This window comes from Vibrio sp. Vb1337, from assembly GCF_033338715.1.
Lineage (GTDB): Bacteria > Pseudomonadota > Gammaproteobacteria > Enterobacterales > Vibrionaceae > Vibrio > Vibrio alginolyticus.
In genome coordinates this window covers 113673-227702 of sequence record NZ_JAWOTD010000004.1, presented here as the reverse complement: position 1 = coordinate 227702, position 114030 = coordinate 113673, and the positions used below count along the sequence as shown (strand labels likewise).

Here is a 114030-nt window from a genome sequence, read left to right as displayed (position 1 = left end):
ACCAGCTTGTTGCCGTCCATCGAAGCACACTCAATGTAGGTAAACGAATGAATGTGCTCGATAGGGATGTCATTTTCTTTGGTGACAACTTTTTGGGCGAGAAAGTATTCTTTGTTACTCAATGACTCGACCTCCCACACCAATCGCACCCTGACGGACAGCGATCGACTCGGCCTCATAAACCTCTGCAATCACTTCAAAAGAGATTGAGGAAGCAAACAGGCGAGTATTTTCATGGTCTACTTCGGCGGGTTCGGTCATCGCATCTTTACGGCCACGTATCTCGATGCTGATTTCCATTTCAGTACCCGCGAGCATGGTTTTCGCTCTGAATACATGCTTACGCTTGCCCTTGGTATGACGTAGCCAAACCATTAAACCTAGCGCTAGGCGGCTAAGGGTAGACTGGTTCCAAGCTAGGACATTAATGCGGTAGGTAAGCGCGACAAAGGACTTATTAATCACGGCATAAGGCTGGCCTTGTTCATTGGCCAGTTCGCCATAGTCAGCAATATCGACGTACTCCGCGCCATCAACAAACCCAATCACCGGATCGCGCGTGATGTAGCAAACAGGTAAAAGCTCATTACGGTTTGCTTTCACCTTGTCGCCCAATTTTGCTGTTAACTTAGATAGGAATGACACTGGATCGTTAAAGTTGCCGTAGTAAATCTTTCTCGACTTATCACGGCCAACAAAGCGAGAAAACTCACTGTTCTCTCGCCGTTTAGTGTCAGTCACAACTAAGAAATCAAGCACGTTCTGGAAAAAGGCAGCTACCGCACGGTCAATGTCGGTTAGCTCTGTGTGTTCTACCTTGCCATCGAATGTCACTACATCGCATGGGATTTCAAAGAACGTCTCATCCAGTTGCATGATTAGTCCTCCAAATCGTCCAGCTCGTAATACTTACGGCCTTTTACGATAGTGATGCACTTATCGCTTCGGTGTAAGGTCACATCGAACTTGTGGAAGTTGCTCATTAGGATAGGGAGGTAAGCCGATACTGGCTCATTGCGCTGGTAGCCGTCTCGCGTTTTGCGGCCTTTACCGGATCGATTGCCCTCATAGATTTGAATGACCGCGCAATCAAAATCAATCTTGGCCATGTCTGCGATTGCTGCATCGAGATCTTTGCACACGTTCAGTACGTCCGCGCATAACATGACGCAAAAACGGCGTTTTGAGCTGTCAATTTCGGCAATATTGTTTACTACGCCTTTCGCTTTCGAGTTCGGGTCATAGTGAGTGACCGTCATGATCTGCTTGTGGTAGTTAGTAAGGTATTCTTCTGTTAGGTCGGGAGATTTACCGCAACCAAAGTTAAGAATGTTGTTCGCGTACGACCAGTTAGGCGCAAGTCTGCTAAGGCGCTTTGCACTGGCTGGCACTTGCTTTCGGCTAGTCTGTAATGTCATGCACACTCCAAAATTGGAGTGGCGTTTTAAGGATGGGGTGGACTAGGGCTGATTTGAGCGCAAATTATACACCTCGACGCTATTAACCCTAAATAACCAAAGAGATGCATATAAACGTGACACTTGTCACATACATATCATGAGCTCTTAAGTAAATTGCGCGCGATTAAAAATCATTATCATTTACATTAAAGTCAGTTAAGTTGTAAGGGCTGTATTATGCGTATATATACTTTGATATTTTTATTCCTGTTTTCCACTATTACACCAACTCTCGCAATGGCTTCATATCCGCCTCTTTGTAATGTTGTAAAGGTAAAAGAGCACCATCAAATACCTGATGAACGTCCATACTGCATTGAAACAGAAGATGCTCAGGTCACGTTTGTTAATCTATCGTCAAACCCCGTTGAGGTGGTTAGCTTAAAAGACTCTACTCATATTGTTTATCCAAATGAGTATGTAATTACTACAGGTAGGCTTGTAGTCGCAAACTCTAAAGGCGCTGTAGTTAGTAAAGAAGAACGAGGCATCGTTGTAGCTCGTGATTATGGTGGTAAAAAAGCAAACGTGAATCAAAGGATTGCACCTTTAGCCGTTTGGATTCCTAGTGCTATTGGTGGAGCAATTTTGGGCGGAATGGGAGTTGTAGCTTCGAACCCTAGCGCTGGCCTTAGACCTATTGTTATTGGAGCATTCTCAGGAGCGCTTGGTGGAGCATTGGGTCCATTGATGGGAGCTGGTCAGTTTGGAGTAGTTGCAGGTGGTGCTTTAGGTGTCTCTGCTGGTGGAGCGTGTAGCAGTTGTCATATTTAATCTGGACGTTGGCAGTCGCATCATACTTGGTGCTTTGCTTTACTCTGTTAAATGGGAAGAAAGAACGATTATTATATGGCTGCATAATAATCAGTTTGATTGTAGTGAACATCATATTTGACTTCCGAGAGCCTCATTTTTTTGATGTTTTGTCTGCGTTTATTATCTATGTTCTTTCTAAGTGGGTTAAAGCAGAACCTAAGTATTTTATTATCACAACCACAGTCATATATTGGCTCTACCCTCTAGTGTTGAGTGTTACAACACAATAATGACGAATAAGTAATCATTATATGATTGAAAAGAGTCGCCGGAGAGGCGACTCTTTCTTTTAGAAAAGCTATAAAACATAGGTACAGTACAAGAATATAATAAGGCGTTTAAGATGGGGTCATGCACACTCAAAAATTGGAGCAGCGCTTTAAGGATGGGTTGGAATAGGGCTGATATTAACGTTAAAGTTCGATCACTTCACTGCATTATTAAACTCTTTTGGGGTCTAGCTCCGTCCAACTGCTATAGTGACGGTGGTAAATGTAATTCCAAGTAGCTAAGTGATATAAATTGGTTAGGATTATTTTAACCGTTTGTGTTAACTTATATTCACCTTACCAAAATGTATACTTGCGTTTAGTACCTCAGACTTTCTAAAGATATGCGGTGTATTGTATAATAGATTGTTATTCAATTAATAAAATTACTGGGTATCTACTAGGTGTCAAGAAGAAATAATACACTTTAGAGCGGTGAAAATGTCTTTCTTTCGTCTAGAAAAATAGACTTGTTCTCAAAAATAACATGAGAGGAATAGTAAGTGAGTAATGAACTAGAGATAGCTTTACTTATCAATAACGCGGGGGCTTCGGCTGTTGGCGGAGCTTTAATTGGTGTTTGGCATGATATTAAGGGTAAGCGTTTACCCAGGTTTCGGACCATTGATAGCTCGTATAATGACCAGCCAAAAAAGCAAACTCGTCACAATATGTCAGAGCGTGGTGCTTTTGTCTTGGCCTGTACGCTCTTATCTGGATTTTTAGGACTGTTAATTGGACTTTATTACCTCGGGTTTGCTCAAGAGTCTACCCCCAATATATATGGACAAGTTTTTATTTCTTTGCTAACTGGATTTTTAATGCCAAATATTCTTGAGTATTCGGAAAGTTTGTCCATTTCTAAACTAGTGAACCGTTTTTTTAACCTTAAATAGGCACATAACGATATATTCAAAAGATATTATCAGCCTTTATATGTTTGGTTAAAACATTTATGATGTAGTGGCTTTTTTCCCCTAATGCGGTGTTGGCTTTTTCTGGCCTTATCGCATACTTTAAGTTTTATATAGTATTGCTTTTTCGATGGTTAATTTATGAAAAATAAAATTTTCCCTTTAATCGCACTTATATTTACCTCCTCTGTATTGGCTGGTGCTGAGCAGTATACAAATAAAAAGTGGCTTCCTTTTGGTAGCTCCGCTGCAATCGTTTTACCTAAATCCGACAATGCTGATGATTCTAGGTTTTATGGTTTAGTTGTAGATTGTTTGCCTTCTAAAGGAACGTATAGAGTTTCTGTAAAAGATATATACTCAGAGAATGGCGATGTCATTAAATGGGAAACTGATAAAGATTCGGGGACAATATATAACCAATCAGCATTAGTTATACGAACGAAGGCTAAAGATATTCAGAAAAATAACGAAATTGTTAATGCTTTAGTGCGTGGTAATTGGGTGAAGTTTACTAATATGTCCAACAACAGCAGTGCGACATACACCCTCAAAGGGGCGTCCAGTGCGATAAACGGAATTTCCACTTGTAGATAACTTACTCAACACCTAACAAGAGACTATGGCGCCAATAGTAAAGTTTTGGCGCTATTACTATCCCATATTTCACCCTTGGAGGGCATCGTATTTAACAGCAGCATCAATACTAACTCTTTTAGAAAACCAGATGCGAACCAAAAATCTTCCCACATTTATGGCTCTTTAGTACTAGTATTAAGTTGTACACTTAATACTACCTTAGTGATTGCTAGAACCAATACTCTCAAATGTGGTTTAGAAAATTAATGAATATAACAAACAGCTTTCATATTCGTAACTGTTTTGATGTATGCTGGAGGTCATTATGTATCTTCAATTAAGAAGGTTAGGAGTTAATCTTAATGATCTTATTGAGTCTCTTGATCATCTCGAGACATATGTGTTCATAAAAGATACACAGTCCAGATATATCTATGCGAATAATCTAAGCCTGCAGTTAATGAGAATTGATAAGAAAAAACTGAGTCAAGTAAAAGACTCGGATTTCTTACCAGAGGATACCGTTGAATTCATGAAGCATATCGATGCTAAGGTCCTCAAGGGGAAAGTGACTAGAGAAGAGGTTTCCATTAATGATATAGAAGGTAAACAAAGGACTTATCTTGAAGTGAAATCACCAATTTATAGCTCCGAAGCTTCTAATGAGGTTGTTGCAATCTTAGGTGTTTCTACTGACATTACAAAGCAAAAAGAACTAGAAAGGAAGGCTCACCAGCAAGCTCGAATGGATGAATTAACCAAACTTCTCAACAGGCGTGGGTTAATCGAAAGTGTACAACGAGACCTAAAGAAGAGGATAAGTACAAACACTTTTTCTGCTCTGCTATTTATTGACTTGAACGATTTTAAACAAGTTAATGATGAGTATGGTCATGCAATAGGAGACCAAATATTACGTGAAGTAGGAGAGCGTATGAAAAGCAGCGTGAGAGCTTCCGATCTAGTCTCAAGGTATGGTGGCGATGAGTTTGTCGTATTCCTAGGGAGCGTTGGAAACAACGATGCAGAAGCTGAATACTACACAGAAGAGGTGATATCGAGGATTGAGAATACACTCTCTAGCCCAATAAAAACAGATAAAATTAAGGTGAAGATAGGAACCTCAATAGGTAAGTATATTATTGAAGGATCAGATTTTTCTCTAGAATCAGCGATAACTAAAGCCGACGAAAACATGTATGTCGAAAAAAGCGCGAGTAAAGAAAGTTTAGACTGAACGTATGTATAGTAACTCATAATCGACTTTACAAACCCGTTTATTAGCCATTATTAAGTCGTATTAACGATCTGCTAGGTTGTAACTCACAATTTGGGACAAAAGCGCCTTAGTGCACCTAATCTAAAATGCTTGTCCCCCCTTTCCGTATTTCGAGGGGACAATTTCAGCCAATTACTTTATTTTCGCATCCAAACCAACTGACACTAAAGTACCTATCAATATTGTGATCACAACCGATACCAATGAACCGATCAGCACATACTCGGTCATGCTTCGGTCGGCTGATTTATTCAACTCACCAAATCTAAATATTGACTTGGCCGCCAATACAAAACCCACCGCAGAATAGCTCCCCACAAGCGTAAAGGTCAGTATTAACAGGCGCTCTAAGTATCCGATCAACTCGCCACCTGCTATCAGACCATTGTTATCGGTATCTTTGCTAGGTATTGGGTATTTTTTTAATACGCCGCTAATCACAATCGAGGTCGGCTTGAGGATTAGCAAGTAAGCGAAGGCGACCACAACACCATCTGAGAACTTATCATGTTTAAGCACGGCATCAATCGTAAGACCATCTGTCATGTGAAAGGCAATGGCTGCGAGCACCGATACATGCAAAGTCTGGTCAATAATCAAATAGGAAAACTTATCACCATTTGTTGCTCTTACCTTCCACAAATCGATAATAAAATGACTTACCGCTACGATAGTTACCAAGCAAGCTGTTGAGCGCCAATCAATACCTAACACTATAGCAGGAGCTAATAATGCGACGCCGTGTAGCAGTGAATGAAAGTACAGCTCAGTTGAACGGTAAGTGTATTTCTTCTTTGCTTTTACCCATTTGTTTGGTTGGAGGTAAAAATCAAAGATGATGTGAACCATCAAGAACGGTATTAGAGCACTAAAAAAATCAAACATACTTGAGTCCCGCAACTTGATTTATGAATCGCCAATTTAGCTCACTGATTAGCTGCCAACCTGATGCTTTAAGTGACTTACTGGCAGTGGCAGTAGCGACATCGAGCTTTTCAGCTAACTCACTAATAGACAAACCTTCATTGGTTTGAAGCATCGGTAGCATAACTTCACATTGGCGGGACGTTAATTCTGTTAGTTGTCTATCGAGGTATTTAAACAGCAAGTCAAAGTGCTCCGTGAGTTCGAACCGATCAGAGCTAAATAACAATCTTTCGCTTTTCAAGGCTTTTAGCCCACGCCCGGAAAGAACAAATGCCTCACCCATCGACTCAGAGACCAACACACGTAAATCGGTATTAGAGGCAATAGCAAAGCTAATGCGACAATCAAATTCTTTTCCAAGCGCTTTGATGCCAACACGATAAATGATGGTGTATCTCAGAGCGTTTTCAATATCATGCACCACAGTCTGAAACTCATCGCCACGCTCAATACTATGCGCATTTGATGAATTTCCTTTGGTGATCAATCCCTGAATATCTTTAATTCGTTTAAGTAGTTGATCAAACTGATCAGACGTTAGCTTGGTTGAGTTGACAATATCGCCGCTGATTACTGCGATAGGCTTAGAGGCAGACTCCACATTAAGACTCCTTGTTGCGTGCAGATATTAATTTAGCCATTTATGGCTAATAATGCAAATTTAGCCGTTTATGGCTAATATTCGGGATTTAGCCGTTTAGGGCTAAAGAACTATTCACTTTTGGGGAGGGTTACACTACGAGTGCGTAGCGTATTTGGGACAGAAGAGAGTTTGAGTTCACCGTGTTGTACTACTAAAGCTTATCGTGTCCGGCAGAGCTTGAACTCATAACCGTTCTCAACCGAATCATTGAGTTCCTTGACTCTCCACAAATGACTGTCATAACCAGCTTTAACCCCTCCTTTGGAAGTTCCAAATTTAGTGCCTTTTACCAGTATCACATAGCATTCGATAGATCGAGAAAATGCATCTGTGACAGCTTCAAATAGTTCTTTTGAATGGCTAATACTTAGAGGTTTATGACCAAGCCCTGTGGTCTGTTTCCGCCGAGAATACATAGATTTGATCGGTTTTAGCTACCCAAGAGTATTGGTCTCGTTGAGTAGCACCAAGGCACTGGTACGCTGTCTTTAAGCCTTTGACCCAAGTTAGTTGTTTTGATGGTTCCACTTGTGGCTACCAATACGTAATGTCGATTATGAACTCATAGTACGGGCATCTAATATGACTGGTCAATTACAAGGGGACAAGAGCAAGATGAGGAGGATACTTTAAGGCCATTGACAACCTTATTATCCACCTGATATTTTACAGGTTAGGTTTGACGCCACCTAGACCTGACTCGTGGTCAAGGCGCTTTCTACTTAACTAATGAATCAATGCTCATTGGGAATAGTGTGTGAGAGTCACATTGCATGTCTTTAGCCCAATAAACGAGGATTGATACATGTCTAACAAACCCAAATATCCAGTTTACCTTTCACAGCTTAAGCAGTTTAAAGAATCAGCCAAACAATTTGCAGATCTGATTTCTGATGAATCAGAAACTTCTCCAATTTCAGCTTTCAAGAGAAATGATTGGCTTTCTCAGGCGTTAGGCCATAAAGGCCATAGTGACCTCACTTTTTTCGCAAAGTCTTGTCGAGACTCAGATACTTCTGAAGAGTTATATTTGTTCTGTGATGATGACCAGCTTCAAACTGCGATTATTGACATTTTTTCTTCAAAGCTTCCTGCTGTGCCTAGAGAGGTTATCGAAAGTGCAGCATTTCAAATGAAAATGGGTGAGTATTTCAGAATGTTAAATACCCCACTTACAGAAGAAGAAAGCGAAGCTCTATCAAAACTTGGTGGTTACGGTATGGACGATACGTACTATGGATAAGCTTAGAGGGGATGAAGACGTTTCCTCTTTTCTATTAATGGGTGTGTAGTTCTGTTCAGGGACAAAAACGAGTCAGGCTCTGAGGTCAATAACTCGCTTTATTTGCCTTAACCACTCAAGTCTAATAGACGAGGTGCTAGATGTTCTGAAACGCTATCAACAGAATTGTTAGCTAAGCATACAAACGATAACCAAGCTAGAGTGTGATTTGATTACTTCATTTATTCGCATCATTTTTTTGATGCGAATAACCTTGGGACATAAGCGCCTTAGATAATCCACTCTAAAATATTAAATCCCCATATGGCAAATTGGAACGAATCCTTCTTAGTTGCCTAGCACATATAACCCACCCGAAGTTACGTGCAGATTGCCATCAATCCAATAAACCATTGTTTGATCAACTTTCACTTATGCTAATAATGTGTTGAAATAATATGTTAAGCCAACCTATTAACTTTCTATTGGTTGCTCATGCTTTGTTTATAATCACCCATAATTTATTCAGTCTATAGGTCATGTTATGAGTAAGGCTCGACTAGTTTTTTGTTTATTTTTAACCTTTGGTCTCTGCGCATGTGCTGAAAGTGTACTTGAAAGCACAACTCGAATAGCAGAACAGGGAGTTGCGGAAGCTCAGTTCAAGCTCGGCGTAATGTACCACAATGGAAACACTGTACCTCAGAACTTTCATGAAGCAGTGAGATGGTACTACCTATCTGCTGAACAAGGTGACGCTAGGGCGCAATATAATCTTGGCCTTATGTACGCTAGTGGTGAAGGTGTACAGAAGAATTACAGTAAGGCAACGAAGTGGACTCGATTGTCTGCTGAACAAGGACTAGCAAGCGCTCAGTACCACCTTGGTGTGATGTACACCTTTGGCCAAGGAGTACCTCAAAATTATACTGAAGCAGCGAAATGGTACCGCCTAGCCGCTGAACAAGGTAATGCACAAGCCCAGTACAATCTAGGTGTCATGCTACAAGGTGGTCAAGGTGTTCCTCAAAATTATAATGATGCTTTAAGGTGGTATCTCTTGTCAGCAAAACAAGGTAACTCAGATGCCCAACTTAATGTTGGAGTTATGTATGCTGAGGGTATAGGAGTTCTTCAAAGCTATACTGAAGCAGCGAAATGGTACCGCCTAGCCGCTGAGCAAGGTAATGCACAAGCCCAGTACAATCTTGGCTTTTTATATGCCGAAGGTGGAGCTTTACCTGTTGATTATACGGAAGCGATTAAGTGGACTCGTTTATCTGCTGAACAAGGGTTAGCACAAGCTCAATATAACCTCGGTGTTATGTATGCCAGTGCCCAAGGCACCCCACAAAATTATAACGAAGCTATGAAATGGTATCGACTAGCCTCAGACCAAGGCGTTGTTCAGGCTCAGTATAATCTCGCAGTTATGTATGAAAATGGCCAAGGATTAGCCAGAAATGAAAAAGAAGCGATCAAGTGGTATCGAATCGCTGCAACTCAAGGTTTTGCAAAAGCCCAGTTCAACCTAGGCGCTATGTATATTCTAGGAGACGAAAAAAATTATATAAATGGATATATATGGGGAACCATAGCGAAACTAAACGGACATAGTGACGCTGACAAGTTAATTAAACTGGCGCGTTCAAAAATTAGCTGGATCGATTCAATTAAAGCTAAGCGAATATCAACCCGCTGCTTAGATTCTGGCTATCAACAATGTGATTCATTGTGAGTTGTTCCTTTCTCGCTCAGATATGAAGGCATAACTTTAAAATACCTAAATTTACTAAAAATTTGTTACTTAGAGAGCCTTTTTTACGCCATTTCCCAGAAGCTTGTTACGACACCTAGCTCAGGGACAAAAGCGACTTACGAGCAGTGAAGCGAAACGCTACAGTTTCAGCTAGGAGAGGATCGATGCCTCTAAATAATTAGGATTTTGTTTGAAGTATGCGGCTTGTAGATGTTTTAGATCTTCGTACAGGGTTGAGTTGTTAATTTCTACTATTCTATACGTATTTCTGACTAGCTTCCCCCCGTCAAACTCCATTGAAATAAATCGATTCCATTCGTCGCCGTTGGAGCAGAGAAGATCAAATATCACTAGTTGAGGATTAGAGCCAAGTCTGTTTACCAATACCGAAGATATCTCAGACAGGTTGGACAATGGGCTTTCGAAGCTTGTAGCTGTAGCTAAAGCCAATGCCTCATTTTTTAGTCGTAGCTGTCTGATTGATATCATGTTATTTATACATCTCTTTTATTAATTCGTGCGCATTTTTAGACAATGCGATTAATTGTTCGAAGTTCCCCAATAGGCGGCTACCATCAGTTATATCGGCCATGTGAAATAACCCATGACGATGCTTGTGATACCAACTATAGGCATCTCCTAGTTTTGAACGCACCGCGGCATCAGCGACTAACTGAGAGTACTCCTTGCTTAAAGCATAGCTCCCCGGAGACAAGTAGCTAAAGAAATCTCCCAATTGACGTCCGTCAATCTCAATACCGCAACTAGTAAGTTTATCTTTCACTGCACCCTCTAAGGAGCGAAGATCTGGATAGAGGAGTAAGGAGTAGTCAGGTAGCACAGGGGTTGCGAGCTTAACACATATGCTAGACAAAAGTAACTTTCGTATTGCTTGGGGAAGCTTTTTGCTAACTTCACCAAACTCACTTTCAAGAAATTGCACGGCCATTTCTACACGAACAATTTCTGCACTGCTATCATCCTGACGAATTAATACTTTGTCTAAACATGATAAGTCGAGAAGTTCTGTCAAAAAGTAAACAAACTCTCTATAGCATGATAGGGGCTTTCCCTGAATTTGAAGCTTGTGAGTCCCTTTATGATGAGTCACAGTGATTGAATCTTGATAGGTCTTGGAAGTGAGCTTTGACACTTTTCGTGAAGAGGTTTCTTCCTCGACCATCCTTTCAACATGCTCCGATTGCTCAAGTAGTTCTTCAAATACTGGCTCAATATCTTGTTCGTAGATCCCTATAAGGACTAAGTTAACAGTATTAAACTCATCAGGATGGATGGTTTCGTATAGTGTGTCAGCTATTGCTTTGCCCAATTCTCGATTCTTGCCAATCATATACTGGAGTGTACAAGTGCCGCACTGGTTAAAATGAATATCCAGCATCGAGTCTTCTATGCCGACTTTGCCTACAACGGCTCTAAGTCCATTCCCTCCGGGGCGTTGTTCTAGGCTTCTTACCTCAAAAGCGTTTGTCACCGCAAACTGCTGAATCGTAGCTTCAATAACCTCTCGATTCAGGTTAATTCTTTGATAGTTTCTTTCTTCCATTGCTCAGCTATTCTTTTAGGTGTTGGGTTAAAGGTTTGCTTTGTTATGTCTCACAACTCTCCGAAATCCTTAGCGCATCTTCAATCTCGACACCAAGGTATTCAATCGTGCTTTCTAACTTAGCATGACCCAGAAGTAACTGGATAGCACGTAAGTTCTTGGTTTTGGCATAGATCAAAGAAGCTTTGGTGCGACGTAGCGAATGTGTGCCGTATTGAGTTTTGTCTAAACCGATATCCGTTACCTATCGGTTAACCATGGTCGTGTAGTAATGGTAAGAAATTGGCTGACCTTCACGACGTGGGCTTGGGAAGACGTAGTCGGTTGGTGTCAGACCCTTCAGGATAATCCATTGAGATAAGGTTTGTTGGGTCTTAGGCGTGATCTCGAAGTGTACTTCTTGATGGGTTTTCTGTTGCTTCACAATAGCTCGTGACATCACGCAGCCACTGCGGCGGTTACGCAAGTCACATGCTCTGAGTTTGCTATCGATGGCAAGGTTAAACAACGCCAATTCAAATAACCGTTCCTCAAGCTCCAACCGAATGCGGATGCGCCAAATGTCCTCCAACTTAAACGCTTTCTTCTGCCCAACTCTTTTTCCTTTATTCCAAGCAACCATAATGTGCTCCTTACTTCATAAAAATCACTGTTAAGTAAGGCAGAACTCAAGGAAATTTGCGTAGTTACTGGTATCATAAGGCCAATTTTTCGAACTCAAGAAACCCATAATGAACGAACAAGAACAACTATTCCTCAAAGAGCTAGAAGGTAAGCTCTGGACTGCCGCAGACAAACTCCGTGCGTCACTCGACGCCTCTCAATACAAACATGCGGTGCTTGGCTTAATTTTCGTTAAATACGTGTCTGATGCCTTCACGCTGCGCCAAGAAGAGCTAAAACAAGACTTTGCCAACCCTGACCACGAGTATTTCCTCGACCCAGAAGGTTACACGGCAGAAGAACTTGAACAAGAAATCGCGATTGAGCTGGAACAGCGCGATTACTACAAAGAGAAAAACGTGTTTTGGTTGCCTACTGAATCTCGTTGGAAGTTCCTACAAGACAATGGCCCAATGGTCATTGGCGGTGCCGATTTGGTCATTGATGGTAAGACGAAGAAAATCACTTCTGTTGGGCATCTGATTGATAATGCATTGGAAGGGATTGAGCGCGACAATCAGAAGCTAAAAGGTGTACTCAACAAGCACTACGCATCGCTAAAAATTGATCAGGCAAAACTTAATGAACTGATTAACCTAATCGCGACCATTCCGTTTAATCATAAGTCCCTGAACAGTAAAGATATACTTGGTCATATTTACGAATACTTCCTAGGCCAATTTGCGCTTGCTGAAGGTAAGAAAGGCGGCCAGTTCTATACGCCTGCATCAATCGTTTCGCTGATTGTTGAGATGATTGAACCGTTTGAAGGCCGTGTGTATGACCCAGCAATGGGTTCCGGCGGCTTCTTTGTGCAATCTGAAAAGTTCATTGAGCGCCGCGCTAACCAAAAAGAGATTGACCCGCTTACGCAAAAACAAAGAATCTCGATTTACGGTCAGGAATACAACTACACAACATGGCAGCTTGCTGCGATGAACATGGCAATCCGTGGCTTGGATTACGATTTTGGTAAGGAGCCAGCCAGTACCTATACCAATGACCAACACCCTGATTTACGTGCCGATTTCATCATGGCTAACCCACCTTTCAACATGAAAGAGTGGAATACAGGTGTCGATGACAACGATCCGCGCTGGGTATATGGTACACCTCCTTCAGGTAACGCTAACTTTGCTTGGATGCAGCACATGCTTTACCACCTTGCGCCGGATGGTTCTCAAGCCTTGCTACTAGCCAATGGCTCGATGAGTTCAAACACCAATAACGAAGGCGAAATTCGTGCTGCGCTGGTCGAGAACGATTTGGTGGAATGCATGGTTGCGCTTCCGGGACAACTGTTTACCAACACTCAGATCCCTGCTTGTATCTGGTTCTTAACCAAAAACAAGAAAGCACGTACTGATAAATCAGGTCGTAAGCTGCGTGATCGCAAAGGTGAAGTGTTGTTTATTGATGCGCGAAACCTTGGTTACATGAAAGATCGTGTACTGCGCGATTTTACCCAAGATGATATTCAGAAAGTCGCTGACCTTTACCACGCTTGGAAAACAGGTGAAGAAGTTAATGGCGTAGCGTATGAAGACCAAGCTGGTTTCTGTAAATCAGCAACACTTGAAGAAATCACCAAGAATGATTTTGTACTGACTCCGGGGCGTTATGTTGGTGCGACTGAAGAGCTAGACGATGGCATCCCATTTAGTGAGAAAATGGCAACGCTAACCGCTAAGTTGAGCGAGCAGTTTGCTGAGTCAGCAACGCTAGAAGCTGAGATCAAGAAGAACCTAGCGGGGTTGGGTTATGCGCTTTAAAACTGATGAGCTAACAACTTATGTTTCGAGAGGTATTGCCCCTAAGTATACAGATATCATCGATGGGGCGGCTATTGTAGTTAATCAAAAGTGTATTCGAGATTATCAAGTTAATCTCGAACTCGCCCGTTTAAATGATCTATCTAAGAGAAAGGTGCCTACAGAAAAATTAGTGCAAAAATATGATGTACTTGTAAATTCGACAGGCGTTGGAACATTAGGGCGTGTAGGTCAATTTTTAGGTAATGAAGCTAATCTTACGGTAGATACTCATGTAACTATTGTAAGACCAGACAAGGACGTAATTGATCCATTATTTTTTGGTTATTTGATGAAGTCAAAGCAACGTTTGATTGAAAGCTTTGCCACGGGAACAACTGGTCAAACGGAACTTTCTCGTGATTCAATCAAAGAAATGGAAGTCTCATTTGTCGAGAATCGAGAACATCAACAAGCAATAGGTAATTTTTTACTCGCCATCGATCGTAAGTTGCAGCTAAATAAAGCTACCAACCAAACCCTAGAACAAATGGCGCAAGCCATCTTCAAGTCATGGTTTGTCGATTTCGATCCAGTAAAAGCTAAGATGAATGGTGAGCAACCTGAGGGTATGGATGAAGCCACTGCCTCGCTATTCCCCGAAAAGCTAGTTGAGTCTGAGTTGGGTTTGATTCCTGAAGGTTGGGAAGTCAGTTCACTATCTGAATTGATTAAGTTAACAGGTGGCGGTACTCCTAAACGTTCAGAAGAAACCTATTGGGGTGGAGATATACCTTGGTTCTCAGTTAAAGATGTGCCATCAGGTAGCAATGTATTTGTTGTTGATACCGATGAAAAGATTACCGAACTTGGTCTAAATAAATCCTCGACTAAGTTACTTCCAAAAGGAACAACAATTATCACAGCTCGCGGCACAGTCGGTAAGCTAGCCCTTGTCGGTACTGATATGTGCATGAACCAATCATGCTATGGAATTCGCGGTAAAGAGGTCGGAGATTACTACAACTACTTCAACTTGAAGCAAGCTGTAAGTACGCTCCAGCAGAACACTCACGGAGCTGTATTCGATACGATTACAACAAAGACTTTTGATACTTACTCGTTAGCTTTTGGTGGTGTTGAACTAGCGGATAAGTTTGATGCTTTGATTGCGCCTCTCTTGCAAAAGATAGAGGCTAACGTTCGTCAAAATATCGAGCTTTCAACTCTACGAGACACGCTGCTTCCTAAATTGCTTTCCGGCGAAATCGAGTTAGGACAGGCTCAAGAATTAGCCGAGGTCGAATAATGGCAACCCGAGTAGAAATGATTATCGAAACGCTCAAGGCGAACCCCGACAAGAAGTTTACTGCTCGGGATTTAGCCAAAGAATTTGTGCTTCGATATCCAGAAGAAATCGCTGAGAAACAAGAAAACCCCCGATACAACACCGAAGAAAAGCTGATTGCCCAGCTCGCAGCAGAAATTGGTGGGGAACGCACTGAAAGAGCGAAAATCGTTTGTCCTAATGTCGCTACTCGTGACAAACCAAGGCCTCGGGTTTACTACTGGGAGCAGAAGCCTACACCTACTCATCAGGAAGATGATCTTAGCGATGCAGATGAATCAGACATCGATACGCCTCTCGTGCCGCAAAGCTTAAGCGAGCACGATCTCTACCCAATGTTGATTGAGTACCTCAGCAAGGATTTGGGTCTTTACTGTCAGCGCATTGACGAGCGTAAATCTAAAAACTCTCATGGCAACGGTGGCAATCACTGGTTACATCCTGATGTGGTGGCGCTAGAGCCGCTCGACCAAGGTTGGGATGAAATTGTGAGAAGCTGTGTACGCAGTGGGAATCACAGCTCGGTTCGACTTTGGTCTTTTGAAGTGAAGAAACATCTTACCAAAGGCAATGTACGAAAATACTTTTTCCAAGCCGTATCGAATTCGAGTTGGGCCAATTTCGGCTACCTTGTTGCTACAGGCTTAAATAGCGACGTTGAAGGTGAGCTGCAAATGTTGTCGAGCTTGCACGGGATTGGTGTGCTGATTCTGGATACTGAATCTTTGTTTGATAGCCAAATACTCATTCCAGCTCAAGAGAGAGTCAACGTGGATTGGCAATCTGCAAACCGAATCGTCTCTGAAAATAGGGATTTCCACCATTATATTGAGCAGGTTGGTATTTATAACCAAACCGGACGGTTGATTAAGAGCGCATGGAATAAATAATAAGGATAAAGGCTTAATGATTACTGAAGAGCAACTAGAACAACAGTGCCTCGATTGGTTTAAAGAGCTAGGCTACCAATACCAAAATGGCTATGACATCGCACCGGATGGTGACACACCCGAGCGTGAAAACTATCAGCAGGTCACGCTACAAGCACGTTTAGTGTCGGCACTGGAAACGTTGAACCCGACTGTACCGAGTGACACCTTAATCGAAGTGGCGAAAACCGTTGCCACGCCGCAAACGCCAATCCTGATCAAAAATAACAAGGCTTTTCACCAATATTTAATCGAAGGTGTGCCTGTTGAATACTCGGTAATGGAGCAAGAACAGTGGGTGACCAAGCATACTCATGTTCGATTAATTGATTTTGAGAACCGCGAGAATAACGAATTCTTAGTGGTCAATCAGTTCACCATCACAGGCACCAAAGTCAATCGTAGACCAGATGTGATTATCTTTATCAATGGCTTGCCAATGGCGGTCATTGAGCTGAAAAATCCAGCCGATGATCACGCCGATATTTGGAATGCTTACAATCAAATCCAAACTTATAAAGAAGAGATCGCCGACCTCTTTGTGTTCAACGAGGCGTTGGTCATTTCTGATGGTTGGACGGCGCGAGTCGGTTCTCTTACCGCGAACAAAGAGCGTTTCTTGCCATGGAAGACGATAGAGAGTGAAGACGACAAGCCACTACTCGAATTCCAATTAGAGACCATGGTGCGTGGCTTCTTTAAGCCAGAATTGCTGCTCGATTACATTCGCTACTTCGTATTGTTCGAAAGTGATAGCGACAAGATCATCAAAAAAATCGCAGGTTATCACCAATTCCATGCCGTGCGTGCTGCGGTGAAAGCGACTGTTATCGCAGCCACAACGTCTGATCAAGTCACTGAGCTACGGGCAAACTATGCCAATACGGTGGTGCCCGGAAGCAAAAAAGCTGGCGTGGTTTGGCATACCCAAGGCAGCGGGAAAAGCATTTCGATGGTCTGTTACGCAAGTAAATTGCTGCAACAACCAGAAATGAATAACCCAACCTTAGTAGTGGTTACCGACCGTAATGACCTAGATGGCCAGCTATTTAACACCTTTACGATGGCGCAGGAAACGTTGAAGCAAATCCCTCAACAGGCTGAAGATCGTGATTCATTACGCGATTTACTTCTTAATCGTCAGTCCGGTGGCATCATCTTCACAACCGTACAAAAGTTTGCCTTACTCGACGAGGAAATGGTACATCCTATTCTTTCTGAACGCTCGAATATCGTGGTAGTTTCCGATGAGGCTCACCGCAGCCAGTATGGCAATAAAGCTCGCCTTGTTGATGTCAAAGACGAGCATGGCAATGTGATTGATCAGCGCTATGTTTATGGTTACTCCAAATACATGCGTGACGCGCTGCCAAATGCCGCTTTTATTGGTTTTACAGGTACACCGATATCAATGGATGATAAAGACACTCGCGGTGTCTTTGGTGATTATGTTTCTATCTACGATATTCAAGACGCGGTCGATGATGGCGCGACAGTGCCGATTTACTACGAATCCCGCTTAGCCAAGCTCGATATTAATCAAGATGAAATCGAAGCGCTTAACGATCAGGTCGAAGAGGAAATTGGCGAAGACGAAGAAACGGATAGTCGGGAGAAAATAAAATCACAATGGTCAGCACTTGAGAAACTGGTTGGTGCAAAGCCACGAATCGAACAAGTTGCCCATGATTTGGTCGAGCATTTTACCACTCGATGTGAAACCTTTCCGGGCAAGGCAATGATCGTTGCCATGAGTCGCGAGATTTGTGTGGATTTATACGATGCCATTGTGGCTATCAAACCCGAATGGCATAGCGATGATCCAAACAAAGGCGCGATCAAAATTGTTATGACAGGCAGCGCCGCTGATAAAGAAAAAATGCAGCCTCATATCCATGATAAGAAGACCAAGAAGCTGTTCGAGAAACGCTACAAAGATACCGATGACGAATTACAACTGGTGATTGTGCGAGATATGTGGTTAACAGGTTTTGATGCACCTTGCTGTCATACCATGTATATCGACAAGCCAATGAAAGGTCATAACCTGATGCAGGCGATAGCGCGTGTGAATCGTGTGTTTAAGGATAAGCCAGGAGGTTTGGTTGTTGACTATATTGGTATTGCCAATGAACTTAAAAACGCACTGAAGACCTATACCAACAGTCAGGGTAAAGGCAAGCCAACCGTTGACACCGCTGAAGCGTTTGCGGTCTTCATGGAAAAAGTCGATGTGATTCGCGGTATGTTTGCTACGCCCGTTGATGGTGACGTCTTCAACTATCGCCCAGATTTTGAAACCAAACCGCTGCAATTGCTTCCGGGAGCAGTGAACCATATCTCTGGTCTCTCACACCGCAATAGCAAAGGTGTAGAAGTTCGTGATGGTAAACGACGTTTTCTTGATGTCATGGCTGCGTTGATGAAAGCCTTTTCTCTGTGTAATACTTTGGATGAGGTTGATGGTTATAAGAACGAAATTGCCTTTTACGGTGCCATTAAAACCGCCTTCTTAAAACACTCTACAGTTGATACCAAACGCAGCGACGAACTACGCAATTCTGCTTTGCGCCAGATCCTCAACAATGCAATTGTGGCAGATGGAGTCGATGACATCTTCAAAACCGTTGGCTTAGATAAGCCCAATATTGGTTTGCTCTCTGAAGAGTTCTTAGAAGACGTGAAGAACATGAAAGAGAAAAACCTTGCCGTTGAACTGCTTGAGAAGCTTCTGCGTGATGAAGTCAAAGCTCGGATGAAAAATGACGTAGTGCAGGAGAAGAAATACTCCGACCGGATTATGTCGACTTTGCAGAAATACCATAATCGCAACATTGAAACCGCGCAGGTCATTGAAGAGCTTATCCAATGGGCTAAAGAAATGCAGGCAGACGCTGAAATGATGGACAAGCTCAACCTATCTACTGATGAAATAGCGTTTTACCGTGCATTAATCACCAACGAAGCTTCTGTTCGTACCCTAGGTGACGATAACCTGCGCCAACTAGCTATTGAGCTTACTCACCAACTACGTAAGTCTGCTACGGTAGACTGGCAGAAACGAGAAAGCGTGCGTGCACGGATGCGTAATCTTGTACGTCGTTTGCTGCGTCGTTGGAAATATCCGCCTGATGCGGCTGAAGAGGCGATTAAGCTAGTTCTCGATCAAGCTGAAGTGTTAGCTGATGGGTGGTATGCAGTATAAGTAAGGTGTGAAAACCTTGCCTTTTGCTAATTTATCATTGATGTCCACTTTAGTGGGATTTTGGTTCAGTCAGAATACAGAAAATATCATGTGACATGTTCAATGACTGCTGGATACTACTGTTATCAAAACGCTCTAGCTGAGAGAGTCAATGGCATCTTAAAGGTGCAGTATTTGCTAACTAAGCCTCACCGAATAAGTAACCATTTACTTATTCGGTGAGGCCCTATAGTGAACAGAGACCACACACCGGCCTAAAATACAAAGCGCCCGATGAAGTTCATTGAGCGTTTTAACTAAAAGTGTCAGCCTATATCAGGACGGGTTTCTTGTTTACTGTGAGTAAAGAAAACGAGTGTTCCTCCCCACGCCTCTAATATTATCGGCTCAAAATGGTCATTGCCAAACGGTTCGATTCTATGAGCATTTCTTCGAAAGCTTCGGTATCTTCGGTAGTATGTAACAGTTCAGACAGTACAGCGAGCCTAGTTGAATATTTGCATAAGTCGTTGAACCTCGGTAATTCCAAATGTTTGAATATGTTACTGACCTGAATGCTAATTGTGTGGCTTTCGATGTAGTTTTTTACTAAATTACAGTTCAGCAATCCACAAATGTAATGTGCGACTTCTTTTGATTCACAATCAACGAAGTAAACCTTATGATCAGGAACATACGGACGTTCTCCAATCAAAGGCACTTCATTGCTAGAACAAACCGCCGCCTTGAACGTTCCGCTTTGCTCTGCCCACATTACTTTATAAGGGGAAAATGAGTAAGCACCTACATTGTAAATGTGATAGAAGGCATATTTACTCAACCGTGCCTTGTAGGTTGAGCGGTCTAAAAGTAACTCCTCATAAGCCTTCAAATATTCGTATGTTTTGCGTAGGTCATTTTCTAGGTGGTTCTCAGCATCTAAAAGAAATTGTTTGGTAATGCCAGTATTTGGAACCAAGTGATAGAGACTATGCTTTGGGGCAAACTTATATTCTGAAAAATCAGCAGCACCTTTGACCATTGGGTAAAGCAAATCTGGTTCAATCCAAAATGACTTAGCTGGACCAAGATCTTTTTTGCCAGCGTCTGGCCTAGTTTTGATTTGGACTAGGTTTCGCTTAGGGTCTACATCATGTATTTCTACCATATAGATTCCGTTGAGGTCAGCTGTCACACCTTTTCTACCGCTAATCCACTCTGATTTACCACGGATGTTCTGAGTTTGAGCAAATTCGCCTACCCCCATAACAGCCCAAGGTGAGCGAAAATCATCGACGGGGTTGGCTTCCATTTCATGACGCTCTATTCCCTGAAGTACTTCATCGGCAGACCAGTGTTCGTTGAGAGCTTTCTTGAAGCCCTTTTTGGCTTGCCAAACAAAGTATGGAACAGGGTAAGGGTACGTTTGCTCTTGTTCTTTCTCAAACCCTACAATAACAGTTTTGTTTGCAGCGTCAGGGAATGGCTTCAAGCTCTTCAAGTCTTCTACAAAAATAGGACGCAAGTATGCTTTATCATGAATCTTAAAGCTCCTAAACCCTTGTGAGGAAGGAGATTGGAAGTGCGTTTGAGTGATAACAAAAACGAGTCTACCACCAAACTTTAGCCATTTATCTGAAGCGGTATAGGTAATCATTCCTGAAATATCTAGCTCATTACCACCATGAAACTTCGTCTCTGAGAATATTTCATAATCTTCACAAGTTGATTTTACTTTCTCGCGATAGTCAATTGGTAATGCTGACCAACGAACCCAAGGTGGGTTACCAATAATAAGATCAAACTGTCCAGCAGTTGCAGACCAGAAAAAGTTTCGAATAACTCTAAACCAGATGCCATTCCAATTCTTTCTATGAAGGTCTAACACCCTGTTGTATGTCGCTTTTAATGGCTGTCTCCAATCATCGGCTTGTTCTTTTGATAGGGTCTTCCTTCTGACAAGTATAGATTCAACGCTATTGAACTCTTCATCATTATCTACGCACTCACCCATGATTGAGAAAACAGAATCAAGTTTGAGCCGATCAAATGCTAGCTCGGATGGTATGGTTATCAATAGGTTAGCTGTAGTGCTACCTATTCGGTATTCAACGATTTTTTCATTACCTTTTGGGCTCTTCGCTGGAGCATAAACGCTATCTGCCAAAAGGATCGGCAATTCAACTTCCATTGCTTTGCACTGGACAACGAGGTCAGAGATAGCGATAAGAAAGTTAACTCGTGCAGCCTGTACAGCAAGTGGGTTTAAATCAAATCCCCAAACGGTTTGAAGGATAAGCTCTACTGTTTCTTCAGCATTTAAACCAGCAGCCTTTGCCTCCTCCCTTTTCATGCCGATAACCTGAAGTAAGAAAGAGCCAGAACCGCACGTAGGGTCTAGTACTCTCTTGTTAAGCCAAGAATCTGTTGTTGCTCTTTGAAGAGTGTCAGTAACAAGCCAGTCTGGAGTGTAAAACTCCCCAAGGCTTTTCCTCAGAACATCAGGAACAAGTGCTTGGTAAAATCCTTTTAAGACGTCTTTAGAACGTGCAGATGTTAAGTCATCGAAACGGTACAAAGACATCTGCACTAGAGCCTCTTTCAAAGAGGCTATAATTTCTTTTCTATCAACGTAATCAGTTGCATCTAAGTACCAAGAGAAGATAGCTTCTTCAACAAAACCTTTAATTCCAACAGCTTCGAAGAGCTGGCTTCTTTCGATATCTGTTTCTATTGTTTTTAGCATTTCTTCATCTGGCAAAGATGCTAAATTACCGCAGAAGTCTTTGTACTGAGTTAGATTTAAGTATGAGACAAGTTCAGCACCTAGTAATTTCATCACTAGGGCGTTGTATGTATGGATTATGAATAGTGAGCCAGATACGCTCTCATCAGCCATTTCTGGTGTTGAAAATCCAATTTGTTTAGATATTTTTTTTACCTGCTCAGCAGTGAGACCTGAAACTTGACCAAACAGAGCCTGCCATTCTTTGAATAGCATTTTGATCTTATTGTTTTTCTGGTCATTGAAGTGCAGTGATAGTTCTTTAGATAGGGCTGTCATTAGCCGTCGACCAGCTGAGGAAGTATGGCCGAAGTCCTCAATCAAGTTCTGCTTGGTAAGTGCTCTACGTTTGTTGCTTTGGAGAGCTTTTAGGACTTTCGTTACTGATACTTCAGATAGGGGCATTAAATCCTGATGAGTAATCTTGTTATCTTTCACGAAACAGAACACCACATGCTCACCATCTGTTGCAATACCTGTATATTCCTCTTGGTTCAGGCCCTCAGCTTTTGCTCTTCGTTTAATGTACTTGTCGAGTCGATCATAAACGGCGTTTTTAAAATCAGGAGAGCTGGTTCTCCCCTTGAACTTCCCTTTATTTTTGAGTTCTATGATTACCTGATTTCTAACAAGGTCATTCTTATCCCGTTCTGCATGAAACTCTATTCCAACAGAGTTGAAAGCGGTGGCCCATGCTATACGTAATTCTTCTTCTAAGGTGCAGTTTTTTGAGCGCTCTTTTAACTGTTCATACAGTTTTGAGTACATATCTGGTTCCATGTTAAAGGGAGATATGGTCATGATCTCACAGAACACAAGTTTGACAAATGTTTTTAGGCCTGATGCATATTCTTATTAGTCGCTACAGTACGATAACGAGAAATTCCCGCATAAGGTAAGAAATTTTTACTACGACGTCGATGCAAGGAAAAAGCGATCGCTCTATGACTCAATTACCTCATTAGAATGAATCCAGTTGCCAGCCCTACAAGAGCCTGAACGTTGGCTCTTAACGCTTTTGAAATTCAACCTCGGAAAGGCATGTCTGCCACTTTTATTGATCGTTCAGCTATTAGCACATTCGCCAAACCCTCGGCTTAACATAAACAATACTGTTAACAGCATTCCGTAAAATTCTAGTTACGGCAGTAGGCGACGAATATTTTCAAGGCAAGCGAGCACCTCTTGCTTACTATATGAAGAATCTGTTTTTTCACTTGTACTTTGTCTGATGACTAAATTGACAGGCAGTACCTCAGAGATTATTTCCCCTGGTTTATCCATTTGGTTGAGCATTAATTTAACGGCTTTACGGCCCAACCTATCGAAGTCCTGTTTGATCGTGGTTAAAGGCGGTGAGAAATATTGACTGTCCTGAATACCATCAAACCCAATGACAGAAACCGCCTTTGGCACATTGATGCCAGCTTCAGACAGAGCGCATAAAACACCGAGTGCCATTTGATCATTGGCGACCAATACCGCATCAAAGTCTATACCTTTTAGAACAAGGTCTTTAATCGCTCTGTGGCCACTGGCTGCTTGCCAATCACCTTCGTAACAAGCAATTTCTTTGGCTCCATGTTTTTGTAGCTGTGTTTGCCACGCGTCGTAACGAATTTTAGAGGCGGTCGATTCAGATGGGCCTGAAATACACACGAAGGAATCGCGTTTTTGTTCAATTAAATGTAATACCGCCAAATTCGCTCCTGTATGATGATCACACCTAACATGATTGACAGGGGTCCCTTCAGGAACATCAATGAATACCAATGTTAGTTGACTGAACTGCTCAATCAGACACTGTGCGATGTCTTGATTTACGGGGGCGTTGATAATAATAGCATCGACTTGTTGTGCAATAAGCTCTCGAATCGCATCGCGAAATTCATCAATAGAGTTGTTTGCTAGCACGGTTAACGCTGTCCCGTAGCCCATCTCATGCGCTTGGTTACGAATTCCGTTGGCAATCAGAGCCACACCGTGCAGAGAGATATCCAAGGAAACAATACCGATGATCCGAGACTTAGCTCGACTCAGCATTTGTGCACCTTTGTTTGGTACATAGCCAAGCTTTTTTATCGCATCGTTGACGCGTTTTCGCGTTGCTTCCGCGACGTTATCTGCGCCATTGGTTACGCGGGATACGGTTTGAGTTGAGACCCCAGCTAACCGCGCAACATCTTTAAACGTGACTGCCACTGCATTCTCCTATCCAGATTTGCTATTCATACTACCATATTCATTTAAATGTCTTCGTGAACGATGTCGTAAAAACATGAATAAATGTTTCCGAAAACATAAGATCGGCCACACAAAAACCACTCTGATAAGATGATCTTAATCACACTAATTAGGCTTTTTTGTCGCAATAGAGCTGAATAAGCGCATCATTATTTATAGATTGAATGTTTGCGAAAACAGAGAAGCGGTATGCAAAAATTTGTTCACTTAAAATCTAAGAATCACAGCATGATCATTAAAGTAGATCGTGTTCCTGAAATCCTTCATTGGGGAGCGAAAATAGCTCAGATTGACCCTGATTTAATCCTCTCGACCGAGCGTCCTATCTCTCAGGCTCGCCTTGATGTCGACGTGCCGTTATCACTATGCCCAGAGCTTGGTAGTGGTCACTTTAATGCGCCTGGTATTGAAGGACACCGAAATGGTGATAATTGGGCGCCCGTATTCACAACCAAATCCATTGAGCAAAATGATGGTAGTGCAACATTTGTACTTCAAGACGACATCGCTGGGCTTGAGTTGGTCATTGAGCTGCACCTTGACTTCAATAGCGACGTGGTGCAAAAACGCATCTCAATAAAGAACATCGCATCAAGCGAGTATTGTTTAGATAAGCTTTCTTCCACTCTACCGCTGCCTAACCATGCAAACGAACTAATGGCATTTCACGGACGTTGGTGTCATGAATTTCAGACTCAACGTTTGCGCTTTGAACATGGTGGCTTTATGCAAGAAAACCGCCGTGGCCGAACCTCTCATGAAAATTTCCCTGGTCTATTCGCAGGCACGAATGGCTTTGGTGAGCAATTGGGTCACGTATGGGGCTTTCATCTTGGTTGGAGTGGTAATCATCAACTGCGCGCTGATGTTCGTAGTGATGGTCGCCGCTTTGTTCAAGCCGGCGAGTTGTTACTCTCTGGTGAAAAGCGTTTAAAAAGTGGTGAGACATACCAATCCCCGTGGCTTTACGCAACATACAGCAACTCGGGTTTGAACGGTATTTCCCAACGATTCCATGAGTTTGTTCGCGCCAATATCATCCAGTTTCCAAGCAATAAACCCCGCCCAGTTCACTTAAACACATGGGAAGGTATCTATTTTGATCACAACCCTGAGTACATCATGCAGATGGCATCCGAAGCCGCTGAGATGGGGGTCGAGCGCTTCATTATTGATGATGGTTGGTTCATTGGTCGTGATGGCGAACGTGCCGCGCTTGGTGACTGGTATTTGGATGAAACGAAGTACCCAAATGGTCTTGAACCAGTGATTGAGCACGTAAACAACAAAGGTATGGAATTTGGTCTTTGGGTTGAACCCGAGATGGTCAGCCAAGACTCAAACCTATATCGCCAACACCCCGATTGGGTGTTGAGTCTGCAAGGCTACCACCAGCCTTCAGGTCGTTGGCAATACGTGTTGGATTTGCAAAACAAAGATTGCTTCAACTACCTGTTTGATCGTTTGAATGATTTACTGACTCGATACAACATTGGGTACCTAAAGTGGGACATGAACCGTGAGCTGGTGCAGCCAGGTCATCAAGGTAAGCCAGCTGTACATGGTCAAACGAAAGCGCTTTATCGTCTGTTAGATGAACTTTATGCGGCACACCCTGAAGTCGAGATAGAGTCTTGCTCTTCAGGTGGTGGTCGTATTGATTTTGAAATCCTTAAACGCACTCATCGCTTCTGGGCTTCTGATTGTAATGATGCGCTCGAACGCCAAGCTATTCAACGTGGTATGAGCTATTTCTTTCCGCCTGAAGTAATGGGTGCGCACATTGGCCCTGCGGAATGTCATTCAACTAATCGTCGTCATGCCATCAATATGCGTGGAGTGACGGCGTTAAGTGGTCACATGGGCGTTGAACTCGATCCAGTAAAACAGAGCGCTGAAGAAAAACAAGCCTTCGCCCATTATATTCAATTGCACAAACAGTATCGCGACTTGCTTCACTCTGGGCGTGCTTTCCGTATTGACCCTGCAGATCATAGCCAGAACATCTATGGTGTTGAAAACGGGAAAGAAATGCTGATTACGGTCTGCCAACTGACCATGCCAAATTACGCGCTACCATCTCCACTTCGAGTGAGTTGCGCAGATGAAAAAGCCAGTTACGAAATCAAGATTGTGGAAATGCCACAGACCAGCTTTCAATTGATGAAACAACGTCCGAAATGGCTAGACAAAACCCTGACGCTAAGTGGTGATAACTTGAAAGAAATTGGGGTGACGCTTCCGATCCTCGATCCCGAATCAGCGCTTATTGTTCACCTCAAAAAACGTTAAATCTCTATCTGTCTCCTCTAGCGACCAGTTTCAACTTACGTTGTTCCTGATAAAACACTCCTATACTCGCTAGAGGGGCACCCTACAACCAACAAGCAAGTTGAATTGCTTAACTTGTTAAGGAAACAAAATGTCTATTACAGTATTACTTTCGTTTTTGCTGTTTACGGGCTTTGTTGTGGTGTTCACTTACAGCAAAGTTAAAAATGATAAACACACGTCTCAAGATGGTTTCTTCCTTGGAGGACGAAGTTTGACGGGCGGACTGATTGCCAGCTCGCTAATTCTTACCAACTTGAGTGCAACCAGTTTTGTCGGTATGAGTGCTCAAGCCTACACTCACAATATGAGTGTGATGGGGTGGGAAGTTGCCTCTGGCGTTACTCTGGTTATCATTGCGCTGTTGCTTGTACCGCGTTACCTCAAGCAAGGTATCACCACCATTCCAGATTTCTTAGAAAGCCGTTACGACATGTCGGTGAAGAAGTTCGTTACTTTGTTGTTCTTGTGTCAATACGTCATCAACATTCTTCCTACTACTCTTTACGCTGGCGCAGTGGTACTAGGCGAAATCTTCGATGTACAAGGTTTATTGGGTATTTCCGAATTTAGCTCCATCGCACTGATCTCTGCCACGATAGGTTTGTTAGGCTTCTTTTACGCTATTTATGGTGGTCTAAAAGCTGTCGTTATTGCCGATACTATCAATGGTGTAGGATTGATTCTTGGTGGCCTAATGATCCCTGTATTTGGCCTGATGGCATTAGGCGGCGGTAACTTTATAGAAGGTTTGGACGTGTTGCTCACTGCCGCACCAGAGAAGCTTCAATCCGTAGGTAAAGAAACGGATCCACTGCCATTTTCTACTCTGTTCACGGGCCTATTATTGGTGAACTTGTACTATTGGGGCACCGACCAATCCATCATTCAGCGTGCGCTTGGCGCAAAGAACCTGAAAGAAGGTCAAAAGGGTGTCATTCTCGCAGGTGCAATTAAGGTTATCTCTCCATTATTCCTTATCATTCCCGGCATTATTGCCTTCCACATGTTTGGCTCTGATGCCGGTAATCCCGACACAATGTATACGCGCTTAGTGAATGAAGTGTTACCCAAGCCTCTTGTTGGCTTCTTTGTTGCGGTTATGTTTGGTGCCATATTAAGTACGTTTAATGGTGTGTTAAACAGTTCTACGACACTATTTGCATTGAACGTTTATAAGCCATTATTTGGTAAAGATAAGTCCGATGAAGAGTTAGTCGGTAAGGGGCGCCTATTTGGAGTCATCATTGCCATTATCTCTGTTTGTATTGCACCGTTTATCCTATATGCACCAGAAGGTTTATTCCAATATTTACAAATGGTTGCTGGCTTTTTCAGTGTGCCTATCTTCACCATCGTGTTCGTTGGTTACATTTCAAAACGTGTACCAGCTATTGCAGCCAAAGTTGCACTAACGATATTTGTGAGCTCCTATGCTGCGATGCAATTGATCTTTGACACCCCAATCCACTTCTTACATCAATTAGCGATTTTATTTGTAGTTTGTACTTTACTGATGTTTGCGATTGGTCATTTTATGCCACGTGATACGGATTATGTGATGCCAGTTAATGAAAGCATTGATGTGACTCCATGGTCTTTCCGCTTTGAAGCGTCCGCGGTCATTCTCTATATGGTGTTAGGAGCGTATGTGATGTTTTCGGATGTAGGTTTTGTTTCAAACGACCCAACGGTCATGCAAGTGTATGGTTTTTGCGGTGTTATCTTAATGCTTGGTGTGACCTTTAACTATTTATTGAAACGTAGGAAAAGCAAACAGGTAACCAAGCTTAATGATATGTACATGCCGTAATCAAGCCATACTAATTATTTAATCATTAAAGACGGACAGCAAGTAGATAGATCGGTATGCCCGAATATTGCGCATGATGCGGGTATACCTGATCTAGAGATTTTTACGTTGAAAGGTGGAAAAGTATTTATGGCAGTTCTTGTCACAGGCGGAATGGGGTATATCGGTAGTCACACATGTGTGCAGATGATTGAAGCTGGTATGGAACCAATCATCGTAGACAACCTATGTAATTCCAAAATAGAGGTATTAAATCGTATAAAGCTACTAACAGGGCAGCAACCCGTTTTCTATCAAGGCGACATTCGAGATGAAGCCTTTTTAGACTCAGTATTTAACAAACATGATATTCAAGCTGTGATTCATTTTGCTGGTCTAAAAGCCGTTGGAGAATCCGTTTTAAAACCATTGGAGTATTACGATAATAACGTTAATGGTTCATTGGTGTTGGTGCGCAGTATGCGCAAAGCGGGTGTAAAAAGCATTGTATTTAGCTCATCTGCAACGGTTTATGGTGATCCTAAAGTTGTGCCTATTACGGAAGAGTCACCAACAGGTGGAACCACTAACCCTTATGGTCGCAGTAAATACATGGTGGAAGAGTGTTTGAGTGACCTGTTTCAAGCTGAACAGGATTGGAGTGTGACTTTGTTACGTTACTTCAACCCCGTTGGCGCACACCCGTCGGGCACCATGGGCGAAGATCCACAGGGGATTCCAAACAACTTGATGCCGTTCATCGCTCAAGTCGCGGTTGGTCGTCGCGAAAAATTGTCGGTATTCGGTAGCGACTATTCCACACCGGATGGTACTGGTGTGCGTGACTACATCCACGTAATGGATTTGGCTGAAGGCCATATCGCTGCCCTGAAATCGGTCGGCGAAAAAGCCGGCTTGCATGTGTACAACTTAGGCACGGGCAAAGGTTCGAGCGTGCTTGAAATGGTCGAAGCGTTCTCAACCGCATGTGGTCATCCAATCCCTTACGAGATTTGTCCTCGGCGCCCTGGAGATATTGCAGAATGTTGGGCCAGTACTACAAAAGCACAAAGAGAGCTCGGTTGGAAAGCTACCCGCAGCATTGCTGAAATGACGGCAGATACGTGGAATTGGCAATCGAGTAATCCTGACGGGTATTAATGTACTCGAAACTTCTTATAAACAAATTGATGAGTTTGGTGTGTGCCAAATCGAAGACAGACTAAAAAAGATGAGCAAGTAATATGTCAAATGTTGAATTCAACCCAGTAGAACATCCCCATCGTCGTTACAACCCATTAACCGGGCAGTGGGTTTTGGTCTCTCCTCATCGTGCTAAACGTCCTTGGAGTGGGGCTGATGAGAAACCAGATATTAACGAACAACCAAGCTACGATGAGAAGTGCTTCCTTTGTCCAACTAATGCGCGTATTTCAGGGGATGTTAACCCAGATTACCAAGGTACATACGTATTCCAAAATGATTTTGCAGCATTGATGGTGGACTCACCAGATGCACCTAAGTCAGATAATCCGCTCTTCAAATCTCAGGGTGTGCGTGGTTTGAGCCGCGTCATCTGTTTCTCGCCTGATCACAGCAAAACCTTACCGGAATTGCCAGTTGATAAAATTCGCGGCGTGATTGATACATGGAATGATCAAATCGAAGAGTTAGGCAAAGACTACATTTGGGTTCAAGCATTCGAAAATAAAGGTGAAACGATGGGGTGCTCTCAACCTCACCCGCACGGCCAAATCTGGGCAAATAGTTTCTTACCAAACGAAATTGAGCGCAAAGAGCGAAACTTAAAAACGTACTATCAAGAGCATGGCAGTAACTTGCTGATTGATTACGTGCAAGCTGAACTCAAAGACGGTTCGCGTACAGTGGTTGAAACTGAATATTGGATTGCTGTTGTACCGTACTGGGCTGCATGGCCGTTCGAAACCATGCTTCTTCCGAAAGTACACATACGCCGCATGAGTGAGCTAACTGATGAGCAACGTGATGACCTTGCCGTTGCTATCAAAAAGCTGACGAGTCGTTACGACAATTTATTCCAATGTTCTTTCCCTTACTCGATGGGTTGGCACTATGCGCCATTCTTTGAAGAAGACACCGATATCGACCATTGGCAATTACATGCGCTGTTCTACCCACCACTACTTCGCAGTGCTACGGTTCGCAAGTTCATGGTGGGGTATGAAATGCTCGCAGAAAGTCAACGAGACCTAACAGCGGAACAGGCTGCACAACGTTTACGCGACTTAAGTGATGTGCATTATAAAGAGTCATAAACTCTCGAGAACCATTGATAACGAACAAAATGGGGAGTACCGCCTTGCGATGAAACATGAGGCTCAAAGTACTTCCCCAACACCAAATTTATATCTTAAGAGAAAGCCACCTATGTCTGATTTAATCCAAAATGTTGAAAGCTCTTTTGAAGAATTTCTGGGCTATGCACCGAGTCATATTATTCAAGCTCCTGGCCGTGTAAATCTCATTGGTGAGCATACTGACTACAACGATGGCTTTGTGCTGCCATGCGCAATCAATTACCAAACGATTGCAGCTGCGGCAAAACGTGAAGACACTCTAGTACGTGTGGTATCCGTGGATTATGGCAATGCAATTGATGAGTTCGATATCAGTCAAGAGATTGTATTCCAACCTAACCAAATGTGGGCGAACTATATTCGTGGAGTGGTGAAAAGTCTTCTTTCTCGCGGTTACCAATTTACTGGAGCGGATATTGTAGTTAGTGGTAATGTTCCGCAAGGAGCAGGTTTAAGCTCATCGGCTGCATTGGAAGTGGTGATAGGACAAACGTTTAAAGTACTGTTTAATCTGGAAATCAGCCAAGCAGAAATAGCCCTAAATGGTCAGCAAGCAGAGAACGAATTCGTTGGCTGTAACTGCGGTATCATGGACCAAATGATTTCGGCAAAAGGTCGTGAAAACCACGCAATGTTATTGGATTGCCGTAGTTTAGAAACTGAAGCGGTACCGATGCCAGAGGGCATAGCGGTTGTAATAATCAACTCGAACAAAAAACGTGGCTTGGTAGACAGCGAATACAACACGCGCCGTAAGCAATGTGAAGAAGCGGCACGCACGTTTGGTGTGGCAGCGTTACGTGATGTTACTATTGAGCAGTTTGACGAAAAAGTGTCTGAGCTAGATTACATGGTCGCGAAGCGAGCTCGCCACGTGATCACAGAAAATGACCGCACCATTAAAGCAGCGCAAGCACTTCGTGCGCATGACATAAAGCGTATGGGCGAACTTATGGCGGAGTCACATGCGTCAATGCGTGATGACTTTGAAATCACAGTTAAAGAAATCGATACTTTAGTTGAAATTGTGAAAGATACGATTGGTGACCAAGGTGGTGTGCGAATGACTGGCGGTGGTTTTGGTGGTTGTGTTGTTGCTCTGGTTCCTATGCATTTAGTTGAAATTCTAAAACTAGCCGTTAAAAATAAATACGAGTCCGCAACTGGCCTTAAGGAAGATATATACGTCTGTAGAGCAACCGATGGAGCTGGAATCCTTAAAGGAAAATAAGCTACAGAGCTGCTCATCTTATTTGTATGCTTGCTCAGTGCTGACATAGCAGAGAAGGGGACGAGTCAAGTAACGGAAACTTGGCGTAGTTGACTTTTAATTAGTCGTTTTTCTTTCTACTCTATTGTTTCTTAACCTTACATTTCTAAAAGGCCTCAAGTGGTGCTCCTTGAGGCCTTTTTTCTGAGCTCACTAGGGCTTTAGGATAGGCACATCGTGCACGACTTAGACTATAAGGGTCGGTAAGCTATATGTGAGAATAGGTATACCCATCTAGCTGTTGGATATCCTCAAGCTTTTAGTATTCATAAAGAATAATCCACCCTAATGGGTAGTGTTCGACCTGTATTTTATCATCGTAGAGTGGGTATACCTTATGACCCAGAAAATTATAAAAACGTCTCGCAGTCGAATGAGTACCAATGTATAAGTCTTATGTCATCTCGATCTACCTCGACGTCACTCATCTGCTGTTTTCTATAGTCTCTTCCTTTGAACTCAAAGTGAAGTGCAGTATCTTTATCCATTAGTCGTGTTACTTGTTCCCAATTTTCATAGAACCTTTTGTATATTTTCGAATTTTGTGCAAAAGATGCGTCTAAGCAGATAGATAAGTGCATTATGTATGCTCCTTGTTCGTTATCAGCATAATCACCGAGCATCTCTTTAGCTATTTCTCTAAGACGCTGAGCCTTTCTAAGCTTTTCTTGTTTACTTTGTTCTTTCCTACGTTGTTCTTCTTTCGCAGCAATCCTCTCTCGCTCTTGTATTTTTTTTGTGACTGCTTCTAACTCAACTCTTACATTTTGGATGTCCCCTTTTGCTAAAAAGTCTTTTTTCGAAGCATGTTGAAGTACATCTCTTGTATGATAAAGGGCATCCTTTTCAGTCAGGTTCTTTCGTTTAACGCCCTCGTGAACACAGTTTATTGGGTCGTTCACTTTCAACGCATCGAAATAGTCATCTTGTAATGCGTGACTATTAAATCCACTACCAATATCGAAACATACATCACTCAAAAATGTAGAATCTTCGGAATTGATAATTCTCTCGATCGCTTGCTCCGGGCTAATACAACCAGTCAAGGACAGGGAAGCAAACAAAGCTAATTTTTTCATTTAGAACCTATAGGAATAACAAGTTGCAAATAGAGTATTGTAAATTATTAGCCAATAAAAAGAATAGGTTAAGGTGTATCTGTTCGATGATTGGTCAGCGAGTTGGATGCCACATTGTGATAAATATTTAAACAATTTGCTGTTTTCACATGCAGAACCAATAGCGGCTTTTAGTTGGTGTTGCTCATCTGCTTTAACATAAGGCATAGTTTTTAATGCCATTTAACCAAGGGAAAAGGTCCTATACGACTACAAGTGGTTGCGGTATCCCACAGAAGCAGTGGAGTTAATTTTACTGAGGATAAACGAACGGCTAACTGTATTCACTTGGGGTGGGGGCCGAATAGGAATGCACCATATGAACCTGTTTATTTCCTTTGCCAACTTACTACAGGGCGGTGCGTTGTTCTGCTAACGTTTTCTTCCTTTCTGTCGTGCTCATTAGTGATTACCTAATGAACCATAGTATGAGTATTGCTAATATCGAGGAATTATGATCAGATCACTGCACCAAATTCTAGCTAAGTAAGTAGAGTTGAAAATGAAAGTATTAGTAGCGTTCGCTGCGACTGTAGGTCTTGTCGGTTGTGCAACAACTAGTCAAGATAGAGCGCAGCACAATATTTCCAACAAAAACGCAAAGCAGATAGAGCTTCTAGAGCCAGTGACCATCTCCAACTTGTTCAACACTCACGTACTGAAAGCAGGTGTTTATATCCAAACGGGTATGGATGATGAAGGGGAATATTACACTCCTAGTACGAGCAATCTCGTTACAGCACCCCAGATAAGAGGGGTATATGTGCCTAATGACTCCAATGAGGTTTGCGCAATTTATTACGAATTCAACAATTGTGAACCTGCAAAGTATAAAAGATTAGGAAAGCATGTTGGTAATAAAAGGTAACGGATATTAAAAGGGGAGACCGCATCTAGTCAGTTATCACGGTGTGGTCTCCATTGAATCATTATGGGGGGGCAACAGTACTGTCCGATGATGTTTATCTACGGAATTTAGTTAAACAGTTCATAAAGGGGTAAAAGAACAAAATGGCTTTACAGGTGGCACCTGAACTACCTATGGAAGTTCAGGATCTGGCTGCTCACCCTAGACCTCCTTTCTAGTTATAACTGTCGTGCTTAAATTTGGCGCTTTCCTACTTCCTCAGGTCACAACTAGCGTCGATTCTATCACACCTTTGTAGAGTGAACGGTATAGTAGGGGCCCTCATATTTTATGGTACAGCTTTAAGTGATTGAGCTGCTCTAATCTACTTCTGGAGCACCAGTTCAGGTTATGACGAAAAAACATAGAGATTAAAGTTGAGCATAACTAATCGTCTCTTGGTTAACGTGGTCCACCCAGTCAAACCTAAATATGCACAATGACTTTAGATTACCGCTAATTATCATCTGAAGTATTAGCACACTTTAAACCAAGTCTATTGAGACTTGCATAGTTTGCGTTAAAAGGGGGTAAAAAATAACTCCCCCTTTGTTACATGACTTTTTGATAACAATTTTACGAGTGTTTAACTACAAAGTTTAAAAAGAGTCACGAATGTCTGCAAGAGGGTTGTAACGGGCTAGCATAGCGACAAGAAAGAATAAGTAAATTACAACGCCTAATAGACCTCCAAGGAAAGCTTCTAACTTCTCTTGAGCCCAAAAATTGGCTAAATCTGAGCTTCCAACTATTTCAAACTTAAAATTCAAAAACATCAAAAATAGAATTGCTAAAGTACTGGACACCCAGTTCATAACACTAATACAGTTATATGCTTTTGCATAGACTAAGGAAGGTTCTATTTTTGAATTTTCAATATCATAATTATTGAGGATTTTAGTGCTAAAGAAAATCACTAACCTTGTGGTTAAAATGTCATAGAACTTCATGCATCTATTGAGTCTGGTCCTCTTTTTTTTATTCGTTTTGTCAAATAACGAAACGTAGCTATCCTTTACGGTTTTGTTTTTTAAGTGGGTGATTTGGGATACTTTACGAAACGAAAACAACACAGGCGGCATCAGGGCTAGAATTGAAAGGGTGTAGATTAATTTTTGGTCATTGACAATGCTTAGGTAAAGCCAGTTACATAAGAAATATGTTGTTATTGCAAGGATAATGTACAGTATGTATCTCATTTTGTGTTAGTTATTTATTGAATGATTTAAGATTGTATTTAATAATCCTAATGCGTCAATTAAAATATAGTGAAGAATTCTAAAATAGGTGTATTTATGAGTTCAGAATTATTTTCCGAGCTATTTTATCTTGTTCATGAAAGCGGTGATGAACTTTATCCATACCGTATTAAGAACCGAGATACTGGAAAGGTAGCTTTCCGAGTATCTGAAGGTGGGGAAAAAGGAAATACCAAAGAGGTGAGTGAAGAAATTGATTGTGAGTATGAAGTGAAGCGATTGGTTTTAGAGCATGGCTATGCAGTGAGAGCTCAGACTTTGGATAAAACACGTAATGGCCTATATAAACTAGGTCAAAGGAGCATTAAGAAAGCTGTCGTCAAATAGGCTTTTATAGTGCTGACAGCCAATCTCGTTGCTTGACATTTTCAGTTCATCACCGGCACTATGTTCTCGTAAGATAACTGACGAGATATTTCCCATCGGATTTATTTCACATTTAGGCTTATTGTGTTAAGCGATATTGCATTAATTGCATGGAGTTTCTATTTATATAGTGCCTGGTTAAAATCACGCATTGGTATGCAGATATAAATCACGCCCACGTTCGCCGTACCATAGCCAACGGCCTTATGTACGTACCACCACACGGTTCGTAATCCCTCGGCGGTTTCTTCATCCCATTCCAGTACACTACCGATAGGAACATGGTGCGAAGCAATACGCAGCATTAGCGGCTCTAAGGACTCGCCAAGGTTTTCGTCGCCATCATCCATCATGAAAAAGTTCTCTTGCTCATCTGGACAATCCAACAAAGCCACCAGCTCTGGATCGCTATAAGTGAGCGTGTCTTGGTTGGTTTCTAGCTCTAATACTGACTCGCTTTGGTAATTATCATCCGTTGGTGCCGATTCTGGCTCAATAGGGCGATACAGGGACGCTTCAAAGTGATCAGGTGATAGTTTGATAGCCTTAATCCAATCTTCCCTTAAAACACGATTAAAGGGCTCATGGCCTTGGTATCGAACCTTTCTTACTACAGGTTTAACTACGTCACTCACTTGATGATTCTCTCTAATCTGCTTGGTGTTACGTTCATCAATTTTGCGAAATCGGTCAGTGCTTCACTCTTAGTTTTCCCTTGCAGCTTGTAGCCGTCATGGACGTTCTGGAAGCCGACCTTAATCATATCGATATAACCTTTCTTCTCATTGAACTCCTTACGTAGTTTGCGCGCTTGGCGCTTGATGGTTTCGCTTTCCCGTTTCTGTTTGGCGATCTGTTTTTCCACTGCTTTCTGAGCGCGTAGATACTTCGCGTGTTCGCGCGTAGCGGCGGCCTTATCCACCACCGTTTTACGGTTACGTGCGGCAGCTTTCTTCTCGTTCTCGTTGAGCAAGTACGTTTTGTTATCTGAGCCAAAACCAACACGGCGCGCTTGCTGTTTCATTTGGTTGGCCAAGATGCGTTGCCATGCCAGCGATTGCAGCATGGTTGTCGCCTTGAGAACGTGTTTACATGCCACGCCGGACAATTCAGGGTTTCGGATTTTCGGGAAAGCAAACTCTTTAGGCGGCGCTATGCAGTAGTTACCCATAGTGGCCAAGTATCGATACCAATACTGGTGACGGCCACAGTCGCAATCAAAGGAAATACGGCCAGCACACGCCAGTTGCACCGCTTGGTTGTAATCCCCATTAGGCGGTTCGTGTAGTAGCTCATCCCACTGCTCAAAACGCACCTTTACTCGGTGTTCTTCATGTCGAGACACGCTTGATGCTCGGACACGAATAAGCGCGATATTGTTCTTAATACCGATCAACGTGGCCTTGTGAATGCCTGTACCGTCATCGACACGGTTGTTTGCACGGTCTACGTCGATTTGACGCGAGTTCTTCACCAAAAAGGCGTAGGTGATACCCGCTGTCTTACTGTCATAGACCTCTTTGTGTCGCTGGCGAGCCTTGTCGAACTTGATCAGGTCTTCTTTGGTAAACCGTTGCCCTTTAGCCTTTTCGCCTAGCGCTTTTAATGCCTTATTAGTTGGCTTGGCCAGCGTAGAGGCGGTCAGCGTTCGCTTGGCATTGCGGCGGTTTTTCTTTTGCGCCCGTTCAATCTTGTTGAATAGCTGGTTGAACTGTCTCTCATTGAGGCCAAGGCTGGCAAATGAGCCGTTATCCCGTTTCTCCGCTTCAAACTTCTTCGGCATAAGTTACAGTCCCATTTCGTCCATGAATTGACGCATGGAACGACGCACCCAAGATGCTGGTGGAAGCTTGATGGTTTCGCCAACAGGTAGCGGATTCATTGGGTCGTCTACGTCACAGACCAGACTAACCAACCAATCAAGCTCAACAGTGGCGTAAGCTCTGTAAGAGACGAGATCCGCACGATAAACCTCATCAAGTCGAATGGTGTACTCAAAGAGATCGGTATTGCCCGAACGGTTGACGTATTCCATGACGATGGCAAAGAAATGCGCCCGTAGAATATCGTCCTCGATGTTCTCTGCTGAGAGGCGGGATAACTTACTCATAGCGGCCTCCCATACGATACTTACCATCTGCGATTAGCTCTGTTTTAGCCTTGAACAATCCCATTGCGCGCGAGGCTATTTCTGGCTCTTTCTTAGGTTTGCGTAACAGGTCAAACAAGCTCTGAAGCGTTACCGTGTCGCCAATACTGTCTTGTGTGGCTGCATAGACCACAAACATGAGCGCGTAGGTGTCAGGGCGCAGTTCTGACCAGTCGATGTTGTACGTTGGCTTACCATCGGTTCCCCGCACTTCTTCCACGATGGATGGCGACAATGCGAAGCGGCCACCAGCGCTAGGCGGGTAGGTGATAGCGTTTAGGGATGTGAGATAGTTATAGGCTTCCATTGCCGACACAATGATCGGTCTGCCTTTTGCGTCCAGTTCGGACAGGCGAACGGCGCGCCCATACTTCGAAAAGTAGGGCGTAACCTCGTCCACCAGCACAATAAAACCGCCTTTTTTGAGCTTTTCTAACTTCTCGGGCAAAGTCAGCTTAAGGCTCATCAATGAGCGCTCTAATTGTTGGCATTCGATGATATGGAGTTGACCATCATCTACACCAGCAAGCATAAGTCGTGGCTGGCCAGATGATAGAGTAAGTACAGCTATGCGCGTTCGTGCCATGTTGTGACCTCTAAGCGCGCTTTTTAAGATGGGGAGTCTTGGTCAGTTTAACACCATTAACTAGGCTTTTTAGCCCTGTTAGTATTGTTTATATTAATTAATGTTCGGAATGTTGTGGGTAAATGTTTTCGAGCAGTTCAAATGGCAACCCCGCCAGCTTATAGACCTTAAACAACAGCTCTGTCTCTGTACCGTTGTGGATCTTCCATTGCGCTTTGCCGCCGTATTTCCCTTTTGCGTGGATAGGTATCATATCGGGATACTGAGCGCGCTTATCCGCTTCCAGTAGCGTGTCGTGGTGATAACAACACAATGGTAATACATACGCATGCGCCCGTTCTCCAACACGACCAAACACATGATGCAAGGAAATCACCGGATTCTCTCGGCCATGCAGCCAACACGCAATACACGGTAAGCGACCAATGGCATCCATAATGCGCTTTTCCTCTGCCGTAGGCGTTCGACCTTTCAATCCCTTACTGGCGATCTTTATGGTCGGCTTCTTCGCTACAGACTTCGCCTTTTGGCGCTCGATACGCTGTTGTTGCTTGTCACGCTGCTTTTTCTGGTATTCGGGATCATTTAAGCGCTCGATTTGTCGCTGGCGCTGACGCTCTTGTTGCTGTAATTGCTTTTTGAAGCGCTTCTCCCGTTCCTCGGGGTCATTCATCTTGGCGATTTGCTTTGCGCGCGCCCGTTCCATTGATTGTTTTTGCTTCTCTCGTCGTCTTTGAAGTTTCTCTGCTATTGTCAAAGCCATTAAAAACACCTACTATTTGTTTGCTCTTGTTTCACATTTGCTGGTGGAACATGAAAAGGCTGGTAACTCGAATTTGCTGATTCGAACTGTTTGCTAAGGCCAGCCGCAAAAAAACCGCGTTTATTCGCGGTTTTTTTGTACCTATCAAAAGTAATTCTCAATCAAAATCCGATGGCATGGCTTGCCGTCATCGTTACGCATCCGTTGCCCCAAACTGACGATCTTCATGAGCCTGCCCTCGTAGTCCCAAGGCTGATTTTCGAGTTAAACACTCTTTGGCTCGTTTAAGCGCTGGCGAGCCAACTAAAAGATAAACGGCTTTGCGAGGTTTCACGCAGCATTCTCCGTAGCAATGTTTGAGGAAGTGATCATAGACAGTGAACGTTCGGCAAACTTAAGCTCTGCTTTGCGCATATCAATGTCGCGCTCTACATGCAGTGTGAAGTTGTCACAGAACACGCCTTTCTCTTTCTGGTGCGCGTTCAGCTTCTCTTTAAGTTGAGTGATTTCTTGATTGAGTTTTTCAATGTACGACTTGAAGTAAGTCTCGCTGCCGATTTCCAGCATCACCGATGCAGGACTACGAATGATAGACAGGTCATCGCATGTAGATTCGTTGCGTAAAAGGTTAAGAACACGCTCGCCATCTTGAGTTAAGCTGTAATTCTTGCGGTCTGGTTTACCGTCTTGCTCTTGAATTTCGTGTGACACTAAACCCTTTTCGGTCATGCGACCGAGTTCGCGGTAAACTTGCTGGTGGCTAGCTTGCCATGCGCCAGATTCAGGCATTGTTCGGTTTGTTAGGTCATAGCCTGTTTGCGTTCTCTGTTCAAGAATTGCTAGAAGTAGATTACCCAAAGTCATAGTTAGTTACCTTTTGTTATTGATGCCAAATTTCACCCGTATCCTCGTCAATAAATCCATGACATAGATACTCTCTACTTGTTGAGTAATGCGTAAGTCTTCCCTTTAACGCCTTTTTGTTGCGGTTGTGCCAGTGCTCGTATCCGGCAGTAAACGCATATTGGTTGTTGTTGTAGTCTGCATAATGCAGATCTGAGCCGTTGCGAGCCTCACTCACTCCCGCCGACCAGCTTGCTAGAAAATCGTCACGCTCATTGAGTTTGATAGCTTGTCGCTCATCATCATGCACCCCAAGTAACGTGATAATTCCTAGCCCCTGCATGCGATCAATGACGGTCGTATCGAAATAGCCGATGTAGATTTCATCGTGCGGGATAAACTCTACTTGTAGTGGCATTTCGTAGACCGTTCCATCTAGCGGTAGAGCTTCCATAAGCTCTATGAGTAGGCTCAACTGGTTTTTTGGAATTGCCATTGGCCAGTGCCTTGTCTAGTTGTTTAACCACATCTGCACACATGGAAAAGCGAGGCATTTCATTTCGTATCGCTTTTTCGTCTGCGCCCTCAATAAAGGCTTTCGCCTCATCTGCACTCCCTAACACCCAACTCACACACGTTCGCTACCGCGCCAGCGTTGCGGTTAATGGCCATCGATACTGTTGCTCCGTGGTTAGACAGGGCAATAGTGCCTTTGCTGGTATTGAACGTTTTTATGGTCATTTTCTACAAATTATTGAGCGTGTTCGGAATGCGGAGTGAGACTATCACATCAAAATTAAGATATGCAATAGCTAATTTGCCCCTTAATATCAAAAAAATATATATTGATATTAAGTTGTGTGTTCGGAATAAAAAGTTGTTACCATAATCCAAAAATGGGATTAGATTACGCCACAAACAAACAGTCGGAGCCGTTTAAGAAATGAATCTAATTCACGGATTTTGCAGCGCTAACCCACTAATTAACCCTGATATGGTGCTAATGCAGAGAGGTACATACGCCCACCAGCTAAAACGACTTTTCACTGACAGCAAACTACGTGTTGGCCATCTTTATGAGATGAAAACGACAGCAAGTATCAGTGTTAAGTTTTGGGATTCACTCTCTGCTTATTTTGATGAGATTACTTACAAAGCCAAAGAAAGCTACACGGAGATTGATTCTCAATATCAATTTTTAACCTATCTAGCTGATGCGGTTTACTTGATTGAAAAAAAGGGCATTGATTGGGATGTCACCATCCAGTCATTGATTTTGGATGAGCTCACCTAAGAACGCAGATCATTTGGAACAATCAATAGCTCAATATCGAGAAAACGAGTTACGAAACTAACCTTAAGCCACCAGCACGGTGGCTTTTTTGTGCATGGAGAATAAAAATAGGCACAATTGTTGATATTTGAATTCGTATAGGTACAATTGTGGATTTTGGGGGTTATTCCCACGTTCTTTAAAAATCTGAGACTTAACAATTACTTTATGAGGTGATCTATCGGCAAGTACCATACAGATAAAGACATTAGTAAGGCAATCAGCGAAGCAGTTAAAGCTGGTTGGATTTGGGAGTTAAGCAAAGGGCATCCAGCAGGGATTCTCAAATGCACCCACAAAAACAAATGTCACCGAATGTCAGTATCGTCTACCCCTATCCCAAGCAAACGACTTTGGTGGGCTAAGCGGATGAGAAAAGCTGTAAAACAGTGTAAGTAATATCAATCCCCTGACCTCGCAAGGGAATTTTAAAAGTCTCGATTTTTTATTTAATTAAGTATCAGTGATACGGAGAGAGAGTTCGATGAGTATATATGAGTTCACTCTAAACATCGGCAATATCAACATCACGAACGACAACGATTTACTCGACGTATCGTGCAAACTGTATGAGGGCGCTTGCTCTGACGCTGCGGTTATGTCTGTTGATGAAATGCTATATATCGAATTTGAGCGAGAGGCAGATTCCTTTGCTCAAGCTGTAACACAAGCAATCAAGGATGTGGAGTCGGTAGATGGCTACAACTTGCAGGTTATCTCTATTGAGGGCGACCTTGTGAGTTTGGGCGAAGCTGCGGAGTTCACCGGAGTTAAGAAAAGCACACTAGCAAAATACAAAAAGGGCACATTTGGCGGCGGCGGCTTCCCTGTGCCAGTACGCAAAGCTTCAAAGAAAGATCCTCTTTGGCGACTTAGCGACATAGTGGATTGGTTATACCAAAAGAGTAAAGTCACTAGCGAGCTGGTGGAGCGTGCTCGAATGATGGATGTAATCAACCATCAACTAGCAAGCAGAGCTATGAAGAATAGCGATAAATATGCAGGTATGACCGTTCAAATCTAACCCTTACACCACGCCATCAAGTAGCTTGCATATTGCCACCAGCACGGTGGCTTTTTTGTATTTAGATGTAATCGGCATAAAGACTCTAATCGCGCTTTGGCTTAAGCGTATGCTTGTATATAATCCAGTTTCACTCTCATTTGTCTACAAGTGTTGACATGTGCACATTATATGTCTACACTTGTGGACATGGTAAGGTTTTCTTACCTAACTACGTTTACGTAGTTTGTTCTTTGAAAATGAGATCTATCAACCTTGTCTATGGAGGAAAGCTTATAAACTATCACTCTGATAAAGACGTAAACAAGGCAATTGTTTACGCCGTGGAAAAGGGTTGGCGCTTTGTAGAAAAGGGAAACGGCCATACGGTCGCATACCTATACTGCACAAGCGATTCGGACGGAAAGCATGAAGAAGTTAAATGTTACATCGCTATCTTCGGCAGCCCTAAGAACCCAACCAACCATGCTAAAAAAATCAGAAAGGCCGTTGACGGTCATTCTTGTTAATAAAGGTCGCCAGTGTGGCTGGCGACCTTGTTCAGAGAGATAGATAGTATACCTAAGACAATAATAGATTCTCGAACTCAAAGCATGGAGTTTATTATGAGAGAGTATGAATTTGCGCTAGTTGTATCTAGCGACACACAAGTATCAGGAGAGTTAATCTGTAAATATGCCGACATGCTATTCGAGGCCGGAGCCGAGGATTGCACCGTTTCTTCAAAAGGAAATGTTTTAGTTGTAGATTTTGACCGTGAAGCTGACTCATACGAGGAAGCGGTCGTAAGTGCTATTAAGCAAGTAAATTCAGTAGATGGACTAACCGTTAAAAGCGTCGATGCTGGCCAATTTGTAGGGCTATCCGATGCAGCGGAACTATCACAATTAACACGCTCAGCTTTATCTAAATTTAGCAAAGGCGAAAGAGGTGATGGCACATTCCCAACGCCTTACTTACGAGTGCAAGGTAAAGCTCCTTTATATGATTGGAGCGAAATTGCACAATGGCTTGAAAGCAAAGGCTTGGTTGAACAAGGCATTGCAGACAACGCCAAGATCACTGCACAACTTAACATGGCGTTAAAGCTAAAGAACGGCGAGCTAGAAAACGTTTCACGACTAGCCTCAATGCTTTAGCAGTAGAATAATAACTCCATAGACAAGTTAGATCTCAAGGTTGCCACCAGCACATCGCTGGTGGCTTTTTTGTATGAGCTACACAAAATAATTTATTCCACTTGTTCGGTCTAACCGAACTGCTCATTGGTTGTCCTGTTCGGAATTTACTCAATTTAGTTTCATTTCTCTATAGAAACGGGAGTTACCTAATGATTGTCTATAAAGTTGGACGTTACACATTTTCTGCTGACCTACGCCGATACTCCAAACAAGTCGGCCAAGAGGGCAACTACACACTAGGCTTTTGCACGGTCGAGTACCTACCTAAAGGCAACAGCCTTTACCATCCAGAGCCGAAGTTAATCGACAGCAACAAACCATATGACATTATTGAGTTTGACCCTAAAGCCAAGATCAACGGCAGCCTGGCAATTCAGTGCGAACCTGATAAGCACAACGCGACACAGCCGAGGAGCTAGGGCGCATGGTGGCGCAATCTGGCTGCGGCATGGAAAACCCTTTCGATCCTAACACAGTGGAATACGACCAGTTCTTTGACAGCTACGCAGCAACCAAGGAAGAAATGGCCAAGACGGCCAAGATAGCGAGAAATGGCGAAGTGCCGATCGCCTTGCTTTGATAAACAGTGCCGTCCATTAAGAATTGTTTCATATATAGCTCAAATTATTTGAAAGAGCATTGATAGGTAATATTAGCTTCTTGATTGACGGCAAGTAAATGCATAATATTTCGGACGGCAATTGCCAATAAAAATTCTAAATAACAAAGAGTAAGAATCGAATGTTTGTCATAAAACTTATCATAACATTATTCGTTATAACGCCAGTGGTGGCTTATTATTCATTTCAGGCTGGAGGTCATATCATCCCTAGTGATGGTGATTTCAATTATTGGGGAGCCATCATTACGTCAATCATCACCACGATTACAGTGATCTGGTATTTAGGGAAGTACGAGGATTCACGCCTTATAAAACGCGCTAATAGTTTAGGTGTTAATTCAGAATATGTATCGCTGTATGGTGATAATGGCCTAATAATCGATAACGCCAACAAAAAGATATTTGCTGGAACCAAAAAGAACGGAAAGGTCTTCAATTACGAGGACGTTTCTAGCATTGAACGAGAGGACGTTCCATTTGGTAGTACTAAAAAGTGCGTAATTCACATTAACACCCTAGACTTCGACACTCCAAGAGTGACCGTCGGATATGCTGATTTTAGTGGTCAGCGAGATCGAGCATTCTCCAAGCTAAGAGCGGCATTAAAGATTAGTTAATGCTAACCAAATAAAAAGACACCGCCCATCGTGGCGGTGTTTTTGTATCTACAATAATTGGCTATTCGAACTAAAAAATTCCCTTTTTGGGGAAAGAATGATTGACTATACGCATGCTGAGTACGACTAAGTAGATGCAGCAACCGTTTAGATTGAGGTGAATATGAACATTAAACCTATCAAAACTGAGGAAGATAACCGCGCTGCATTGGCGCGTATCTCTGAGATTTTCGATGCTGAACCAAATACGCCAGAGGGCGATGAATTGGAAGCGCTGGCAACGTTAGTCGAGGCGTTTGAAGAAGCTCATTATCCAATTGCTCCACCTGTTCCAATTGAAGCTATTAAGTTTCGCATGGAGCAGTAAGGCTATAGAAGATAGAGATCTTGTGCCGTTCCTTAGTCAGCGTAGTCGCGTTAATCCACACCCCCAACCATTACATCCTATAACATTGATTCAACAACTACTTTTACCCGCCAATTGCTGTTAATGTGTAGCTCAAACAACGCCACCAGCAAGGAAAACAACGTGAACGATAAGATTGATTTGGACAAGGTGCTCGACAAGCTAACCAATATGAGCCCTGACCGCTTAGAGAAAACCATGCAGAACTTCAACCTAGCCCAAGAAAGACAACGGGCAGCTCAAGAAGATAGAGAGGCCAAGGAATCAGGTATCGAGCGCATTACTCTGTTCTTTGCTGGTGGCCATAAGGCACTATTGGTAAAACCTAATCCATTAACAGGAACATTGCTGCTGAATCTATACGGAGCTGGCACAGTTACCGCGCCGCAGGATGTGAACGTAGAATTTGAGGTAACAGACCACTTTACTGAGCTGTTTCGTTTCTCGATGACGTTCAATGGATTTACCTATTGGCACGACCTTGTTGATGAGCAAATGGCGCAAGAATTGGCTGCGTTCCTTAACGTACCGCTACAAGTCCAATAGATAAAATGAAAACAGACCCAAAACACCAAGAAAATACCGCTCTGCTTGCGCTGGTGGCGATTTCTCACAGTGACGTGACCAATGGGCGCACTATGACCTCAAAAACGCTTAAATCGCGTCTGACAGCGCGCAGTAGAAATGAAAAAAGCGCCTAAAAAGGCGCTCTTTCAAACGGAAAAAACAAATCTGGTTTGGTCTTTATGTGAGATTATCCTGTTCACCGACTAGGGGAGTCACCTCCGACACTAACGCCCTCTCAAAGAGTTCCAGTTGCGTTAGCAAGCCAATTATCACAAAAGAGTCGTCTTGGTGCGACTCTTTTTAGTATTTATATGGCTTGTTGGTTTTACGATGATAGACGGTCACATCACCGTTCTTCGCTTCGTCTCGCGCCACCAGCGACTCGCGTACAAACTCATAAGGTAAATCTTGATTTTCTTCCATTATCTTCCCTATGTTCGCCCAATGCTCGATTTGTTCTGCCACGCTGCGGTTAGCTGCATTTGCAGTAGCCTGAGCCGAAGCAACCAATTGGCTATCTATATTTACAGTCGTCGTCACTTAAATTCGCCTCCATTCATCAAAGACACACCTATTATCTTGCGGTTTAACTGGTGCATCAATTCGTTAAACACAAATCCTCTGCGACACATCGCCGGAGCTGGTGGTCACTCGGCCACGAACGCTACCACACACCACATCGCCCGCACCTGTACGAACATCCCCGCCAACGTCTCCGCATTTCACGTTACCCGAGCCAATGTTAATTGACCTTGCCTCATTGCATTGGACATTATCCTAACCAGCATCAATATCGCCGACATCGCCGTTGATATGGATGTTGATACTAACGCTCTTAATATCCCGTTGTAGCTTGCAAAGTAGTTTACTTAGCTGAATTAGTCTGAATACAATCTCTCAGTTTTACTTCTCCGATGTGACCAGGCCTGACAGGTTGCCCTAGCCCCTAAACGTGTTGTAGGCAGCAGTAAGCCTTCATAAGAATAATTGTAGGCCTTTGGCACTAAAGCACTTAGAACGTAGTGCAACCTAACAACCAATTCGCACCCTAGTCTGGATTTGCGATCCAGTTGCTACAGCTGCGACACGGCATGAAATACGTTGTTGCCCAAACCTTCTTAGATCTTGTTTGTTTTTAGATAAAACTGCCTATTAGCGATCAAGTCGGCGACTGCTGTCACTAAATTACGAAACAGGCTGTTTCGATAAATGATCAACAAACTGTTGGATAAATTCCTCAGCCCAGTCTTGTAATAGACTATTGCAAAAAATCAGTTTGAAGCTCTTTTGCCTATAAGTGCTTTGAAGTACTAACGTGAGTAACCGTACATCTTATCAAAACCTGGAATATTTTTTTCCCAGACCGGCGGACCTTCATTGCCAATATGTTTGATTACTTCATCGAGAAAAAGTCGAGTTCGTTGAGGAAGATTCCGATGTGGGTAGACGGCTGAAAGATCTTGAAAATCAGGCAGCGAAACTTGGGGCATAATAGGCATTAAGCAACCGCTTGTAATTTCATCCCGGAGCAAAAAAGCAGGAACCAAAGCATATCCACGACCATCGATGGCGTGCTGCAGCAAAAGCTCTATATCACTGGTGTAGTATGTGATGTTCATTGGTAACTGCTGCACTTCTTGTGAAGCATCTAAGTACTTCATGTACGTCTGCCGATAACTGTCCACCACATATCCCCCAGCAGGTAATAGACTTAGCTCTTCTAATGATTGAGGTATTCCGTAGCGAGTAAGGTAACTGGGTGAGGCCACCAGCAATTGACGGGTACGGGCAATGGAGCGCCTGATCAAGGTTGAATCCTTTAACTTACCAGCACGAAAAGCAATATCAAAGCCCTCTCCCACGATATCAACCATACGATTCTCAGCACGCAACTCGATGAGGATCTCAGGATATTTTTGCTGAAACGACAATATAACTGGATTTAAAATGTGCCGTGCTATTGCCGATGTAGTAGCAACCTTGAGCACGCCTTTTGGCCGCGAATGGAAACTCTTTGCTGCCTCAACCGTTTCGGTCAATGTTTCTCTCAATAGTTGCGCCCGATTAACGACTTCAGTACCAGCATCAGTCAAGGCAAAATTGCGGGTAGTTCGGTTGAGCAGCCGTACTCCCAATTCCCGCTCCAGCTTTGCAATCTGTTTTGAAACCACGGAACGGTCAATCTCTCGCAACTCAGCGGCCTTGGCATAAGACCCCCGTTCCACCACATCAAGCAATAATAGTAATCGGCTGGTCAGATCCATTTTTTACTCTTTAGCAAATAGCATATCTATCAATAATAATTTGGTGCCATTGTAGCACAGAACAAGTATCCCCACCTTGGGAAACACAGATAAATCAGCATAGTTACTGCTTAGTTCAACATTCAAACCTGCTCTATTGCCAATTGATGCCATTTTGGCATTAATCAAATGCCATCTTGGGGGCTGTTGTTTATGGTTCCCTGCTACCATAATTAACCTCATTAAAAGATATTGCTATAAAAAACATGATGAGTAGTGCGCAGATTTTGATGTCACTCGAACGTGAGTAATATCATCACACCATGATAAAGGATCTGAGTTGGATGAATGATTTCCATGGCAAGGAAGCGTTGATGTTCTAGCCATAGGGCGCATGGGGAAATCACTATAACTGATGCTGCTGACAACAAGGAGTACGGAAAGAATGTCTCGGTGTGGGTCAAAGAAGGCGGATATTGGAAGGTCGCTGAAAAGAGCCGTAATTCTAACCAACAGCAAGACAACTCGAGCATGATTTTCGAGCACAAGTATTTGGTTAATGGAGCGCAAGGGGAGATGCCTTTGACCTAATTCTGCGAAGTATTGAAGAAGGTCAGGCAATCTGATCCCGGGTCGAAGATATCACGAAGATATAAAACAGTAAGCGCATGGGCCCCCAGAATTATAGCCCGCATGCATATTTACTTTATCAATTTTCAGAAATTAAAGGGCTTACACACGTCATAAGTAGGAAAGTTACAATGAAAATTAAAAACTTACTCGAGAATAATCAAACGCTTATTGAATGCACAGTATGGGATGCTACTAGTGCAAAGCAAGCTGAAAGACTTGGCTTTCAAGTTGCCACAACACTAAGTAGTGTGTTCGCTGACATGTTTGGTTATGAAGATGGAAAGCAACTGTCGTTTTCTGAAGTTAAGTTTATGCTTGAACGCATTTCCAAGAATACTTCTCTTCCTTTATCTGTTGACCTTGAATATGGCTACAGTGAGGATCCTTTGATTGTTGCTGAAAATATTAAAGATCTCCATAGATTGGGTGTGGTTAGCGTTAATTTAGAAGACAGCCGCTTAATCGGGAAGCCTCATCTGATTGACCCAGAAGTAAATGCGGAGAAGATAGCGATAATTAAACAAAAATTGGCATTAAGTGATATTGAAGTCTTCATCAATGCCAGAATTGATACATATTATCTAAAATTTTATGGGGTGGAGCATCCGAACCCTCTTGAAGAGACCTTGAATAGAGTTGCGCTTTATCAGCAAGCTGGTGCTGATGGCATATTTGTACCAGGTGCCTCTGAAGATTTACCCCAAATAATCAACGCTACAAATTTACCTGTTACGGTTGTTGTGGATCCAGAAAATATCGAAAAATATAAGAAGCTTGGCGTTAAACGGATCTGTTTATCCAATGACCTATATGTAGACGCAATGAAACATCTCGAAAAAAGATTGTCTGGTTGTACAAATACTCGCATCTAGTAGCACTCGCAGTACTACCTAATGAATCCTTGCTTGTGAATTAGAAAGCAAGGATTCATCTTGGTGAAACACTTCCATAAATTCAATGTTAATAAGTTGGAGCATATTCTTATGGCAGAACTTAAGGTTACATCTTGGAATCCTTTTACTGGTTGTAGAAAAATCTCACCAGCATGCGACAACTGTTATGCGGAGGGTTTAGCCCTGAAACTAAATAGCTGGCATACTCCGGGTTATGAGAATAAGTTTCGTTTTACAGTACATCAGAGTAGATTAGACAACGCACCACCGCTGAAACGCAAAAAACCTACACTCTATTTTATTAACAATATGAGTGACACATTTTACGAAGGGGTGGATGAGCAGGCTATTGACCAAATATTGTCTGTAATAACTCAATGTCCCCAGCATAATTTCTATGTGCTGACAAAGCGTAGTGATCGAATGAGAGCGTATTTTTCTGACAAAAGTGTTCCTGATAACTTATGGCTTGGAGTTACAGTTGAAAATCGTAAGCATGGCCTACAGCGTTTGAAAGACCTCCAAGCAATTGTTGCGAAAAATAAACATATCTGTTGTGAACCTCTACTTGAAGATCTCGGTGATGTAGATCTGACCGATATCAGTTTGGTTGTCGGAGGGGGTGAGAGTGGTAAAAACGCAAGAAAAACGGATATAAAGTGGGTGGAATCCTTATTTAGACAGTGTGAAAAGTATAATTCTCATTTTTACTGGAAATCATGGGGAGCATACGATCAAGATGGCGTTCGTAGAGGGAATGGCAAAAGTGGCTGCCTTATTAATGGAAAAGAATACAAGTCGTTTCCGTCCAACATTATGCCAGTTGAACAAGGCGCGGCTCTTTCTTTATTCTAGGTTGATGCATCGAATCATAAAGTCTTATTGAGGGCCGGGTAACATTGGGTGTCAGGTACTCCTACCTCTAGCACCTTACGAATTACCCCCTCTATCTGACTATCACAATAGGTTTTTCGTTTTTGTGCTCTTTATTAGCCATAAACTGAACCAGTGATGGCTTTGCACCAACCCACAGGTAAAGTTGGTAGATGCTCGGAGCATGTCTGCGAAGAGAACCTTCTAATGCCGGAAGGTGGCGAATCATTTACCGAACATGGCGTAGATGTCAGTGTCACCAATGCTAACCACTTCTTTGCCAATAGAAACTCTCTTAGGTGATTACTCAAATATTCGCATCCACTTTGAGCACTCCTGTTGAAGAGCAACAAAGTCTGTAATGACATGGATACAGGTCACTCCTTAACCTAAGGGTCACTAAGATTGAAACACCATTAAGTATTTGGGTATCGAGCTAGAAGACGCTCTTCGGGCTATTGGAATAAATTGAAAGCTGCCAGATTAGATTTTGTAATAATAATTAAAATAAGTCCGAATACTCTAGCTCGTTTATTTCCAGAGGCGTGTCAGCGAGATCGCAGCTAGCACGTTTATGCCCCATTATCATTTAGATTAGATGCACATACATATCCTGTTAATCTTCATTTGCCATATAAATAGTTATCTATATGGGCGTGCAATTAACAAGGAGAAAGAATTATACCACTTATTGGCACTACCTATTGGTTAAAATTGAAGCTGATGATTCTGCCGTGTATGAGCAAGATCAAGATAAGTAATTCTAAATTTTGATTTTTGTACGCATAAGCCTGAATATAGGTTGGAGAATTTAAATATTACAATCAATGGGTAGCACTTAATGACAGATCTGAATCAACTAATTTCATCAGCAGTCGAGGCATCAGGCGCCGACGCATCAATAAACTCTAAATTGACTGAAATTTTGAAGAAAGAGTTAAATGAATACGTAAACATTGAGCTTTTAAAGACAAAGCTTGAAGTTTTATACAACTTCGAGAAAAACTACCTAGAGTTGGTTAAGGAATACAAAGAAGAAATTAAGTTTGCCAATACATTACAAGAAGATTTACGTAAAGAACGTTCAAAATTCTTCTCAGAAACGCTAAAAGAAGTTTCGGGAACACTTAGCGAGTCTCAGGTTGATGGAGAGGTTGCTTCAAAATGGTTGACAGAGCTTGTTGATAGTTACACCAAGAGTTTAGATTTAAGCAGTAGCCTGATTGAAGAGCATACACTTGATACTATTGGTAAAATCCGTTTAGAAGCAAAGTTAAACAAACCAACCATTACTGTTAGTGATAGCTAATAAATGAGAAATAATACTCAAATAAGGCATTTAGTAGGTGCCCTTCATTTGGTAAAACAGCATAAAGCTTTAGCCAATGATTTACACCATAATGCTATAGAAGCCTTAATGAGAGCATTACATCTAATAATGCAACAAAAAGCGGCAGAGACAAAGATAGCTCCTAGAGCAATGAAAGAGCTATTAAAAGCTTTAAGAGAGGCAAGGGAAGACCTTGTTTCTCGTAGTCTCAGTGAAGATCCTCGACTTTTTTCTTCTTTCTTCCAATATGAGAACAATGAAAATCTCTTATCACTATCTTTTGAAAGAGAATACTCCATCTTCATCAATAGTAATCTTGAGAAATTTTCTAATCATATCACTGATTTTGAAGACACCGACACACAGAAGAAATTGAAACAAATCACCGAAGAATTTGTGAGCTTTAAGCAATCTAAAAGTAGTTCCTGCATAGACACGTTCTTCCTTGATGATAAGGTTAAGCAGATTGAAAAAATCTTCTCAATCTTTAATAAAGACAAGGATCGAATCGAAAAAATTAGTTACATGAGAAGTAAAGATAAAGTTCTCTTTGAAAGAGAATTTAATCGACTGTTAGGAGAAAAAAATGAGTTGGGCTAGTAAGGTAGGTAGTGCTCTGCTTGATTGTATCAGCAAGCCTGTCGACATTTTATGTGATTGGGCCTCTGAACCATTAAAGGCTAGATCTCACGAAAGAAGTGAATCAGCAAAGGATTTAGCTCATCAGCGTAATATGGATACGTTAACAGCTCAATCAAGGTCAGAACACGAATTTAGGTCAAAAGAAAAAGAACTTGCTCACAAACTAAGTTCTGAAGAAAAAAAACTTGATGTAGAGCTTGAGGTTCGTAGAGTTCGTGATATTGAAATGGCCATGGCTGAAATTAAAGAGTGGCAAAAAGATAAAGAGCTTGACCGTATGGAGCGAACTAGCGCCGCGATAGCTCTATACCATAAAGAATTAACCAAGTTAAACGTAGAAACCATCAATGCTATAGGTCATATGCAACTAGAACTTAAAGAGCGTGCTCAGCAGTTTGTATATGAAAAAGCCATTCAGTATAAGGAGCTTCAAGACACTGCATTTGAGGATGCAGTTAATGACTTTCTCAGAATAGAAGAAAAGTTTGGTGATAATGAAAGGGCAAAAGATATTCTATTCAAGGCTGCTGACACTAAGATGAGTAACATTATTTCTACATCGACTCGTTTTATAGAAGAGTTGAACAGAGACATTGTTGATCTTAATAAAAGTATTGATAGGCTTACTAACCAAGGTCAGAAATTCATTCAAAATCACTTAGAGCATTTTCACGTGATAGATGCAAGATCACCTCTAGCGCTTACAGATACAAATGGTGAAAAGTTAATACTATCTCCAAAGGATATTAACTAATGTAACTTAATCATAATCAAATCAAAGCCTTAAGTGGGGGCATTCTTTGAAAATGAATGTCATCCACTTAATTTTGTCACTTTCATCAGTAAGCCAGCTACTATAGAAAGTTTGTGCAATTATAACCTTATCTAATCCGACTTTTGCTAAATTAGTAAGTTTATTGACACAGTTTTGTCCATAACCTTCACAGTTGGTACTTCGTAGCACAGAAGTGCCTCAAAATCGTTCAGAGCTAATACTCTACACATTTAGGGGGCGTGCGTTTACCCTACTAAAAGTTATTCGATGGAGTTGATAATTGTTCATTCTCGTCATTAGGAGACATCTTGCAGTCTAACTTCCCTTCATGTGGTATAAGTTATCGATTATCAGTTGAGTTAATATGAAAGAGACTGCACTATCGAAGGATGAAAGACCACTATGTGTCGCCTAATAAGCGTTATGGCGCAGGGATAGAATCAGCTAAGGGAACTATATGAGCGAGAAAGTAAAAGTAGCCTTGAACTGGCTCAAAGGTCTTTTGGAATCGGAGAATATCGAGTATCAAATAGTCGGTGGGTTGGCGGCAACGATTCATGGTGGCAGTCGTGAAGTCGCAGACATCGACCTCTATATCCACAATTTAGATGCAAAAAAAGTATTAGCTCACGTTCCACAGTATGTTTCTAAGCCACTTACTCGTTACTCGGAATATGGCTGGGACTTAGAGTATTTTCAGTTAATCTATCGAAATCAAAAAATTGAAATAGGTTTGGCTCAACATACCAAGATCCAATCTTCACTGGATGGTTCGTGGCACCAACTTGAAATCGACTTCTCAAAGTCAGTTGTCAAAAGCTATCAAGGTATTGAATTACAGGTCATTCCGGTTCATCAGTTGGTAGAATATAAGCGAATATTGGGTAGGGAAGTAGACCTCATAGACGTTCAGCAGTTAGCTTCAAGTTCAGCGCCATAACAAAGCATTTAAGGGTGATTCTCAACGCTTGGCATTTTTCATTCCATCGTTGAATTCAGTGTTTACGGTGGTATGGTTAGGTTCAGTGGTCGCGTTGTTCACACCTTAATGCGGCGTTATAACACAGTATCAAGTTCTTGCTCATAACTATTAGTTGAACTATTATTTGTACGTTATTTTGTACTAATTGAGGTTTAACATGAGTCGTATTCATTTCGATCAAGATATTCAGCCGCTATCTGAGTTTCGTGCCGGTGTAGCTTCTTACATCAAACAAATCAATGAGACTCGTCGTCCGTTGGTAATTACACAACGCGGGAAAGGCGTTGCTGTTGTTCTTGATGTTGCGGAGTACGAAGCAATGCAAGAGAAAATAGAGTTACTAGAAGAAATGCGCACAGCAGAAGCTCAATTAGCTTCAGGTCATGGTGTTTCAAATGAGGATGCGCGCGCTCAGGTGTTAGGGCGCATTAAGAAATGAAAGTAGTTTGGTCTCCTTTAGCTCTTCAAAAGCTTGGTGATGCGGCTGAGTTTATTTCGTTAGACAATCCGTCTGCTGCTGAAAAGTGGGTAAATGAGGTTTTCGATAAAACTGAGTTACTCAGCAGCATGCCTGAAATGGGGCGCTTTGTTCCTGAAATGCCCCACACAAACTATCGTGAAATCATTTTCGGTCACTATCGTATTATTTACATTTTAAGCCACGAAATTCGTGTGTTAACAGTTCGTAATTGTCGTCAGATTTTGACGGAAGATGATGTGTAAAACTGTGTTATAACAAACAGTTCAAGAGGGATTCAGCACGCGTGGCATTTTTGGTATGCGTTGGTTTCGGTGTTGAAGTGCAATGCAGCGGCTTAGTCATTGCGTGCTTCACCCCTTAACTGGGCGTTATACGCTTATCAGGACAATCAACAAGGAGCAAGGAAATGAACCAGCATGAAAAACTTAGTTATGTTGAGTTTGGCGCAAAAGACTTAGAGTCGACAAAATCAATCTTCTCTTCAGTTTTCGGTTGGGAGTTTGTTGACTACGGACCTGAATATACAGCTTTTTCAAATCAGGGATTAGACGGTGGTTTCTTCAAATCTGATTGCTGCAACCAAACTAATACGGGTGGAGCACTTTTAGTATTCTACAGCTCTGACATTGAAGGTACTCTAAAGAAAGTCGCTCAAAGTGGTGGTGAAATCATTCGCCCTATATTCGAATTTCCTGGCGGTTGCCGTTTTCATTTTCTAGAACCAAGTGGTAATGAGTTCGCAGTTTGGTCGGAAGCCCGCGTATAACAAAGCATTTAAGAGGGATTCTCAACGCTTGGCAGTTTTGGTTTGAATCAGATTTAGTGCTTACGGCGCAATAACTTAGGTTGGGTGGTGGCGTTGTTCACCCCTTAATGCGGTGTTAGGCTAAGAATACAGAGTAGCCCTAAACAAGGGCTACTCTTAGCAAAGGTTATGCAGCTGTAGAGTGTCCGCATTCAGGACAGAATTTCATCGTAGTATCAGTCAAAACTGCTTCGCAGTTGTTGCAGCAAAGAGAGTTCAACTTCTTTCTAAGCATTGCTACATGAATGACACAAGGAATAGTTACTTTATATGCCGGCCCTGCTATGTCAATTGCTGCCCAAATACCAGAAATAGCCCATCCTACAGGTCCAGCGAGTACTGAAGCTACCCGTACAAGCCCAGCGTTCGTTGCTAGCATTAACCCCCTACCTAAAATCGCTTTTGCGATTTGATTTGCTATGATGAGAGTTAGTTGATAAGAGTAGAAGCCTCCGGCCCTAAAAATGCCGATGAATGTTGCTGTTGCTATTCCTCCTTTACTAAAGCCCCCTTTGCCGCCCATTTCTTTAAGTAGTTCCTCTTTTTCTGTGTCAGACATTTCAGACAGAGCTCTTTCGAGAATTGTTTCAAGAATAGAGTTTTCTATTTCTTCTACAGTTTTATTCTTGTTGTATGGAGCCTTAATTTTACTCGCGACATCACAAACAATTTCATGATACTCAGGTCCGGCTCCTCTCCATACGTTAGCAAAGGAGTTGCCGCCCATATCGCGAATTTCTTTTGCAATTAAGTCAGCATATTTAGTGTGATCAGGAGAATGCTTTTTGTATGCTTCATGATGAGTGAGATCCTCTGAGATCTTAGTTTTTAGGTAGTCAACTAATGTCGCTAAATCGTCACTGTCAGCTATTTCTAATATAGGGTTTAGGTCTTTATCAAAGATAGATGTATTGTTCATTTTTCTAAGCCTTTTAAATATATCGAAACAATCTTATTAATATACTTTCGATTTACTAGTTCTTCTGTTGGAAATACTGTCTCTGAAGTCTTCACAATTAACTCGATTACTTCTTTAGGTAACTTTCCTTGCGTAGCAAGTTCTTTTACTGCTAGCGCTACTCTAATTCTTTCGTCGAACTCTCCTTCTGCACCTCTTACTAGGAGTTGTTTTTGGGATTCCATTTTTAGTTTTGCTCGACGCTTTCTTTGTCTTTCCGCATCTGTCATAGCCATAGGCATCTTCCTTTCACCTTCGTGACAGTCACGAATATATTCCCGAGCATTCACTGTGTCAATGTTTATTTCAATGAATTGCATATTGGTGGTACATTAGCCTAACAAACTGTTTAAGAGTGATTCGCAACGCGTGGCATTTTTATTATGCGTTAGGTTTATTGGTTAAGGCGGTATGCGGTGGCTTCGGTATTGCGTTGCTCACACCTTAACAGGGCGTTATACGCTTATTGACCAAGGAGGGTCATGAAATGAAATTAGCACAGTTAAATATTGCGCTTGCCAAATATCCTTTGGATGCGCCTGAAATTAAAGAATTTGTAGACAATTTAGACCTGGTTAATGGCATAGCTGAAGAAAGTGAAGGTTTTATCTGGCGTTTAAAAGACGACTCTGGTGATGCTACAAGCATTAAGTTGTTTGATGATCCAAACATGATTGTAAATATGTCAGTTTGGGAAAATATTGACTCACTTAAAAATTTTATGTTTCGCACTGGCCATAGAGATTTCATGCGCCGCAAAAGCGAATGGTTTCATCGATTGGCAGAAGATACTTATGTTTTATGGTGGGTTGAAGACGGCCATATACCAACGCCACAAGAAGCGTTGTCCCGCCTTCAACATTTGCGAGACCATGGAGATACGCCATTTGCTTTCACATTTAAAACGAACTTTACTGAAACAGATCTTGTGTGAACTACGCGTATAACAAACTGTTTAAGAGTGATTCGCAACGCGTGTCATTTTTACGATGCGTTGTGTTTAGTGATTAAGGTGGTATGCGGTAGCTTCAGTATTACGTTGCTCACACCTTAACAGGGCGTTATACAACATTCAGAATGAGGAGTACCAATCTTATGGCGAAGCCAGGGGATGATCTTGAAAAAATAGTGGAGTTAATAGAAAGATCTATTTCTCCATCTTCAGTTATTCGTCAGAATGTGTTGTTGCCAGTGTTGAATTCGCCAACAGGAAGAACTAGGCAATGTGACGTTGTCATTGAGAGTGGCCCTGAATTTCGTTGTAACGTAACAATAGTTGAGGTTCAAGACCGTAAGTCGCAAGTTAATATTGCTACCTTTAACGATTGGTTAACGAAGTTAGATGATGTCGGCGCTAACAGCTTAATTTGTATTTCGCGGAAAGAATTCCCAGAAAGTGTAAAGGAAGTAGCAAGGTTTCAAGGTAATAGGGTTCTTCTGGTTAACCTAAAAGAAGAAACTCCAGAAACACTTCCACTGAACTTTTTGTCCTTTTATGTGGCATATGAAAACGTCAGTATTACCGGTATAGATGCTTTGAGTTGTTGCGTCGAGAAGGGCAGTGCTGATTTAGCATTACTAGACTCTCAAATCATGCACTCAAATGAAAAAATATGGTCTACAGACAAAGTCTCAAACATGTCTATAGTCGAATTACTATCTCCTTTAATCAAGGAGTTACATTATGACGCAAAAGGAATAGTAAAAGACGTGGCTTCTTTTACGTTTCAAAACGACAGACGCTTGGTTCTATATTGCAACATGAATGGCGAATATATCCGGGTTGGTTTAAATGTGGTTGTTCAATATGCTTACGATAATCACCTTCTTCCCATGACGGTATCTAGCTATGAACAGATTGATCACGGAGTATTGGCTTGGGTTTTCGAAATAGATCATGAAACAAGCCATGGCAAAATAAAAACTAAAGTCCCTGTAATTAAGCATGGTGACAATGCGTATGAAATGCTGGATGTTATCAACTCTACTGATTTCAACTCTCAGGTGACAATAAGAAGTCTAGAGCAAAAACCTGTTGTATAACAAAGCATTTAAGAGTGATTCGCAACGCTTGGCGCTTTCGCTTCGCTCAAGTATAGCCAAGCGCCGCTCACACCTTAATGCGGCGTTAGGTGTCAGCAGAGCATACTCTTCTAACTAAATATCACAATAGAGTCTTGAAAAACTCATTGCCTATTCCAATATAACTGGTTAGTAAACTAAATTTCACTTTTAGGGCAAGCTCCATGACAGGATTAAAGTTGAGGTTTATCAAACCTTGCAGGGAAACGGATAGCTCACCTGACCTTACAGTCAGTCGGGTAATAGAGAATAAAAATAGAAATACGGAAACCGCGTTATTCTTGGACTTAAATATACTTATCCGTATGGAAGATGTAATTCTTAAAGGAGGAGACCCTGTTGAGCTTGGGTTAATGAGTCTGGTTAACTTTTTGAATCAGTGTCCACCCGAAAGTGTTAGCTTAGTTCCTGGCCTTGCGTTAACTGAAGTCCATCCGAAATTCAAAAAGCAATGTTATGAGTTATTTGAAGTATTTCTTTCAATTTTCTGTCCCCAAATGATTGATCACCCAACTGCCACTAGAAACTCAGAAGTTGAGGTAGAGCCAACCCGAAAGCGAGAGTTTCATGAGTTACCGATTGGCGAACAGTATTTACACTCAATTTCGTTCTACTCACTAATTCAAATTCATATTATCAACAGTCGACACAGTAACTGTTCTGGTCTTGAAAAATTTAATCATTACATGGACGCAGTGTGCAAAGACATTGATATGTTGAGCGCTGTAGAAGCGGAAATAGCTAAGTACTGTTTTTGTACTCACAAAGATATTTATAGCGAAAACCTCAATGAAAAAATTCAAGCTATAAAGGAAAACTTTTTAGATCGACACAGTAATCCTAAAAAGCACCTTGCTAACATATTTAATGGTGTGCAAGACCTAAAGTACGGCAAGTCAGCATTAAAGTTCTCTGAAGAAATGTTCTACGGAAAGAACCAAGAAACTTGGGTTGTTACATTGGATTCAAAACTGTATTGGCTAAGTGAATCAATACATCACTACCCGCAGCAAGGGGAGCCTGATAGCAAGTTCTTCTGCATTGTTCGTGACCGTGACCAAGACAACTGTGAGTACTGGAGATCTGTTGATGACGCGTTATACAAAAGATTAGAAGCAAGAACACAACAAGGTAAGTCTAGTGTCCCATTAACTGATCGACATATGAAAGACTTGCTTAATACGCTGACCCGTAAAGGCTTTGATGACTTTTACGAGGAGTTTGGAACTTGAATAACAACTGCCTACTAAACACCTAACAATCTGTTTAAGAGTGATTCGCAACGCTTAGCATTTTTGCTATGCGTTGCGTTTAGTGTTTAAGGTAGTATGCGGGAGCTTCGGTATTGCGTTGCTCACACCTTAACAGGGCGTTATATGCAATACCAGACAAAGGAATGAAGTACCTATGGAGTTAAAAGTAGACACAGATAATTTTATGCTTCAACAGGAAGTATTTACTGGTGAGATGATTGCACGTATTGCCGAACATTTGGAAAGAGCTGGTATTAAGGGAGCATTGCTAAAAGAGCTAACTGGTAATATTTCTTTTGAAGTTGCAAGTATGATCGACAGTTCTTCAAGCATTAGCTTTGATGGTGATGAAGCACATCCTTACTTGGCGTTTCTGAGTGGTGACAGTGATAATGAGTTAGTTCATTTGGGAGGTAATTCCACGAGCCATGAAATGGTGTATGGTATTTTAAATGCAATGTTTGAAGACTGCATATAACAAACTGTTCAAGAGGGATTCGCAACGCGTGGCATTTTCACTATGCGTTGGTTTTAGTGTTTAAGGCGGTATGCGGCGGCTCTTGTATTGCGTTGCTCACCCCTTAACAGGGCGTTAGTCGCCAGAAAAAGCTAGCAATCAAAATCATGTTTCTGAGCTTAAACTTTAGCAGCTGTTTGCTCGGTACACCGGTTAATCGTCGATCATCAGAGCTTAGTTCTAGCTGTTTTAAGTCTTAAGTGTTGTACCTGTCCTAGCGGTTGTTTTGTTCTTTGGTGCTTGCAGAGTAGGGCAATCAAGAGTCTGTTTTTGGTTGCAACTCCGCTCGGTGAGTTTATCGGTACGAAAGCCAATTTACTCGCTTAAATGACGTTTTCTCTGATGTTGTAAATTCCACGTGGTTTCAGTAACTTCGTTGAAAGTCCGCACTGTGAGATTAGCTTTCCAAAAGCGCCTTTTGGTGCTGTCAGTTCGTTTTCTGCGGCGTTGTTTTTTCCAAGTGGTTTCATTGAATAGCCGCTTTGAGACTACACCTGATTTAAGTGCATCAAAGCACATAAAGTTTGTTGTTCGCAAAGTTTAGTTTGGCTTAAAATTGTCGCTCGGTACCTCGCGACTAACAAACTGCTCAAGAGGGATTCGCAACGCGTGGCATTTTTACTATGCGTTGAATTTAGTGATTAAGGTGGCTTGCAGCGGCTTAGGTATTCGTTGCTCACCCCTTAGCAGGGCGTTAGGTGTATTCAAGTTTTCATGGAAAAACTGCGCATGAATAAAGAAAAGATAGAATTAGTATTGTCCGAAAATTTGGGTGAAGGGTTTCGGATAGTCTATGAAGATGGACAAATTTCACCTGCTATAGAATGGGTTGATTGGGTGCAACTGTCTGATGACGAAAATGACATCCAAGTGGTAGTTAACTTTGAAGACGACAGTGAAAAAGTCTTCAGTAAGGGAGTGGCGTTAAGCCAAATTTGGCACGAAGATGTCTAAAGTATCGCCACTGATTTTGTATTTGTTTGGTTCTGTCTTCTTCAAAACAATTGGAACACACACCTAACAAGGCGTTTAAGGCGGATTCACAACGCTTGGCGATTTCAGTTCAAGTCAGCTTAAGTGTTTAAGGTACAAGGGGTTTGGGTTTGGTGGTAGGCGTTGTTCACCACTTAACGCGGCGTTATGAAACACGTCTAACATCTCAAAAGTGAGAAAGTGGAATAAGGTTCAATTAAATATTCAATATAATAGTTACCTAATAACTTTAACGACAAGGTTGGGCTTCAATGGAAAATGAATTGATTAATGTATGCTATGACGGTGATGCTGGATCTAGTGATATTAGGACTTGCTATTACGATGGTATATTACACATATCTTTAACAGATATCTTTGTTACATTGACAAAAGAAAACAGATCGTTAGATGAACGGTTTCCATCGAAATATATTCCTAATCTGATCAAATCTCAGCTGCAAGATCTCGATTCAGACGAATATATCCATGTACCTGTTGCCAACCCTCGATTTGAAAATGAAAAGGAAGTCTTCGTCACTCAACCTGGTCTAAATCGTGTTATGGGGACTGATAAGTCCAAAGCAGGTAAAAAATTTCAACGTTGGCTTTATCATGAGGTTATCCCATCTCTGCAAAAGCACGGTGTTTATTCACCACCACAGACAGCGCAAGGCTCTGCTCTTGCACAGATGGCAGAGATTGTGGCTCAAAATTCAAGAATGCTTGCAGACACCATCATGGAGCAAGAAAAGATCCTCTTGGAATTTTCTAGTGTAAAAAATGAGGTATCTAGTGTCGAAGCACGAGTTTCGAAACTTGAAGACGAAGATTCTGATAACAAGTTTATCCTTACTGTTCGTCAATGGTTTGACCAAGCTAACCAGTCTCTATCGGCCGAAAAAGAGCTAGATATTGTGTGCTGGTGTGAAAACCTATCTTTTAAGTATTCAAAGCGACAAATAGCATGTCCTTCTGGTGAGCGATTAAATGCAAGGTTTCATAAGCCCATCATCGAAGAAGCCAAAAGCCTTGTAGAACGCGCACTAGGCTAAGTGTTTCATAACAAAGCATTTAAGAGTGATTCCCAACGCTTGGCATTTTTCGTTCCATCGTTGGGTTTTGTGTTTACGGTGGCATGGTTAAGGTTTGATGGTAGCGTTGCTCACACCTTAATGCGGCGTTAGCCCTCAAAGGTCAAATATGGATATTTACCCAGAAATAGAGTTATCTAAAGAGCAGCATAACTCAATTGAAGTCCTCAGAAACAAGTCATTTCCTGAACATCAAGTAACTCGTTCTTACTATAAGCAACTCCCGCATATGAGAGCTTTAAAGTACAGAGATGATCAACTGGTTGGTTACATGGGACTAGACTACAGAGTTGTCTGTGTCGGCGATGAAATTTATAAAGTATTGGGCGTTAGTGACTTCTGTGTTGAACAATCATCTCAAAGAAATGGTATTGGCACTGCCATGTTGTCCCAACTCAGCGAGTATGCTTCCAGCAAAGACGTCGACTTTATTATTCTAATCTCCGATTTAGATGCTTTTTATACGGCTAATGGTTATCTTCGTCTTAGTTCTTTAGGCTCTTGGTTGCGAATACATGAACATAAGAATTACGGTATTGCAGTTGATCAAGTCGATGATTTGTATGTTAAACCGATTAGCGGTAAAACTTGGGTAGTTGGTCATATAGACTGGTTAGGGTATATGTACTAGTCGGGTATCGGGCTAACAAATTGTTCAAGAGGGATTCAGCACGCGTGGCATTTTTACTATGCGTTAGGTTTTGTGGTTAAGGTGGTATGCGGAAACATCGGTATTGCGTTGCTCACACCTTAACAGGACGTTATGTTCTTGGAGGACATGGTGGAATATCAAAGGGACAGGGTAACTTTTGGCGTTTTTCAGAAACTTGTTGTAAAGCTGTACAAAGCCCTCGTATTCAAGCTTTCAAACAAAAAAGAGAAGCTAGAATGGCAGCTTCTCTTGATAGCCGATTGTTTACGAATCATTGGGCTTTGTAGGTTAGCTTATCGGATGGCTTCCAAAGTGCATACTTCAACGTCTAGCGTTAAGAACAAGTTCTGGTCAACCCATGTTTCAGGTATGGCTCTGCAATATTCAGGTGACATGATTGGCGCTGAAAAAGCATTCTTAAAAAGCCAGGAGTTTGCTTGTGAGCTTTCTTTGAGTTTTAGCTTGCAGCATTTGGGTAAATTGAACGTTGAGGTTGGCAACTATAAACTGGCAGAGCAACAGTTCATAGAAGCATTGGCAATTCGAGAAAAATTGAAACGGGCTGACTTGGTAGAGTCGACTAACAGGGCGATTCGAGGACTACAAAAGCTACGAACATAACAAACTGTTTAAGAGTGATTCGCAACGCGTGGCATTTTTACTATGCGTTGATTTTAGTGTTTAAGGTGGTATGCGGAAGCATCGGTATTGCGTTGCTCACACCTTAACAGGGCGTTAGGTGCTAGGAGGTAAAATGAAAATCTGTATGATGTTGCTGTTTCTTTTTTCATCTTCCGTCTTGGGTCAAACGTTTAGAACTGATAATTTCGAGCTCGAATTTCATAATGAATGTGGCGAAGGCGAAGTTACTTGTGAGAAAGTCCGAGTTTTCTTTTCACTCATTGGAATAGAAACAAAGCAAGAGGCTTTAGGTAAGTCTATCCACTCACTTTGCGCTGACGGAATCACCCCTTGTCGGTTCTTAGGTTATGAGTTTCGTAGTGATGGAGTTCGTTACATTGTATATGAATCTGGTGTATTGAGTGTTGTGGATGACTCTGGTAATGAGCTTTTGCTAGAACAAGGTGCTTGGGAGTGAACGCACCTAACATATTGCTTAAGTGTGATTCAGCACGCATGGCATTTTTGGTAGGCGGTGGCTTCAGTGTTGAAGTGCCATGCAGGTACTTGGTCATTGCGTGCTTCACACCTTAGCAAGGCGTTATACAAACGGAGGTGACTGTGAGTTTAGAAGAACTTAATCTTGAAAATCTTCCCCTTCAAAATGAACTGGTTAAATCTGCTTGTTCTGCGTTTATTTCTGAAGACAATGTGGTTGCCGCAGTGCTATTAGGCTCATTGGCTTCAGGTAAGGGTGACCGAGTATCTGACGCTGACATTTTGATTCTTACTCAAAATGAATTCCATAAATCCACACAAGAGTGTTTCTCAGCTTTTGAGCGTGGCAAAGAGATTTTCTATCGTAATCAAGGCTTCCATAATGAGAATGCTTACTTTACAAAGTACATCTTTACGGATTTAACCAGCACAGAGATTCATTGCCTAGATCTAAGCGAACCTTTTGATATATCAAGACCTTTCAAAGTGCTATTTGATAAAGCGGGTGCCGTAGAGTCACGATTAACCGAAGCTCTAGCACCAAAGCACGAAGACTTTCCTGCATATACAAATGGTGACCAAGGCTTAATCTGGGAACTTTTAGAGTGTATAAAGTGGTTAAGCCGAGGTAAAAATGAACTAGCCAAATCTTACCTTAAGAAGTTGGCGGAAAAGCTGTAAAAGTTTGTATAACAAAGCGTTTAAGACGGATTCACAACGCTTGGCATTTTTAGTTCGAATCAGCTTTAGTGTCTATGGCGCAATGGTTTAGGTTCAGCGGTCGCGTTGTTCACCACTTAACGCGGCGTTATGTGCTTGGAGGAATTAATATGCAAAAGAAGCAAATTGTAAAATACATATTATTTTTCCTTGGTATTGGAATTGTTATAGCTATTGGCTTTGATCAGCTGTTTTTTCGAGGAAAGCTTATAGGGACTCATCACGGCGTGGTTCTATCTTCGTGGGATAACACAGATGCTCCTGGTAAAAGCCGAAGCATCCACATTTATAGAGCAGCTGTAAAGTTAGAGCATGGTGAGGTTGTACAGGTTATTTGCAAGTCGATCTGTATTGAGGGCAAGGTGGTTATTGTTGAACAGTACAAGCCATTGTTTGGCAGCTACAGCAACTATTACAGTTCATTATTGGCTCCGTCAAAAATGTAACTACACACATAACAAACTGTTCAAGAGGGATTCGCAACGCGTGGCATTTTTACTGTGCGTTGGTTTAAGTGATTAAGGTGGTATGCAGCGGCTTCGGTATTGCGTTGCTCACCCCTTAACAGGGCGTTATACGCAGGGCGAGTTTTGCTGATTATTCCTTGTGTCAAAGTCACCTTTTCTTGTGGTTCATCGCTTTGTATTTCCTCGTGTTTTAGTTAAATCATCAGGTAATCTCCCCGAAGCCTTCAGATCCAAATTCGACGCGGTAGTGGTTGTTGAAACTCAGCCCTATCAAGTTGTCTGCCCAAAAGCTTATGTGCTTGCTGAAATACTGCTTTCTTTGGTGTTGTGTGTTTCAAGTGCACTTCAATCAAAAATCGCTGAATGTCTTAATCTCACAAAAGTGCATCAATACACATAAAAGTTCGTGCTTACAAAGTGGGGCTTGGCTTAAAATCGTAGCTTCAGCGTCGGGCGTATAACAAAGCATTTAAGAGCGATTCACAACGCGTGGCACTTTTGGTTTGCGTCGAATTTTGTGTTTAAGGTGCAATGCGGTAGCCGTTGTATAGTGTTGTTCACGCCTTAATGCGGCGTTATGTACTTTGGAGAAAATATGGAAGTTGTTACTACTGAAAAACACGACTCAGAATATCCCAATCCGTTTTATTTGAAGCGAGGCGACAAAGTAGCTCTAGGTACAATTGACGATGAGTTTCCCAACTGGGTCTTTATAACCAGTGTCGAAGGGGAGCGGGGTTGGGCTCCAGTTCAATATATCGAAAAGATTGAAGGAAGCTCTGAAGGTATCTTGCTTGAAGACTATGACAATGTTGAGCTTAATACTGTCATTGGCGAAAAACTGTCAGTGCTATTCGAATTCAATGAGTGGTATCGAGTTTCGAGGTCAACGGGTGAAGTCGGTTGGGTACCAGTGCGTTCGGTACAACGTACATAACAATAAATTTAAGAGTGATTCACAACGCTCGGCGCTTTCGCTTCAAGCCAGTTTAGTGTTTATGGCACAATGCTTTAGGTAAGGTGTTAGCGTTGTTCACACCTTAATTTGGCGTTATAGCTTTGGAGTAAAAATGGCATTCAACTTAACAGAAGAACAATTAGTTAATACAGAGGTGGAGCTTGGTGCAAGGCTCCCTCATGATTATCGTGAATCGATGAAGACTGACAATGGTGGTGAGGCAACGACCGAAGAGGATGACTGGGAGCTTTACCCAATCAAGGACAACTCCGATCGAAAAAGGCTAGCTCGTACTTGTAACCACATTATTGCAGAAACCAAGGCGTGTTTTGGTTTTGGCAACTTTCCTCATCATGCATTGGCTATTGCTAGTAACGGTCTTGGTGATCAAATGGTTTTCTTAAAAGAGTCAGAACAGTTCAAGCCCGAGGTTTATGTTTGGCTTCATGAAACCGGAGAGATTAAGTTGCTTGCAAGTTCATTTGTCAAGTTAGAAAAGCTATAACAAATTGTTCAAGAGTGATTCGGCACGCGTGGCATTTTTACTATGCGTTTATTTTAGTGGTTAAGGTGGTATGCGGATGCTTAGGTGTTGCGTGCCTCACACCTTAACAAGGCGTTATGTTCTTGGAGGTTTATGGAAAACTTCAAAATTAGCAGAATCCACACAAAGTTAGGTATTTTCCGACTATCTGGAATCCTCAACAATGAAAGTGGTATTAAAAATATCAGCTATATTTCTGCTGAATATATGGGAACTGATGGCTGGTGCGAACTTAATTTACAGTCGGAGCATACTCAAAATTTACTGAGAGACATTCAAATTGAAGTGTGGCAGTACCTAGCGTGAGCAAGTCTGTTGCATCGACCAGACATAGTTTTGCAAATATCAGTGGCTTCAAATAGCTACGAACATAACAAAGCGTTCAAGAGGGATTCTCAACGCTTGGCAATTTTGGTTCTAAGTTTAGCTTTTGTGTTTATGGCACAATAATTTAGGTTTGGTGGCTTGCGTTGTTCACCCCTTAACGCGGCGTTATGTACTTTAAGGAAAATTGTAACCAACTCTAAAGGATCGAGAGTGATAGATCATTTTGAAATTAAGGTAGTTGCATTCGAAGAATGTCGTGTGTTTTACAAGAATGTGCTAGAGCCATTGGGTATTGAACTCAAGTGGTCAGATGAAAATGCTGCTGGCTTTGGGCTTTCGTGCGAGCCAAATGTAAGGTTTCTAATTGAAAAAGGCGTCAGTAATTCTAAGTGCCATATTGCTTTTTCTGCATCAAACAAATTACAAGTTTCTGCATTTCATCAAGCGGGGTTATCTTTAGGTGGTAAATGCAACGGTAAGCCTGGTTTACGAAAACACTATGCTCCAAACTACTACGCTGCGTTTTTGATTGACCCTGAGGGCAACAATGTGGAGTCAGTAGTGTACCTTTAGCACGTACATAACAAATTGTTCAAGAGTGATTCGGCACGCGTGGCATTTTTACTATGCGTTGGTTTTAGTGGTTAAGGTGGTATGCGGAAGCTTTGGTATTGCGCGCCTCACACCTTAACAAGGCGTTATGTACCTAAGGGGTAACTGGATTTATGAGTGATTTTGTTCGTAAGGTTGGTGAAAACTGGAGTCAGATTGGTGCTGGCGCTAGTATAAAACGTCAATCAGCTGGTGCGACGAATCATGTTTTTCGTATCCAATCCTCAGAGACTTATTATCTTAGAAAATATAGTGTTCGCAATGTTGCTAAGATCAAGTTAGAACATGAGCTGCTGAGAAAGTTATCGCAAAATTTGAATACTATAATTGCCCCTGTTTTGACGCGCGATCACCACTCCTTTTGTAAAATAGGTGATGAGTTTTATGCTCTATTTCCTGAAGCAAAAGGAACGTTAATCGAAAAAAGTGCTCTGTCTGCGTTTCATGCTTTTCAGTTGGGAAAAGCCCTTGCTGACCTGCATATTCAACTCGCTTCCGAGGTTGGAAACGACTTTCCAACAATTGAGCTTTCTTGGGATAAAAGTGCTTGGGTCGATAGACTACAAAAAATAGTCGCAGCTATTGAAACAAATAGTGAATTTGATATGAATAACTCGGTGCTACGAAGAGTAAAACAACAGCGTGATTATCTAGCTAGCTCAGAAGCTACGCACTCATATACCCCGTTAACAAGCAGGCAATTAATCCACGGCGACTTTCATCATTTCAATGTCTTTTTTGATTCTAATTGCACAGTAAGCGATGTGATCGACTGGGATTTAGTGCAAAACATGCCTCCAGGTTATGAGTTGGCGAGAGCATGCATGTATATGTTCGATTTGGAGCTTCATAGGTCATTAGCTTTATTAAAAGGCTATCTGTCTGTCAAGCCTCTATCCCGATTAGAGCTTAACGATGGAGCAAAGGCGTGGGCTGTTTACGCCGACCATTATGTGTGGGCTTTGGAGGAAGTATTTTTAAAAAATAATACAGCGGCACAGAAGTTCATACCTCAAAGGGACTTTATCCCTTTTATGGAGCAATGGCTCCAAATTGAAAGTGCCTTGTTTTGAGGCGGCACATAACAATCTGTTTAAGAGTGATTCGCAACGCGTGGCATTTTTACTATGCGTTGGTTTTAGTGTTTAAGGTGGTATGCGGTAGCATCGGTATTACGTTGCTCACACCTTAACAGGGCGTTAGGCGCTTAGTTTACAACGTCAGATCAAGCTCTTGGAAGTTATGTCTTAAATCATTGATAATGTGTCCAAACTATCTAGTAACTGAATTTGTATATGGAAACCTCAAAAAAAGAACTTCTAGCCTTATTAACTAAAGAGTGCGAATTGTACTCGTCTATTCCTGCAAGTGAGCAACAGCAAAAGCAGGATAAAAAGCACTTTATAAATGGTTTGATGACTGCTTGCCGAGTTGTCGGTATCAGTTTTGAAGAACTGATACCGATAATAGAATTGATGCCTCAACAGCCAAAGTTCAAAGATATAGATGAGCAGTTGTCTATCCCTACATATGTACGGAACAAAGTTGAGATTCAGTTATAAAACGTGGCTACGCGCCTAACAAACTGTTCAAGAGGGATTCGCAACGCGTGGCATTTTTACTATGCATGGGTTAAGTGATTAAGGTGGTGTGCGGTGACTTCGGTATTGCGTTGCTCACTCCTTAACTGGGCGTTATGTGTTCCGAACGGAGAGAGGAAATAATGACAAAGAGAACACTGGTTTTACTCTATCCGGGGGCTATTTCCTATGAAGTAATGTACGCGATAGAGTGTTTAGGAGCGTATGGGAAAGTTGATATCACCACCCCAGAGAACCACAATCATACCGATTCCTCAGGTCTAAGAATTTGTCCCACTGTTAACTTTGAAGATATACGTATTACTGACTATCAAGCACTTTTGATACCTGGAGGAAATCCCGATTCAATAATGGGAAGCGACCAAATTGCTAGCTTCATCCAGAAAGCTCATGAATCATCATTAGTTATTGGTGGCATATGTGCAGGAGTATTAGTCTTAGCAAGATCTGGCATTCTAAAAGGCGTCAAAATTACCCATAATTATACGGAAAAATATGCCCCAGAATCTTCGGTACAGCTCACTCGACCATATTGGGAGGGGGCTATCTATGAAGAGTCATTGGTTCAAGTCGACAAGCGCATAGTGACAGCGATGCCCAATGGGTACATTGATTTCGGGCTCGCGGTGGCTGAAGCACTAGAGTTGCTAGATAGTAAGCAAAAACAGTTTATTCTGAGCTACCACAAGCAAGGTGCTCATTAAACACATAACAAATTGTTCAAGAGTGATTCGGCACGCGTGGCATTTTTACTATGCGTCGGTTTTAGTGGTTAAGGTGTTATGCGGCGGCTTCGGTATTGCGTGCCTCACACCTTAACAAGGCGTTATATGGCTAGGGTTGCATTGCAATGGGTTATGTATCAATATATCAACCCTATGAATAATAGGAGTTTATTTTGAAAGTAGTTAGCCTGATTAATATGAAAGGTGGTGTGGCAAAAACCACTGTCGCTGTGAATCTCGCAGATTGCCTCGCGAGACGACATGATAAAAGAGTTTTGTTAATAGATGTAGACCCTCAGTTTAACGCAACGCAATGCTTGATGGCACCTGATCAGTATGTAGAACATGTTACTAGTTCTAAGGATACCATTGTTAACATCTTTGACCGAAACCATCGAGCAACTGCTAGCACTGTCGGTGCTTCGCAAGTTACCCAAGCAAAGTCTCTTGATGAAATTGAAGTGGTAGCAACCAGCCATTTCGATTTGCTACCTGGCAGTTTGGAGCTATATCGCTTAGAAATGGCTCCCGGAGAAGGTCGCGAGAATAGACTCAAAGCTTTTCTGGCAACAATTAGCGACCAGTATGACTACGTTGTAATTGATACACCTCCTACTCCTTCTGTCTGGATGACAAGTGCTTTAATTGCTTCGCAATACTATTTAATTCCTGTGAAAGCAGATCCAATATCTTTAACTGGTATCGATTTGCTAAAAAGCATCATCAACGAGAAGAAAGAGAACTTTGCATTGCAATTAGATTGTGCCGGATTAGTATTGACTCTTGCAGAAGAAAAAACGGTAGTCTATAAGAGAGCTGTTGCTAATTTGCAGAAGGACGCTTTCTGGAGCAAATATTTATATAGATATAATATGCCTAAGCGAACAGCCATTGCTAATAAGCAACTAGATCAAGAACATATCCTTGATTCAGATGATGCTAGTTCTAAACAGCGACTAGCAGCAATTGTGAGCGAGTTTTTGAATAGGACAGAACATGACTGATATTAAAAAAAGTCAAAACAAGTCATTGTCAGATGCGACTAAACTACGTCATGCCATTGATTTTGTTGAAGAATTATCTTGGCTGCTTGAGTCAAAAAATAAGTTAAAACTCAGTGAGATTCCGAGTATTTTAAGAGATGCGCAAAAAGCTTCTAGCTCTTCAATAGTTGGATCTAGTCAAATCGGTGGCACGGAAAAATACATTTCACCTAACCCTAATGTCCACTACCTAGTGGGTATACTTCCAAGCTTTTTCTTAGATAATGTCATGTTTCCTAAGAATGACGATATCATTAGCTTTGCCACAGAAGCTCTTAAAATCGAAGGGCTTAGCTCTAGAGCTAACAGATCTCGCTATGAAATTATTGGCAGAATAGTTTGTGAGTGTACTCAGCTTGATGATAGCCAGTTAAACGAGTTAGTTGCAGGTCTTTCATCAATTGCAGGAAACAAAGAAAAAATGAATCAAGTGGCAAGAGCAAAGCAAACTACAGGTTTCTCATGGAACGAGACTATCAGAAAGTTGGCTAAATAATATGACAAGAGAATGTAAGGCAGACTTTGATGAGTTTATAAAATACATTTCAAGTTACAAAATTGACGATAACCTTGATAACTCATCGTATAAAACTACAGCGAAAAGTATGCACAAAGTATATTTTTCTCTTTTGCATTGGCATACAGAGTTTATGCATCAGAGCGACTTCTTTGAAGATAATTACTCTAACAATAAAGATATAGTTAATCGTATTTCAGAAGTTATTTCAGATGTTGGCTCATCCAAATTTAATTGGATTAACGGATCATACAAAGCATCTAGAGTTATGTTGCGCTCTTCAATTGAGAACTTTGTAAGAGCACTAGGCTCTATTGAGGATGAATCGTTACTTGTTGAGAAAAGCGTATACTCGTTAATGGATCGCGCAAAAGCAACGAGTATCTTTACTTCGAGTGAAAAAGTGAAAAGTAGCTTTGGTAATTTGCACGGAAGCTATAAGGAGCTTTGTAAAGACACTCATACCTCACAGTCTGAAAATATGGAAAAAATATCTTCATTGGTTGATTATCCAAAGTTTTATGAACAAAAATCTAATAGTACCGGCGAAATTTTTGCCAGTGTGGTCAAAAACATCCTCATAATTCTATGTATAGTCTTCAATGCTTTGTATCATAAAATGCATCATAAAAATCGAGAAAATATCCTAATTTCGATTCCTCGAACATCGAAGCCTTTGATTTTAGCGCCATAAGCCATATAACAATCTGTTTCAGAGTGATTCGCAACGCTTGGCATTTTTGCTATGCGTTGCGTTTATTGTTTAAGGTGGTATGCAGTAGCTTCGGTATGGCGTTACTCACACCTTAACAGGGCGTTATGCAACAAAGGGAGATGGCGGTCTCCCTTTGTAACCTAGTACTATCTTTGATTTGGATTTAGCTGCTTACCCCTATTTCCGTGAACGTGGTCATATGTTTTATTGGTATCTTTAGTTCCTTTATTTGCGTTTTTTGAGTCAGCTTTATGGTTAGGTGTTTTAGTCGGTTTACTCATCGTTGTTTCTCCTTTGTCGTAGATGAGTTTTTACACTAGGCTTGGTAGTAAATAACCGCAATGAAATTGCTCGAAAGCTTAGGAAACTTAAAGAAACTCTAGGAAATTCAAATGGATAAATTGGCTGCGAGAAAGGTGACAAACTTTAACAAGGTTATTGCTTATGGGAAAGCATCCAAACTCACTCAAGCAAAAATGGCTGAAATATGTGGGGTGTCGCCATCCCAATTTAGTAAGTGGAAATCAGAGGTTGGTGAGTTTGCCAACTTGAAACCAACAGAAGAGCAAATTGCCCCCTTGGCACTACAACTTGGTATAGAATTGGAGCTTGAACAACTTCCTGACATAAAAGAACGAGCAATAGTAGTTAACCCAACTAAGCGACGTTTATATGCCATATTTGTGGCATTGTACGTTGTCCTGATATTGGGTGCTGTTTCATATCTTTCTATCGAATCTAAACGCTTATATGGTAGCTATAACCCATTTATAGAGGTTAATGTATTCAAAGATAAGTTAAAGGTATATAACTCTGAATGTGCAAGTGACCCTAAGTATTGCAGTAAGTGGGACAAGTAGCATAACAAAGCATTTAAGAGTGATTCTCAACGCTTGGCATTTTTCATTCCATCGTTCAGTTCAGTGTTTACGGTGGTATGGTTGAGTAACGTGGTAGCGTTGCTCACACCTTAATGCGGCGTTAGGCGTTGTCCAGAAAGTTTGGAGAGATAAGATGAATAGAACTTTTCCAGATCAATTAAAAAAACTGCACTCAATAGAAATTGACTACGCGGACGGTGATGGAATTGATTTTGAACCATATGATGATTTCTACTCACAAGAGGAAACATCAGAATGGATTAAAGCATGGACTGGTAATTCTTCACTCAATGGGCATGAATATTTAATTTTTGGTCAAGATGGTTCTGGCGGTTACGCTGCTTTTTGGTTGGTCGCCAATGTCGAAGATCATTTGCAGCAACCTATTGTTTTCTTTGGTTCTGAAGGTGAAGTTGGGGTGGTTGCACAAAATTTTGGAGACTATGTTTGGTTGTTTGCACATGGTCTTGGGCCATACGAGGCTGTTGCTTATCCTGATTTGAAGCGCCCCCTAAATAGTAAGTTTTTGCACTTTGCTCAGGAGGTTGCCCCGTCAAATGAAAGCCCAGTGTCTAAAATCATAAGTGTGGCCAAATCAAAGTACCCTAACTTTGAGCAAATGATTGACGAACTTTGCCAGTAAGCCAAGCGCCTAACAAACTGTTTAAGAGGGATTCGCAACGCGTGGCATTTTTACTATGCGTTGATTTTAGTGTTTAAGGTGGTATGCGGCGGCATCGGTATTGCGTTGCTCACCCCTTAACAGGGCGTTATGTTTTAAGGAAACTATGGAAATTCAAGAGTTAACTAATATTTTAAGCCAGATTCAATTCAAACAAGAATTAAGTATTGAAACATACATTATCATTCTTTGTGTTTCTGGTCTGGGGGCATGGTTTGCGTCTTACTTTAAAACGAAAGGGCAAAACTTTGCTAACAAAGAAGACTTTGAACAGTTGCAAAAACAACTTGAGTCTAACACTACAGTTGTTGAAGAGATTAAGACTGAACTATCGCAGAAAAACTGGATATCACAGCAAGCATGGGTGAAAAAACAAGAAGCTTACGAAGCAATCTTCGATTGCTTGTTCCATGTCAAAAAGTACGTTGCTCATGAAAAGGATGAGTACTTTGAGTGGGAGCACTACAATTTTAGATTTCCAGAGCTAGCTTATGAAACAACAGATGAGTATACAATCCGTATTTGGGAGCACGAGAAAGAAGAGTATTTAAAAAAGTCTCAAGATCCTGAAACAAAGGCGCAAGCGGAAAAGTTGAAAGTAAAATACGATGAGTCATTTGCTAAGTTGTTCCATGTAATTGAGGTCAAGGCTATATGCCTAGATCAGAGGGTTACAGAGACCATCACAGTGCTAAAGCAAGGTTTGTCAAAGACGGACAATGAAGAAGATTGGGATGAGCATTTTTTCCGTATTTCTCGTCTAGTTAATGAATCAGTCGATAAGCTAAGAACAATCAGCATCGAAGAATTAAAGATTAAAACATAACAAACGCTTCAAGACGGATTCGCAACGCGTGGCATTTCCACTATGCGTTGATTTTAGTGATTTAGGTGGTGTGCAGAAGCATCGCATTGCGTTGCTCAGCACTTAAGCCGGCGTTATGCGGGCAAACGTTAATCATAAAAAAGGACTTTAGACGTGAAATTAGAAGATGTTGTTCCTTGGGGGCGAACGCTCAAAGAATATGAGCTAATGTTTAACATACTTGAAGAAGATAAAGAGAAAAGAATCCTTGGATGCGGTGATGGTCCTGCAAGTTTTAATGCAGAATTGACCCAAAGTGGGCGCTATGTAGTTTCAATTGACCCTATTTATCAGTTTTCTAAAGAGCAAATAAGCCGTAGGATCGATGAAGTCCGCCCGATAATAATGCAGCAGCTAACGAAAAATTTGGATGGTTATGTCTGGGATGTAATAGGTTCTCCGCAGGCGTTAGAGAACACTAGAATGATGGCAATGAACCACTTTTTAGCCGATTATGAAGATGGTAAAAATTCGCAAAGGTACGTTAGTGGCTCACTGCCTCAACTTCCATTTGACGACAAAGAATTTGATCTAGCATTGTGTTCTCATTTTTTGTTTCTTTATGACGAGCATGTATCTGAACGAGAGCATATTCAAGCTATTACCGAGCTTGTTCGCGTATCACACGAGGTTAGGATATACCCTTTGATTTCGTTAAATGGTAAACCCTCAAGTTATTTATCTGGGGTGGTTAGGCATTTAGAGAGTCTTGGTATTTCTGTAAGCCTAAAAAGTGTTGAATATGAGTTTCAAAAAGGCGCAACCCAGATGCTTGTGGTAAAAGCCGCATAACAAAGCGTTTAAGGCAGATTCGCAACGCGTGGCATTCTAAGTTCAAATTGGCTTTAGTGTTTACGGGGCAATCGTTTAGGTTAGGTGGTATCGTTGCTCACTACTTAACGCGGCGTTAGCACTCAGAATCATTCAACAAGGAGGTTTTATGTTTCCATTAGAGGTATTTGTTACTTATACATTAGCTTGTTTACTTTTGGTGATCTCGCCGGGCCCGGACAACTTGCTCGCTATAGGTAGAGGTTTAAGCCAAGGTCGACTGGCGGCAGTAATGTCAGGCATGTCTTCTGGTGCTGGTATTTTATTTCATGTAGTCGCAGCAACATTCGGGCTAACCCTTTTAATTCAAACCTCTGAAGTGGCTTTTTATGTTGTAAAACTGGTTGGTGCTGCTTACCTAATATGGTTAGGTGTGAAAGTACTCCGTACGAGAAACCTGTTCTCACTGGAACCAGCGAAAAAACAGTCTCTGAAACTTATCTTTTCTACTGGGTTTCTATCAGCAGCACTTAATCCGAAGCCAGGTATGTTTGTTCTTGCTTTTGTACCTCAATTTGTAAACCCAAGTTTAGGCTCAGTGACAACTCAAATGATTGGCTACGGTGTGTGGTTTGCAGCATTAACAGCAATTGGCTTTAGCTTAATGGGTGTGTTTTCTTCTCAATTGTCTGAGTGGTTTAGAAACAAGCCTAAACTAGTGTCAGGGTTAAATATTGGTGCAGGTATCACATTCGTGTCTTCTGGGTTAGCAATAGCGTTTATGAAGCAGCGATAATCTAAGTGCTAACAAACTGTTTAAGAGTGATTCGCAACGCGTGTCATTTTCACCATGCGTTGATTTTAGTGATTAAGGCGGCTTGCGGCGGCTTTTGTATTGCGTTGCTCACCCCTTAGCTGGGCGTTAGCCTTATTACGGGGAATTGGAGCCCTCAGCAGAGGACTCCCGATATAAATCACTGTTTAAAAACGTGGTCTAAAACTGCAATATGATACGCATTTACTTGTCCCCAACGTTCATCAGGAACTTTATTGATCTTACCTCCAATTTTTTGGGTGTAAGCTCTAGCTTCCAAACCTTTAGCTTTTGCTAAGGTCAGAATGATTGGGATATTTTTAGAGTTACAATAAGCGATAACTGTGTAGTAATCCTTATCTCCAAATTTATGCTCTAATGCAGCATTTGCCGCTTTAAATGCATCGTCGGCTTTTTGATTGGCTTTTGTAACTTCGGCATTTGTTCTAGAAATGTGAGCTTGTGTATTTAACTGAGCCTTTTCTAAGTTGTTAATTCGTTGGTCATGTTGAACTAGCAAATTAGCTTGGTTTAATAGTTGCTCCGCCGATGATAGTACTCTCTGTGCTTCGAAATATGCATCTGTCAATTGTTCTTGGACTTGCCATGAAAAATCATCGGTAAATGCTTTTACCAACATTGAGTACCCACGTTGTGTAATTAAAATAATTCCAGATGGCGGAATAGGGTGTGGGTAAGAAGCTGCAAATGCTTGGTCCGTAGGCATTGCTATGAAGTAGTGTTTGTTCTTAAGCAACTTCGATTGGTTTGCAGTAAAAATGTTGTAAGTAGTGTTTTGAGAAACTCTATGTTATTTGTCAATGTCCCACAAGGTTAGGACACGCTCGGAGTTAAACTCAACGACAGGGATCGTAACCAAAAGGTCATTAATACTCAAAGGTCAAATATGGATATTTACCCAGAAATCGAGTTATCTAAAGCACAGCATAATGCAATTGAAGCTCTTAGAAACCAGTCGTTTCCTGAACATCAAGTTACTCGCTCTTACTATAAGCAACTCCCGCATATGAGAGTTCTGAATTACGAAGGTGATCAGTTAGTTGGTTACATGGGATTAGACTACAGAGTTGTTCGCGTTGGTGATGAAATTTATAAAGTATTAGGTGTGAGTGACTTTTGTGTCGAGAGCACAGTTCAAAGACAAGGTATTGGCACAAAAATGTTGTCTCAACTCAGCGAGTATGCGTCCACTAAAGATGTCGACTTCATCATTTTAGTCTCCGATTTGGAGCGTTTTTATGTGGCTAATGGTTATCAGCGCCTTAACTCTCTAAGTTCTTGGTTGCGCGTTCATGAACATAAAAATTACGGTGTCGCTGTAGAGCAACTAGATGATTTATATGTTAAACCTATCAGCGGTAAAACTTGGGCTGTTGGTCATATAGATTGGTTAGGGTATATGTATTAGTCTGTAGTGGGCTAATAAATTGTTCAAAAAGAAACACTACACGTGGCATTTCCAATTAGCGTTTCTTATACCTTACGGGAGCGCTTTCCCACTAGGAGTAATATGTGATTGTAGTAGCAAGGTTTTCTTTTCCTCATGAAGCTCATATTGCGAGAGCAAGCCTAGATAGTGTCGGAATAGAAAGTTACATCGCTGACGAGCACACGGTAAATACTCAGTGGCTTTATTCAAATGCAATTGGCGGCGTCCGTCTGATGGTGGCCGAAAGTGATGCAGAAGATGCGAAACAAATACTTAGTAGCGATTTCTCAGAATCATTGGGAAATGAAGTTGACGTTGATGAAGAAAAAGACGTTTGCCCTAAATGTGGTAGTAAAGATCTATTTGCATTTACAAAAGGTAAACGCCCAGCTTTCTTAGTTTTTATTTTACTGGGTTTTCCACTGTTTTTTACAAGCATGGTTATAAGTGTAAGCAGTGTGGGGAGTTTAGTGAAAAACTTTAAATCTTTAGATAACAAGGCATTAAAGAGATAATTTGTACTCGTAGTATTTTTACGATGAGTTATGTCGAGTGCCTATACAAGAAGTCAGAGTTACTGCTTGCTTACAAGCAAAGTATTATATGATAGTGAAGGAATAAAATTGAATGAGTGAAATTAAAACAATAGAGCAGTTAAAAGAATTTTACGCAGAGCCAAGTGCGCGAGCTAAAAATAAAGCGCTGCCTGTGCTGGATGTTCATGCGATTACATTAATTAATAATTGCCATTTTGCAGTTCTAAGTACCGCTGATTCACAAGGGTATATCGATCTTTCTCCTAAAGGAGGGGAGCCTGGCTTCGTAAAAGTTTTAGATGAATCAACATTGCTGCTCCCTGATAGCTCGGGGAACAATCGTATCGATAGTCTAAAAAATATCATTAGTAACCCCAAGGTAGGGTTGTTATTGATGGTAAATGGTATTGATGAAGTGCTCCGTATTAAAGGAATCGCAAGTATTCACACCGACGCCAACTTGATATCTGCTTGCCCCGATGGAAGTAAAGATCCTAAGGTTGTTATCAAAATAGTCATAGAGAGTATGTACTTTCATTGTGCGAAAGCGGTGATGAGAGGGAAACTTTGGTCTGATGACTATAAAGTAAATCGCTCAATTCTCCCTTCATTAGCTCAAATCTTTAAAGATCAACAAAAGTTAGAAAGTAAAGCGCTTAATCAAGAAGAGATGTTGAAATATTACCAATCTAGCCTTTAGAACGAGCGTGGTAATATATTGAAAAGATAGAAAAATCAGGTTCGACCGTGCTCTGCGGAAGTATGGATTAGGTTTAGTGGGGATGTTACTGTCTCAATAATGTTAGCTCACCAATAAGCAATTGTTAGTCCAAATTTAAAATGAAAAATGCAGAAAATTTACTCTAGAAAATTACGTTTTGGCTAGTCCGGGAGTTAGGTGTGTTGGACAAATGATTGATCTTTTTGTCAGTTTTAGCATTTTTACTCTCGTTTTATGGGTCGGCTTAGAAATCGGTATTGAAAAAGAGCTTGTGCGCGCTACAGCAGTAACTGCGACTGTATCGTATTACCTTTTTTCTGATTGTTTACCAAATGGTCAAAGTGTGGGAAAAAAACTTTTGGGCATTGCAGTTATAAGTGCAAGAACGGGTAAAAAAGTGCAATATTTTTCAGTCGCTCTTTCGAAATGTTATTACTCCATTCTTAGGTTTTATTGACTCAATTTTCATTCTTGGTAAAAAGAGGCAACGGCTCGGTGATAAGTTAGTGAGAACGGTGGTGGTAGTGCACTAGTTTGTTGAAAAAATTGATAGCGCTGAGGACTTGCGTTCAAGTCGGGCTTTGTTTTCGTGGTGAAATAACTTCGTTTAGGTGGTAGCGTTACTCACATACTTAATGTAGCGTTGTAAGAAAATTGGTATTGGAGTCCAAGTTTTATGTCAGAAAAAGAGAAAATGTTAGCAGGTGAGCTTTATGACCCAAGTGATGAAGAGTTATTAAAGTTAAGGTTGAGCGCTAGGTTACTAACTGAAAAATTGAATGCCACGTCTGTTGAGCATAAACAAAAGCGAGTTCAAATAACTAAGCGCTTGTTCGGCACAACAGGTGACGATATTCATGTTGAATCTTCTTTCAATTGCGACTATGGATCCAACATTCACGTTGGAGATAATTTCTACGCTAATTTTGGTTGTGTGATTTTGGATGTTGCGGAAGTTAAGTTTGGTGATAACTGTTTACTTGGGCCTCAAGTTGGAATTTATACTGCGACTCATCCCTTAGATCCTTTCGAGAGGAACAGTGGTTTAGAGCTAGCAAAGCCCATAAACATTGGTGACAATTGTTGGATAGGTGGCCATGCCGTAATCAACCCTGGCGTAACACTTGGGAACAACGTGGTGGTAGCCTCTGGCGCAGTCGTTACAAAGAGTTTTGGAGACAATGTCGTTGTTGGTGGCAACCCAGCCAGAGTACTGAAGGAAATCGTCACTAAGCGATAATAAAGTATATGGACTATTTTGAGCCTGAGTTTAGGACTTATGATCAACTCACTCCAAGCTTTGATGCGTTCAGCGGTTACTTGTTGACGCACTTGAATGTCTAAAATTTGCTTCAATATAGAGTCGTTACACGTGGCGCTTTTACCGTGCGTTGAGCTTGTTTAAAAGTCTCATACGAAATCATTTGTATTACGTGTCTCACACTTTTATTGTATTTTCGTCACCAATAACAAACCAAAAGGCTGGCTCCAAAATGTTAGTAACAAAGATTGAAACGGAACGATTAATTCTAAGAGAGCTAGTTGAAGATGATGCAAGCGAATTGTTTGACATCTTCTCAGACCATGAGGTCATGAAATATTGGAACTCTGGCCCTTGGGTTTCAATTGAAGAAGCGCGGACATTTATAGCCAAGAGTACACAGGCCATGAATAGCAATACAGAAGTGACACTAGGCATCTTCCTAAAGAGCAATGGCCAACTTCTGGGTAAGATAATGCTGTTTAATCACGTGAAAGAGTCTAGGCGCGCAGAAATTGGCTTTGGCGTTAGTCGTCATTTCTGGGGTAAAGGCATTGTATTAGAGGCGGGAACTGCATTAATCGAACACGCATTCAATACACTGAATCTACGTCGAATCGAGGCTGAGATAGATCCAGACAATACTTCTTCAGGTAAAGTCTTGGAACGGTTAGGTTTTATAAAGGAAGGTTTCCTAAGGCAGCGTTGGGAAGTGAATGGAGTAGTCTCAGATTCCGCAATTTACGGGTTGTTAGCTAAACCCCTAGACAGCGTTTAGTATCCGGCCTTAAACGCATCTAATAGGTCTAGCCTGCTCGTGCTCTATACACAGCCTTACATTTGACGGTGAGGTTTCTTGAATTGACTTGGTGGTCACTGAATGTACTATCAAGGATAGGACTTACTGCAAGGATAGCAGCATGAGCGAGAAATTATTTTGGGTTAATCCCTACCAAACAGAACTTAACTCAAGAGTGACCAATGTAGACGGAAATAAGGTTGAATTGGACCAGACTATCTTCTTTGCAGAGTCTGGAGGCCAAGAGAGTGATAAAGGAACGATTAATGGTATTCCGGTTTTGATTGCTCAAAAGCTAGGTGTTCGACTTATTTACACATTGGAATCCTCTCCAAATTTTACTCTTGGTGACATTGTAACTACGAATATTGATTGGAAGCGTAGATACGCCTTAATGAAGCTACACTTTGCGGCTGAAGTGGTGCTTGAGATGTTTTATCAGCGTCGGGAAGGCATTGTTAAGATAGGTGCGCATATTTCTGAAAATAAGAGTCGCATAGATTTCGAGTGGTCTGAAAGTATTGGCCCGCTATTGAAAGAAATTGAAACTGATGTGCAAGCTTTGATTAACTCTGATTCAGTTATTATTAGTGACTTTTCCGATCAAGAGAGTGAAAGAAGGTATTGGAGAGTTGATGGGTTTGCGCAAGTGCCTTGCGGTGGCACTCACTTAAAGCGCACATCAGAAGTCGGCCAAATTCAATTAAAACGCAAGAGCATCGGTAAAGACAAAGAAAGGGTAGAGATAACCTTATGCTCGTAGGTCGATAGGGCATTAGAAATAGATTCCTAACACGTGGCATTTAATTCATGGTGAGATTCACATTTGAGATATGATGGTTGAGATTGAGGGCGTGTTGGCTACTTCTTAACAAAACGCTACACGATAGGGGCGGGAGGATGATATGTCGAAAGTTACATTGAAAGGCTTTATTTTAGTTCCGGAAAAGGATCTAGAATTAGTAAAACATGAGTTAATAATTCACAAAAGGCTCACGTTAGAAGAGCCGGGCTGCCTTACTTTTCTTGTGACTCAAAGCTCGACTAATCCTTTTCGTTTTGATGTCTATGAGGAGTTCGTCGACAAAGCCTCTTTTAAGCAACATCAGGAAAGAGTTCAAGCCTCACATTGGGGAAAAGTAACAGCCAATGTTAAACGTCAATACGAAATCTTTGAATGTGTGCATGACTAATCGAATCGGAGTGATTTAGAGCGTTTACGCTTTGTTTTTTAGGTTGCTCACGCTCTGCTATGTTGCTTTATTCATCTATTAACCTGGCTTAGTGTTCTTGATACTTTGCCGTATTAAATCTAGAAATTTTAATGGAAGTGTTATGTTTAGAGTTGTGTATGAATGGCGTGTGCCAAGTGAAAAAATGGATGAGTTTCAAAATATATGGCGTTCGACGACAGATTCAATTCATCAGTCAGTAGATGGGGCGCTTGGTAGTTTTATGCTTCGTTCTTACGATGTACCGGAAAAGGTTTTAACTATTGCCAAGTGGCGAACACGTGAAGACTGGGAGCGGTTTTGGGGAACTAGTAACCCAGAAAAAATGAAGAAGATGAGTGAAATTGCAGAGCGTATTTCAGTTGAACCATTCGATGAAATTGAAGATAGAACTAAGTAGGGCAATAGAAACGTTAAAGTGATGCCTAATGAACAGTTTGACGGACAATATGAAAGACAACCTTAATCAAGGAATAGGGTTATGCAGATTTTAATTGTTGGAGGTAGTAAGGGGCTAGGAAGGTTCTTGGCTACGAACTTACAGGGTACAGAAATTTATGCGGTTTCTAGATCAAAGCTAGTTGAGGAGGGAGTCGCTTCTGTTTGTATTGACGTTGATCCCGGTAAAAAGCCAGATTATACGTGCTTCAAAGGTGTAGAGTTTGACATCATAGTTTATTTGGCGTCGATGTGGGGAGAGTCTTCAGAATTGACAACAAGCGAACTGATTGAGTTTATGAATGTTGGTCCGATTGGGTATCTTAATTTAGTCAATGAGCTTAACGCTTTAGGTTCACTTAACGATAAATGCAATATTGTATCTATTGGCTCTACAGCAGAGCTTTCAGAAAGTAGTGAATACCCTGCATTCGCCCTCAGTAAAAGATTACTCAAAGATATTTCTAGCCAGCTGCAAAACGTTTATCGTGATTACCGCTTTACTCACTTTACAATAGGTGGGATCGGGCATGCTGAAGAGGAACGTATTGAGTATTCGAGTGTTTTGGAGATTATAAATATGCTAACCAAGCTTGATCCAAACACATACCTTTCAAATATGCATATAAAGTCCAAGCTAGGAATGTAGCTCTCAAGCTGTATTACGTACCTGCTTCTATGGTTTGGCATCATGTGCATTCTTTTTATTGAGCTATGGTTATAACTCCAATGAAAGGAGTTTACTTATGTCATACATTGATGGGTTTGTCGCTGCAGTGCCGACAGCGAATAAAGAAAAGTATATCGCACACGCAAAAATAGCAGCAGAAATGTTCAGGGAGTTTGGGGCCTTAAAGGTTGTTGAGACGTGGGGGAGTGAAGTACCAGATGGTGAGATCACATCATTTCCCATGGCAGTTAACGCTGAAAGCAACGAAACCGTTGTGTTTTCGTGGGTAGTCTGGCCTTCAAAAGAAGTTCGAGACTCAGGGTGGCTGCGGATCATGGGTGATCCTCGAATGAGTCCAGACAATAACCCAATGCCCTTTGATGGAAAGCGTCTCATTTATGGCGGATTTGATGTTATTTTGGAGCAGTAAAATACCAAATAATCTCAACTCGATTCGTGACACTTGGTGTTTTAATCAGTATTACGCTTCTGATGTACGTTCAATAGAGTATTCCGCGATAAGTGTTGATAAAACTCCATTTTGAGGCTTAGAGTAAAAATGGAAGAGATAAATTATTCACTGATTGTCGTATCAGCTATCGCTGCCATCGCTAGCCCTGGACCTGCAACTCTTGCGATAGCAGGCACGTCAATGAACCACGGTCGACGCTTTGGTGGGTATTTGGCTGCAGGTGTTTTAACGGGGTCTTTATTTTGGTCAACCTCAGCCGCTTTTGGTCTCGCAACCATACTCTATAGCAATGTTTGGCTTTTTGAAATTCTTAGATATTGTGGGGCATTTTATCTTTTATATTTGGCTTTAAAGTCCGTACATTCTGCCTGCAACATCGAGCAGCTAAAGTTACCCAAAACATACGTAACGACAAAGAAGGGTAACTACTTAACCGGAGTGTTAATTCACTTAACTAACCCAAAGGCTATTCTGTTTTTCGGTGCGCTTTATTCGATAGGGGTTCCTCCTAAGGCCAGTCCGTTGGAATTGTTGTCGGTCATTTTTGTTGTGGGGCTGGTTCGTGCTTTGGTTTTCTTTGGCTATGCTTTTCTTTTCGCGTATAAAAAGGTCAGGCAAACCTATCTCAGATCCAAAGCAGTTTTTGAAGGCGTGTTCGCGTTATTTTTTGGTGTGGCAAGTATTAAGTTGCTGCTTAGTGAGGCAGGAAAATGAAGCAAAAAAGGCTTGAAGAAATAAGAATAGATAATCTATCTGATTTGACGGTCTATTAAGTATACTAAGTAGCCGATTTGTTAACTTCCATAAGAGCTGCTGGCTAGAAAAAGCTTACAACCAAACGATGCTAAATATTATCATTCAAAGGGCTAACAAAGGCCCATAATTTAATTCGTATCACTGTTCATGATTGTGCTCTTCGCGCAGTGCTGTAGTATTAGTAACGTGTTGTTAATACTAAATATAACCAATTGAAACCTGGACGTTGCATTACTTGTAGTTCGATGAAATGTTATCCCGCAAGACGTTAATTTGGAGAAAAGAATGGATTCAAACTCACTATTATTATTTGTTGTCGCTTGTCTCGCTATCAACATGATTCCTGGACCTGATGTAATTTATATTGTTTCCAATACAATGAAAGGTAAATTATCTGCTGGGCTGAAAGCGGCTCTGGGGCTTGGTGTAGGTTACTTTTTTCATACACTAGCGGCATGTTTAGGTTTGTCAGCAATAATTCTGAGTTCATCTTTGGCTTTTAGCGTTGTTAAATGGTTAGGGGCCGCTTACCTAGTTTATTTAGGTGTTCAGTCTTTACTGTCCATGTGGCGTGGAGAAAGTAAAATCGTTGAAAACAAAAATGTTGATAATAATAAAAATGTGTTTGTTCAGGGAGTTATCGTCAGCGTCTTGAATCCAAAAGTAGCGCTATTCTTTCTCTCGTTTCTGCCTCAATTTATTGATACGTCTGCAAGCTCAACATCAATGCAATTATTAGTACTTGGCTTGCTGTTCAGCGTACTTGCGACGACATGTAACGTTTTGTACGCCTCTGTGGGTAATTGGGTATTTAGTCGTCCACACTCTCAGCGTTATTCAAGAACTCTTGAAGGTGTTTCAGGTATTCTACTTATCAGTCTAGCGAGTAAAGTGGCATTTAGTGATCGTTAGATACAGGGCATTTTATTCTCGTGATTATTATATGGCTAATGTTTGCTCAATCTATACGCTAAATGAGTGCTATTGCATAGGTTGAATCACAAATTTCAAAAATACCAATAAGTGAACGTATTTATTTATAGTATGGTTGGCGCGATTTTATCGTAGCTAGGTTAATAACATGAAAAATAAAGTAATTCTGTGTTCCGCATTCCTTTTGGGTTTGTCAGGTTGTGCTTCTGTTCCTACTGTTGATTCGACAGTATCAAATCAAATGAAATCATTTGAAGCACCTCAAAAGGGGAACGCAGGGATTTACATTTACCGAGAAGATGCTTTTGTCGGAGCAGCGCTTAAAAAGTATGTTTACGTCGATGGGGAATGTATTGGTGAAACCGCTCCTGGTGTATTCTTCTACCATGAGGTCGAAGGCAATAAAGAACATCAAGTAAGTACAGAGTCTGAGTTTTCTGAAAATCACTTAACTATCTTAACGGAAGAGGGCCGTAATTATTTCGTTAATCAATACATTAAAATGGGTGTATTTGTTGGTGGTGCGGGCGTAGAACTCGTAGACGAAAGCAAAGGTAAAGCCGAAGTACTAAAAGTCGACATGGCAGAAAAAGGAAACTGTTCTTCGATCTAGTTTTACAAACAGACCGCTTTTTAGATTAAAAAACACATTATCAATGTAACCCAACGCTTGATGAGATCCATTCAGCGTTGGGTTTTGTATTTTTGGCAAACAGTATACCTATTTCAGACCGCATGATTTGCCACCTCCTAGCTTGAGCCCACTTATTGTTCAAAGAATCTACTTGTGAAACGTGAATTTTCGAGAGGATTTCGTAGGGAGCAATCCTACAAACGCGATTAACAGATATGCCATTCCATCATTAACCTTGTCGAGTGTATTGCTAAACTAGGTAGCGGTGTGTCTCCTCTCATTAAACAAATAATAGGTATATCAGTTTTAGCTTCTATGCCTTTACATCATGCACTCGGAGCGCAATTTAAAATCAAAGGGCTAACACCAATATTAGAGAAAAATCTTGAAAGTCACCTTACACCACTAACGAAACTCTCTGTTTCAAACATTACCTCAAATCGACTAACGCAGATGGTTAATAATGCGTTAAACCCTTATGGCTACTATCATTCCGAGCTCAATGTTCGGAGATCAGAGAATGATCTCATCACGCTTGAGGTTGACGCGGGGGAGGTTATGTTGGTCAAAAAATCTAATATTGCTGTGTCGGGAGAGGCCAGTAACGATCAAGATTTCATCGAACTAATTAATCAAGCTCAACTTAAACAAGGGCAGCCGTTGCTTCATTCTGAGTACGACACGCTAAAACGAAACTTGATTTCATTGGCTCAGCAAAAAGGTTACTTAGATGGACGTTTTATCGAATCGTCTTTGGAAGTCATTCCAAGTTTGAATCAAGCTCATGTGAATCTGCATTTCTCTAGTGGTTCTCGTTACCAATTTGGAGAGCTCTCTGTCCTTACGTCGGGTATCGAAACGGCTCGAATAGAAGCGATGAGAACATTTGAGTGGGGCGACGATTTTGACACTTTGAAATTGAGTCAATATCAGGCCGATCTCTCCAGTACTGATTGGTTTCGCAGTGTGATTGTGAAAGCGGATTTCGAGGAGGTATCCGATGGTCATAAGGTGCCGATAGAAGTGCTAGCAGAGCCGAATTCACGCAATATTGTGCAAGTCGGCGGTGGGTATTCGACAGACTTGGGGTTACGCGCTTCGCTGAATTGGAGCAAGCCTTGGTATAACGCACGTGGACACAGTTTTGAGGCACAAGCGTACGCTTCCAAACCGGAACAATCGCTATTACTTGGTTACAAAATTCCCACACAAAATGTTCTAACGGATTACTACGGGATTCAGTTTGAATCTAAGCATGTCGACTATCGAGACACATCGAGTTTTTCTAATGATTTATCGTTTGAAAAACACTGGCAGTTAGACAGTGATTGGCAAAGCACCATGCACGTTCGTTATTTGCAAGAGAGTTATCGACAAGCGTCGGAGAATAACGAATCACAGTTGTTATTACCGGGGGTGACATTTTCACTGCTTGATCGTAAGAACGATCAATTAGAAGTAAAGCACCGTCACGTCTACTCATTGGAATACTCAGACCCCAATTTTTTCTCGGATTCTCGTTTGCTGCGCATTGAAGGCAACAGTGTGCTGTCGTGGGATATTAGTGAAAAACACAAGTTTCACTTTCGTTCCAATGTCGGTATTAATGTCGCTGACACTTTGAGCGATATCCCATCATCATTACGTTTCTTTGCGGGAGGTGACGGCAATCTTCGGGGTTATGGTTATGAATCCATCTCTCCGAGAGACGAAAATGGCGATTTAACCGGTGCTCGTTACATGTTTACTGCTGGGCTGGAATATCAATATCAGGTCTACCGCCAATTGTGGCTTGGGGCATTTTATGATGTTGGTGATGCCTTCAACGATAGGGTGGATTGGAAAAGCGGTACAGGGTTGAGTTTGATATGGAATTCAAAATACGTGCCTGTCAAAGTGGACTTTGCTTATGGTTTAGATGCCCCACAAGGAGACCAATTCCGCGTTCACTTTTCGCTAGGCACGCAGTTTTAGCGGGCATTAAAAAGGCTCTCATCCTTGCAGATAGAGAGCCTTTTAAGTCTTGATTGTTTAGAGTTCGAACTCACCATTCAGTTTCTTGAATATCCAGTTAGGCGCCTTATGCCATCCACCATAGTTTGGATTCTTAGTATGGGTTTCATTCATTGATTGCCACTGAGTTTGGCCTTGTCCATCTCGAGATACTCGCCAAAACAGTTCATCTTGTTGTCGAGTTAAGTAGTGCATGACATGTTCTGCAAAGGCTTCGCTTTGGACCAACACACCAAATTCCACATTGAGGAAATCCGATCTTGGGTCGAAGTTTGATGAGCCGATATAAGTCAGCCGATCATCGAGTATCACCGTCTTGTTGTGATAATAAGTATCCGCATGGAAGTAATGGTCATCATTTTTCGCTTGGTTTTTGTACTCAAGTATATGAACGCCCTTATCCAACAGGGTTTGGCGATGGTTCTCGTAATAAGCCGGAATAAAGCCAGAATCATTAGAAGCAGACGAGTTCGTCATTAACGTGATGTCCGCTTTTTGCTCCATCAAGGTATCAATAAAGGCAAATTCACCATCACTCGGTACCACGTAAGGCGTTGATATCACTGCTTTGGATACAGTGGTTGTTTGTTGCCAAACTTGGTGTTCTGCACGTCTTCTAAAGTAGGGTTTGTTGTTTTCTAACTTGTTTAATGAGTCGAAAACGGGGGTGACTTGCGCAGCGATGAAGTCGGGACTGGTCAGGTGTTTAACCTGCTTTTCAACTTCAGCCAGAATGATGCTTTTGTCTTTCTCACCTTTATTAAGCGCTTTAGTAAACGCGGAATAGTTTGGGGTAACGTTAACGATGTTTTCTATTGGCGTGACATGCTCGCTGTCCCAAAGTTGTTGGTAGTTCTGGTCGAACGCTCGAATAATGCTGCCTTTGAACAAGACATCCATATCAAAGAAGTTGGCTTTGCGGCTGTAACCAAAATAGTCGTCGCCAATGTTGCGTCCACCTAGAATCATCCATTGATGGTCGACGTTGAAGTACTTCTCGTGCAGACGATTATCCAAACGTTGTTGGTGAGTAGAGAAGTTGACGGCGCGACCAATCCAACCTGACTTACGTGAATCAAACGGATTGAATAAACGGATTTGAATGTTGTCGTGAGCGCTGAGATCAGCAAGCCATTTCTCGTTAAACACTAATAAGTCATCGAGAGTGAGTCGAACTTGCACACCTCGATCTGCTGCTTGCTTGAGTTCATAGAGTAGCATCAAACCAAGCGTGTCACTTTCCCAAGAAAAATAAGTCATATCGATGCTTTGCTGAGCGTTTCTTACCAGTTCAACGCGACGAGCAAAGGCTTCTGGAGCGGTAGGAATTAAGTAAACTTCGGCTTGATGCTGAGTAGTTTGCCAATTGGCTTCAAAATCCGGTTCAACTTGCGGGTAGGGCTGAGCACAGCCAACCAACAGCGCGCCGAAGATAAAGAGTAGCAGAGCACGGAGGGCGTTAGGAAACATGAGTAAACCTTCCTAATTATGTTCAAGGAATAAGGATGAAAAAAGCCAGCGAACTGGCTTTTAGGTATTCGGTAACGAGTTTTGAGTGGCTGAGGATGAAGTTACATGTGGCTAAGAATCAGCCCAAGTTCCTCGAGACCGTTGAGGCGACCTTGGCGCAGTTTTGGATCGATGCCTGAGTGATGAGCATTGTCCCAGTCTTGTGTGGATTGAATACCGTCATCATTATCGATCAGCAAAACTCGATCAGTCGCACTGTTGTATTGGAAGTCTTCAAATAAACGTTCGCTAAACCACATACGAGAGAGCTTGTTCATCATTGCTTTGTCTTTGCTACCTGGACGAACACTTGAACCATCAAGCTTTAATGCCTTGTTAAACACAAATGGTAATTCCGATGCATTACAAGCGCCCACAATACAACTGATGCTTTTGAGTAAATCACCAACGTCGAGATCGCCATTTTCACCTTTGGTATTGTAAGTCCATACGTTGAATCCAGGTGTGTAGTCAAAGTAGTAGAAGCTTGGCGTTGCTCCTGTTGTTTCTTCAGTTGAAACCTTATGACGGTTTGGACCCGTGAAGAGCAAGTCATGTAACGCGGTTTTGAATTGCTGCATGTTTTTGGACGCGCCATTCAGTTCGCTTTCATCGTTAGGGAAGAAGTCAGCCAGAGCAAGTAACTCCGTGGTTGAATCGGAGTTCCCCAAACCGAAGAACAACTTAGTCATCGCCTCATAAGCGGTGCTAGGCAGCAGTTCCAATAAGTCAGAAAGATCGAGTTCAATTGAAGCTGAATCGCTGAGCAATGAACGATATTCGGTGCGTAAACGGTTTAAGTTCGTTTCCGATTCTAGCCACTCCACCATGTATTCGACGATTAAGTTTTCGTCACCACTTTCAATGATTTCTGGCGCTCCTTGGCTCAAGATTTCAATAATAGTTGGGATCAAAAATGTCAGGCTCGGCAGCATGCCCAGAGTATTGATTTCTGCGCTGTTAGAGCCAATTACCGTTGGTACGATCCATTCACTCTCAATGGCTTGCTCAGTAAAGTGATAGCCTGGTACTTCTTTCACTAGAAACGCTGGTGGGCGATGCTCGATGTAAGGCGCAAATGGCATCAATGTAGCTAATGGGCTGTTGTCGCGTGTTGGGCTTATAACCGGAATATTCACGGCGGTCAGTACCCAGTTCTTAAGACGTTGAATAGGATCAAGCATCTCGCTTTGTACCTTCATGATCTCTTCAAGTGGTAGTAACGCAAGATCTTCAACGCTTTGCTCTGGTCTTTGGCTCTTGGCAACATCGTAACTTTTATATTCAAAGCCGTAAGGGTTGCTTTGCATGATGGCACGTTGAAAGTGCTCACCTGCGATTGCAGCATCGCCTTTTGATTGCTGTAAAATTCCCACCGACATGGCACCCGCACCTTGACCCATGAGTGTCACGTTTTGCGGATTGCCGCCGAATGCCTCTATGTTTTGTTGAACCCATTCAAGCGCGTGTTTTTGATCGCCTAGACCAAAGTTACCGCCCTCAGGGTTGTCCAAACCATCGATCCAAACACTGCCTAGCAAGCCCAAACGATAGTTAAAAGTAACTGCAATAAACGGGTTACCATCGTCAGCACCTTGTGCAACCACCATATCACCATGAATCAGCGGTTCTGAGCCCGCGCCGTATTCAAAGTCTCCACCGTGAATAAAGACATAAACTGGCAAATCTGCGTACGCTTCTGTCCCGGCAGGTCGCCAAATGTTTAGGTTCAAACAATTTTCTGATTGCGTTTGTGTCGTGGTTTTTAATTGCGGACACGCATCACCGAACTGAGTCGCATCAACATCGCCTTCAAGTGGGACCGCAATGCTGTGCTGAAAGCGGTCTGCTTGCGCAAACTGGATACCTTTGAACGCCTCTACCGCTGCCAGTTTTTCATCCGCATCAAGAGGCGTGATGACAAGGGACTCTTTGGTCGCTTGAATGGTTGCATCGCCAATTTCCAAAGCGATTTGCTCTGGTGGTAAGGGTTGTAGTGGCTTCGGGCCGTTAGGAACGCTAGGTTTACCAGAGTCATCACTGCAAGCTGCTAAGGCAAGAGTGATGGTAATGGCTAAAGTTGAGCGATTGAGTAAAGTCATTGTTATGTCCAAAAGTCATTTGGTGCGTACACCGAAAATGTTAAACGGCATCTAACAAGCGACGTCCTGACGCTTTGGCATTAATCCGTGAATGGTTGGATGGCTTGTTGTATTGATGGCTCAAATGGTAGGACATCGGCGACAGTTTCAGTAATCGCCTTTGTAGGATGCAGTCCTACCATCGTCTAGGGGCGGGCTCTTTATGAGAGCTAGAAACGGTAACCAAGATTTAAGGTTACTGACTCTCGAGTTTCCCCTTTGTTATAGAGAAAGGTCAGGTTGTAGTTTTTGCCGATTTGCTTATTGAAACCAGTCAAAAACGCCCATTGATTAAGATCTACACCAATGTCGTAATCGAATTCGATATCACCACTTTTTACATGCCCGTCCATTCGAGCGTCCAGTCCTTGATATTCTGCTCCGACAAAAAACTGCGTGCGATAATCGACAAGTTGATAACCCAACATCGGCTGTACAGTAACAATACCATCGCCCCAATCATCTAAGCCCTTTAAGCGAGTTTGCGAATAGGTACCAGTGACAGAAGCAAAGAATTCTTTATAGCCAACCGAAAGGGTTGTACCTATACCACGAAGGTCATATTCCAAATGCAGCGGCACGTCTAGGCGTCCGCGACTACAAAGTGCAGATAAACCATCGCAAAACTTATCACCTAATCCTGGCAGTTTATCGTTCAGCTTATCTTTTATGTACTGGCCACCTTCACCCGTGTAGGCGGCATCAACATTGGCATCGACATTAACTTTTCCGATGTAACCAAATACATTCCAAAATGGCAGGATGTTTACATCGCCACGAAGCGTCATGCTCTCAGCACTCACGATGCCGACACTGTCTTCTGGATCAAACAGTTCATTAAGGCCGATGCCTTCAATCGTGAAATCATTAAATGGAATATTCATATCTTGATTTCGATACGCTAGCGACACACCAAACGGCAGAGGCAAATCGATACCTTGACGACGAACCATATCACCCATTAAAGGAAAAACTCGGTCTAGCTTAACACTGGCTTCTTGCATGCGTGGATCAGAGACCTCATTCAAGCGTTTTTCGTCTAGTACTTGCACGCCAAGCTTATCTTCATAAATCGCTACCGGTTTTACGCTGCTCATCATTTCGAGGGGTTTATTTTTCTTTGAACCAACTATCTTGGTGTTTTTACTGGCAATCGCAATTTTGCCTGACGCTAACTTCTGGAAGAGGATCTCTTGATCGTAAGAATCCACTTGGTAGTTGTGATGTGTGAACGGTTTATCGTTGGTAATGACCATACGTTTCGGTTCACCATTAACCAACTCAATATCAACGCTTAAAAAGCGAAAGTAGGCGATATCTTGAGGAAGACCGTATTTTGAGTAATTAAAACTGATGATCACATTACCATTCTGATCCTCTTTGGCTCTTACTGATGACGGATCAAAACTCTCCGCGTAGTTTCGAAGGCGGTATTCTGTTCGTGTGAAAGCTTCGATCTCATCAAGTACTTTTTCATTTTCATCGAGTTGTTCAGGGTTGTACTTGATACGCAGATCAATGTTGCCTTTGTTATCGGTGTTCTTAACCAAGTAGACGGACGAATCGCGAACGCTATCACCGATTTTAACACTTCGGTGGGCATGCTCGACCAAATGCTCGCCTTGAACTAGAGAGCTGATGGCCAGTTTTGGTAAATCATGACTGATACCGTATTTGTCGAACAGCGCTCGGCCTTGCTCGATTACTTCGTTGTAGGTCGTCGTCTCTTCAGCGGCGAAGCCAAAAGTGGGGGTAGTAAGCATTAGTGCGCTCGCGAGCACAGTAAGAGAAGACGTCTTGCCGGCGCGTAATTCAAAAAAACTCATGACAGTTTCCACTCTGAATAGTCTCAAACCTTCGAGACTCAGACAGTTAATGTGTCACTGAACTTCTTGTTCAGTTAGATAGATATGTTTGCTGTGATTGACGTTGTGAATGCATGGTTTTCGATTGCATTTCGTAAATCAATGAGAGGATTTTATGGTGGGTAGAGAAATCCCGTTAATCGCTTTTGATGGATACTATCCTCGCTTTATGGGTTACGAAGGAATAATGGCTAGCTCACAAACAAACAGCCCCGCATAGCAGAAGCAATGCAGGGCTTTAGTTTCAAGAACGGAGGTGACGCTTAGACCGTAACGCGAACACGAAACAGATCAGTAAACAACTTGGCAATCATCAAAATGATCATAATGTTTACCAGCATCAGCAAGGGCGTTTCAATTCGATAAGCTGGGGTTAAATTGAGCGCTCCTGATGTCAAGACAACCAATAAGTTAATACCTAGAATTCTATGTACCATCAGTTTTGGTGTGGAAAAGACTTTCCAAATTACGATGATGTTGATGAAGTAGAATAGCCCAAGCTGCCAAAGCTCGGTCATCATTGGCATTATGAAAATGTATTGCAATAGAATCACCGTGCCAGTACCTATCACCCCAAAAAATGCATCTTTAATAATGCTTGGTGGCATAGTAGGAACGATTGAAGAGAACACGCCTGCTAGCATCGGAAAAATGAAACCTCCGGGTACGGGCAGATAAATCCAGATCAACAAAGAAGTGATGAACATGGAGACACCTTGCAGTACCTTTCTGCCGTCTTCATTCAAATGCTGGATAAACGTTCGATGCTCGTGATGCCAAACTGTGTTTTTCTCTCTTTGCATGACACAAGCAACGTGACCGATGAGAGACGTACTTGGATTTTTAATATCAAAGCTTTGAAGTTGCTGCGTTAGCGTTGGCCAATCGATCTCACGACTTTGCGATTTATCTGCTTGTTCTAGCAATCGGTCTTGGATTTGTGCCATCTCATTTAAACGCGCACGCCATAGCTGACGATGTTCTTTCAAGTGGTAGCTGCCAGTAAGTGGTAAGCCGACCAGTTGGAACAACTTTTCTATGTTGGCGCTGTTGGTCTCAAGAGCTTCAATATCTATATCATTGGGCGATTTCATAGCGTTAAGCATCGCCTCTCTGCTGGCCTCAAAACGTTGAATGAAGTTTTGTTCTGTACTGACTGGCCAAACTAATCGGTACACAACAGAAAACGTGATCACACCAAGAATCGTCTCTTGCATGCGAAGAACAGCGAAGTGGAACGTTGCTTGACTATCAAATCCTCCCATACATGCGATGATGGAGCACACAGCAAAGCCGATAGAGAACACATAACCATACTTTTCGTCGCTCGACATAAAAATGCACGCACCTAAAAACAAGGTGAAGAAGGTGAGAAACAAAAAGCGATCTTGAGAAAATGTCGTGATGAGGAAAAAGGCATAACCGATGCCAAGGAGGGTTCCTAATAAGCGATTATGACCTTTGTTTATTGAGTGAGCGAAGCTTTCATTTAATGCCATTACCGCGACTGCGATCGCTGCCCAATACGGTTTCTCCCATTGAAACCATAAGGCAAGGCAGATCGCGATAACGATAGACAGCGCAGCTTTGATTGCTTCTTTGGTTGAGGCATTAAACATACATTCCACCGCATTATTGTTTGATGATTTTGATAGAGGCCGTCATACCAACACGTAGTTGAAAATCTTTCGGTAAGTGATCTAATTTAACTTTAATTGGAATGCGTTGAGCTAAGCGTATCCACTGAAAGTTAGGGTTCACATTGGGCAAAAGATCGTTACCAGTACTACCATCTTGTTTCGCAATGCCGTAGCCAATGCTTTTGATTTTTCCTTCCAACACAGCTTCATTGTGCATCATTAAGGTCACGTAGGCTTTATCTTGTGGATCAACGCCAACTAAATCCGTTTCTTTGAAATATCCTTCGATCCAAAAGCTGTCTTCATCAATCAAAGCCACGACTGGGGAGTTAGCGACGACTTGAGAGCCGACACGTAAGTTCAAATTAGTGATATAACCATTCGTTGGCGCATAAACTTTTGTGTAATCAAGGTTTAGCTTGGCTTCTTCAACATTGGCTTTCGCGAGTTCTACGTTGGCAACGGCTGTCTCCACCGCATTGTCTAGGTTATTCAATGTCAGTACAGGTACAGCGCCAGGTGTGCGCTTTTCTAACTTAAGTGCTCGCTGCTCTTCATTTTTGGCCTTTGCTAGTAATGCAATGGCTTGCTTTTGAGCTGCTAGCGCTTTGTGGTACGCCGCTTTATAGATGCTTGGGTCAATCTCAAACAGCAAATCGCCTTGTTTCACTTGCGAATTGTCTTCGACGTAGACTTGGATGATTTGTCCTGTTACGCGGGGGGTTATAGAAACGATGTGCGCGCTAACTTGGCCATCTCTAGTCCAAGGGGTGTCAGAGTATGATTGGTAGTAGCTGAAAATCACGGTGCCAGCTGAACACAGTAGTAGCAGTGTGATGAGATAACGTTTTATCACGGAATTTGCCTCAAAATATGGTAATGAATCGACCAATAACGCCAGTAAAAATCACAATTAGGCTTAGCTCAGCGAGCGCGGGAAATGCAACGTATTTGTGGAGTCCCAGTTTTGTTGCAACGGTTCCAACCAAAATGGTGAGCATGTAAGCCAATGCAATAACCAGCAACAAGGGAGGGAAGTAAACTTCGCCCCACACAAGTTCATGTGGCATTGAGTTCATGGTGTTTTTCTCTATTAACTTGATGAATGTAAAGATAAGGCAAGTGATGGCATCAGTGATAATCGCTTTTGCAGGATCTAATCCATCAAACGAAAGGTGCTATGCGCTATATAGAGGGAATAGCGCAGCAAAGTAGCTTTTTGGACAGTGAAAATAAAAATAAATTTATTTTCCAATTTATTCTATGTTCATTTCAGACCACTAAGTTGTTAAATTTTCGACAATTATTGTTCAATGTTTGCTTTTGAATATGCGAAGTGATGGTTTCGTCCTTCAAATGGGATTACGAGTTGTGAGGTTTTGTTCCTAATATTCGCTTCGAAGCAAACGAGATGCTTTTTAAATTAAATAATCCAACAAATATGAGTGACAGATTATTCGTTAGATTATTTGAGTTTTATATTTATTAGTAAGAGTAAAATTGTCATGGAAATTATTTCTAATCTTTTTGACATGGCACCATTTGTTGCTCTCTTTATTACGCTCTCTCTCGGTTATATGGTAGGTAAAATTACCATTGGTCGATTTGTTCTTGGCGGTGTTGCCGGAACATTATTAATGGGTGTAATTATTGGGCAATTTGGTGTTCATATTGATCCCGGCGTAAAAAGCATTTTCTTTGCGCTCTTTATTTACGCAGTAGGCTATCAAGGTGGTGCGCAGTTCTTCAAAGCATTGAACTTTAGAACCATCAACATTCTACTTTCTGCCGTGGTTATGACGGTTTCAGGTCTGCTTTGTGTGTTAGCAGCAGCTTGGATGTTTGATCTAGACAGAGGTACGGCCGCAGGTCTTGCAGCTGGTGGTTTGACTCAATCGGCAATCATCGGTACAGCGGGTGATGCGATCGCACGTCTTGGTGGCGTGACGGAAGAAGCCAAGCACCTAATGCAGACCAACGTCGCAGTAGGCTACGCAGTTACGTACATCTTTGGTTCGCTTGGTCCAATTCTGATGGTGACATGGGTATTCCCAACACTGATGAAGTGGGATATCCGAGCAGAAGCGATTGCTCTAGAAGAGAAAAACTCAAACGGTAAGCGCGATCTTGCGCCGGGTGAATTCAACGCAGTAACCGCGCTGGTTACACGAGCATTTAAAGTGAGCAAAGATGGTGGGTTAGCAGGCAAAACCTTAGCTCAGTTAAACCAACACGCTCTAGCTGCTTGTATTGAATTGATTCAACGTGATGGCAAAGTGCTAGAAGTGGACAAATTCACAGCACTGAAAGAAGGGGATGTCATTGTTGTAACAGGTCGTCGTAATGCGGTACATCAGCTGCAAGATGGTTTGGCTGACAACGAGGTTGCACTTCCAGAAGACTATGAAGTTATTGAAGAAAATCGCCAACTGATCGCTGATAACCACATACTGATTGGTAAGTCACTGCAAGAGATCAAAGAGGCTTCGAACCAAGGTTCCATGCGCGGCGTTTATGTGACGGATTACATTCGTGAAGGCAGCTCTATCGAAATGACGCCGGATCTTGTGGTGAAGAAAAACGACGTCATCCAGCTTACAGGTACAGCAAAAGACATCAATCGCGTTGAGAAAAACATTGGTCAACGCATGGGCTCTGCAACCATGACGGATTTCATTGTGCTTGGTATGGGCATGGTGCTTGGTCTATTGATTGGTCTTATCAGCTTTAAGATTGCTGGTATTCCCGTCACCATCGGTTCTGGTGCAGGTTGTTTGATCTCAGGCTTGATTGTGGGTTGGTTACGTAGCCGCAATCCGCACGTTGCTCAGTTTCCTGTGGGTGCTGCGAACTTTATTCGAGATTTCGGTTTGGCAGCATTTGTGGGCATTGTTGGCCTTGAAGCTGGGCCTCAAGCGGTCGACACCATCAAAGAACACGGTATGTCTCTGTTGTTCCTTGGTATGGGTGTAACGATTATCCCTCAGATTATTGCGTTCTTCTTCTCATATTTTGTATTGAAGATTAAGAACCCAGTTGAAGCACTAGGCTGTGTGACAGGTGGACGAAGTGCAAACCCAGCATTTGCGGCGTTAATGGAAAAAACAGGTAATGCAACACCAGTATTCTCATTCACCGTGACTTATGCAGTCGCCAATGTACTGCTTACCCTATGGGGTCCAATTATTGTCGGCATTATTACTTTAAACGCAGGCATGTAATTTAAATAAATTCGAACACTCTTATCGCCTAATTAAATAGGCGGTAGGGGAAGTATTATCCAAATTTTACTAAATAATAGATTCAGGTAAATATTATGACTACGCAAAACACAACAATTGATTTTTCGAAATTTGCAGATTTAAGCCCATTTGAATTAAAAGATAAACTTATTGAAGTGGCACAAACTGTTCCTGACCGCGCTTTATTAGATGCAGGTCGTGGTAACCCTAATTTTCTAGCGACACTACCACGTAAAGCGTTCATTCGTTTGGGTGAATTCGCAATATTGGAAGCCGAGCGCACTTACTCATACCTAGATGGTGGTTTCGGTGGCATTCCAGATGGTGTGGGCATTGTTGAGCGCTTCGATACGTTTGCAAGCAAGAATAAACAAGACCAAGGCGTACAGTTCTTGGAAAAGTCGCTGAGCTACGCAAAAGACCGTTTGGGTCTAGAGAAGCAAGCATTCTTGAATGAACTGGTTAACGCATACCTTGCATGTAACTACCCAGTGCCACCACGCATGTTGACGAACATCGAAACGGTTGTAAAACAGTACATCGCAGAAGAGATGTACGGCCCGATGCCAATGACAACAGACTTCGATCTGTTTGCAACGGAAGGCGGTACAGCGTCTATGACGTACACGTTCCAAACTATGTTCAACAACGGTCTATTGAAGAAAGGTGACAAGGTTGCACTAATAACTCCAATCTTTACGCCTTACCTAGAGATTCCAGAACTGAGTGAATACGAACTAGAAATCGTTGAACTACGTCTGGATGAGACAACATGGCAGCTGCCGATGTCTGAAATCGAAAAGCTTGCAGATACAGAGATCAAACTGCTTTGTGTTGTTAACCCAGCAAACCCAGCGTCTGTGAAGTTCTCGGATGAGACTCTGGATAACCTATCAAACTTCGTGAACAACGAACGTAGCGACCTATTCATTGTGACTGACGATGTATACGGCACTTTTGCGGACGATTTCGTCTCACTGTTTGCAAAACTGCCATACAACACGCTTTGTGTGTACTCGTTCTCTAAGTACTTCGGTGCAACAGGCTGGCGTCTAGGCTCGATTGCAATTCAACACAACAACGTGTTTGACGATGCAATGCGTAGCCTTCCTGAAGCGCGTCAACTTGAGTTGGACGATCGTTACAAAACGCTGACTCCGGAACCTCGTGAGATCAAATTTATTGACCGTATCGTTGCAGATAGCCGCAGCGTAGCACTTAACCACACAGCAGGTTTGTCTCTTCCTCAACAAGTTCAAATGGCGCTGTTCTCATTGAACTGCTTGATGGACTCAGAGAAAAACTACAAAGAAGCATGTAAACGCATCATTCGTGAGCGTTACAAAACTCTGTACAAAAACATGGGTGTAGAAATTGAAGAAAACAAAGATCGTGTGGACTACTACACACTGCTTGAGCTCGACACTCTGGGCGGCAAATTGTACGGACCAGCATTCGTTGAATGGTTCAAAGCGAGCGAGAAGGGCAAAGACTTCCTGTTCCGCCTTGCACATGAAACCGGCGTTATCCTACTTCCGGGCCAAGGCTTCGATGTAGTACACGCATCAGTTCGAGTTTCGCTAGCAAACCTTACTCACCACGAATACGAGCTTATCGGTCGTGCAACACGCAAAGTGTTGGATGAGTACTTTGCTGAATTCAAAGGCTAATGAATCCAGCCTGATTAAGAATAAGCCTCGGCGTTGTCGAGGCTATTCCGACCAAATAAGCACAGTGCGCGATATTGTGTTTATTTAGTCGCCAAGCTAACAAACTTCTCAATTAAGAGTGACTTATGAAAAGCATTATTTCTATTCAATCTCATGTGGTTTATGGCCACGCAGGAAACAGTTCTGCAGTCTTTCCGATGCAGAGAATGGGCCTCGAAGTCTGGCCAATTCACACGGTTCAGTTTTCAAATCACACTCAGTACCAGCAAGGTTGGACTGGACAGAAGTTTGGGGCAGATGAAATTCATTCTCTAATGAGAGGCTTAGATAACATTGAGAAGTTAGGAGAATGTGGCGCGATACTGTCCGGTTATCAAGGCAGCGCAGAGCAATGTCGAGCGGTGGCCGAAGCGGTAAGTTTAGTCAAATCGCGTAACCACAGCGCGCTTTATGTGTGTGACCCAGTTATGGGTGATCCAGACAAAGGTTGCATTGTGGCAGACGGTGTCAAAGAAGCGATAAGCCATAGCTTGTTGCCCATCGCTGATGTGATTGTTCCTAACCAGTTTGAACTGAGCGAGTTAACAGGTGTGAAAATTGACTCTCTTTATGATGCGGTCACTGCATGTAAAAAAGCCCTAGAGCTGGGACCGAAAATGGTATTGGTGAAACACCTGCATGCACTAACAGATGACGCCTTCAGTATGATTTTAGCCACGCCGAAAGCAAGCTATTTGGCCCAACGCCCTAGTGTTGAATTTGCTATGCAGCCAGTCGGTGTCGGTGATTTGATTTCTGCGATTTTTACTTCTTGTTTGGTGAAGAAGATGTCTCCTGTCGCAGCCTTTCGTCATACACATAACGCCGTTTACGGTGTATTGGAGATCACCAAAGGCTATGGCACATGGGAGCTACAGACGATCAATGCCCAATACGAATTTGTCGAACCGACGCATGAGTTCAACGTCGTGAAAATTGCTTAGCGCAGTACCTAATTAACGGAGAAGCGTAAAGTTAGCATATAGAAACTTGGCATAATTGCTTTGATGGATAGCATCCTACAATCGCGATTATGGGGTTTAGCCGTGCCTAGCTATAGTAACTCCACACAACGAAACGGACTTCATTTTGACCCAATTAACTTCAAACTGAGTCTCTGGTCATACGCCAGAGAACATTAAATGAGACTGATTATGAATCGTTTAATTTCCTCTGGTGTGACGGTTGCACTTTCGCTGCTGATAGTAGCTTGTAGTTCACCTCATACGCTGGATGTTCGTGTTTCTCAAAGCAACTATAAAGATGTCGAGATCGCGAGTTCGACACCAAATGAGCCACTTCGAATGTGGGCCAATGAAGCGCCGGATTTTCTCTACTCAGCGCACAATCAAACCACACCGATCAAAGTAGAGGGTGAACAGCTCAATATTTTGGCCTTATCGGGTGGTGGCGTAAACGGCGCATACGGGGCCGGCGTTTTGATGGGGCTACAGGAAAAGGGGGAGCTAAAAGATTATGCCATCATTACTGGAGTCAGTGCTGGTGCCCTAATCGCTCCTTTTGTTTTCATTGGCGGTGATGCGATGCCAAAGATGAAAGAAGTCATGCTCAACATCAATGATAAGAATATTTTGGGTAAGAAGAACTTCTTAAATACCCTGTTTAAGGACGCGTTTACCGATGGTGAGAACCTCTATGATTTCATCGCAGACGCTTACCCTGAGCCCATGATTGAGGCGATGGCGCAGCAACACCGCAATGGTAAACGCCTCTTTATTGGCAGTACCCATTTTGATTCAGGCGAACTGGTGGTTTGGAATATTGGTGCGATTGCGAACAGTGATTTAACGGACAAATCTGAACTGATTTACAAGGTGCTTGCTGCGAGCGCATCGATCCCTGGTGTTTTCCCTCCACAATTTATCGATGTTGAACATGATGGAGAAACACTTGAGGAGTTACACGTAGATGGCGGTCTCGCAGCGCAGGTGTTCTTTAATCCGTCTAACTTCAACTATCAACAAATCTCAGATGCTTTGGGGTTAGAAAAAGCGCCTCAGCTGGATGTGATTCGCAATGGTGCGTTAAAAGCGCCGTATCGTCCACTAAAAGACAAAGGTTTGGACTTGGTATCGAAAAGTGTCTCAAGCCTTACGCTAGCGCAAACTCGTGGTGATCTCTATCGAATGAAATACATCAGTGAAATCAACGATATCGAGATGCAGTTTACCTACATTGATCAAGATTTCAGATACGCCAAAGTAACGAAAGATATGTTCGATCACCGCTACTTGGTGACGATTTACGAATATGGATTCAAAAAAGCCACCCAAGGGCAACTTTGGGTAACTGAACTCCCTTAATACAGGAAAACGATACAATGAAAAAAGCCGTTCTTACACTCATGATGCTTACCGCTTCCGCGACTGCATTCGCCCAAAGTGGTGCCCATCTTGACCAGCAAAAAGTGGATAGTGATATGCAGCAACTGTCTGCAATCAAAGAAGAAGGTGCAGCCTTTATTATGATTGACGAGAACTCGAGTTACGTGGCGGTCGAGTTCGTGGGAAAGTGGGAAGAGATCAACAACTATGTGTCACACAAAGAAGCGAAACAACGTAAATTGGAAAAAGTGAACAAGCAGTTCGTGTACTCTCAGGTCGGTGAAACGTTGGAGTCACTTGAGCAAAAAGTCGTTGACCACATTTACGCTGATCAACCTAAATATTTCAGTGTCGATGTCTACCGCGATTACCATGGTGACTCAGGAGAATTCAACTATTTAGCTCGTGTCGTTGAGTACAACTAAGTTAGAGAAAACCTACTGAAGCTAGTAGGTTTTTTTGTGTCGTCGAGAAGGAATTCAAACGCAGATTGTTTCCGTTACCAAGTAGCAATTCTACGATCTTGTGGTAATTTAATTAGATAACTCTAAAAAGTAAGCACAACCTATGAATTTTAGTTTTGAACAACTTCTCGCGTTCGTAACCGTTTATGAACAGCTTTCGTTTAGTAAGGCGGCGGTCAAACTCAATAAGCACCGAACCACAATAGGGCAGGTGATTACCAATCTTGAAGACCAACTGGCGGTCAACCTGTTTGAGCGAGTGGGGCGCTCGGTAGAACCGACAGAAGATGGTCATCTTCTTTACCACTATGCTAAGCAAACCATCGAACAAGCACGTACTTTCGATAAAGTCGCATTAAGTCTAGCTTACGGTGGGTTAGAGAATGTTAGTATCGCCTATTCAAGCGCTATACCACACCGTTTTCTTGTATTGCTTCGTATTCAATTAGCAGCAGATTTTCCGATGATGCGAGTTAACTTTCTTGTTCGTAATCGCAACGAAATTAAAGAGGGTTTACAGAATGGTGAGTATCAATTCGGTATTGTCAATGTACATGATAGTCGAGCAATACATAGTTTGGATGCGACGTTTTTAGGTCATTTTGAATTTGTTCCTTTCGTCCAGAAAGGTGGTGAACTCGCTTCTGTGGCACCAGATCGAGTATTGACAGCCTTGAGGAATAGTAAACAATTTGTACTGCGGTCTCTTATTGAAGAGGGAATGGGCGAAAAAGTCATCGTAAGTTCGAACCATGAAGAGGTCGACCAATTGGCCCTTGTAGTGAAAATGGTTGAAGCAGGTTTAGGATGGGCGATTCTCCCCAGAACGTTTGCCCATTCGGAGTTTTCTAATAATCATATAGAGCCAGTGGAAGCTTCTGAATTATTGGAAGGTTTTAAGTTTGGTTTTGGCCTATGGTGCCAACCCTCTAAGCAAGTCGGTGATGTAAAAAATTCAATCATGAAGGTCGTTACAGAATACCGAGAGAAAATAATCCGCGATATGACTTAGCGGCGACATGTATCTTGCTCATCCCTATCAACAACAAGACTCAATGTGAGTCTTGTTTTTTTGTGTCTGAAAAACGTTATCTTTCTAGCGAAGACTAATGTCTATTGGAAGGATATGACCCTCTATATGAGAGTATGGAATCCATACTTTTTGGCTTAATCTAATCTCGCTCAATGGGTAAGCCCAGAGCAAAAAGTGTTTTTACCATATGTCCGCTGCAAGGACGCAGATTTTCAGCCGGGTTTAGTTACCCGGCTTTTTTTATAGTAATAGAAAATGTCAGCTGTCACCCCAAGCTCTCTGTTACAACTGGCTTGTTACTTCGCTTAGCAATCCAGTACGCAACGCTACCCCAAAGCACGGTGAGTGCCCAAAGCGCCGTCCAATGTGGAGCGACTTGTTGCCAGGTTGCCCCCATTTGGTTTAGCGCTAAGAAAGCTTTTATCGCCCAAGTGCTTGGGCTTAAATCAGCAATCCATAATAAGGGAGTAGGTATGGCTTCAATCGGCCAAATAAAACCAGCCAAGAAAATGAGCGGCATAGAGCTCACTAGGACGACTAAGGTGACAAGTTCACGCCGAGGTAATAAGTAACCTAGCCAGAAGCCTAGTCCGCAACAACCTAAAAAGAACGGTAACAACATAGCCAGCAATTCGCCCGCGTTGGCGATATGGTTTACGTTTAAGCGTTCGAAGCTAAAACCAAAATAATAGGCGCCGAGTAAATAATAAATTGCCACAAATACTAACGTTCTCACAAGCAGCAGCGATCCCGTTGATACTTGTGACCAATAGCCACGACCATGACGCTGTGTTCCCGTTTGCAATCCAACCGCCATGATCAACGTTTGTTGTAAAATCAGAACAAATACTGCCGGCACTACGTATTCGACGTAACCCATGGTTGGGTTGAACGTCGGTTTCATATTAAGCTTAATAGCAGAGTAATTATGGCTAGCCATACTCATGGGCACACCATCTATCACCATTTTACTGACTTTCACTTGGGCCCCTAATGTGCCTCCCGCTTGGGCCAATCCTTCTACCACGGTTCCGTACACGAGAAAATACGAGGCGTCCGCAGCGTAGGCTAGAGTCGGGCTTTTACCTAGCATTAGGTCTTTGTAAAAGTGTTCCGGTATGACTAAAAAACCGGTGATCTCTCGTTGTAAAAATGCTTGCTTTGCATCGGCAATCGTATGAAGTCGAGTGACTACGTTGACTTGTGGGGTGGCATCAACCATACGTTCCAGCTTTAAACTCGTCTGACTACCATCTAGATTAACAATCGCGATTGGTTGTTCACGAGGCGTTTGTTGTGCATAAGGCAAAGGGTATAAAAACGAGTAAAATACGACACCACCAAACACGGTCAACGTAACGACTGGATTGGTTAGAACGGCCTTAAGTTCCGCTTTAATCAGTTGCCACAATGTCATACCGCCTCCTTCGCTTGGCGTGTTGATGAAGCTGTTCGATGTTTACCCATCAAGGCTGCGGTAATGAGCAGGGGCACAACGTAACCAATCATAGGCCATAGCGAGCTTAAAGATTGTGCGGCCGATGCTCCATAGCTTGCTTGACTCACTTGTACTTCAATGTAATGGGTAATCGGCAATAATGAACGCCATGCATAAGCGAGCGTGTTCATGTCAGAAACTGGGAATGTAATTCCCATGAACGCGAAGCTTGGAGCCGTAAATGCGCCAGCAAAACTCATCGCACGTGCAGGATCCATCGACAAGAAGAAGAACAACGCTCCCATAATGATACAGGCGATAACCGTCGCCAATTGTGCTAATAGCATAACCACAAAACTGCCTTCCATTGGCCAATCAAGCACGGAATAAAACCAGTACAAGAACAACGCACCTTGCGCCATAAAGACCGGAATGTACTGACTTAATAGGGTAGTGAGCCTGGCGTATGGCTTTTCGCCCAAAAATGCAAAGCTATTCTTTCCACCATAAATGCGAAAGTGCGCGGCAAGAATCAAAATAGTGCTTACTACAATACATATTTGCCAAATGGCTGGCACGATAGCCGTTACCAAAAATTGTGCGTAGTTATTGTTACGGTTAAATAATGCGGTTATTTGTGTCGACACGGGTACAGCCTGTCCAGCCGCTGCTAACGTTGTGGTGTTACCCTTAGCCAAGTTGCCCATTACTTCAACCTGAGCGTCGAAATAGCCTTGTGCTTGCGCAATGGCAGAGTTGATCAGTTTCGCTACCAAAATGTACTGACTGTTGTAAAAGACAGAAAGTTGAGGTTGGCGGTGCTGGAGAATATCTTGGTCGAACTTAGATGGGATGACCGCGTAAGCGTAGATATCGCCTTCAATCATCGCATTTTTTGCTTCGCTTGCACTGGCGTAATGATAGTTAACAGCCAGACTCGACGACGCATCCAAAGATTGAATGAGCTTTCGAGAAAGTTGGGAATGTTGTAGATCAACCACACCGATTGGCAGATCCCGGGCAATGCCCGCAGAGAACACTCCCCAAATCATCATCGCGAGCAAAATCGGTATCCAAGTAAGGCACGAAAGCAACCACTTGTCTCGTCGTAAGATATGCCGCTGTGAAATCTTAATCGTCATAGCATTAACCTAGTGGTTGTGATTAAAGTTCAACGACAACACTCATTCCCATACGCAGTTCAGGTTCGGGTTGAGCTGGACGAGCTTCTACTTCAAAGGTACGAAGATCAAAACCTTGAGAAGCATCGGTTGCTCTCCACGTTGCAAAGTTACCCATAACGGCAACATGCGTTACTTTGAACTCAACATTTTTATTTAAGGCAGGCAAATAGGCATCAAAGGTTGCTCCTTTTTTAAAGTGTTGAAGGTAATCTTCACGCACATTAAGTGTCGCCCAGGCATCTTCTGTATCTATCACAGTAACAACCGGGAAGCCCTGAGGTGCTAATTCACCACTTTGAAGTAGAACTTGAGAGACTTCGCCGTCAAACCAGCTGTAGATCTGAGTATCTTTCGCGTACGCTTCTACTTCGGCTACGGCACCTGATGCCATGCGCGCTTTTTCCGCCGCAGCCACTTTGGTTTCACTTCTAGCGCCTTCTTTTGCCATTTCGTACATTTGAAACGCAGCACTTTCTGTGTATTTCGCTGCTTGCCACTGAGTTAAAGCTTCATCGCGTTTTTGTTCTGCAACCACGCCATCGTTATAAAGGTTATTCACACGATTGTAGGTTTTTTCCATTAAATTCGCAGCGGCTTTGGCTTTCATCCACTGATCTTTTGCTGCTTGGATTTGTTGCTCACGTGCGCCTTTCTCAGCTTCTTGAGCTAAGGCGTCCGCCGCTTTTTCACCTGCTTTTGCTTGTTCTAACTTCGCTTCAATTTCAGGACTATGAAGGGTAAAAATAAGCTGACCTTTCTCTACATCGTCGCCTTTACGTACCATGACCTCATCAATACGCCCTGGGACTTTTGAGGAAATGCTGTATTGCTGGGCTTCAATTAATCCCTGTAAGCGGATCGGTTCTGGTTGATAGGCTTGGTAAAATTGATACCCAACCCAAGAGGCAACACCCAAAGCACAAAGTGAGAGTAAAACGGGTTTTAGTGATTTAGCTGCCATGATTTATTTCACCTCTTTGGATGTTGAAGCAGGGATATAAGCGGTATTTTGATATTGTTCGAAGCTGTTCATTTCACTGCTCAATGCGAGTAGCTTGGTTAAAGATATTAAATAGCGGAAACGCGCCGCTGAACGTTGTGTTTCTATACTCGCGACATAAAGTTGTGCATCCACAACATCCAGAGAAGACGACAGACCCTGAGTAAATGCTTTTTCACGCAAGCGCAGATTTTCGTTAGCGAGTTCAATGCTAGATGCGAGCCCTTGTACTTCATCAATGGCTTGCTGAGCCTCCAAGTATGTCTTTTGGACTAACAGCGATAAGTCTTGTTTGGCTTGGGACTTTAATGAGTCGACCTGCGAGACGACGCTTTGAGCGGCTTTGACTTTTTCGCTTCGCCCTGATGATTCAATCAGTGGAATGCTGACACCAACACCAACTAACCAGTCAGGCTTCATTTGGCTTGCGAGAGAATCGTCTTCATACAAGCTGTAGTCGCCGTAAAGATAAACTTCAGGGTAGTATTTCCCTTTTTCTGCTTTGATTAAGCTAGAGGCTTGTTTGTGTTTAGCGCTCAGAAGTTCTAACCCCGGATAGGTAAGCAACGTTTGATCGACAAAAGCAGTAAGAGGGGGAAGACTGTCGTTGATAAACAAAGATTCAGCGGGCTCTACGGCATCATCTTGTGCGAGTAATTTACCTAATGCAGCCTGAGCGATACTCAAATCGCTGGCTGCTTTACGTGTTTCTACAGATGCTTTATCTAAAGAAGCCTCGGCTTGCAGGCGCTCAACGTGCGCGATTTGTCCTTGCTCTTCAAGCTTAATGGCAAAATCTCGATGCTTTTTTAGCCCTGCTTCAACCGCTTGCCGCGTTGCGAGTACTTCCTTTGCCAGTACGACAGAAAAGTAGTACTTCGATAAATCTTCAAAACGCGCTTGTTGTTCCATTAGAAGCTGACTTTTCGCCTCATCCGTTTTGCCTTCTGCTGCTGATTGAGCCGCAGAAATTCGACCACCAGTAAAAATTGGCCAAATCGCACGAATAGACGAAGAGAAAATATCGCGCTCGGTTATGGTCGAAGTGGTATTAGCTAAGGCACCAAAAATAGGCTGAAAAGCAGGAGGTACGTTAATGTGTGCTCCTGTGCTGTCTAGGATCTGTTTTCCCGAAAGCGTGATATCGGTATCTAAACGCGTGTAATTCGCGCCAATAGTAACCTGAGGTAAGTTGAGATTGCTGGTGGCACTCTCTTGGTATTGGTAGTTCTCGACGTTTGAGCGTTGAGCTTTGAGAGAATAGTTGTTTTCTAGCAATAGCTGCCATGCGGTATCAAAAGTGATCGGTGCCGCATGACAGGCAAGGGAAATCGAGCTGCTAAGTAAGCCCAGTATCCAAACCTTTCCTGTTTTTTTCATAATGGCTGCTTTGTCGTAGAGTATTAGCTCTAATATAAAGGATTCGTAACTGCGTGTTAAGTAGGAGGGAAAATTGGGCAGTAGTATGCGCCCAGTTATATTTGTGCTGGGCGCGGGAGATGTTACAAATTTATTTCGTATATGGACAGTGAAACTCCGCTCTCCACTCTAGCTGACGAGAACCTCGCATCGTATTCAATAGATCTTTTCCACTCATTTGAGGGAACGATAACAGGACTTTGAGATCAGAAGTACCGCCTCCGTTTTTTTCATAAGCCCTGACGTGTGTAAATGTTGAATACATATTCTCTGACAGCATCGCCTTATTCAGGCATATTCCAAAGGTATCGCGTTCCATGTTTGGTGTTCCTTCTAACTATAAATGCACCTCTGTTTATAGTTTTCCAGTTTTCAGATGGTGTCTAAGTGTTTGTCATATAGTCAGTATTTGTATTTTGTTTTATTTGTGTCCAAACCACTGACGTCAATGTTGAGCTTTTAATAGACTTCCAGCTTCACTGCTTTCAAACCGAAACTCTCATTGGTTTCGTTGATTAAAAATTATACGTTGTAAAGTCTAAAAACGCCTCAAAAACCGCTAAAATCGATGTGATCGCGATCATGATTTTAAGGGCAATTTATGTATGGAATTGAGTATCAGAGAGGAATGCTAAATTTGGTGAATGGTTGTAATTTTATGTTTCAGCTCGTCGATTAATTAACCGTAAACTCTGCGGTTTGTTTGCCTTCCTCACAGATTTATCACCGCGACAACGTCATGCTGTTAACTGAGTGTTAACGTTACGCTCAAGAGTGAATCACAAGGATGTATCAATGAGTTGGAAAACCATCAGCTTTCGTAAGCGGATGCTCATTATTATGACGCTATCGGGGTTGATAGAGCTGTTATTGCTTGTCGCCGCGGGGTTCACTTATCTCAAAATCAATCAAGAGCAAGAAATGGGAGAAAAAGCACTGGGTGTTGCCCGTTTTTTAGCGGACTCAGCGGTTGTTCGTGAAATGATCGAAACCCAAAACCCCCAGCCATACCAACTTCGCTTTCGAGAATTAACCGAAGCCATAGGTGCTGCATTCATCGTTATTGGCGACCATAAGGGAGTACGCTTAATCCACCCTGTTGATGAGCGGTTGGGCAAGCCAATGAGAGGTGGCGACAATCGTCGAGCGCTAGAACGGGGATTGTCTTATGTTTCGACGGCACAGGGCTCGTTAGGTTATTCAGTTCGTGGTAAAGCTGCGATTTTTGACGAGCAAGGGAACATCATTGGTGTGGTTTCGGTTGGCTATTTGCTCGACCGACTGCAAGACCGCATCGAACCATTTTTGGCCTTTTTGATTTTAATGGTCATCGTAGTTGTCGTCGCTAATGCCATTGTATCCAATTATGCGTCGAGAAAGTTTCAGCGCGCCATTTTAGGCTTTGAGCCTGAAGAGATAGGGCGGTTGTACGGCGAATTAGAAGTGACGATGAGCACCATCAAAGAGGGCGTGTTAAGCATTGATGCCCAAGGGATACTTCGCTCGATAAATCGTAGTGCCTGCCAGATTCTCGGTATTGATAGAGAATCAGCGCTCAATAAACCTTTGACTGACACGCTGCGTGATAGCGATCTATATACAGTATTAGAAAGCGGGCAGGAAGATCATGATATTGAAATATTCCTTAATCATAAGCGCCTGATTGCAAATCGCTCTCCAATTTATGTTGATGGAAAAATCGTGGGGGCGGTATCGAGTTTCCGTTTAAGGGATGAAATTAATGATCTAACCGAGCAGCTATCACAAACCAAGGAATATGCAGATTTGTTACGTTCGCAAACCCATGAGCATCGAAATAAGCTCAACACCATTAGTGGGCTAGTACAAATGGGTGAGCTTGATGCGGTGCAAAAGTTAATTGGACAAGAAACCGCACACTATCAAGCAATGATTGAGTTTTTAAGAGATACCGTTAAGGACCCGCTAATTGCAGGTATGTTGCTTGGAAAAACTGAACGTGCTCGCGAGTTAGGCTTACAACTGGTGGTTGAGGAAGGCAGTCGTCTGGAGCCCCTACCTGAGTGGCTAAATTCGGAAGACCTTGTCACAATTTTGGGTAATTTGATTGATAACGCTTTCGATGCCACGTTAACTTCAATTCGCGATGAATCAAATGTTGCGTCAGAACGCAGAAACATTGATGTGTCCGTTAGCGATTACGGAAATGAAGTGATACTTGAGGTGATAGATCATGGCTGTGGCCTCCCAAAAACAGTGGATCCACAAACATTATTTACAAAAGGCGTTTCGACGAAATCTCGTCAAAATCGAGGTGTTGGGTTACACCTTGTCAATCAGCTTGCTACTCGATATCACGGCCATGTTGAGATGATACCCAATACAAATTATGGGACAAGAATAACGGTGTACTTACCCAAGGAAGAACAAATATGAGTATGGCGACTCGCGTAATGATCATTGAAGATGATCTGGCTATTGCTGAGCTGCACCACAAATACTTAAGCCAACTGACAGGTTTGGAAGTGGTTGGAATTGCGACCACGAGAATGGAAGCAGAAATGCAACTCGACATTCTTAAGCCAGATTTACTATTGATGGATGTCTATCTTCCCGATGGCACAGGGCTTGAGATACTAAATACACTGCGTGCAAGTAACCAAACGTGTGATGTCATTTTGATTACAGCCGCAAGGGATGTCGATACGTTACAACAGGCGATGAGGGGTGGCGTTGTCGATTACCTGTTAAAACCAGTGATGTTTCCACGTTTAGATGCCGCACTGAAAAAGTATGTGTCCCAACGCCAACAACTAGACATCGTAGAGAGTTTGGATCAGAACCTCGTTGATAAAATGCTGCAGTCTCACGCCAATCAAGACAACTTGCCGAACCGATTACCAAAAGGGATTGATGGTGTAACCCTAGACAAGATCAGAGAGTTGTTCCCAAATGGCAGTGTGCTGACCGCTGATGAGGCAGGTGAAAAAATCGGAGTGAGCCGAACAACCGCTAGACGTTATCTTGAGTTTCTTATCAGTACTGGTGAACTAGAGGCTGATTTAAACTATGGGTCGGTAGGTAGGCCAGAAAGGTGCTATAAAAAAGTGACACGGTAGCGTTTATATTGATGCTCTATGCAAAATAAAAAGCGATGGCTTGTTTTAGAAACCATCGCTTTACAAATTACTGCTGTTCCGTTCTAAGAGGCTAGAAGTTGTATTCTAACATCGCTTCGATAGAGCGCTCAGCGCCAAACCAACAGTTATTTTTGTCGTAACAAGAATAGTATTCTTTATCGAATAGATTGCTTGCAGAAAGCGTGACGCTAGCCCCTTTCATTGATTCAGATACCGTTGAGAAATCGTAACTTGCTGCCAAATCAAACAAGGTGTAGTCCGGTACTTTTTGACTATTCTGTGCATCAATTTGTGCTTCCCCGACATAGCGAACGCCAGCACTGGTACGAAGGCCTGAAAGATTTCCTTCAAAGAAGTAATTGGCCCATAGAGAGGCCGTTTGCTCAGGTACCCAAACCGGCGTTTTACCTTCTTGGTTGTAATAACTGTCCTCGGTAATCTCCATATCGGTATATGTATAGCCTAGAGTGAAATCAGCTTGTGCTGTGGCTTGCCATTTTGCCTCAAGTTCAATACCTTGTGATACCACTTCGCCCGCTTGATAGTTCGGTGCATAAGGATTATTCGGATCGGTCAAGATCGCGTTTTTCTTCGTAATATGGAAGAGTGCTAAGTTACCTGAGATATCACCAGATAATGGGGCGTATTTAAAGCCTAACTCCCATTGATGACCGGTTGATGGCTCAAATGCTTTACCAGAAGAGTCGGCACCCGCAATTGGCTCGAAACTTTCCGAGTAAGTAAGGTATGGCGAGAGACCAAAGTCTAGCTCATACAAACCACCGACTCGGAAAGATACGTTGGTATCGTCTAACTCTTCCTTGCTGTTGGATACTGTTCCTAGATAATCGCTAACGGCGTCTGTATTTGAATCGTATTTATCCCAACGAAGACCTGCAATCATTACAAGTTGGTCGTAACGAACTTGATCTTGGAAATAAACGCCAATCTGCTTCGTTTTGATATCTAAGTTTTGTTTGTATTGGAAATTCAGTGCATTACGATCAATGCTGTTGTGGTCAGGATTAAAAATGTCCTGAGTTAGCGAATACCCAAGCGTGTCTTTGTATTTTACATCTGAATCTAGATACTGATAATCAAGCCCGAACAATAAGTTATGTTCAAAATTTCCTGTTTTAACGTAGCCAGATAGTTGGTTGTCAATCACAAAGGATTTGGACTTTTCATCGGTTAAATAGGCATTTCGACCAACGGTACGGTTATCCGCTTCAAGTGCACCGTTATATGTGTTTTCCTGATAGGCATCGGCGGTCATGTAGCGGGCATTCTGTAGAAATTGCCAATTGTTGTTAAAGTCGTGTTGGACTTTGTAACCCATCATCAGAACTTCGCGTTCGTAAGTGTTCCAGTCCTCATCCCCCAAATAAGTGCTTGGTGACATCGAGCCAAGTGGGTTTTTAATCACTGAGCCAGACGCAGGCACAGTCGTGTAGATACCTGCTGATGGATCATTTTGATAGTAAACATTCACGTTCACTAATGTGCTTTCTGTCGCTTGCCAATTGAAAGATGGGGCGAGTACATAACGTTCGTCTTCAGACGTATCGGCTTGACCATCTCGCTGTTTAGCTAGGCCTACAATACGGTAATCCACATTAGAATCACCAATTTGTCCTGTGGTGTCGAACGTC

General features: G+C 42.2%; 119 protein-coding genes and 3 pseudogenes (2 of these 122 running past the window's edge). 83 read left to right on the top strand and 39 right to left on the bottom strand.

What is annotated here, in order from left to right; translation table 11 throughout:
* The 3 genes in view from R7E42_RS06610 to R7E42_RS06600 are tightly spaced (at most 2 nt apart) and all read right to left on the bottom strand, a layout consistent with a single transcriptional unit that may run on beyond the window.
* Window positions 1-122: the start of a hypothetical protein gene (locus tag R7E42_RS06610; RefSeq protein WP_318072491.1), read on the bottom strand. The gene continues 856 nt to the left of window position 1, outside the view; only the first 122 of its 978 coding nucleotides appear in the window; the start codon lies at window positions 120-122; the stop codon falls past the left edge of the window.
* Window positions 115-876 carry a hypothetical protein gene (locus R7E42_RS06605; protein WP_318072490.1) on the bottom strand — a complete coding sequence of 254 codons (762 nt, stop codon included), beginning with the start codon at window positions 874-876 and terminating at the stop codon, window positions 115-117. Before R7E42_RS06605 ends, R7E42_RS06610 begins: the two co-directional genes overlap by 8 nt.
* Before the next feature lie 2 nt (window positions 877-878).
* Window positions 879-1418 carry a hypothetical protein gene (locus R7E42_RS06600; RefSeq protein WP_318072489.1) on the bottom strand — a complete coding sequence of 180 codons (540 nt, stop codon included), beginning with the start codon at window positions 1416-1418 and terminating at the stop codon, window positions 879-881.
* Between the two features lie 219 nt (window positions 1419-1637).
* On the opposite strand from R7E42_RS06600, the gene R7E42_RS06595 reads away from it, so the two are divergent.
* The 4 genes from R7E42_RS06595 to R7E42_RS06580 all read left to right on the top strand — a co-directional run bounded on the left by R7E42_RS06595 (window position 1638) and on the right by R7E42_RS06580 (window position 5275).
* The gene (locus R7E42_RS06595; protein ID WP_248394251.1) at window positions 1638-2234 is read left to right on the top strand and encodes a hypothetical protein; all 597 of its coding nucleotides are present in this window, start codon (window positions 1638-1640) and stop codon (window positions 2232-2234) included.
* A gap of 814 nt (window positions 2235-3048) precedes the next feature.
* The gene (locus R7E42_RS06590) at window positions 3049-3441 is read left to right on the top strand and encodes a hypothetical protein (protein ID WP_318072488.1); all 393 of its coding nucleotides are present in this window, start codon (window positions 3049-3051) and stop codon (window positions 3439-3441) included.
* Window positions 3442-3600: 159 nt separating this feature from the next.
* Window positions 3601-4056, top strand: a complete 456-nt coding sequence (locus R7E42_RS06585) for a hypothetical protein (protein ID WP_318072487.1) — start codon at window positions 3601-3603, stop codon at window positions 4054-4056.
* A 307-nt stretch (window positions 4057-4363) separates the two neighbouring features.
* Window positions 4364-5275, top strand: coding sequence for a GGDEF domain-containing protein (locus tag R7E42_RS06580; RefSeq protein WP_318072486.1), 912 nt, complete (start codon window positions 4364-4366; stop codon window positions 5273-5275).
* A gap of 174 nt (window positions 5276-5449) precedes the next feature.
* Here the strand turns inward: R7E42_RS06580 and R7E42_RS06575 are convergent, their stop codons facing one another.
* Together R7E42_RS06575 and R7E42_RS06570 are read right to left on the bottom strand one after the other, a co-directional pair.
* Window positions 5450-6202, bottom strand: a complete 753-nt coding sequence (locus R7E42_RS06575) for a DUF3307 domain-containing protein (RefSeq protein ID WP_318072485.1) — start codon at window positions 6200-6202, stop codon at window positions 5450-5452.
* Window positions 6195-6845: a hypothetical protein gene (locus R7E42_RS06570; protein ID WP_048626769.1), complete on the bottom strand. Its 651-nt coding sequence runs from the start codon at window positions 6843-6845 to the stop codon at window positions 6195-6197. Before R7E42_RS06570 ends, R7E42_RS06575 begins: the two co-directional genes overlap by 8 nt.
* A gap of 847 nt (window positions 6846-7692) precedes the next feature.
* Between R7E42_RS06570 and R7E42_RS06565 the strand changes: the two genes are divergently transcribed.
* Entirely contained in the window at window positions 7693-8130 is a 438-nt protein-coding gene (locus R7E42_RS06565; RefSeq protein WP_048626767.1) for a hypothetical protein, read from the top strand.
* 523 nt (window positions 8131-8653) lie between these two features.
* Window positions 8654-9847: a tetratricopeptide repeat protein gene (locus R7E42_RS06560; protein ID WP_318072484.1), complete on the top strand. Its 1194-nt coding sequence runs from the start codon at window positions 8654-8656 to the stop codon at window positions 9845-9847.
* Window positions 9848-10018: 171 nt separating this feature from the next.
* On the opposite strand, the gene R7E42_RS25930 is transcribed toward R7E42_RS06560, so the two are convergent.
* The 3 genes and pseudogenes from R7E42_RS25930 to R7E42_RS06550 form a co-directional block, all read right to left on the bottom strand.
* Window positions 10019-10357: a type II toxin-antitoxin system RnlB family antitoxin gene (locus tag R7E42_RS25930; RefSeq protein WP_411978973.1), complete on the bottom strand. Its 339-nt coding sequence runs from the start codon at window positions 10355-10357 to the stop codon at window positions 10019-10021.
* A 1-nt stretch (window position 10358) separates the two neighbouring features.
* Window positions 10359-11432 (bottom strand): type II toxin-antitoxin system RnlA family toxin, encoded by a 1074-nt coding sequence (locus tag R7E42_RS06555; protein WP_318072483.1) that lies wholly within the window; start codon window positions 11430-11432, stop codon window positions 10359-10361.
* Between the two features lie 43 nt (window positions 11433-11475).
* A pseudogene (locus tag R7E42_RS06550) lies at window positions 11476-12054 on the bottom strand (tyrosine-type recombinase/integrase).
* A gap of 109 nt (window positions 12055-12163) precedes the next feature.
* On the opposite strand from R7E42_RS06550, the gene R7E42_RS06545 reads away from it, so the two are divergent.
* The 4 genes from R7E42_RS06545 to R7E42_RS06530 are packed head-to-tail and all read left to right on the top strand — an operon-like array spanning window position 12164 to window position 19328.
* On the top strand, window positions 12164-13867 hold the full coding sequence (locus tag R7E42_RS06545) for a class I SAM-dependent DNA methyltransferase (RefSeq protein ID WP_318072482.1): 1704 nt from the start codon (window positions 12164-12166) through the stop codon (window positions 13865-13867).
* Window positions 13857-15155, top strand: coding sequence for a restriction endonuclease subunit S (locus tag R7E42_RS06540; protein ID WP_318072481.1), 1299 nt, complete (start codon window positions 13857-13859; stop codon window positions 15153-15155). The genes R7E42_RS06545 and R7E42_RS06540 overlap by 11 nt, the downstream gene beginning before the upstream one ends.
* Window positions 15155-16084: an HrgA protein gene (locus R7E42_RS06535; RefSeq protein WP_318072480.1), complete on the top strand. Its 930-nt coding sequence runs from the start codon at window positions 15155-15157 to the stop codon at window positions 16082-16084. The genes R7E42_RS06540 and R7E42_RS06535 overlap by 1 nt, the downstream gene beginning before the upstream one ends.
* A 16-nt stretch (window positions 16085-16100) precedes the next feature.
* Window positions 16101-19328, top strand: a complete 3228-nt coding sequence (locus R7E42_RS06530) for a type I restriction endonuclease subunit R (protein WP_318072479.1) — start codon at window positions 16101-16103, stop codon at window positions 19326-19328.
* A 379-nt stretch (window positions 19329-19707) separates the two neighbouring features.
* Here the strand turns inward: R7E42_RS06530 and R7E42_RS06520 are convergent, their stop codons facing one another.
* Together R7E42_RS06520 and R7E42_RS06515 are read right to left on the bottom strand one after the other, a co-directional pair.
* Window positions 19708-22860 (bottom strand): Eco57I restriction-modification methylase domain-containing protein, encoded by a 3153-nt coding sequence (locus R7E42_RS06520; RefSeq protein WP_318072478.1) that lies wholly within the window; start codon window positions 22858-22860, stop codon window positions 19708-19710.
* A gap of 372 nt (window positions 22861-23232) precedes the next feature.
* Window positions 23233-24294, bottom strand: a complete 1062-nt coding sequence (locus tag R7E42_RS06515; protein WP_318072477.1) for a LacI family DNA-binding transcriptional regulator — start codon at window positions 24292-24294, stop codon at window positions 23233-23235.
* A gap of 231 nt (window positions 24295-24525) precedes the next feature.
* On the opposite strand from R7E42_RS06515, the gene R7E42_RS06510 reads away from it, so the two are divergent.
* From R7E42_RS06510 to galK, 5 genes are all read left to right on the top strand, one after another.
* A complete protein-coding gene (locus tag R7E42_RS06510) occupies window positions 24526-26628 on the top strand; it encodes an alpha-galactosidase (RefSeq protein WP_318072476.1) in 2103 nt (700 codons plus the stop codon).
* A 130-nt stretch (window positions 26629-26758) separates the two neighbouring features.
* Entirely contained in the window at window positions 26759-28480 is a 1722-nt protein-coding gene (locus R7E42_RS06505; protein ID WP_318072475.1) for a solute:sodium symporter family transporter, read from the top strand.
* 129 nt (window positions 28481-28609) lie between these two features.
* On the top strand, window positions 28610-29620 hold the full coding sequence (gene galE / locus R7E42_RS06500) for a UDP-glucose 4-epimerase GalE (protein ID WP_318072474.1): 1011 nt from the start codon (window positions 28610-28612) through the stop codon (window positions 29618-29620).
* A gap of 83 nt (window positions 29621-29703) precedes the next feature.
* On the top strand, window positions 29704-30756 hold the full coding sequence (locus R7E42_RS06495; RefSeq protein WP_318072473.1) for a UDP-glucose--hexose-1-phosphate uridylyltransferase: 1053 nt from the start codon (window positions 29704-29706) through the stop codon (window positions 30754-30756).
* A 112-nt stretch (window positions 30757-30868) separates the two neighbouring features.
* Window positions 30869-32029 (top strand): galactokinase, encoded by a 1161-nt coding sequence (gene galK / locus R7E42_RS06490; RefSeq protein WP_318072472.1) that lies wholly within the window; start codon window positions 30869-30871, stop codon window positions 32027-32029.
* 389 nt (window positions 32030-32418) lie between these two features.
* On the opposite strand, the gene R7E42_RS06485 is transcribed toward galK, so the two are convergent.
* Complete coding sequence (locus R7E42_RS06485; RefSeq protein ID WP_318072471.1) at window positions 32419-33147, bottom strand: hypothetical protein; 729 nt, start codon at window positions 33145-33147, stop codon at window positions 32419-32421.
* A gap of 541 nt (window positions 33148-33688) precedes the next feature.
* On the opposite strand from R7E42_RS06485, the gene R7E42_RS06480 reads away from it, so the two are divergent.
* Window positions 33689-34054, top strand: a complete 366-nt coding sequence (locus tag R7E42_RS06480; RefSeq protein ID WP_318072470.1) for a hypothetical protein — start codon at window positions 33689-33691, stop codon at window positions 34052-34054.
* A gap of 638 nt (window positions 34055-34692) precedes the next feature.
* On the opposite strand, the gene R7E42_RS06475 is transcribed toward R7E42_RS06480, so the two are convergent.
* Entirely contained in the window at window positions 34693-35043 is a 351-nt protein-coding gene (locus tag R7E42_RS06475; protein WP_318072469.1) for a hypothetical protein, read from the bottom strand.
* A gap of 345 nt (window positions 35044-35388) precedes the next feature.
* Between R7E42_RS06475 and R7E42_RS06470 the strand changes: the two genes are divergently transcribed.
* Window positions 35389-35679 (top strand): hypothetical protein, encoded by a 291-nt coding sequence (locus R7E42_RS06470; RefSeq protein WP_318072468.1) that lies wholly within the window; start codon window positions 35389-35391, stop codon window positions 35677-35679.
* 158 nt (window positions 35680-35837) lie between these two features.
* Here the strand turns inward: R7E42_RS06470 and R7E42_RS06465 are convergent, their stop codons facing one another.
* The 8 genes from R7E42_RS06465 to R7E42_RS06430 form a co-directional block, all read right to left on the bottom strand.
* Window positions 35838-36353, bottom strand: coding sequence for a hypothetical protein (locus R7E42_RS06465; RefSeq protein ID WP_318072467.1), 516 nt, complete (start codon window positions 36351-36353; stop codon window positions 35838-35840).
* Window positions 36350-37501, bottom strand: coding sequence for a hypothetical protein (locus R7E42_RS06460; RefSeq protein WP_318072466.1), 1152 nt, complete (start codon window positions 37499-37501; stop codon window positions 36350-36352). The genes R7E42_RS06465 and R7E42_RS06460 overlap by 4 nt, the downstream gene beginning before the upstream one ends.
* Window positions 37502-37504: 3 nt before the next feature.
* Entirely contained in the window at window positions 37505-37828 is a 324-nt protein-coding gene (locus R7E42_RS06455) for a hypothetical protein (RefSeq protein WP_024703879.1), read from the bottom strand.
* The gene (locus R7E42_RS06450) at window positions 37821-38453 is read right to left on the bottom strand and encodes a hypothetical protein (RefSeq protein ID WP_318072465.1); all 633 of its coding nucleotides are present in this window, start codon (window positions 38451-38453) and stop codon (window positions 37821-37823) included. Before R7E42_RS06450 ends, R7E42_RS06455 begins: the two co-directional genes overlap by 8 nt.
* Before the next feature lie 97 nt (window positions 38454-38550).
* Window positions 38551-39216 carry a Ref family recombination enhancement nuclease gene (locus tag R7E42_RS06445; RefSeq protein WP_318072464.1) on the bottom strand — a complete coding sequence of 222 codons (666 nt, stop codon included), beginning with the start codon at window positions 39214-39216 and terminating at the stop codon, window positions 38551-38553.
* A 193-nt stretch (window positions 39217-39409) separates the two neighbouring features.
* On the bottom strand, window positions 39410-39550 hold the full coding sequence (locus R7E42_RS06440; RefSeq protein WP_318072463.1) for a hypothetical protein: 141 nt from the start codon (window positions 39548-39550) through the stop codon (window positions 39410-39412).
* On the bottom strand, window positions 39547-40080 hold the full coding sequence (locus R7E42_RS06435; RefSeq protein WP_318072462.1) for a PadR family transcriptional regulator: 534 nt from the start codon (window positions 40078-40080) through the stop codon (window positions 39547-39549). Before R7E42_RS06435 ends, R7E42_RS06440 begins: the two co-directional genes overlap by 4 nt.
* Window positions 40081-40096: 16 nt before the next feature.
* Window positions 40097-40555 carry a hypothetical protein gene (locus R7E42_RS06430; protein ID WP_048626724.1) on the bottom strand — a complete coding sequence of 153 codons (459 nt, stop codon included), beginning with the start codon at window positions 40553-40555 and terminating at the stop codon, window positions 40097-40099.
* A 447-nt stretch (window positions 40556-41002) separates the two neighbouring features.
* Here R7E42_RS06430 and R7E42_RS06425 point away from each other — a divergent pair, with 447 nt between their 5' ends.
* From R7E42_RS06425 to R7E42_RS06385, 9 genes are all read left to right on the top strand, one after another.
* Window positions 41003-41353, top strand: a complete 351-nt coding sequence (locus R7E42_RS06425; RefSeq protein ID WP_318072461.1) for a hypothetical protein — start codon at window positions 41003-41005, stop codon at window positions 41351-41353.
* Between the two features lie 523 nt (window positions 41354-41876).
* Entirely contained in the window at window positions 41877-42416 is a 540-nt protein-coding gene (locus R7E42_RS06420; protein WP_318072460.1) for a hypothetical protein, read from the top strand.
* A 605-nt stretch (window positions 42417-43021) separates the two neighbouring features.
* On the top strand, window positions 43022-43555 hold the full coding sequence (locus tag R7E42_RS06415; protein ID WP_318072459.1) for a hypothetical protein: 534 nt from the start codon (window positions 43022-43024) through the stop codon (window positions 43553-43555).
* Window positions 43556-43746: 191 nt separating this feature from the next.
* Entirely contained in the window at window positions 43747-44016 is a 270-nt protein-coding gene (locus R7E42_RS06410; protein ID WP_318072458.1) for a hypothetical protein, read from the top strand.
* A 5-nt stretch (window positions 44017-44021) separates the two neighbouring features.
* A complete protein-coding gene (locus R7E42_RS06405) occupies window positions 44022-44177 on the top strand; it encodes a hypothetical protein (RefSeq protein WP_318072457.1) in 156 nt (51 codons plus the stop codon).
* 161 nt (window positions 44178-44338) lie between these two features.
* A complete protein-coding gene (locus R7E42_RS06400; RefSeq protein ID WP_318072456.1) occupies window positions 44339-44836 on the top strand; it encodes a hypothetical protein in 498 nt (165 codons plus the stop codon).
* Window positions 44837-44999: 163 nt separating this feature from the next.
* A complete protein-coding gene (locus R7E42_RS06395) occupies window positions 45000-45203 on the top strand; it encodes a hypothetical protein (RefSeq protein ID WP_318072455.1) in 204 nt (67 codons plus the stop codon).
* A 162-nt stretch (window positions 45204-45365) separates the two neighbouring features.
* A complete protein-coding gene (locus R7E42_RS06390; RefSeq protein ID WP_318072454.1) occupies window positions 45366-45788 on the top strand; it encodes a hypothetical protein in 423 nt (140 codons plus the stop codon).
* A gap of 5 nt (window positions 45789-45793) precedes the next feature.
* Window positions 45794-45943, top strand: coding sequence for a hypothetical protein (locus R7E42_RS06385; protein ID WP_318072453.1), 150 nt, complete (start codon window positions 45794-45796; stop codon window positions 45941-45943).
* A gap of 166 nt (window positions 45944-46109) precedes the next feature.
* Here R7E42_RS06385 and R7E42_RS06380 read toward each other — a convergent pair whose 3' ends face one another.
* From R7E42_RS06380 to R7E42_RS06370, 3 genes are all read right to left on the bottom strand, one after another.
* Window positions 46110-46349 carry a TA system antitoxin ParD family protein gene (locus R7E42_RS06380; protein ID WP_318072452.1) on the bottom strand — a complete coding sequence of 80 codons (240 nt, stop codon included), beginning with the start codon at window positions 46347-46349 and terminating at the stop codon, window positions 46110-46112.
* Window positions 46350-47119: 770 nt separating this feature from the next.
* The gene (locus tag R7E42_RS06375) at window positions 47120-48073 is read right to left on the bottom strand and encodes a LysR family transcriptional regulator (protein ID WP_318072451.1); all 954 of its coding nucleotides are present in this window, start codon (window positions 48071-48073) and stop codon (window positions 47120-47122) included.
* Between the two features lie 3 nt (window positions 48074-48076).
* Window positions 48077-48283, bottom strand: a complete 207-nt coding sequence (locus R7E42_RS06370; RefSeq protein WP_318072450.1) for a hypothetical protein — start codon at window positions 48281-48283, stop codon at window positions 48077-48079.
* 530 nt (window positions 48284-48813) lie between these two features.
* On the opposite strand from R7E42_RS06370, the gene R7E42_RS06365 reads away from it, so the two are divergent.
* The 9 genes from R7E42_RS06365 (at window position 48814) to R7E42_RS06320 (ending at window position 55427) form a co-directional block, all read left to right on the top strand.
* Window positions 48814-49557 carry an isocitrate lyase/phosphoenolpyruvate mutase family protein gene (locus tag R7E42_RS06365; RefSeq protein ID WP_318072449.1) on the top strand — a complete coding sequence of 248 codons (744 nt, stop codon included), beginning with the start codon at window positions 48814-48816 and terminating at the stop codon, window positions 49555-49557.
* A 111-nt stretch (window positions 49558-49668) separates the two neighbouring features.
* Complete coding sequence (locus tag R7E42_RS06360; RefSeq protein WP_318072448.1) at window positions 49669-50433, top strand: phage Gp37/Gp68 family protein; 765 nt, start codon at window positions 49669-49671, stop codon at window positions 50431-50433.
* Window positions 50434-51292: 859 nt separating this feature from the next.
* The gene (locus R7E42_RS06355) at window positions 51293-51760 is read left to right on the top strand and encodes a nickel transporter (RefSeq protein WP_318072447.1); all 468 of its coding nucleotides are present in this window, start codon (window positions 51293-51295) and stop codon (window positions 51758-51760) included.
* A 3-nt stretch (window positions 51761-51763) separates the two neighbouring features.
* On the top strand, window positions 51764-52381 hold the full coding sequence (locus R7E42_RS06350; protein ID WP_318072446.1) for a hypothetical protein: 618 nt from the start codon (window positions 51764-51766) through the stop codon (window positions 52379-52381).
* Entirely contained in the window at window positions 52368-53177 is an 810-nt protein-coding gene (locus tag R7E42_RS06345; RefSeq protein ID WP_318072445.1) for a hypothetical protein, read from the top strand. Before R7E42_RS06350 ends, R7E42_RS06345 begins: the two co-directional genes overlap by 14 nt.
* A 478-nt stretch (window positions 53178-53655) precedes the next feature.
* Window positions 53656-54138: a MazG-related protein gene (locus R7E42_RS06340; RefSeq protein ID WP_151514943.1), complete on the top strand. Its 483-nt coding sequence runs from the start codon at window positions 53656-53658 to the stop codon at window positions 54136-54138.
* Between the two features lie 199 nt (window positions 54139-54337).
* Entirely contained in the window at window positions 54338-54619 is a 282-nt protein-coding gene (locus tag R7E42_RS06335) for a type II toxin-antitoxin system Phd/YefM family antitoxin (protein ID WP_213973423.1), read from the top strand.
* On the top strand, window positions 54616-54903 hold the full coding sequence (locus R7E42_RS06330; protein ID WP_213973422.1) for a type II toxin-antitoxin system RelE/ParE family toxin: 288 nt from the start codon (window positions 54616-54618) through the stop codon (window positions 54901-54903). The genes R7E42_RS06335 and R7E42_RS06330 overlap by 4 nt, the downstream gene beginning before the upstream one ends.
* Before the next feature lie 164 nt (window positions 54904-55067).
* Window positions 55068-55427 (top strand): VOC family protein, encoded by a 360-nt coding sequence (locus R7E42_RS06320; protein ID WP_318072444.1) that lies wholly within the window; start codon window positions 55068-55070, stop codon window positions 55425-55427.
* Window positions 55428-55593: 166 nt separating this feature from the next.
* Here the strand turns inward: R7E42_RS06320 and R7E42_RS06315 are convergent, their stop codons facing one another.
* Both R7E42_RS06315 and R7E42_RS06310 read right to left on the bottom strand, forming a co-directional pair.
* A complete protein-coding gene (locus tag R7E42_RS06315) occupies window positions 55594-56385 on the bottom strand; it encodes a ubiquinol-cytochrome C chaperone family protein (RefSeq protein WP_079765431.1) in 792 nt (263 codons plus the stop codon).
* Window positions 56382-56660, bottom strand: a complete 279-nt coding sequence (locus R7E42_RS06310; protein ID WP_139046889.1) for a hypothetical protein — start codon at window positions 56658-56660, stop codon at window positions 56382-56384. Before R7E42_RS06310 ends, R7E42_RS06315 begins: the two co-directional genes overlap by 4 nt.
* A 251-nt stretch (window positions 56661-56911) precedes the next feature.
* Here R7E42_RS06310 and R7E42_RS06305 point away from each other — a divergent pair, with 251 nt between their 5' ends.
* From R7E42_RS06305 to R7E42_RS06200, 20 genes are all read left to right on the top strand, one after another.
* Window positions 56912-57358, top strand: coding sequence for a DUF3291 domain-containing protein (locus R7E42_RS06305; protein WP_140055930.1), 447 nt, complete (start codon window positions 56912-56914; stop codon window positions 57356-57358).
* A 161-nt stretch (window positions 57359-57519) separates the two neighbouring features.
* On the top strand, window positions 57520-58467 hold the full coding sequence (locus tag R7E42_RS06300; RefSeq protein ID WP_021485044.1) for a hypothetical protein: 948 nt from the start codon (window positions 57520-57522) through the stop codon (window positions 58465-58467).
* 203 nt (window positions 58468-58670) lie between these two features.
* Window positions 58671-59738, top strand: coding sequence for a hypothetical protein (locus R7E42_RS06295; protein ID WP_206935168.1), 1068 nt, complete (start codon window positions 58671-58673; stop codon window positions 59736-59738).
* Window positions 59739-59913: 175 nt separating this feature from the next.
* Window positions 59914-60237, top strand: coding sequence for a hypothetical protein (locus R7E42_RS06290; protein WP_213969106.1), 324 nt, complete (start codon window positions 59914-59916; stop codon window positions 60235-60237).
* A gap of 768 nt (window positions 60238-61005) precedes the next feature.
* The gene (locus R7E42_RS06285; protein ID WP_031781290.1) at window positions 61006-61230 is read left to right on the top strand and encodes a hypothetical protein; all 225 of its coding nucleotides are present in this window, start codon (window positions 61006-61008) and stop codon (window positions 61228-61230) included.
* Between the two features lie 290 nt (window positions 61231-61520).
* The gene (locus tag R7E42_RS06280; RefSeq protein WP_318072443.1) at window positions 61521-62303 is read left to right on the top strand and encodes a BRO-like protein; all 783 of its coding nucleotides are present in this window, start codon (window positions 61521-61523) and stop codon (window positions 62301-62303) included.
* 148 nt (window positions 62304-62451) lie between these two features.
* Window positions 62452-62973 carry a GNAT family N-acetyltransferase gene (locus tag R7E42_RS06275; protein ID WP_318072442.1) on the top strand — a complete coding sequence of 174 codons (522 nt, stop codon included), beginning with the start codon at window positions 62452-62454 and terminating at the stop codon, window positions 62971-62973.
* Between the two features lie 132 nt (window positions 62974-63105).
* On the top strand, window positions 63106-63615 hold the full coding sequence (locus R7E42_RS06265) for a hypothetical protein (protein WP_045419680.1): 510 nt from the start codon (window positions 63106-63108) through the stop codon (window positions 63613-63615).
* A 133-nt stretch (window positions 63616-63748) separates the two neighbouring features.
* The gene (locus R7E42_RS06260; protein WP_025818896.1) at window positions 63749-64093 is read left to right on the top strand and encodes a hypothetical protein; all 345 of its coding nucleotides are present in this window, start codon (window positions 63749-63751) and stop codon (window positions 64091-64093) included.
* A 143-nt stretch (window positions 64094-64236) separates the two neighbouring features.
* A complete protein-coding gene (locus tag R7E42_RS06250) occupies window positions 64237-64794 on the top strand; it encodes a nucleotidyltransferase domain-containing protein (protein ID WP_225474287.1) in 558 nt (185 codons plus the stop codon).
* A 149-nt stretch (window positions 64795-64943) separates the two neighbouring features.
* Window positions 64944-65279, top strand: a complete 336-nt coding sequence (locus R7E42_RS06245; protein ID WP_193289429.1) for a hypothetical protein — start codon at window positions 64944-64946, stop codon at window positions 65277-65279.
* Between the two features lie 616 nt (window positions 65280-65895).
* The gene (locus R7E42_RS06240; RefSeq protein WP_318072440.1) at window positions 65896-66237 is read left to right on the top strand and encodes an SH3 domain-containing protein; all 342 of its coding nucleotides are present in this window, start codon (window positions 65896-65898) and stop codon (window positions 66235-66237) included.
* A gap of 133 nt (window positions 66238-66370) precedes the next feature.
* Window positions 66371-66763 (top strand): SMI1/KNR4 family protein, encoded by a 393-nt coding sequence (locus R7E42_RS06235; protein WP_238842964.1) that lies wholly within the window; start codon window positions 66371-66373, stop codon window positions 66761-66763.
* A gap of 576 nt (window positions 66764-67339) precedes the next feature.
* Window positions 67340-67702, top strand: coding sequence for a VOC family protein (locus tag R7E42_RS06230; RefSeq protein ID WP_005378522.1), 363 nt, complete (start codon window positions 67340-67342; stop codon window positions 67700-67702).
* 152 nt (window positions 67703-67854) lie between these two features.
* Entirely contained in the window at window positions 67855-68814 is a 960-nt protein-coding gene (locus R7E42_RS06225; RefSeq protein ID WP_213887003.1) for a phosphotransferase, read from the top strand.
* A gap of 222 nt (window positions 68815-69036) precedes the next feature.
* On the top strand, window positions 69037-69303 hold the full coding sequence (locus R7E42_RS06220; protein WP_318072439.1) for a hypothetical protein: 267 nt from the start codon (window positions 69037-69039) through the stop codon (window positions 69301-69303).
* A gap of 161 nt (window positions 69304-69464) precedes the next feature.
* A complete protein-coding gene (locus tag R7E42_RS06215; RefSeq protein ID WP_256896455.1) occupies window positions 69465-70046 on the top strand; it encodes a DJ-1/PfpI family protein in 582 nt (193 codons plus the stop codon).
* Window positions 70047-70240: 194 nt separating this feature from the next.
* The gene (locus tag R7E42_RS06210) at window positions 70241-71071 is read left to right on the top strand and encodes a ParA family protein (protein ID WP_318072438.1); all 831 of its coding nucleotides are present in this window, start codon (window positions 70241-70243) and stop codon (window positions 71069-71071) included.
* On the top strand, window positions 71064-71606 hold the full coding sequence (locus R7E42_RS06205; protein WP_255984598.1) for a hypothetical protein: 543 nt from the start codon (window positions 71064-71066) through the stop codon (window positions 71604-71606). Before R7E42_RS06210 ends, R7E42_RS06205 begins: the two co-directional genes overlap by 8 nt.
* 1 nt (window position 71607) lies before the next feature.
* Window positions 71608-72321 (top strand): hypothetical protein, encoded by a 714-nt coding sequence (locus tag R7E42_RS06200; RefSeq protein WP_318072437.1) that lies wholly within the window; start codon window positions 71608-71610, stop codon window positions 72319-72321.
* 167 nt (window positions 72322-72488) lie between these two features.
* Here the strand turns inward: R7E42_RS06200 and R7E42_RS06195 are convergent, their stop codons facing one another.
* Window positions 72489-72623 carry a hypothetical protein gene (locus tag R7E42_RS06195; RefSeq protein WP_318072436.1) on the bottom strand — a complete coding sequence of 45 codons (135 nt, stop codon included), beginning with the start codon at window positions 72621-72623 and terminating at the stop codon, window positions 72489-72491.
* Window positions 72624-72734: 111 nt separating this feature from the next.
* On the opposite strand from R7E42_RS06195, the gene R7E42_RS06190 reads away from it, so the two are divergent.
* From R7E42_RS06190 to R7E42_RS06165, 5 genes are all read left to right on the top strand, one after another.
* Window positions 72735-73202, top strand: coding sequence for a helix-turn-helix transcriptional regulator (locus tag R7E42_RS06190; RefSeq protein ID WP_318072435.1), 468 nt, complete (start codon window positions 72735-72737; stop codon window positions 73200-73202).
* Window positions 73203-73356: 154 nt separating this feature from the next.
* Window positions 73357-73866: an SMI1/KNR4 family protein gene (locus R7E42_RS06185; RefSeq protein ID WP_274011205.1), complete on the top strand. Its 510-nt coding sequence runs from the start codon at window positions 73357-73359 to the stop codon at window positions 73864-73866.
* 145 nt (window positions 73867-74011) lie between these two features.
* Entirely contained in the window at window positions 74012-74731 is a 720-nt protein-coding gene (locus R7E42_RS06175; RefSeq protein WP_318072434.1) for a hypothetical protein, read from the top strand.
* A gap of 153 nt (window positions 74732-74884) precedes the next feature.
* The gene (locus R7E42_RS06170) at window positions 74885-75562 is read left to right on the top strand and encodes a class I SAM-dependent methyltransferase (protein WP_025527241.1); all 678 of its coding nucleotides are present in this window, start codon (window positions 74885-74887) and stop codon (window positions 75560-75562) included.
* Between the two features lie 148 nt (window positions 75563-75710).
* A complete protein-coding gene (locus tag R7E42_RS06165; RefSeq protein WP_021822674.1) occupies window positions 75711-76337 on the top strand; it encodes a LysE family translocator in 627 nt (208 codons plus the stop codon).
* A gap of 178 nt (window positions 76338-76515) precedes the next feature.
* Here R7E42_RS06165 and R7E42_RS06160 read toward each other — a convergent pair whose 3' ends face one another.
* Window positions 76516-76995 carry a hypothetical protein gene (locus R7E42_RS06160; RefSeq protein WP_318070777.1) on the bottom strand — a complete coding sequence of 160 codons (480 nt, stop codon included), beginning with the start codon at window positions 76993-76995 and terminating at the stop codon, window positions 76516-76518.
* A gap of 267 nt (window positions 76996-77262) precedes the next feature.
* Here R7E42_RS06160 and R7E42_RS06155 point away from each other — a divergent pair, with 267 nt between their 5' ends.
* From R7E42_RS06155 to R7E42_RS06085, 15 genes and pseudogenes are all read left to right on the top strand, one after another.
* On the top strand, window positions 77263-77784 hold the full coding sequence (locus tag R7E42_RS06155; RefSeq protein WP_258481829.1) for a GNAT family N-acetyltransferase: 522 nt from the start codon (window positions 77263-77265) through the stop codon (window positions 77782-77784).
* A gap of 104 nt (window positions 77785-77888) precedes the next feature.
* Window positions 77889-78289: pseudogene (locus tag R7E42_RS06150) on the top strand (DUF2007 domain-containing protein).
* 143 nt (window positions 78290-78432) lie between these two features.
* Entirely contained in the window at window positions 78433-79041 is a 609-nt protein-coding gene (locus R7E42_RS06145) for a pyridoxamine 5'-phosphate oxidase family protein (RefSeq protein WP_318070776.1), read from the top strand.
* Window positions 79042-79252: 211 nt separating this feature from the next.
* A pseudogene (locus R7E42_RS06140) lies at window positions 79253-79595 on the top strand (RDD family protein).
* Between the two features lie 143 nt (window positions 79596-79738).
* Window positions 79739-80302, top strand: a complete 564-nt coding sequence (locus R7E42_RS06135; RefSeq protein ID WP_318072433.1) for a sugar O-acetyltransferase — start codon at window positions 79739-79741, stop codon at window positions 80300-80302.
* Window positions 80303-80555: 253 nt separating this feature from the next.
* On the top strand, window positions 80556-81101 hold the full coding sequence (locus R7E42_RS06130; protein ID WP_318072432.1) for a GNAT family N-acetyltransferase: 546 nt from the start codon (window positions 80556-80558) through the stop codon (window positions 81099-81101).
* 142 nt (window positions 81102-81243) lie between these two features.
* Window positions 81244-81885 carry an alanyl-tRNA editing protein gene (locus R7E42_RS06125; RefSeq protein ID WP_318072431.1) on the top strand — a complete coding sequence of 214 codons (642 nt, stop codon included), beginning with the start codon at window positions 81244-81246 and terminating at the stop codon, window positions 81883-81885.
* 142 nt (window positions 81886-82027) lie between these two features.
* Window positions 82028-82315, top strand: a complete 288-nt coding sequence (locus tag R7E42_RS06120) for a putative quinol monooxygenase (RefSeq protein WP_042523844.1) — start codon at window positions 82028-82030, stop codon at window positions 82313-82315.
* 142 nt (window positions 82316-82457) lie between these two features.
* On the top strand, window positions 82458-82754 hold the full coding sequence (locus R7E42_RS06115) for an antibiotic biosynthesis monooxygenase family protein (RefSeq protein ID WP_025768092.1): 297 nt from the start codon (window positions 82458-82460) through the stop codon (window positions 82752-82754).
* Window positions 82755-82835: 81 nt separating this feature from the next.
* Window positions 82836-83441 (top strand): hypothetical protein, encoded by a 606-nt coding sequence (locus R7E42_RS06110; protein ID WP_053306983.1) that lies wholly within the window; start codon window positions 82836-82838, stop codon window positions 83439-83441.
* 97 nt (window positions 83442-83538) lie between these two features.
* Window positions 83539-83892, top strand: a complete 354-nt coding sequence (locus tag R7E42_RS06105) for a DUF1428 domain-containing protein (protein ID WP_005387184.1) — start codon at window positions 83539-83541, stop codon at window positions 83890-83892.
* 129 nt (window positions 83893-84021) lie between these two features.
* Entirely contained in the window at window positions 84022-84648 is a 627-nt protein-coding gene (locus tag R7E42_RS06100; RefSeq protein ID WP_318072430.1) for a LysE family translocator, read from the top strand.
* Between the two features lie 327 nt (window positions 84649-84975).
* Window positions 84976-85602 carry a LysE family translocator gene (locus R7E42_RS06095; protein ID WP_005377098.1) on the top strand — a complete coding sequence of 209 codons (627 nt, stop codon included), beginning with the start codon at window positions 84976-84978 and terminating at the stop codon, window positions 85600-85602.
* Between the two features lie 169 nt (window positions 85603-85771).
* On the top strand, window positions 85772-86236 hold the full coding sequence (locus R7E42_RS06090; RefSeq protein ID WP_005377099.1) for a DUF2846 domain-containing protein: 465 nt from the start codon (window positions 85772-85774) through the stop codon (window positions 86234-86236).
* 336 nt (window positions 86237-86572) lie between these two features.
* Entirely contained in the window at window positions 86573-88231 is a 1659-nt protein-coding gene (locus R7E42_RS06085) for an autotransporter assembly complex protein TamA (RefSeq protein ID WP_241670015.1), read from the top strand.
* Window positions 88232-88288: 57 nt separating this feature from the next.
* Here R7E42_RS06085 and R7E42_RS06080 read toward each other — a convergent pair whose 3' ends face one another.
* The 6 genes from R7E42_RS06080 to R7E42_RS06055 form a co-directional block, all read right to left on the bottom strand.
* Window positions 88289-89740, bottom strand: a complete 1452-nt coding sequence (locus R7E42_RS06080; RefSeq protein WP_318072429.1) for a phospholipase D family protein — start codon at window positions 89738-89740, stop codon at window positions 88289-88291.
* A gap of 101 nt (window positions 89741-89841) precedes the next feature.
* Entirely contained in the window at window positions 89842-91881 is a 2040-nt protein-coding gene (locus R7E42_RS06075; RefSeq protein WP_318072428.1) for a carboxylesterase family protein, read from the bottom strand.
* A gap of 209 nt (window positions 91882-92090) precedes the next feature.
* Entirely contained in the window at window positions 92091-93746 is a 1656-nt protein-coding gene (locus tag R7E42_RS06070; RefSeq protein ID WP_064354002.1) for a hypothetical protein, read from the bottom strand.
* Between the two features lie 302 nt (window positions 93747-94048).
* Window positions 94049-95404: an FUSC family protein gene (locus tag R7E42_RS06065; protein ID WP_064354001.1), complete on the bottom strand. Its 1356-nt coding sequence runs from the start codon at window positions 95402-95404 to the stop codon at window positions 94049-94051.
* A gap of 13 nt (window positions 95405-95417) precedes the next feature.
* Window positions 95418-96281 (bottom strand): HlyD family secretion protein, encoded by an 864-nt coding sequence (locus R7E42_RS06060; RefSeq protein WP_222712645.1) that lies wholly within the window; start codon window positions 96279-96281, stop codon window positions 95418-95420.
* A 10-nt stretch (window positions 96282-96291) separates the two neighbouring features.
* Window positions 96292-96504 (bottom strand): DUF1656 domain-containing protein, encoded by a 213-nt coding sequence (locus R7E42_RS06055; protein WP_005377106.1) that lies wholly within the window; start codon window positions 96502-96504, stop codon window positions 96292-96294.
* 426 nt (window positions 96505-96930) lie between these two features.
* Here R7E42_RS06055 and aspT point away from each other — a divergent pair, with 426 nt between their 5' ends.
* The 6 genes from aspT to R7E42_RS06025 all read left to right on the top strand — a co-directional run bounded on the left by aspT (window position 96931) and on the right by R7E42_RS06025 (window position 104197).
* Window positions 96931-98646: an aspartate-alanine antiporter gene (gene aspT, locus R7E42_RS06050; RefSeq protein WP_258657470.1), complete on the top strand. Its 1716-nt coding sequence runs from the start codon at window positions 96931-96933 to the stop codon at window positions 98644-98646.
* Between the two features lie 95 nt (window positions 98647-98741).
* Window positions 98742-100337, top strand: coding sequence for a bifunctional aspartate transaminase/aspartate 4-decarboxylase (locus tag R7E42_RS06045; RefSeq protein WP_255231854.1), 1596 nt, complete (start codon window positions 98742-98744; stop codon window positions 100335-100337).
* 125 nt (window positions 100338-100462) lie between these two features.
* The gene (pdxY, locus tag R7E42_RS06040; protein WP_005377109.1) at window positions 100463-101320 is read left to right on the top strand and encodes a pyridoxal kinase PdxY; all 858 of its coding nucleotides are present in this window, start codon (window positions 100463-100465) and stop codon (window positions 101318-101320) included.
* Window positions 101321-101530: 210 nt separating this feature from the next.
* Complete coding sequence (locus R7E42_RS06035; RefSeq protein ID WP_318072427.1) at window positions 101531-102700, top strand: patatin-like phospholipase family protein; 1170 nt, start codon at window positions 101531-101533, stop codon at window positions 102698-102700.
* A gap of 17 nt (window positions 102701-102717) precedes the next feature.
* On the top strand, window positions 102718-103146 hold the full coding sequence (locus R7E42_RS06030; RefSeq protein WP_047102715.1) for a hypothetical protein: 429 nt from the start codon (window positions 102718-102720) through the stop codon (window positions 103144-103146).
* Between the two features lie 142 nt (window positions 103147-103288).
* Window positions 103289-104197 (top strand): LysR family transcriptional regulator, encoded by a 909-nt coding sequence (locus R7E42_RS06025; RefSeq protein ID WP_017821360.1) that lies wholly within the window; start codon window positions 103289-103291, stop codon window positions 104195-104197.
* Between the two features lie 286 nt (window positions 104198-104483).
* Here the strand turns inward: R7E42_RS06025 and R7E42_RS06020 are convergent, their stop codons facing one another.
* The 5 genes from R7E42_RS06020 to R7E42_RS06000 form a co-directional block, all read right to left on the bottom strand.
* Entirely contained in the window at window positions 104484-105635 is a 1152-nt protein-coding gene (locus R7E42_RS06020) for an ABC transporter permease (RefSeq protein ID WP_318072426.1), read from the bottom strand.
* Window positions 105632-106798: an ABC transporter permease gene (locus R7E42_RS06015; RefSeq protein ID WP_047009843.1), complete on the bottom strand. Its 1167-nt coding sequence runs from the start codon at window positions 106796-106798 to the stop codon at window positions 105632-105634. Before R7E42_RS06015 ends, R7E42_RS06020 begins: the two co-directional genes overlap by 4 nt.
* 22 nt (window positions 106799-106820) lie before the next feature.
* Window positions 106821-107801, bottom strand: coding sequence for an HlyD family secretion protein (locus R7E42_RS06010; protein WP_054575051.1), 981 nt, complete (start codon window positions 107799-107801; stop codon window positions 106821-106823).
* Window positions 107802-107804: 3 nt separating this feature from the next.
* On the bottom strand, window positions 107805-109220 hold the full coding sequence (locus R7E42_RS06005) for a TolC family protein (RefSeq protein ID WP_104975368.1): 1416 nt from the start codon (window positions 109218-109220) through the stop codon (window positions 107805-107807).
* Between the two features lie 130 nt (window positions 109221-109350).
* Window positions 109351-109578: a hypothetical protein gene (locus tag R7E42_RS06000; protein ID WP_005377125.1), complete on the bottom strand. Its 228-nt coding sequence runs from the start codon at window positions 109576-109578 to the stop codon at window positions 109351-109353.
* 476 nt (window positions 109579-110054) lie between these two features.
* Here R7E42_RS06000 and R7E42_RS05995 point away from each other — a divergent pair, with 476 nt between their 5' ends.
* Entirely contained in the window at window positions 110055-111674 is a 1620-nt protein-coding gene (locus R7E42_RS05995) for a sensor histidine kinase (RefSeq protein ID WP_170890282.1), read from the top strand.
* Window positions 111671-112357, top strand: a complete 687-nt coding sequence (locus tag R7E42_RS05990; RefSeq protein WP_167415241.1) for a response regulator — start codon at window positions 111671-111673, stop codon at window positions 112355-112357. The genes R7E42_RS05995 and R7E42_RS05990 overlap by 4 nt, the downstream gene beginning before the upstream one ends.
* Window positions 112358-112448: 91 nt before the next feature.
* Here R7E42_RS05990 and R7E42_RS05985 read toward each other — a convergent pair whose 3' ends face one another.
* Window positions 112449-114030, bottom strand: the 3' portion of a protein-coding gene (locus tag R7E42_RS05985) for a TonB-dependent siderophore receptor (RefSeq protein WP_318072425.1). 554 nt of this gene lie beyond the right edge of the window; 1582 of the gene's 2136 nt are visible here — the last part of the coding sequence; its start codon lies off the right edge, out of view; the stop codon is at window positions 112449-112451.

What these genes read in the sequence shown, in the direction of transcription:
- R7E42_RS06280 (WP_318072443.1), top strand. Translation starts at nt 61,521, where the DNA reads ATGGAAAATGAATTGATTAATGTATGCTATGACGGTGATGCTGGATCT.
- R7E42_RS06485 (WP_318072471.1), bottom strand. Translation starts at nt 33,147, where the DNA reads ATGAAAAAATTAGCTTTGTTTGCTTCCCTGTCCTTGACTGGTTGTATT.
- galE (WP_318072474.1), top strand. Translation starts at nt 28,610, where the DNA reads ATGGCAGTTCTTGTCACAGGCGGAATGGGGTATATCGGTAGTCACACA.
- R7E42_RS06340 (WP_151514943.1), top strand. Translation starts at nt 53,656, where the DNA reads ATGAGCGAGAAAGTAAAAGTAGCCTTGAACTGGCTCAAAGGTCTTTTG.
- R7E42_RS06110 (WP_053306983.1), top strand. Translation starts at nt 82,836, where the DNA reads ATGCAGATTTTAATTGTTGGAGGTAGTAAGGGGCTAGGAAGGTTCTTG.
- R7E42_RS06220 (WP_318072439.1), top strand. Translation starts at nt 69,037, where the DNA reads ATGGAAACCTCAAAAAAAGAACTTCTAGCCTTATTAACTAAAGAGTGC.
- R7E42_RS05995 (WP_170890282.1), top strand. Translation starts at nt 110,055, where the DNA reads ATGAGTTGGAAAACCATCAGCTTTCGTAAGCGGATGCTCATTATTATG.
- R7E42_RS06400 (WP_318072456.1), top strand. Translation starts at nt 44,339, where the DNA reads ATGTTTGTCATAAAACTTATCATAACATTATTCGTTATAACGCCAGTG.
- R7E42_RS06415 (WP_318072459.1), top strand. Translation starts at nt 43,022, where the DNA reads ATGAGAGAGTATGAATTTGCGCTAGTTGTATCTAGCGACACACAAGTA.
- R7E42_RS06320 (WP_318072444.1), top strand. Translation starts at nt 55,068, where the DNA reads ATGAACCAGCATGAAAAACTTAGTTATGTTGAGTTTGGCGCAAAAGAC.
- R7E42_RS06185 (WP_274011205.1), top strand. Translation starts at nt 73,357, where the DNA reads ATGAATAGAACTTTTCCAGATCAATTAAAAAAACTGCACTCAATAGAA.
- R7E42_RS06125 (WP_318072431.1), top strand. Translation starts at nt 81,244, where the DNA reads ATGAGCGAGAAATTATTTTGGGTTAATCCCTACCAAACAGAACTTAAC.
- R7E42_RS06430 (WP_048626724.1), bottom strand. Translation starts at nt 40,555, where the DNA reads ATGGCAATTCCAAAAAACCAGTTGAGCCTACTCATAGAGCTTATGGAA.
- R7E42_RS06555 (WP_318072483.1), bottom strand. Translation starts at nt 11,432, where the DNA reads ATGGAAGAAAGAAACTATCAAAGAATTAACCTGAATCGAGAGGTTATT.
- R7E42_RS06350 (WP_318072446.1), top strand. Translation starts at nt 51,764, where the DNA reads ATGAGAAATAATACTCAAATAAGGCATTTAGTAGGTGCCCTTCATTTG.
- R7E42_RS06000 (WP_005377125.1), bottom strand. Translation starts at nt 109,578, where the DNA reads ATGGAACGCGATACCTTTGGAATATGCCTGAATAAGGCGATGCTGTCA.
- R7E42_RS06295 (WP_206935168.1), top strand. Translation starts at nt 58,671, where the DNA reads ATGACAGGATTAAAGTTGAGGTTTATCAAACCTTGCAGGGAAACGGAT.
- R7E42_RS06330 (WP_213973422.1), top strand. Translation starts at nt 54,616, where the DNA reads ATGAAAGTAGTTTGGTCTCCTTTAGCTCTTCAAAAGCTTGGTGATGCG.
- R7E42_RS06065 (WP_064354001.1), bottom strand. Translation starts at nt 95,404, where the DNA reads ATGTTTAATGCCTCAACCAAAGAAGCAATCAAAGCTGCGCTGTCTATC.
- R7E42_RS06035 (WP_318072427.1), top strand. Translation starts at nt 101,531, where the DNA reads ATGAATCGTTTAATTTCCTCTGGTGTGACGGTTGCACTTTCGCTGCTG.
- R7E42_RS06495 (WP_318072473.1), top strand. Translation starts at nt 29,704, where the DNA reads ATGTCAAATGTTGAATTCAACCCAGTAGAACATCCCCATCGTCGTTAC.
- R7E42_RS06585 (WP_318072487.1), top strand. Translation starts at nt 3,601, where the DNA reads ATGAAAAATAAAATTTTCCCTTTAATCGCACTTATATTTACCTCCTCT.
- R7E42_RS06315 (WP_079765431.1), bottom strand. Translation starts at nt 56,385, where the DNA reads ATGAACAATACATCTATCTTTGATAAAGACCTAAACCCTATATTAGAA.
- R7E42_RS06095 (WP_005377098.1), top strand. Translation starts at nt 84,976, where the DNA reads ATGGATTCAAACTCACTATTATTATTTGTTGTCGCTTGTCTCGCTATC.
- pdxY (WP_005377109.1), top strand. Translation starts at nt 100,463, where the DNA reads ATGAAAAGCATTATTTCTATTCAATCTCATGTGGTTTATGGCCACGCA.
- R7E42_RS06160 (WP_318070777.1), bottom strand. Translation starts at nt 76,995, where the DNA reads ATGTTGGTAAAAGCATTTACCGATGATTTTTCATGGCAAGTCCAAGAA.
- R7E42_RS06305 (WP_140055930.1), top strand. Translation starts at nt 56,912, where the DNA reads ATGAAATTAGCACAGTTAAATATTGCGCTTGCCAAATATCCTTTGGAT.
- R7E42_RS06580 (WP_318072486.1), top strand. Translation starts at nt 4,364, where the DNA reads ATGTATCTTCAATTAAGAAGGTTAGGAGTTAATCTTAATGATCTTATT.
- R7E42_RS06010 (WP_054575051.1), bottom strand. Translation starts at nt 107,801, where the DNA reads ATGGCAGCTAAATCACTAAAACCCGTTTTACTCTCACTTTGTGCTTTG.
- R7E42_RS06045 (WP_255231854.1), top strand. Translation starts at nt 98,742, where the DNA reads ATGACTACGCAAAACACAACAATTGATTTTTCGAAATTTGCAGATTTA.
- R7E42_RS06245 (WP_193289429.1), top strand. Translation starts at nt 64,944, where the DNA reads ATGCAAAAGAAGCAAATTGTAAAATACATATTATTTTTCCTTGGTATT.
- R7E42_RS06540 (WP_318072481.1), top strand. Translation starts at nt 13,857, where the DNA reads ATGCGCTTTAAAACTGATGAGCTAACAACTTATGTTTCGAGAGGTATT.
- R7E42_RS06105 (WP_005387184.1), top strand. Translation starts at nt 83,539, where the DNA reads ATGTCATACATTGATGGGTTTGTCGCTGCAGTGCCGACAGCGAATAAA.
- R7E42_RS05990 (WP_167415241.1), top strand. Translation starts at nt 111,671, where the DNA reads ATGAGTATGGCGACTCGCGTAATGATCATTGAAGATGATCTGGCTATT.
- R7E42_RS06450 (WP_318072465.1), bottom strand. Translation starts at nt 38,453, where the DNA reads ATGGCACGAACGCGCATAGCTGTACTTACTCTATCATCTGGCCAGCCA.
- R7E42_RS06290 (WP_213969106.1), top strand. Translation starts at nt 59,914, where the DNA reads ATGGAGTTAAAAGTAGACACAGATAATTTTATGCTTCAACAGGAAGTA.
- R7E42_RS06090 (WP_005377099.1), top strand. Translation starts at nt 85,772, where the DNA reads ATGAAAAATAAAGTAATTCTGTGTTCCGCATTCCTTTTGGGTTTGTCA.
- R7E42_RS06225 (WP_213887003.1), top strand. Translation starts at nt 67,855, where the DNA reads ATGAGTGATTTTGTTCGTAAGGTTGGTGAAAACTGGAGTCAGATTGGT.
- R7E42_RS06355 (WP_318072447.1), top strand. Translation starts at nt 51,293, where the DNA reads ATGACAGATCTGAATCAACTAATTTCATCAGCAGTCGAGGCATCAGGC.
- R7E42_RS06455 (WP_024703879.1), bottom strand. Translation starts at nt 37,828, where the DNA reads ATGAGTAAGTTATCCCGCCTCTCAGCAGAGAACATCGAGGACGATATT.
- R7E42_RS06420 (WP_318072460.1), top strand. Translation starts at nt 41,877, where the DNA reads ATGAGTATATATGAGTTCACTCTAAACATCGGCAATATCAACATCACG.
- R7E42_RS06575 (WP_318072485.1), bottom strand. Translation starts at nt 6,202, where the DNA reads ATGTTTGATTTTTTTAGTGCTCTAATACCGTTCTTGATGGTTCACATC.
- R7E42_RS06015 (WP_047009843.1), bottom strand. Translation starts at nt 106,798, where the DNA reads ATGACGATTAAGATTTCACAGCGGCATATCTTACGACGAGACAAGTGG.
- R7E42_RS06410 (WP_318072458.1), top strand. Translation starts at nt 43,747, where the DNA reads ATGATTGTCTATAAAGTTGGACGTTACACATTTTCTGCTGACCTACGC.
- R7E42_RS06155 (WP_258481829.1), top strand. Translation starts at nt 77,263, where the DNA reads ATGGATATTTACCCAGAAATCGAGTTATCTAAAGCACAGCATAATGCA.
- R7E42_RS06530 (WP_318072479.1), top strand. Translation starts at nt 16,101, where the DNA reads ATGATTACTGAAGAGCAACTAGAACAACAGTGCCTCGATTGGTTTAAA.
- R7E42_RS06375 (WP_318072451.1), bottom strand. Translation starts at nt 48,073, where the DNA reads ATGGATCTGACCAGCCGATTACTATTATTGCTTGATGTGGTGGAACGG.
- R7E42_RS06145 (WP_318070776.1), top strand. Translation starts at nt 78,433, where the DNA reads ATGAGTGAAATTAAAACAATAGAGCAGTTAAAAGAATTTTACGCAGAG.
- R7E42_RS06135 (WP_318072433.1), top strand. Translation starts at nt 79,739, where the DNA reads ATGTCAGAAAAAGAGAAAATGTTAGCAGGTGAGCTTTATGACCCAAGT.
- R7E42_RS06395 (WP_318072455.1), top strand. Translation starts at nt 45,000, where the DNA reads ATGAACATTAAACCTATCAAAACTGAGGAAGATAACCGCGCTGCATTG.
- R7E42_RS06020 (WP_318072426.1), bottom strand. Translation starts at nt 105,635, where the DNA reads ATGACATTGTGGCAACTGATTAAAGCGGAACTTAAGGCCGTTCTAACC.
- R7E42_RS06080 (WP_318072429.1), bottom strand. Translation starts at nt 89,740, where the DNA reads ATGTTTCCTAACGCCCTCCGTGCTCTGCTACTCTTTATCTTCGGCGCG.
- R7E42_RS06240 (WP_318072440.1), top strand. Translation starts at nt 65,896, where the DNA reads ATGGAAGTTGTTACTACTGAAAAACACGACTCAGAATATCCCAATCCG.
- R7E42_RS06480 (WP_318072470.1), top strand. Translation starts at nt 33,689, where the DNA reads ATGAAAGTATTAGTAGCGTTCGCTGCGACTGTAGGTCTTGTCGGTTGT.
- R7E42_RS06025 (WP_017821360.1), top strand. Translation starts at nt 103,289, where the DNA reads ATGAATTTTAGTTTTGAACAACTTCTCGCGTTCGTAACCGTTTATGAA.
- R7E42_RS06560 (WP_318072484.1), top strand. Translation starts at nt 8,654, where the DNA reads ATGAGTAAGGCTCGACTAGTTTTTTGTTTATTTTTAACCTTTGGTCTC.
- R7E42_RS06055 (WP_005377106.1), bottom strand. Translation starts at nt 96,504, where the DNA reads ATGAACTCAATGCCACATGAACTTGTGTGGGGCGAAGTTTACTTCCCT.
- R7E42_RS06405 (WP_318072457.1), top strand. Translation starts at nt 44,022, where the DNA reads ATGGTGGCGCAATCTGGCTGCGGCATGGAAAACCCTTTCGATCCTAAC.
- R7E42_RS06360 (WP_318072448.1), top strand. Translation starts at nt 49,669, where the DNA reads ATGGCAGAACTTAAGGTTACATCTTGGAATCCTTTTACTGGTTGTAGA.
- R7E42_RS06435 (WP_318072462.1), bottom strand. Translation starts at nt 40,080, where the DNA reads ATGACTTTGGGTAATCTACTTCTAGCAATTCTTGAACAGAGAACGCAA.
- R7E42_RS06070 (WP_064354002.1), bottom strand. Translation starts at nt 93,746, where the DNA reads ATGAGTTTTTTTGAATTACGCGCCGGCAAGACGTCTTCTCTTACTGTG.
- R7E42_RS06565 (WP_048626767.1), top strand. Translation starts at nt 7,693, where the DNA reads ATGTCTAACAAACCCAAATATCCAGTTTACCTTTCACAGCTTAAGCAG.
- R7E42_RS06260 (WP_025818896.1), top strand. Translation starts at nt 63,749, where the DNA reads ATGAAAATCTGTATGATGTTGCTGTTTCTTTTTTCATCTTCCGTCTTG.
- R7E42_RS06030 (WP_047102715.1), top strand. Translation starts at nt 102,718, where the DNA reads ATGAAAAAAGCCGTTCTTACACTCATGATGCTTACCGCTTCCGCGACT.
- R7E42_RS06265 (WP_045419680.1), top strand. Translation starts at nt 63,106, where the DNA reads ATGTTCTTGGAGGACATGGTGGAATATCAAAGGGACAGGGTAACTTTT.
- R7E42_RS06100 (WP_318072430.1), top strand. Translation starts at nt 84,022, where the DNA reads ATGGAAGAGATAAATTATTCACTGATTGTCGTATCAGCTATCGCTGCC.
- R7E42_RS25930 (WP_411978973.1), bottom strand. Translation starts at nt 10,357, where the DNA reads ATGATATCAATCAGACAGCTACGACTAAAAAATGAGGCATTGGCTTTA.
- R7E42_RS06205 (WP_255984598.1), top strand. Translation starts at nt 71,064, where the DNA reads ATGACTGATATTAAAAAAAGTCAAAACAAGTCATTGTCAGATGCGACT.
- R7E42_RS06605 (WP_318072490.1), bottom strand. Translation starts at nt 876, where the DNA reads ATGCAACTGGATGAGACGTTCTTTGAAATCCCATGCGATGTAGTGACA.
- R7E42_RS06235 (WP_238842964.1), top strand. Translation starts at nt 66,371, where the DNA reads ATGGCATTCAACTTAACAGAAGAACAATTAGTTAATACAGAGGTGGAG.
- R7E42_RS06475 (WP_318072469.1), bottom strand. Translation starts at nt 35,043, where the DNA reads ATGAAGTTCTATGACATTTTAACCACAAGGTTAGTGATTTTCTTTAGC.
- R7E42_RS06115 (WP_025768092.1), top strand. Translation starts at nt 82,458, where the DNA reads ATGTTTAGAGTTGTGTATGAATGGCGTGTGCCAAGTGAAAAAATGGAT.
- R7E42_RS06470 (WP_318072468.1), top strand. Translation starts at nt 35,389, where the DNA reads ATGAGTTCAGAATTATTTTCCGAGCTATTTTATCTTGTTCATGAAAGC.
- R7E42_RS06370 (WP_318072450.1), bottom strand. Translation starts at nt 48,283, where the DNA reads ATGGTAGCAGGGAACCATAAACAACAGCCCCCAAGATGGCATTTGATT.
- R7E42_RS06310 (WP_139046889.1), bottom strand. Translation starts at nt 56,660, where the DNA reads ATGGCTATGACAGATGCGGAAAGACAAAGAAAGCGTCGAGCAAAACTA.
- R7E42_RS06510 (WP_318072476.1), top strand. Translation starts at nt 24,526, where the DNA reads ATGCAAAAATTTGTTCACTTAAAATCTAAGAATCACAGCATGATCATT.
- R7E42_RS06385 (WP_318072453.1), top strand. Translation starts at nt 45,794, where the DNA reads ATGAAAACAGACCCAAAACACCAAGAAAATACCGCTCTGCTTGCGCTG.
- R7E42_RS06130 (WP_318072432.1), top strand. Translation starts at nt 80,556, where the DNA reads ATGTTAGTAACAAAGATTGAAACGGAACGATTAATTCTAAGAGAGCTA.
- R7E42_RS06345 (WP_318072445.1), top strand. Translation starts at nt 52,368, where the DNA reads ATGAGTTGGGCTAGTAAGGTAGGTAGTGCTCTGCTTGATTGTATCAGC.
- R7E42_RS06200 (WP_318072437.1), top strand. Translation starts at nt 71,608, where the DNA reads ATGACAAGAGAATGTAAGGCAGACTTTGATGAGTTTATAAAATACATT.
- R7E42_RS06190 (WP_318072435.1), top strand. Translation starts at nt 72,735, where the DNA reads ATGGATAAATTGGCTGCGAGAAAGGTGACAAACTTTAACAAGGTTATT.
- galK (WP_318072472.1), top strand. Translation starts at nt 30,869, where the DNA reads ATGTCTGATTTAATCCAAAATGTTGAAAGCTCTTTTGAAGAATTTCTG.
- R7E42_RS06120 (WP_042523844.1), top strand. Translation starts at nt 82,028, where the DNA reads ATGTCGAAAGTTACATTGAAAGGCTTTATTTTAGTTCCGGAAAAGGAT.
- aspT (WP_258657470.1), top strand. Translation starts at nt 96,931, where the DNA reads ATGGAAATTATTTCTAATCTTTTTGACATGGCACCATTTGTTGCTCTC.
- R7E42_RS06335 (WP_213973423.1), top strand. Translation starts at nt 54,338, where the DNA reads ATGAGTCGTATTCATTTCGATCAAGATATTCAGCCGCTATCTGAGTTT.
- R7E42_RS06535 (WP_318072480.1), top strand. Translation starts at nt 15,155, where the DNA reads ATGGCAACCCGAGTAGAAATGATTATCGAAACGCTCAAGGCGAACCCC.
- R7E42_RS06505 (WP_318072475.1), top strand. Translation starts at nt 26,759, where the DNA reads ATGTCTATTACAGTATTACTTTCGTTTTTGCTGTTTACGGGCTTTGTT.
- R7E42_RS06595 (WP_248394251.1), top strand. Translation starts at nt 1,638, where the DNA reads ATGCGTATATATACTTTGATATTTTTATTCCTGTTTTCCACTATTACA.
- R7E42_RS06005 (WP_104975368.1), bottom strand. Translation starts at nt 109,220, where the DNA reads ATGAAAAAAACAGGAAAGGTTTGGATACTGGGCTTACTTAGCAGCTCG.
- R7E42_RS06425 (WP_318072461.1), top strand. Translation starts at nt 41,003, where the DNA reads ATGAATCTAATTCACGGATTTTGCAGCGCTAACCCACTAATTAACCCT.
- R7E42_RS06300 (WP_021485044.1), top strand. Translation starts at nt 57,520, where the DNA reads ATGGCGAAGCCAGGGGATGATCTTGAAAAAATAGTGGAGTTAATAGAA.
- R7E42_RS06215 (WP_256896455.1), top strand. Translation starts at nt 69,465, where the DNA reads ATGACAAAGAGAACACTGGTTTTACTCTATCCGGGGGCTATTTCCTAT.
- R7E42_RS06085 (WP_241670015.1), top strand. Translation starts at nt 86,573, where the DNA reads ATGCCTTTACATCATGCACTCGGAGCGCAATTTAAAATCAAAGGGCTA.
- R7E42_RS06275 (WP_318072442.1), top strand. Translation starts at nt 62,452, where the DNA reads ATGGATATTTACCCAGAAATAGAGTTATCTAAAGAGCAGCATAACTCA.
- R7E42_RS06175 (WP_318072434.1), top strand. Translation starts at nt 74,012, where the DNA reads ATGGAAATTCAAGAGTTAACTAATATTTTAAGCCAGATTCAATTCAAA.
- R7E42_RS06600 (WP_318072489.1), bottom strand. Translation starts at nt 1,418, where the DNA reads ATGACATTACAGACTAGCCGAAAGCAAGTGCCAGCCAGTGCAAAGCGC.
- R7E42_RS06460 (WP_318072466.1), bottom strand. Translation starts at nt 37,501, where the DNA reads ATGCCGAAGAAGTTTGAAGCGGAGAAACGGGATAACGGCTCATTTGCC.
- R7E42_RS06285 (WP_031781290.1), top strand. Translation starts at nt 61,006, where the DNA reads ATGAATAAAGAAAAGATAGAATTAGTATTGTCCGAAAATTTGGGTGAA.
- R7E42_RS06075 (WP_318072428.1), bottom strand. Translation starts at nt 91,881, where the DNA reads ATGACTTTACTCAATCGCTCAACTTTAGCCATTACCATCACTCTTGCC.
- R7E42_RS06445 (WP_318072464.1), bottom strand. Translation starts at nt 39,216, where the DNA reads ATGGCTTTGACAATAGCAGAGAAACTTCAAAGACGACGAGAGAAGCAA.
- R7E42_RS06520 (WP_318072478.1), bottom strand. Translation starts at nt 22,860, where the DNA reads ATGTACTCAAAACTGTATGAACAGTTAAAAGAGCGCTCAAAAAACTGC.
- R7E42_RS06165 (WP_021822674.1), top strand. Translation starts at nt 75,711, where the DNA reads ATGTTTCCATTAGAGGTATTTGTTACTTATACATTAGCTTGTTTACTT.
- R7E42_RS06365 (WP_318072449.1), top strand. Translation starts at nt 48,814, where the DNA reads ATGAAAATTAAAAACTTACTCGAGAATAATCAAACGCTTATTGAATGC.
- R7E42_RS06545 (WP_318072482.1), top strand. Translation starts at nt 12,164, where the DNA reads ATGAACGAACAAGAACAACTATTCCTCAAAGAGCTAGAAGGTAAGCTC.
- R7E42_RS06195 (WP_318072436.1), bottom strand. Translation starts at nt 72,623, where the DNA reads ATGAGTAAACCGACTAAAACACCTAACCATAAAGCTGACTCAAAAAAC.